The organism is Providencia sp. CIM-Carb-044 (assembly GCF_033901115.1).
GTDB lineage: Bacteria > Pseudomonadota > Gammaproteobacteria > Enterobacterales > Enterobacteriaceae > Providencia > Providencia hangzhouensis.
On sequence record NZ_JAXADV010000007.1, the window covers coordinates 112,568 to 213,389 of the forward strand.

Annotated in this window: 122 protein-coding genes (1 of these 122 only partly in view); 23 read left to right on the forward strand and 99 right to left on the reverse strand. The window is 47.4% G+C overall.

Going from position 1 to position 100,822, the window contains the following annotated elements; genetic code table 11:
* The 3 genes from SJ312_RS14885 to SJ312_RS14895 form a co-directional block, all read left to right on the forward strand.
* Nucleotides 1-356: the 3' portion of a FlhC family transcriptional regulator gene (locus SJ312_RS14885; protein WP_042847218.1), read on the forward strand. Its footprint begins 160 nt before the window's first position; the window shows 356 of its 516 coding nt (coding positions 161-516); its start codon lies off the left edge, out of view; it ends in the stop codon at nucleotides 354-356.
* Entirely contained in the window at nucleotides 356-775 is a 420-nt protein-coding gene (locus tag SJ312_RS14890; RefSeq protein WP_042847219.1) for a hypothetical protein, read from the forward strand. The genes SJ312_RS14885 and SJ312_RS14890 overlap by 1 nt, the downstream gene beginning before the upstream one ends.
* A 144-nt stretch (nucleotides 776-919) precedes the next feature.
* Complete coding sequence (locus SJ312_RS14895) at nucleotides 920-1,666, forward strand: hypothetical protein (RefSeq protein ID WP_042847220.1); 747 nt, start codon at nucleotides 920-922, stop codon at nucleotides 1,664-1,666.
* 52 nt (nucleotides 1,667-1,718) lie between these two features.
* On the opposite strand, the gene traN is transcribed toward SJ312_RS14895, so the two are convergent.
* From traN to SJ312_RS14920, 5 genes are all read right to left on the reverse strand, one after another.
* Complete coding sequence (gene traN / locus SJ312_RS14900) at nucleotides 1,719-4,433, reverse strand: conjugal transfer mating pair stabilization protein TraN (protein ID WP_196053746.1); 2,715 nt, start codon at nucleotides 4,431-4,433, stop codon at nucleotides 1,719-1,721.
* Between the two features lie 421 nt (nucleotides 4,434-4,854).
* Nucleotides 4,855-8,013, reverse strand: a complete 3,159-nt coding sequence (locus SJ312_RS14905) for a conjugal transfer protein TraG N-terminal domain-containing protein (protein WP_052219375.1) — start codon at nucleotides 8,011-8,013, stop codon at nucleotides 4,855-4,857.
* Nucleotides 8,014-8,027: 14 nt separating this feature from the next.
* Nucleotides 8,028-9,464, reverse strand: coding sequence for a conjugal transfer protein TraH (locus SJ312_RS14910; protein ID WP_042847221.1), 1,437 nt, complete (start codon nucleotides 9,462-9,464; stop codon nucleotides 8,028-8,030).
* Nucleotides 9,465-9,485: 21 nt separating this feature from the next.
* Nucleotides 9,486-10,547: a conjugal transfer protein TraF gene (gene traF / locus SJ312_RS14915; protein ID WP_042847222.1), complete on the reverse strand. Its 1,062-nt coding sequence runs from the start codon at nucleotides 10,545-10,547 to the stop codon at nucleotides 9,486-9,488.
* The gene (locus SJ312_RS14920) at nucleotides 10,525-10,863 is read right to left on the reverse strand and encodes a hypothetical protein (protein ID WP_166268095.1); all 339 of its coding nucleotides are present in this window, start codon (nucleotides 10,861-10,863) and stop codon (nucleotides 10,525-10,527) included. The genes traF and SJ312_RS14920 overlap by 23 nt, the downstream gene beginning before the upstream one ends.
* Nucleotides 10,864-10,899: 36 nt before the next feature.
* Between SJ312_RS14920 and SJ312_RS14925 the strand changes: the two genes are divergently transcribed.
* Nucleotides 10,900-11,301 carry a hypothetical protein gene (locus tag SJ312_RS14925; RefSeq protein WP_042847223.1) on the forward strand — a complete coding sequence of 134 codons (402 nt, stop codon included), beginning with the start codon at nucleotides 10,900-10,902 and terminating at the stop codon, nucleotides 11,299-11,301.
* A gap of 51 nt (nucleotides 11,302-11,352) precedes the next feature.
* Here SJ312_RS14925 and SJ312_RS14930 read toward each other — a convergent pair whose 3' ends face one another.
* The 17 genes from SJ312_RS14930 to SJ312_RS15010 form a co-directional block, all read right to left on the reverse strand.
* Entirely contained in the window at nucleotides 11,353-11,565 is a 213-nt protein-coding gene (locus SJ312_RS14930) for a hypothetical protein (protein WP_042847224.1), read from the reverse strand.
* A 42-nt stretch (nucleotides 11,566-11,607) separates the two neighbouring features.
* Nucleotides 11,608-12,117, reverse strand: coding sequence for a hypothetical protein (locus tag SJ312_RS14935; RefSeq protein ID WP_042847225.1), 510 nt, complete (start codon nucleotides 12,115-12,117; stop codon nucleotides 11,608-11,610).
* A 37-nt stretch (nucleotides 12,118-12,154) separates the two neighbouring features.
* Complete coding sequence (locus SJ312_RS14940; RefSeq protein ID WP_042847226.1) at nucleotides 12,155-12,544, reverse strand: hypothetical protein; 390 nt, start codon at nucleotides 12,542-12,544, stop codon at nucleotides 12,155-12,157.
* A gap of 35 nt (nucleotides 12,545-12,579) precedes the next feature.
* Nucleotides 12,580-12,840 (reverse strand): hypothetical protein, encoded by a 261-nt coding sequence (locus SJ312_RS14945; RefSeq protein WP_042847227.1) that lies wholly within the window; start codon nucleotides 12,838-12,840, stop codon nucleotides 12,580-12,582.
* A gap of 43 nt (nucleotides 12,841-12,883) precedes the next feature.
* Nucleotides 12,884-13,111 (reverse strand): hypothetical protein, encoded by a 228-nt coding sequence (locus SJ312_RS14950; protein ID WP_042847228.1) that lies wholly within the window; start codon nucleotides 13,109-13,111, stop codon nucleotides 12,884-12,886.
* Between the two features lie 3 nt (nucleotides 13,112-13,114).
* The gene (locus tag SJ312_RS14955; RefSeq protein ID WP_042847229.1) at nucleotides 13,115-13,429 is read right to left on the reverse strand and encodes a hypothetical protein; all 315 of its coding nucleotides are present in this window, start codon (nucleotides 13,427-13,429) and stop codon (nucleotides 13,115-13,117) included.
* A gap of 60 nt (nucleotides 13,430-13,489) precedes the next feature.
* On the reverse strand, nucleotides 13,490-13,975 hold the full coding sequence (locus SJ312_RS14960; RefSeq protein WP_042847230.1) for a hypothetical protein: 486 nt from the start codon (nucleotides 13,973-13,975) through the stop codon (nucleotides 13,490-13,492).
* A 98-nt stretch (nucleotides 13,976-14,073) separates the two neighbouring features.
* Nucleotides 14,074-15,795 (reverse strand): VWA domain-containing protein, encoded by a 1,722-nt coding sequence (locus tag SJ312_RS14965; RefSeq protein WP_226617179.1) that lies wholly within the window; start codon nucleotides 15,793-15,795, stop codon nucleotides 14,074-14,076.
* 108 nt (nucleotides 15,796-15,903) lie between these two features.
* Complete coding sequence (locus SJ312_RS14970; protein WP_042847232.1) at nucleotides 15,904-16,185, reverse strand: hypothetical protein; 282 nt, start codon at nucleotides 16,183-16,185, stop codon at nucleotides 15,904-15,906.
* Between the two features lie 52 nt (nucleotides 16,186-16,237).
* On the reverse strand, nucleotides 16,238-17,503 hold the full coding sequence (locus tag SJ312_RS14975) for a DUF3150 domain-containing protein (RefSeq protein ID WP_052219376.1): 1,266 nt from the start codon (nucleotides 17,501-17,503) through the stop codon (nucleotides 16,238-16,240).
* Nucleotides 17,504-17,602: 99 nt separating this feature from the next.
* Complete coding sequence (locus SJ312_RS14980; protein ID WP_042847233.1) at nucleotides 17,603-18,664, reverse strand: AAA family ATPase; 1,062 nt, start codon at nucleotides 18,662-18,664, stop codon at nucleotides 17,603-17,605.
* Nucleotides 18,665-18,730: 66 nt separating this feature from the next.
* Nucleotides 18,731-19,105, reverse strand: coding sequence for a hypothetical protein (locus tag SJ312_RS14985; protein ID WP_042847234.1), 375 nt, complete (start codon nucleotides 19,103-19,105; stop codon nucleotides 18,731-18,733).
* Nucleotides 19,106-19,472: 367 nt separating this feature from the next.
* Nucleotides 19,473-20,588, reverse strand: coding sequence for a lambda-exonuclease family protein (locus tag SJ312_RS14990; RefSeq protein WP_052219377.1), 1,116 nt, complete (start codon nucleotides 20,586-20,588; stop codon nucleotides 19,473-19,475).
* Nucleotides 20,589-20,647: 59 nt separating this feature from the next.
* Nucleotides 20,648-22,192, reverse strand: a complete 1,545-nt coding sequence (locus SJ312_RS14995; RefSeq protein WP_042847235.1) for a recombinase RecT — start codon at nucleotides 22,190-22,192, stop codon at nucleotides 20,648-20,650.
* Between the two features lie 85 nt (nucleotides 22,193-22,277).
* Nucleotides 22,278-22,967 carry a single-stranded DNA-binding protein gene (locus tag SJ312_RS15000; RefSeq protein WP_052219378.1) on the reverse strand — a complete coding sequence of 230 codons (690 nt, stop codon included), beginning with the start codon at nucleotides 22,965-22,967 and terminating at the stop codon, nucleotides 22,278-22,280.
* Nucleotides 22,968-23,434: 467 nt separating this feature from the next.
* On the reverse strand, nucleotides 23,435-23,872 hold the full coding sequence (locus tag SJ312_RS15005; protein WP_042847236.1) for a hypothetical protein: 438 nt from the start codon (nucleotides 23,870-23,872) through the stop codon (nucleotides 23,435-23,437).
* A 78-nt stretch (nucleotides 23,873-23,950) separates the two neighbouring features.
* Entirely contained in the window at nucleotides 23,951-24,508 is a 558-nt protein-coding gene (locus tag SJ312_RS15010) for a hypothetical protein (protein WP_196053748.1), read from the reverse strand.
* A gap of 560 nt (nucleotides 24,509-25,068) precedes the next feature.
* On the opposite strand from SJ312_RS15010, the gene SJ312_RS15015 reads away from it, so the two are divergent.
* Nucleotides 25,069-25,818, forward strand: a complete 750-nt coding sequence (locus SJ312_RS15015) for an AcaB family transcriptional regulator (protein WP_052219379.1) — start codon at nucleotides 25,069-25,071, stop codon at nucleotides 25,816-25,818.
* Between the two features lie 143 nt (nucleotides 25,819-25,961).
* Nucleotides 25,962-26,492 carry a tetratricopeptide repeat protein gene (locus SJ312_RS15020; protein WP_042847238.1) on the forward strand — a complete coding sequence of 177 codons (531 nt, stop codon included), beginning with the start codon at nucleotides 25,962-25,964 and terminating at the stop codon, nucleotides 26,490-26,492.
* 50 nt (nucleotides 26,493-26,542) lie between these two features.
* On the opposite strand, the gene SJ312_RS15025 is transcribed toward SJ312_RS15020, so the two are convergent.
* From SJ312_RS15025 to mobH, 17 genes are all read right to left on the reverse strand, one after another.
* Nucleotides 26,543-27,628: a TraU family protein gene (locus SJ312_RS15025; protein ID WP_226617178.1), complete on the reverse strand. Its 1,086-nt coding sequence runs from the start codon at nucleotides 27,626-27,628 to the stop codon at nucleotides 26,543-26,545.
* Complete coding sequence (locus tag SJ312_RS15030; RefSeq protein WP_191901260.1) at nucleotides 27,625-28,884, reverse strand: TrbC family F-type conjugative pilus assembly protein; 1,260 nt, start codon at nucleotides 28,882-28,884, stop codon at nucleotides 27,625-27,627. The genes SJ312_RS15025 and SJ312_RS15030 overlap by 4 nt, the downstream gene beginning before the upstream one ends.
* Nucleotides 28,878-29,330 (reverse strand): signal peptidase I, encoded by a 453-nt coding sequence (lepB, locus tag SJ312_RS15035; RefSeq protein ID WP_226617185.1) that lies wholly within the window; start codon nucleotides 29,328-29,330, stop codon nucleotides 28,878-28,880. Before lepB (SJ312_RS15035) ends, SJ312_RS15030 begins: the two co-directional genes overlap by 7 nt.
* An 89-nt stretch (nucleotides 29,331-29,419) precedes the next feature.
* Nucleotides 29,420-29,695: a hypothetical protein gene (locus tag SJ312_RS15040; protein ID WP_042847240.1), complete on the reverse strand. Its 276-nt coding sequence runs from the start codon at nucleotides 29,693-29,695 to the stop codon at nucleotides 29,420-29,422.
* On the reverse strand, nucleotides 29,692-32,181 hold the full coding sequence (gene traC, locus SJ312_RS15045) for a type IV secretion system protein TraC (protein ID WP_042847241.1): 2,490 nt from the start codon (nucleotides 32,179-32,181) through the stop codon (nucleotides 29,692-29,694). Before traC ends, SJ312_RS15040 begins: the two co-directional genes overlap by 4 nt.
* A gap of 23 nt (nucleotides 32,182-32,204) precedes the next feature.
* Nucleotides 32,205-32,948, reverse strand: coding sequence for a DsbC family protein (locus SJ312_RS15050; RefSeq protein WP_042847243.1), 744 nt, complete (start codon nucleotides 32,946-32,948; stop codon nucleotides 32,205-32,207).
* A 407-nt stretch (nucleotides 32,949-33,355) separates the two neighbouring features.
* Nucleotides 33,356-33,889 (reverse strand): type IV conjugative transfer system lipoprotein TraV, encoded by a 534-nt coding sequence (gene traV / locus SJ312_RS15055; RefSeq protein WP_042847246.1) that lies wholly within the window; start codon nucleotides 33,887-33,889, stop codon nucleotides 33,356-33,358.
* 2 nt (nucleotides 33,890-33,891) lie between these two features.
* Nucleotides 33,892-35,280: a TrbI/VirB10 family protein gene (locus SJ312_RS15060; RefSeq protein ID WP_052219380.1), complete on the reverse strand. Its 1,389-nt coding sequence runs from the start codon at nucleotides 35,278-35,280 to the stop codon at nucleotides 33,892-33,894.
* A 7-nt stretch (nucleotides 35,281-35,287) separates the two neighbouring features.
* Complete coding sequence (locus SJ312_RS15065; RefSeq protein ID WP_191901259.1) at nucleotides 35,288-36,382, reverse strand: type-F conjugative transfer system secretin TraK; 1,095 nt, start codon at nucleotides 36,380-36,382, stop codon at nucleotides 35,288-35,290.
* A gap of 168 nt (nucleotides 36,383-36,550) precedes the next feature.
* A complete protein-coding gene (locus tag SJ312_RS15070) occupies nucleotides 36,551-37,141 on the reverse strand; it encodes a TraE/TraK family type IV conjugative transfer system protein (protein ID WP_052219381.1) in 591 nt (196 codons plus the stop codon).
* Nucleotides 37,138-37,425, reverse strand: a complete 288-nt coding sequence (gene traL / locus SJ312_RS15075; RefSeq protein WP_042847251.1) for a type IV conjugative transfer system protein TraL — start codon at nucleotides 37,423-37,425, stop codon at nucleotides 37,138-37,140. Before traL ends, SJ312_RS15070 begins: the two co-directional genes overlap by 4 nt.
* A 69-nt stretch (nucleotides 37,426-37,494) precedes the next feature.
* Nucleotides 37,495-38,322, reverse strand: coding sequence for a DsbA family protein (locus tag SJ312_RS15080; RefSeq protein WP_042847254.1), 828 nt, complete (start codon nucleotides 38,320-38,322; stop codon nucleotides 37,495-37,497).
* Entirely contained in the window at nucleotides 38,322-38,612 is a 291-nt protein-coding gene (locus tag SJ312_RS15085) for a hypothetical protein (RefSeq protein ID WP_042847256.1), read from the reverse strand. Before SJ312_RS15085 ends, SJ312_RS15080 begins: the two co-directional genes overlap by 1 nt.
* 88 nt (nucleotides 38,613-38,700) lie before the next feature.
* On the reverse strand, nucleotides 38,701-39,351 hold the full coding sequence (locus tag SJ312_RS15090; protein WP_042847258.1) for a DUF4400 domain-containing protein: 651 nt from the start codon (nucleotides 39,349-39,351) through the stop codon (nucleotides 38,701-38,703).
* The gene (locus tag SJ312_RS15095; RefSeq protein WP_052219382.1) at nucleotides 39,344-39,721 is read right to left on the reverse strand and encodes a hypothetical protein; all 378 of its coding nucleotides are present in this window, start codon (nucleotides 39,719-39,721) and stop codon (nucleotides 39,344-39,346) included. Before SJ312_RS15095 ends, SJ312_RS15090 begins: the two co-directional genes overlap by 8 nt.
* Entirely contained in the window at nucleotides 39,718-41,670 is a 1,953-nt protein-coding gene (traD, locus tag SJ312_RS15100; RefSeq protein WP_226617175.1) for a conjugative transfer system coupling protein TraD, read from the reverse strand. The genes SJ312_RS15095 and traD overlap by 4 nt, the downstream gene beginning before the upstream one ends.
* A 13-nt stretch (nucleotides 41,671-41,683) precedes the next feature.
* Complete coding sequence (gene mobH, locus SJ312_RS15105; protein WP_319868061.1) at nucleotides 41,684-44,326, reverse strand: MobH family relaxase; 2,643 nt, start codon at nucleotides 44,324-44,326, stop codon at nucleotides 41,684-41,686.
* A gap of 147 nt (nucleotides 44,327-44,473) precedes the next feature.
* On the opposite strand from mobH, the gene SJ312_RS15110 reads away from it, so the two are divergent.
* From SJ312_RS15110 to SJ312_RS15120, 3 genes are all read left to right on the forward strand, one after another.
* Nucleotides 44,474-45,049, forward strand: coding sequence for a hypothetical protein (locus SJ312_RS15110; protein ID WP_042847265.1), 576 nt, complete (start codon nucleotides 44,474-44,476; stop codon nucleotides 45,047-45,049).
* A 35-nt stretch (nucleotides 45,050-45,084) separates the two neighbouring features.
* Complete coding sequence (locus SJ312_RS15115) at nucleotides 45,085-46,011, forward strand: thioredoxin domain-containing protein (protein WP_052219383.1); 927 nt, start codon at nucleotides 45,085-45,087, stop codon at nucleotides 46,009-46,011.
* Nucleotides 46,012-46,167: 156 nt separating this feature from the next.
* Nucleotides 46,168-47,175, forward strand: coding sequence for a hypothetical protein (locus SJ312_RS15120; protein WP_052219384.1), 1,008 nt, complete (start codon nucleotides 46,168-46,170; stop codon nucleotides 47,173-47,175).
* A 35-nt stretch (nucleotides 47,176-47,210) separates the two neighbouring features.
* On the opposite strand, the gene SJ312_RS15125 is transcribed toward SJ312_RS15120, so the two are convergent.
* Nucleotides 47,211-48,686 carry a 3'-5' exonuclease gene (locus tag SJ312_RS15125; RefSeq protein ID WP_042847267.1) on the reverse strand — a complete coding sequence of 492 codons (1,476 nt, stop codon included), beginning with the start codon at nucleotides 48,684-48,686 and terminating at the stop codon, nucleotides 47,211-47,213.
* 208 nt (nucleotides 48,687-48,894) lie between these two features.
* On the opposite strand from SJ312_RS15125, the gene SJ312_RS15130 reads away from it, so the two are divergent.
* The 3 genes from SJ312_RS15130 (at nucleotide 48,895) to SJ312_RS15140 (ending at nucleotide 50,602) form a co-directional block, all read left to right on the forward strand.
* A complete protein-coding gene (locus SJ312_RS15130) occupies nucleotides 48,895-49,275 on the forward strand; it encodes a hypothetical protein (RefSeq protein ID WP_042847269.1) in 381 nt (126 codons plus the stop codon).
* A complete protein-coding gene (locus SJ312_RS15135) occupies nucleotides 49,275-49,562 on the forward strand; it encodes a DUF1294 domain-containing protein (RefSeq protein ID WP_042847271.1) in 288 nt (95 codons plus the stop codon). The genes SJ312_RS15130 and SJ312_RS15135 overlap by 1 nt, the downstream gene beginning before the upstream one ends.
* 122 nt (nucleotides 49,563-49,684) lie before the next feature.
* Entirely contained in the window at nucleotides 49,685-50,602 is a 918-nt protein-coding gene (locus tag SJ312_RS15140; protein WP_042847272.1) for a LysR family transcriptional regulator, read from the forward strand.
* 65 nt (nucleotides 50,603-50,667) lie between these two features.
* Here the strand turns inward: SJ312_RS15140 and traA are convergent, their stop codons facing one another.
* Nucleotides 50,668-51,003, reverse strand: coding sequence for a TraA family conjugative transfer protein (gene traA, locus SJ312_RS15145; RefSeq protein WP_042847274.1), 336 nt, complete (start codon nucleotides 51,001-51,003; stop codon nucleotides 50,668-50,670).
* 328 nt (nucleotides 51,004-51,331) lie between these two features.
* Between traA and SJ312_RS15150 the strand changes: the two genes are divergently transcribed.
* Entirely contained in the window at nucleotides 51,332-51,967 is a 636-nt protein-coding gene (locus SJ312_RS15150) for a phospholipase D family protein (protein WP_080750914.1), read from the forward strand.
* Between the two features lie 59 nt (nucleotides 51,968-52,026).
* Here the strand turns inward: SJ312_RS15150 and SJ312_RS15155 are convergent, their stop codons facing one another.
* From SJ312_RS15155 to SJ312_RS15190, 8 genes are all read right to left on the reverse strand, one after another.
* Complete coding sequence (locus tag SJ312_RS15155) at nucleotides 52,027-52,719, reverse strand: hypothetical protein (RefSeq protein WP_052219385.1); 693 nt, start codon at nucleotides 52,717-52,719, stop codon at nucleotides 52,027-52,029.
* A gap of 50 nt (nucleotides 52,720-52,769) precedes the next feature.
* Entirely contained in the window at nucleotides 52,770-53,912 is a 1,143-nt protein-coding gene (locus tag SJ312_RS15160; protein ID WP_042847275.1) for a hypothetical protein, read from the reverse strand.
* 287 nt (nucleotides 53,913-54,199) lie between these two features.
* Nucleotides 54,200-55,270 carry a restriction endonuclease gene (locus tag SJ312_RS15165; protein WP_052219386.1) on the reverse strand — a complete coding sequence of 357 codons (1,071 nt, stop codon included), beginning with the start codon at nucleotides 55,268-55,270 and terminating at the stop codon, nucleotides 54,200-54,202.
* A gap of 9 nt (nucleotides 55,271-55,279) precedes the next feature.
* Nucleotides 55,280-55,651 (reverse strand): hypothetical protein, encoded by a 372-nt coding sequence (locus SJ312_RS15170; RefSeq protein ID WP_042847277.1) that lies wholly within the window; start codon nucleotides 55,649-55,651, stop codon nucleotides 55,280-55,282.
* A 20-nt stretch (nucleotides 55,652-55,671) separates the two neighbouring features.
* Nucleotides 55,672-56,040 carry a hypothetical protein gene (locus SJ312_RS15175; protein ID WP_162762203.1) on the reverse strand — a complete coding sequence of 123 codons (369 nt, stop codon included), beginning with the start codon at nucleotides 56,038-56,040 and terminating at the stop codon, nucleotides 55,672-55,674.
* 73 nt (nucleotides 56,041-56,113) lie between these two features.
* Nucleotides 56,114-56,710, reverse strand: a complete 597-nt coding sequence (locus SJ312_RS15180; protein ID WP_162762204.1) for a hypothetical protein — start codon at nucleotides 56,708-56,710, stop codon at nucleotides 56,114-56,116.
* 35 nt (nucleotides 56,711-56,745) lie between these two features.
* A complete protein-coding gene (lepB, locus tag SJ312_RS15185; protein ID WP_052219387.1) occupies nucleotides 56,746-57,483 on the reverse strand; it encodes a signal peptidase I in 738 nt (245 codons plus the stop codon).
* On the reverse strand, nucleotides 57,480-57,899 hold the full coding sequence (locus SJ312_RS15190; protein ID WP_042847283.1) for a hypothetical protein: 420 nt from the start codon (nucleotides 57,897-57,899) through the stop codon (nucleotides 57,480-57,482). The genes lepB (SJ312_RS15185) and SJ312_RS15190 overlap by 4 nt, the downstream gene beginning before the upstream one ends.
* Before the next feature lie 186 nt (nucleotides 57,900-58,085).
* Here SJ312_RS15190 and SJ312_RS15195 point away from each other — a divergent pair, with 186 nt between their 5' ends.
* The 3 genes from SJ312_RS15195 (at nucleotide 58,086) to SJ312_RS15205 (ending at nucleotide 61,034) form a co-directional block, all read left to right on the forward strand.
* Nucleotides 58,086-58,871 (forward strand): hypothetical protein, encoded by a 786-nt coding sequence (locus SJ312_RS15195; RefSeq protein WP_042847286.1) that lies wholly within the window; start codon nucleotides 58,086-58,088, stop codon nucleotides 58,869-58,871.
* Nucleotide 58,872: 1 nt separating this feature from the next.
* Nucleotides 58,873-59,982, forward strand: coding sequence for a toxic anion resistance protein (locus SJ312_RS15200; protein ID WP_042847288.1), 1,110 nt, complete (start codon nucleotides 58,873-58,875; stop codon nucleotides 59,980-59,982).
* Nucleotides 59,983-60,050: 68 nt separating this feature from the next.
* The gene (locus SJ312_RS15205) at nucleotides 60,051-61,034 is read left to right on the forward strand and encodes a hypothetical protein (RefSeq protein ID WP_042847290.1); all 984 of its coding nucleotides are present in this window, start codon (nucleotides 60,051-60,053) and stop codon (nucleotides 61,032-61,034) included.
* A 48-nt stretch (nucleotides 61,035-61,082) separates the two neighbouring features.
* On the opposite strand, the gene SJ312_RS15210 is transcribed toward SJ312_RS15205, so the two are convergent.
* Nucleotides 61,083-61,274 carry a hypothetical protein gene (locus tag SJ312_RS15210; RefSeq protein WP_042847293.1) on the reverse strand — a complete coding sequence of 64 codons (192 nt, stop codon included), beginning with the start codon at nucleotides 61,272-61,274 and terminating at the stop codon, nucleotides 61,083-61,085.
* Nucleotides 61,275-61,466: 192 nt separating this feature from the next.
* Between SJ312_RS15210 and SJ312_RS15215 the strand changes: the two genes are divergently transcribed.
* Nucleotides 61,467-61,772 (forward strand): hypothetical protein, encoded by a 306-nt coding sequence (locus SJ312_RS15215; protein ID WP_042847295.1) that lies wholly within the window; start codon nucleotides 61,467-61,469, stop codon nucleotides 61,770-61,772.
* A gap of 48 nt (nucleotides 61,773-61,820) precedes the next feature.
* On the opposite strand, the gene SJ312_RS15220 is transcribed toward SJ312_RS15215, so the two are convergent.
* The 3 genes from SJ312_RS15220 to SJ312_RS15230 form a co-directional block, all read right to left on the reverse strand.
* A complete protein-coding gene (locus tag SJ312_RS15220; RefSeq protein ID WP_042847298.1) occupies nucleotides 61,821-63,122 on the reverse strand; it encodes a hypothetical protein in 1,302 nt (433 codons plus the stop codon).
* Between the two features lie 156 nt (nucleotides 63,123-63,278).
* Nucleotides 63,279-63,698 (reverse strand): hypothetical protein, encoded by a 420-nt coding sequence (locus SJ312_RS15225; protein ID WP_226617171.1) that lies wholly within the window; start codon nucleotides 63,696-63,698, stop codon nucleotides 63,279-63,281.
* Between the two features lie 3 nt (nucleotides 63,699-63,701).
* The gene (locus SJ312_RS15230; RefSeq protein ID WP_052219389.1) at nucleotides 63,702-64,595 is read right to left on the reverse strand and encodes a hypothetical protein; all 894 of its coding nucleotides are present in this window, start codon (nucleotides 64,593-64,595) and stop codon (nucleotides 63,702-63,704) included.
* Nucleotides 64,596-65,322: 727 nt separating this feature from the next.
* Between SJ312_RS15230 and SJ312_RS15235 the strand changes: the two genes are divergently transcribed.
* From SJ312_RS15235 to SJ312_RS15250, 4 genes are all read left to right on the forward strand, one after another.
* The gene (locus tag SJ312_RS15235; protein WP_042847299.1) at nucleotides 65,323-65,844 is read left to right on the forward strand and encodes a hypothetical protein; all 522 of its coding nucleotides are present in this window, start codon (nucleotides 65,323-65,325) and stop codon (nucleotides 65,842-65,844) included.
* A 363-nt stretch (nucleotides 65,845-66,207) separates the two neighbouring features.
* Nucleotides 66,208-66,453, forward strand: coding sequence for a DNA polymerase III subunit theta (locus tag SJ312_RS15240; RefSeq protein ID WP_166267796.1), 246 nt, complete (start codon nucleotides 66,208-66,210; stop codon nucleotides 66,451-66,453).
* A gap of 36 nt (nucleotides 66,454-66,489) precedes the next feature.
* Complete coding sequence (locus SJ312_RS15245; RefSeq protein WP_042847303.1) at nucleotides 66,490-67,305, forward strand: hypothetical protein; 816 nt, start codon at nucleotides 66,490-66,492, stop codon at nucleotides 67,303-67,305.
* A gap of 186 nt (nucleotides 67,306-67,491) precedes the next feature.
* Nucleotides 67,492-67,635 (forward strand): Hok/Gef family protein, encoded by a 144-nt coding sequence (locus SJ312_RS15250; RefSeq protein ID WP_072035187.1) that lies wholly within the window; start codon nucleotides 67,492-67,494, stop codon nucleotides 67,633-67,635.
* Between the two features lie 87 nt (nucleotides 67,636-67,722).
* Here SJ312_RS15250 and umuC read toward each other — a convergent pair whose 3' ends face one another.
* The 4 genes from umuC to SJ312_RS15270 form a co-directional block, all read right to left on the reverse strand.
* Nucleotides 67,723-68,988: a translesion error-prone DNA polymerase V subunit UmuC gene (gene umuC / locus SJ312_RS15255; protein WP_042847494.1), complete on the reverse strand. Its 1,266-nt coding sequence runs from the start codon at nucleotides 68,986-68,988 to the stop codon at nucleotides 67,723-67,725.
* Nucleotides 68,988-69,404 (reverse strand): translesion error-prone DNA polymerase V autoproteolytic subunit, encoded by a 417-nt coding sequence (gene umuD, locus SJ312_RS15260; RefSeq protein WP_042847304.1) that lies wholly within the window; start codon nucleotides 69,402-69,404, stop codon nucleotides 68,988-68,990. Before umuD ends, umuC begins: the two co-directional genes overlap by 1 nt.
* Nucleotides 69,405-69,473: 69 nt before the next feature.
* Complete coding sequence (locus SJ312_RS15265) at nucleotides 69,474-69,824, reverse strand: hypothetical protein (RefSeq protein WP_042847307.1); 351 nt, start codon at nucleotides 69,822-69,824, stop codon at nucleotides 69,474-69,476.
* A gap of 4 nt (nucleotides 69,825-69,828) precedes the next feature.
* Nucleotides 69,829-70,539: a GntR family transcriptional regulator gene (locus SJ312_RS15270; protein ID WP_196053751.1), complete on the reverse strand. Its 711-nt coding sequence runs from the start codon at nucleotides 70,537-70,539 to the stop codon at nucleotides 69,829-69,831.
* A 203-nt stretch (nucleotides 70,540-70,742) separates the two neighbouring features.
* Between SJ312_RS15270 and SJ312_RS15275 the strand changes: the two genes are divergently transcribed.
* Nucleotides 70,743-71,417, forward strand: a complete 675-nt coding sequence (locus SJ312_RS15275) for a helix-turn-helix transcriptional regulator (RefSeq protein WP_162762206.1) — start codon at nucleotides 70,743-70,745, stop codon at nucleotides 71,415-71,417.
* 14 nt (nucleotides 71,418-71,431) lie between these two features.
* On the opposite strand, the gene SJ312_RS15280 is transcribed toward SJ312_RS15275, so the two are convergent.
* The 28 genes from SJ312_RS15280 to SJ312_RS15415 form a co-directional block, all read right to left on the reverse strand.
* On the reverse strand, nucleotides 71,432-72,100 hold the full coding sequence (locus tag SJ312_RS15280) for a hypothetical protein (RefSeq protein ID WP_042847309.1): 669 nt from the start codon (nucleotides 72,098-72,100) through the stop codon (nucleotides 71,432-71,434).
* A gap of 44 nt (nucleotides 72,101-72,144) precedes the next feature.
* Nucleotides 72,145-73,299: an acyl-CoA dehydrogenase family protein gene (locus SJ312_RS15285; protein ID WP_042847312.1), complete on the reverse strand. Its 1,155-nt coding sequence runs from the start codon at nucleotides 73,297-73,299 to the stop codon at nucleotides 72,145-72,147.
* 9 nt (nucleotides 73,300-73,308) lie between these two features.
* On the reverse strand, nucleotides 73,309-74,742 hold the full coding sequence (locus SJ312_RS15290) for an FAD-binding oxidoreductase (RefSeq protein ID WP_072035188.1): 1,434 nt from the start codon (nucleotides 74,740-74,742) through the stop codon (nucleotides 73,309-73,311).
* A 30-nt stretch (nucleotides 74,743-74,772) separates the two neighbouring features.
* Nucleotides 74,773-75,621: a GNAT family N-acetyltransferase gene (locus SJ312_RS15295; protein ID WP_166267800.1), complete on the reverse strand. Its 849-nt coding sequence runs from the start codon at nucleotides 75,619-75,621 to the stop codon at nucleotides 74,773-74,775.
* Nucleotides 75,622-75,803: 182 nt separating this feature from the next.
* Entirely contained in the window at nucleotides 75,804-76,082 is a 279-nt protein-coding gene (locus tag SJ312_RS15300; RefSeq protein WP_226617167.1) for a hypothetical protein, read from the reverse strand.
* A 71-nt stretch (nucleotides 76,083-76,153) separates the two neighbouring features.
* Nucleotides 76,154-76,477, reverse strand: a complete 324-nt coding sequence (locus tag SJ312_RS15305; RefSeq protein WP_042847315.1) for a hypothetical protein — start codon at nucleotides 76,475-76,477, stop codon at nucleotides 76,154-76,156.
* Nucleotides 76,477-77,040 (reverse strand): hypothetical protein, encoded by a 564-nt coding sequence (locus tag SJ312_RS15310; RefSeq protein WP_042847318.1) that lies wholly within the window; start codon nucleotides 77,038-77,040, stop codon nucleotides 76,477-76,479. The genes SJ312_RS15305 and SJ312_RS15310 overlap by 1 nt, the downstream gene beginning before the upstream one ends.
* Nucleotides 77,037-77,543: a hypothetical protein gene (locus SJ312_RS15315; protein ID WP_210790429.1), complete on the reverse strand. Its 507-nt coding sequence runs from the start codon at nucleotides 77,541-77,543 to the stop codon at nucleotides 77,037-77,039. Before SJ312_RS15315 ends, SJ312_RS15310 begins: the two co-directional genes overlap by 4 nt.
* Nucleotides 77,544-77,551: 8 nt before the next feature.
* Entirely contained in the window at nucleotides 77,552-77,971 is a 420-nt protein-coding gene (locus SJ312_RS15320; protein ID WP_042847321.1) for a hypothetical protein, read from the reverse strand.
* An 8-nt stretch (nucleotides 77,972-77,979) separates the two neighbouring features.
* Nucleotides 77,980-78,750 (reverse strand): hypothetical protein, encoded by a 771-nt coding sequence (locus tag SJ312_RS15325; RefSeq protein WP_042847323.1) that lies wholly within the window; start codon nucleotides 78,748-78,750, stop codon nucleotides 77,980-77,982.
* 25 nt (nucleotides 78,751-78,775) lie between these two features.
* Nucleotides 78,776-79,138, reverse strand: a complete 363-nt coding sequence (locus SJ312_RS15330) for a hypothetical protein (RefSeq protein ID WP_042847325.1) — start codon at nucleotides 79,136-79,138, stop codon at nucleotides 78,776-78,778.
* Between the two features lie 123 nt (nucleotides 79,139-79,261).
* Nucleotides 79,262-79,591, reverse strand: a complete 330-nt coding sequence (locus tag SJ312_RS15335; RefSeq protein WP_166267804.1) for a hypothetical protein — start codon at nucleotides 79,589-79,591, stop codon at nucleotides 79,262-79,264.
* A gap of 152 nt (nucleotides 79,592-79,743) precedes the next feature.
* Nucleotides 79,744-80,625: an AbaSI family restriction endonuclease gene (locus SJ312_RS15340; protein WP_042847328.1), complete on the reverse strand. Its 882-nt coding sequence runs from the start codon at nucleotides 80,623-80,625 to the stop codon at nucleotides 79,744-79,746.
* A gap of 50 nt (nucleotides 80,626-80,675) precedes the next feature.
* Nucleotides 80,676-82,391, reverse strand: coding sequence for a DUF4942 domain-containing protein (locus SJ312_RS15345; RefSeq protein WP_052219395.1), 1,716 nt, complete (start codon nucleotides 82,389-82,391; stop codon nucleotides 80,676-80,678).
* A 124-nt stretch (nucleotides 82,392-82,515) separates the two neighbouring features.
* On the reverse strand, nucleotides 82,516-83,124 hold the full coding sequence (locus SJ312_RS15350) for a hypothetical protein (RefSeq protein WP_042847330.1): 609 nt from the start codon (nucleotides 83,122-83,124) through the stop codon (nucleotides 82,516-82,518).
* 72 nt (nucleotides 83,125-83,196) lie between these two features.
* Nucleotides 83,197-83,649: a hypothetical protein gene (locus tag SJ312_RS15355; protein WP_042847331.1), complete on the reverse strand. Its 453-nt coding sequence runs from the start codon at nucleotides 83,647-83,649 to the stop codon at nucleotides 83,197-83,199.
* A gap of 12 nt (nucleotides 83,650-83,661) precedes the next feature.
* Nucleotides 83,662-84,129: a hypothetical protein gene (locus SJ312_RS15360; RefSeq protein ID WP_042847333.1), complete on the reverse strand. Its 468-nt coding sequence runs from the start codon at nucleotides 84,127-84,129 to the stop codon at nucleotides 83,662-83,664.
* An 88-nt stretch (nucleotides 84,130-84,217) separates the two neighbouring features.
* Nucleotides 84,218-84,865, reverse strand: coding sequence for a DUF2726 domain-containing protein (locus SJ312_RS15365; RefSeq protein ID WP_052219397.1), 648 nt, complete (start codon nucleotides 84,863-84,865; stop codon nucleotides 84,218-84,220).
* Between the two features lie 37 nt (nucleotides 84,866-84,902).
* Nucleotides 84,903-85,271, reverse strand: a complete 369-nt coding sequence (locus SJ312_RS15370; RefSeq protein ID WP_042847335.1) for a hypothetical protein — start codon at nucleotides 85,269-85,271, stop codon at nucleotides 84,903-84,905.
* Nucleotides 85,268-85,588, reverse strand: a complete 321-nt coding sequence (locus tag SJ312_RS15375; RefSeq protein WP_052219416.1) for a DUF1064 domain-containing protein — start codon at nucleotides 85,586-85,588, stop codon at nucleotides 85,268-85,270. The genes SJ312_RS15370 and SJ312_RS15375 overlap by 4 nt, the downstream gene beginning before the upstream one ends.
* A gap of 242 nt (nucleotides 85,589-85,830) precedes the next feature.
* On the reverse strand, nucleotides 85,831-86,826 hold the full coding sequence (gene rdgC, locus SJ312_RS15380; RefSeq protein WP_042847513.1) for a recombination-associated protein RdgC: 996 nt from the start codon (nucleotides 86,824-86,826) through the stop codon (nucleotides 85,831-85,833).
* Nucleotides 86,827-87,065: 239 nt separating this feature from the next.
* The gene (locus SJ312_RS15385; RefSeq protein ID WP_042847337.1) at nucleotides 87,066-87,887 is read right to left on the reverse strand and encodes a DNA adenine methylase; all 822 of its coding nucleotides are present in this window, start codon (nucleotides 87,885-87,887) and stop codon (nucleotides 87,066-87,068) included.
* Nucleotides 87,888-87,941: 54 nt separating this feature from the next.
* Nucleotides 87,942-88,583 carry a nucleoside triphosphate pyrophosphohydrolase family protein gene (locus tag SJ312_RS15390; protein WP_052219399.1) on the reverse strand — a complete coding sequence of 214 codons (642 nt, stop codon included), beginning with the start codon at nucleotides 88,581-88,583 and terminating at the stop codon, nucleotides 87,942-87,944.
* Nucleotides 88,584-88,809: 226 nt separating this feature from the next.
* Entirely contained in the window at nucleotides 88,810-90,078 is a 1,269-nt protein-coding gene (locus tag SJ312_RS15395) for a DNA polymerase III subunit beta (protein WP_319868064.1), read from the reverse strand.
* 148 nt (nucleotides 90,079-90,226) lie between these two features.
* Nucleotides 90,227-90,559, reverse strand: a complete 333-nt coding sequence (locus SJ312_RS15400; RefSeq protein ID WP_166267808.1) for a hypothetical protein — start codon at nucleotides 90,557-90,559, stop codon at nucleotides 90,227-90,229.
* Nucleotides 90,556-91,017 (reverse strand): hypothetical protein, encoded by a 462-nt coding sequence (locus SJ312_RS15405; RefSeq protein WP_042847339.1) that lies wholly within the window; start codon nucleotides 91,015-91,017, stop codon nucleotides 90,556-90,558. Before SJ312_RS15405 ends, SJ312_RS15400 begins: the two co-directional genes overlap by 4 nt.
* A gap of 54 nt (nucleotides 91,018-91,071) precedes the next feature.
* Complete coding sequence (locus SJ312_RS15410; RefSeq protein ID WP_042847341.1) at nucleotides 91,072-91,593, reverse strand: hypothetical protein; 522 nt, start codon at nucleotides 91,591-91,593, stop codon at nucleotides 91,072-91,074.
* Nucleotides 91,594-91,699: 106 nt separating this feature from the next.
* Nucleotides 91,700-92,125 carry a hypothetical protein gene (locus SJ312_RS15415; RefSeq protein ID WP_042847343.1) on the reverse strand — a complete coding sequence of 142 codons (426 nt, stop codon included), beginning with the start codon at nucleotides 92,123-92,125 and terminating at the stop codon, nucleotides 91,700-91,702.
* Nucleotides 92,126-92,228: 103 nt separating this feature from the next.
* Between SJ312_RS15415 and SJ312_RS15420 the strand changes: the two genes are divergently transcribed.
* Nucleotides 92,229-92,351 carry a hypothetical protein gene (locus tag SJ312_RS15420; RefSeq protein WP_256372935.1) on the forward strand — a complete coding sequence of 41 codons (123 nt, stop codon included), beginning with the start codon at nucleotides 92,229-92,231 and terminating at the stop codon, nucleotides 92,349-92,351.
* A gap of 273 nt (nucleotides 92,352-92,624) precedes the next feature.
* On the opposite strand, the gene SJ312_RS15425 is transcribed toward SJ312_RS15420, so the two are convergent.
* From SJ312_RS15425 to SJ312_RS15490, 14 genes are all read right to left on the reverse strand, one after another.
* A complete protein-coding gene (locus SJ312_RS15425) occupies nucleotides 92,625-92,951 on the reverse strand; it encodes a hypothetical protein (RefSeq protein WP_162762208.1) in 327 nt (108 codons plus the stop codon).
* 30 nt (nucleotides 92,952-92,981) lie between these two features.
* Entirely contained in the window at nucleotides 92,982-93,464 is a 483-nt protein-coding gene (locus SJ312_RS15430; protein ID WP_162762209.1) for a hypothetical protein, read from the reverse strand.
* 149 nt (nucleotides 93,465-93,613) lie between these two features.
* Nucleotides 93,614-93,775 (reverse strand): hypothetical protein, encoded by a 162-nt coding sequence (locus tag SJ312_RS15435; RefSeq protein WP_161595381.1) that lies wholly within the window; start codon nucleotides 93,773-93,775, stop codon nucleotides 93,614-93,616.
* Nucleotides 93,776-93,884: 109 nt separating this feature from the next.
* Nucleotides 93,885-94,235 (reverse strand): hypothetical protein, encoded by a 351-nt coding sequence (locus SJ312_RS15440; RefSeq protein WP_042847355.1) that lies wholly within the window; start codon nucleotides 94,233-94,235, stop codon nucleotides 93,885-93,887.
* A 67-nt stretch (nucleotides 94,236-94,302) separates the two neighbouring features.
* Entirely contained in the window at nucleotides 94,303-94,824 is a 522-nt protein-coding gene (ssb, locus tag SJ312_RS15445; protein ID WP_052219401.1) for a single-stranded DNA-binding protein, read from the reverse strand.
* Between the two features lie 248 nt (nucleotides 94,825-95,072).
* Nucleotides 95,073-95,348 carry a hypothetical protein gene (locus SJ312_RS15450; RefSeq protein ID WP_162762210.1) on the reverse strand — a complete coding sequence of 92 codons (276 nt, stop codon included), beginning with the start codon at nucleotides 95,346-95,348 and terminating at the stop codon, nucleotides 95,073-95,075.
* A gap of 164 nt (nucleotides 95,349-95,512) precedes the next feature.
* Nucleotides 95,513-95,797, reverse strand: a complete 285-nt coding sequence (locus tag SJ312_RS15455) for a hypothetical protein (protein WP_042847360.1) — start codon at nucleotides 95,795-95,797, stop codon at nucleotides 95,513-95,515.
* 110 nt (nucleotides 95,798-95,907) lie between these two features.
* Nucleotides 95,908-96,828, reverse strand: coding sequence for an SPFH domain-containing protein (locus tag SJ312_RS15460; RefSeq protein ID WP_196053752.1), 921 nt, complete (start codon nucleotides 96,826-96,828; stop codon nucleotides 95,908-95,910).
* 23 nt (nucleotides 96,829-96,851) lie between these two features.
* On the reverse strand, nucleotides 96,852-97,283 hold the full coding sequence (locus SJ312_RS15465) for an NfeD family protein (RefSeq protein WP_196053753.1): 432 nt from the start codon (nucleotides 97,281-97,283) through the stop codon (nucleotides 96,852-96,854).
* 290 nt (nucleotides 97,284-97,573) lie between these two features.
* The gene (locus SJ312_RS15470) at nucleotides 97,574-97,735 is read right to left on the reverse strand and encodes a hypothetical protein (protein WP_162762211.1); all 162 of its coding nucleotides are present in this window, start codon (nucleotides 97,733-97,735) and stop codon (nucleotides 97,574-97,576) included.
* A 50-nt stretch (nucleotides 97,736-97,785) separates the two neighbouring features.
* Nucleotides 97,786-98,691: a hypothetical protein gene (locus SJ312_RS15475; protein WP_042847368.1), complete on the reverse strand. Its 906-nt coding sequence runs from the start codon at nucleotides 98,689-98,691 to the stop codon at nucleotides 97,786-97,788.
* Nucleotides 98,688-99,215 carry a hypothetical protein gene (locus SJ312_RS15480; protein WP_042847371.1) on the reverse strand — a complete coding sequence of 176 codons (528 nt, stop codon included), beginning with the start codon at nucleotides 99,213-99,215 and terminating at the stop codon, nucleotides 98,688-98,690. Before SJ312_RS15480 ends, SJ312_RS15475 begins: the two co-directional genes overlap by 4 nt.
* Nucleotide 99,216: 1 nt before the next feature.
* Nucleotides 99,217-99,855 (reverse strand): hypothetical protein, encoded by a 639-nt coding sequence (locus SJ312_RS15485; RefSeq protein WP_113767330.1) that lies wholly within the window; start codon nucleotides 99,853-99,855, stop codon nucleotides 99,217-99,219.
* The gene (locus tag SJ312_RS15490; RefSeq protein WP_042847373.1) at nucleotides 99,852-100,442 is read right to left on the reverse strand and encodes a hypothetical protein; all 591 of its coding nucleotides are present in this window, start codon (nucleotides 100,440-100,442) and stop codon (nucleotides 99,852-99,854) included. Before SJ312_RS15490 ends, SJ312_RS15485 begins: the two co-directional genes overlap by 4 nt.
* Nucleotides 100,443-100,822 lie beyond the last annotated feature (380 nt).

Sequence of the window (100,822 nt, forward strand, 5' to 3'; positions counted from 1 at the left end):
GACGCTTGAAACTGTCGGAAACCTTCTTGGCTTCGCAGCCAAAAAAGATGGAGGCAACCAACTTTATGAGCATCTATCTACGTCGCGCGAAGGACCCTAGCAATCAGGATGACATCAGTGAAGTGGTCGATTCGTTTGAAGTGTATCGCGAGTTAAATATGCGATTCAGACCGACTATTGCGGCGGATGTTATGCTTCATCCGAACGAAGCCTGGACACTGGCGCGTGACTTCCGTTCTGATGAGATCCGAATGGTGAAATGCGTACATTGTAAAATGTCCTTTATCACTCCCTTTGATGGTGATCGTTCGAATAAAAAGCATAAGTGCCCGTTCTGCGAAGATAAGGCTCATTAATGCAAACGCGAACTTTGATTGGAATATTCACAGCGTTAGCTTTGCAGGGATGCACTTTTCATACGTTGCCTGGCAGCCAGTTGGTTGCTCCCGGTTATATGCGCGTGAATCTGTGCCAAAAGCTGGACTCGCCCGAGCTTTGCAAGTCGAAGTTTGGCGAGTTCAAGAAACGGCTGATCGTGAAAGACATTTCCTCCACGGCGGGGTATATCATTCCAGATTCTGTTGGTTGGGGATGGGTGGTAAACAAAGTGAATGCACCTTTTGTTTTCTACGACCCGGAACTGAAGACAGAAATCCCCCCTCTGGAAGGGGAATTTATTCCGGGAAATTTCGAACCAGCCCTTAAAGTACCTTGCACGAAAGATGCGACATGCAGCCACCAGCAAGTGCTAACCGCTTGGAAAGATTCAATTTAAATCAAATTCACAGTGTTAGATCCCTTATTTAAACAATAGGGGATTTTTTTTAGCCAGATTTCTTCGTCAGCTGTCATGGCGGGGTTACTATGCTCTCAACACGAAAAACTACTTACCTGCAACTCTACGAATAAGGTACCGAACATGAAAAAGATTCTGACCGCTTCTTTGATTACTCTGGCAATGGCAATGACGGGCTGTGCTTCTAAACCTGTTCCGATGCCGGTGGATACCAATCCGTCGGAGGCTTTACAGTTTGCCCGTGCAATGGAGATGCGCCAAATTACAGATGCAGGTGATAATTATGTCATCTATAACAAGCTGGTTGACGGCGGGCGTATTCTCCCACTTGAGAATCCAGTAAGAGCAGGAGAGGTTGCCAAAACTCAACGGTCAGGTGCCGGTACGGCAGATGTTGTTGGTGGGTTGGCTATTAAAGATCCATTCATTGCTTTAACAGGTTTTTTAACCGCGAAAAGACCTCAGCCTTATACTGATGGGGTTGTTTTATTCGGTTCCTGGGCAGGGGGAGACCGGGAAGTAGATCAGTCTCAAATGTTTGAAGCCTTTAAAACCTTCGCCCCTAAAATGGCAGGTTTTAATGAATATGAACTATGCGGGCAGGACAAGAGCTGGAGTTGGTTCTCGTTAAGTAAAGCTAAAGAAACCGGGCACCTACCAAAACCGCCTGTTTTAGTCAGCCCTGAAGAGTATCGCTCTGGGTACGCATCGGCCTGTTTCTTCTATCTTGCGGCGAAAAAAGAAAACATGCCATTGATGAAGGAACTATCTGTGGCCCTTGGTGCAAAACGAGCTCTGTTTGTGCCAGCCTCCCAAGAGCATGCTCCGTATGTGTTTTACAACGGTAAGGTTCTTGAATTCAAAAACTAATATTACAGACGAAAGTAGAAACCCCGCCAAAACTGAGCGGGGTTTTTTATGATTAACGCACTTGTATTGAAGCGCCTGCTTTATCCTTCAGGTCATTTATATCAACGCTATCAACGCCATCCTTGAAACGGTCGAGGCTGTTTTTACGTTTACCGTCAACGTTGAGAATGCTGCCTGAACCGGTAATGCTGTCGAGATTGACTGATTCGGGCGTTGGCAGTAAATCGGCTGAGTAAAGTGAACCAATCCATTCCGACAGATCGACTTTTTGGAAGTCAATTCGACCAAACTCTTCCAACGTTAAGCCACGGCAATCCGGATTCTTGTTATCACCCCAACCAATGCCCAACTGGGCGCGCCCTTGTTCTTGGAAAATTCGCCCAATCTGTGAGTTGAACGTGCAGTAACTTGACCGTTTTTCAATGCACTGCCCTAACACTTTGGATTGGCACCAGCTATCGATGAAGGTCGCAAGTTTGGTTTCTTTTTTCACAGCAAGCTTAAATTCATCTGCTGTACAAGCCCAGATGATGTTTACCAAGATGTTTGCAACCTGATATGCCATGTAGGCATAACCGACAACGGAAATAGCGGAAGTAAGGGTGGAAGACAGCTCTACAGAACTGGCTAATGCGCCGTCGGACCCGACCGCAGCAACCGATTCTGACCCAGCAGCTGTGCCCCCGGCCTGGAATAACGCATTTGTTACGCTCGAACCAAAGGTGTCCAAAGTCCATTGAGCAACTTGTTTAGTTAAAGTGCCCACCGCCTGATCCATCATTTCTCCGATACCGAGATCTGCAATTTTATCTGCAACCGCTGACCCTGCATTACCAGTTAAGCTATCCAGTGCAGACATTGCAGGTTTAGTGATTGCATCAATAGCACTGTTAGCCAATTCAGAACCCATGTCGAACATGCCTTTACCTTGCTCGAACATGCCCGCTTTAACGGCCAGCGCATCTGAAACTTTCAGGGTGTAGTAGGTTAGCTGAAGATACTCAATCCAGCTGACATCAACAGGCTGGTTGCAGCAATCGACCCAGCCACCCAGTGCTGATTTACAAGTAGCAGCTTCACCTTTGAATAAGGTGCAAGTGCGATTGACGTTGATAGTTTCATCACCGCAGGTCATTTCGTTAACCGCGTAAGTCGCCGCTTGAAGCATTGCGACTGCCGTTTGGAAGTCTCCACTAGGTTCCGATTCTGGCGTTAAACAGGTACCGTTGATGCACTGCACCGCTCCAGCACACTGGTAAGTCTCGGTTTGTGTAGTGCTTGGCACTGTAACATCTTGACCGCAGTCCCAGGTCTCAGAAGCTTGCCAACAACCGCTTTGCCCACCAGCTGCGCCTGTGATGCAGGAAGACTTAATAAATTTGCAGGCATTGTTATTATCAAAGTCTTTGCATGAGTTATTCACTCCGGCATCAGTACCACAGTTAGATACAACGGTTGCACTACGGCAGAATGGGGAAAGCCCGCCGATCGGTGGTGTTTTAAGATCCTTTTCGCACACAGTAACCCCATTGATATAAGCGCAGCCATTCGCGTCAGGTGTGACTGTTTCATTGCAGGTGACCGAATAGTTTTGGCAATAACCCTGATTGACTGCATCCAGAAAAGTATTGAACCCTTCTTGGTTGTCGGCAATCCATTCATCTTTGCTAACGGCCTTAGATGGGTCGTAGCGAACTTCCAATTTCGCATAGCCTTCACCATTGCCATAAACTGAAACGCGTGTTTTGAAAATCAGTTCATCGCCGTCTTGTACTTCCTGGAAGTTCTGAGTCACGTCAGCCTGTGGATCAACACGCCAACTGGTATCCAACTCGCAAGGCCCTTCGGTTTCTGGTGGGAATAACTCACCTTTGCTGTAGTTCCAAGGTCGGTATTTCCCATCAGTACCTGCATCCTTCATTCCTGCAACAGGGCCCGCAAATACTTTTTTCTCACCAAGGTAGATCTGCATATAATCATCCCAGGTTGCGTAAGTCAGTTTTGCACTGGAAATGGCTTGCGGGTTGTAAACGCGAACACCTGTATATTCTTCATATATTTTACAACGACCATCCCAGTAGTTATCGCCGACTCTACCCACCCAAAGAGTTACGCAGGCTTCACCGCAACCTTCAATGTTGGCAGAACCGGAGCTATGGCTCAGGAAGCCTGCCACGTAAGGGTGGGTTAAACGATAGGTGCCACTGACGCTGGTGGTGCGAGTGCACTCTTTATAATCAGGAATGTGTTGCTTAACACCGTCCGTATTCAGTTCGGAGGTCATTGAGCAGTCATCCAGATCCTGCATGTATTTATCCTGGTTCGCCAAGAAATCTTTGTGTTTGTCAAAGATAGAATCCGTGGCTTTCAGTTTTGCAGTCGTTTTCGTTGAGCCTGAAACGGCGCGATAGGCTTCGCCTCGCAATGACGATTCAGAGGCAAGTGCAGAACCAGTATCAAAGCCTAACTTTTGGGTTTCACCATCATTACCATACACGGATTTCAGCTGATCCAGGGAGGTGGATGACGCCTCGCCAGGATACACGTTATTTAAGTTAACGGCCTCACCATCCCCATACTGAACAGTGCCGTTACTATTTGCAGAAAGACCGGGTAGAGACTTATAGAATTCAACCGCTGACTGAGCATTTGCTGCCGAGTTTGCCGAGTAAGCGTAGGGGGCATACATCGCTACACCCAAGTGGCTCATCGTGAACAACGTGCAGACCGTTTTTGAAAACCAATTTTTCCTAAAAAGGGTTATCATTCGTAATCACCTTGTAGATTGCAGGCATTGATGGCTAGGCGTATCACAGAAAATTTCGTCACCTGAAAGAACTGTGAGAGAATCAATGCATAGAGACGCCATTGAGCAAGCATAAATCAATGACGTATACGGGCAACAAAGAAGGGCAGCAAAACGAGGTGCTTTTCTTTTACTGATATTTGGGAGTAAAACATGAGTACATTTGGCGCACACGGCGTAGCCTATCTACCCCCCATTGTGGTTCACAGAGTTCCAATAAGCACGAAAAAGTCACCACCCAAACCACCGGGGATCCAAAGAGACATTGCGCTTTGCATGTTTTGGCTGGTACTCAGCGTTCCCGCTGCTTATATGCTCTATATCGGTTGAGTTTTTTAGGCCAAAAAAAAGCCTCCGACTGGAGGCTTTTGTATGTTAAGGGTTATTTCTTCTCGTTATCAGACATCAGCGCCTCGACAGATTCTTTTACGACATGAGCATCAGTACGATGCATGTTGCTCTTCGTGGATTCTACCTTGCCAATAATCGCCATTGCTAGCTGCTGATCGCCGCCTTCAAGCCTACCGTTCACATATTCACCGCCGGTTGCGAGGGTGACAGCGTGGAAGGCCTGAATACGAGCGTGTTCCATTTGCTCTGGCGTATTGTCTTTGTCTTTGACGGTACCGTACAAGTGTGAGATGGCATTTTTAGCGTATTCGCCTCTTTCACCTCCAACACCAGTTACTTGAGAAGCCATTTCCTGTCCCTGACCGTAACCTTCCTGATAAGAGAACCCCCCCGGCTTAATGCCGTTTGAAACCTTGTCTAAGGCGCTTTGAACCTTAGGCATCGCATCCCCCGTCATTCCATAATTTGATTTGTTCACCAGTTCATATCGTGCAGCATTGCCTCTCATAGTGTTGAGTTCTTGGGTTGAACGGGATTCATGATTCTCAACCTGTCCTTTATTATCGAAATGCTGATCAATAACGTGCCCCTGGGCTGTGCCTGGTGCTGATTGGGCATAATTACCAGCTATGCCTGCTGCTGCCTGACCCTGGGTAGAACTTGAACCATTATTAACACCACCAGCAATACTATCGATATGCGCTTCGGCTTGCTCTGCGTTAGCTGCGATCCCTTGGTTTGCCCTGGCAGCATCAGCGCTGACCTCTGGTTGTTGCGAACCTCCACTAACGAAACCTGACAGTTTAGCTACTTCGCCAGCTTGACCTATTGAAGCCGCTGCGCTGAACTGAGCGAATGTATGCGCATCTTCCTGTGTCATCCCTAGTGAAGAGAGGCGTGCTGTATCTTCGTTGATCCGCTGAGATAAGTCTTCGCGACCAGCCAATACCTGAGTTAGTGCGGCTTGAGCTTCGTTGCTACCTCCAATGGATTGCGCAATCTGTGCTGAGTTCATGTTTTGGCCCAGAGAGCTACTCATCGAATACTGTTGTGCTTCAGAATAGGATTTTTGAGCCGACTCCTGTTTTTTATAAGCTTCACCGTATTGTTGGGTTGCCGCAGTGCTTTGTCCTGCTGCCTGCATGCTGCTGTAATAAGCCATTGAAGACTGTGACCTGATTTGACTGAGTTGCGAGCTTAGCGCGTCACTGTTTGAAGCGTTATCACTGCTTGAGTAGCTCGCGTCCGCCGTGTGAGTTTTACCTTTTGAAGCTGACTCATTACGCTGTAAGGATGCCGACCCAGAAACTGAGGCACCAGACCCTCCAATTTTCAAACCAGCAGATGCCTCAGCGCTACCTTGAACAGAGCCCATATTCAAAGCTGTCAATGCTTCAGCTTCGGAAGTCCCGTTACGCGAAGCGACATCTTGAACAAACGAACGCTGGGAAGAGGTTAGAGAACCCAAAGCAGCTTGCATGGCATCCTGGCTTTGTTGAGACTGGGTTCCATTTCGCATGTTGGAAGCAACCTCTTGGAACATTTTCCCTTCTGATGCAGAGCGTTCAACCGAGGCTGACTCGACGTTCTGTTTAGCGCTGGCGAGGTTAGTAGAAGCAGATTGCTTCATATCAAATTTAGGCAATGCGGAAGATGCACCACCCATGACAGACCCACTGGAGCGATCGAAGTTCACATCAGCGCTTCGGTTGTTCATGGCTGGCGCGTTCGATACATCAGGAGCCATCTGCTTGGTATCAGCTGCGTGAGGCGCAGCGGCGGAGTTTGCCAGTGAGTTAAAGGCGACCGAACTACCCCATACGATAAAGCCACCCAATGCAGGGATCATCGCATATAAATTCCCAGCAAGGCCGATGCTTTTTTGAGTTTCAAATAGCATCAGATATAGCTTATCGAATGAAATCGGATCTATACCATTGAAAATGGCAGACAAGTTAGTTTGAGTGTGAACAAGCACGTACATGTTTACAACTGCTGCCAGTGGCATCCAAGTCTGAGTCCAGATAATGACCAGAAAATATTTCATAACCAAGCGAACACCCATAATGCCCAGACCGAATAAAAAGGCCATGAATGGCGTAAGAGCATAGATTAGCCCTTGGAAAATTGGCATAAACGCCGCCATCCAAGACAGGAAAGACGCGCCGGAGGATGCCCACTGGAAGGCTTGTTGGGTTTGCGTTTGAGTTCGGGTGATAGCAGCGGCACCTCGGAAGGAGGCTTCATATCCATACTTAGGCACATCACGAAGGTAGGGGTACATGATCATCGTCATTTGGAAATCACGCATCGTTGTACCGCTTAGGTTGTAAAAATTCATGATCTCCTGAACTTTTCTGCTCGTATTACAGACGTCACCATCGCCCTGACAAGTCCGGCCCAAAGCGGCATAAGAACGCTGGTAGGCTTTACGGAACATGTCAGAAGAGGATGCATGTTGCATGATCAATTTATCAAAAGCATCTGCACAAGAATATTGTGAAGATACACCTTTCATATCTTCCATTCCTGGAGCCCAGCCCACCATATTGCCATCATAAAGCACGACGTGCTGGAAGCGGTCATCAGATCTCAGCCCTTGCACGCCTTGAGTGCCTCTATAAAGAGTTGAGTAGGTTTTCGCCCCCCGAATAACATCTTTAGTCACGCAGGTTTTCATATAACTTTCCACGCTTCTGGCGAAATCTACACGCGGTTTTTCGTTGGCTAAAAACCAGCGCATTGGGTTTTTTAATGTGTCATAAAGAGACGTCATTGCCACCAATGGATCCAATGCACCATACTCAGTCATTGAAGGAGTGGAGAATGCTTGCTCCATTTTTTCTGTAATTGAATACCCGACAGTGGATATGATGGAGGCCGATGCTGCAAGGCCTGCCGGAACGTTATCAACTGCACGGAAACGTCCGCTAGTAACATCTTCGATGTTGACACGAGCCGAAACCTGGAAGAACACCATATACATGACAATACAGACGGCCATGTTTTGGAAGGAGACGGTTTTACCTGCTGAAATAGCCGATGAAATAACAATCCCGATCACCCCTAACAATGCAGCAATGCGAAATAGATCTGAGAACATCCCACTATTCATTAGCATTGCAACTGCGTTGAAAACATTATGCATAAATTCAATGTCACCAACGGTATATACGTTCCACTGAGTCATTTACTCATATCCTCTTAGAGTGCGCCGTCTACCGACCCTTCACCTTGATATTCAGTTAAAGGCAGGGATTGCATGTAGGACTGGAAGGTTTCCTGGATCTTCTCTTCACCGCCGTATCTGGCCGCTAATGTGCTATAGGAAATTGCCAAATTACGTCGCGCATCTTCTATCAACTTATACATCTCTTCGTAGTAAGCTGAAGCAGAATCATCGTTAGACTGCGCCATACGGGCCCCTGTTGCTGCGGCCGTTAGTAGATCACTGAGGTATTGATTCGCAGCCGAGTAGGATAGGACAGGTGAGATGGCTCGAATATACGAATGACTGGCGTTCAGGTCATGCCTTGCCAAAATGATAGCTTTATTACCAGCGCCACCAACGTTGTAATACCCAGCCTGTTCATGCCGCTCTCTAGATACTTCACCACCCGATTTTGCCGAAACCAGATACCCATCATCAATGAAGAATTTATTAATGGTGTTAGCAACGCCATTCAAGCCAATTTGCTGTTGCACTGGGTTTTCGCACGTTTCGGTTTGGTTTACGCAACTCCACATATGGAAGGCGGGGTCACCATGAATAATAGAATCCAACACGGAGCTAGTTGCCAGAGGGCCAAGTCGAACAACGCTTTTTTTAATGGATCCGTCTTTGTCTGTACTGATATCTTTTCCAACAATAATCGTACCAGTGAGAGACATAACCAATTCTTTCTGTTGTTGCTCAGAGCCTTCGAATTGAGATGAGAACTGTCCATTTTGCAGCAAGCACCACATGAGGTTGCCATAGTCGCCACAAGGCTTACGTTTCCCTGTATCACCTTTGACTTTCTCTGGGGCTTCACCACCACCTGAGTTACCCCACATTGCCTTGAACTGGTCAACAACACCATCAGACGAGAGTTGGGATGACACGGACATTTTGGCATTTTCACCAAATGCGGAAGCTGTATCTACCAGTAATCCTTTTGCTAATTGGCAGGAGTTAACGGTCAGATCGTTCATTTGCTGAACAACAGCCTGCATTTTTGAAATGGCATTATCCAGAACTGCATCCATTGCGTTAAGTGCCAGCTGAAAAGCCAGACCAGCCGCGTTAGCGGCGATGTTACGTAGCATCTGAACAAACTGCTCGGCATTGATAAATGAGAAAGACCCACCAAAAAGGTCGATCCCTCCACAGCCGCCCGACGCGGCAGGAAGATCGATTGTGACTGGCGTAAGAGTTCTTAGTTTATTTCGGAGAACAAAGCCCCCACCAGTGTACCCATCACGAGTAATGCTGTGATAATCTCCCGCGCCAGTTACATTGGACATTGAACCGAACATACTATCGAGCTGGGTACTGATATCCGCAGCATTGGAAGAAGACGTGAACACACCCGACAGAGCAATCGATATTGCTAAGATAGTGCGTTTGAGCCCTTTAGATTTTTGATGTTGTAAAACCATTTTTTGTTACTCCCGCTACTGTTATTTCGCCTTTGTAGATGCTGCGTAACCAGATTTCTTCTGAATGTATTTGATAAAGTCGTCCGAGTTCTCCAGGTACTCTTCCGGCATATCTTTCAGGATGCTCGAATCGATATACCCATTGTCGTTATATGGAAGCGTGCTTTTGTACTGCTCGTTGGTGATGAGCCCCGAGTCATGTGCAATCATGATTGTGCGGGATATCAACTGATCGGCACTGAGAGGCCCGAATGAAAGAATCCGCGTTGCCTCTGGAGGAATAGCCAGTGCGAGCGCAGGAGTGTTGGTGATCTGCAATTTTGCTGCTTGACCAGTATCTGCACGCCAGTTCTCCATGATGTTTCCAGGCATTGGTTTACCATCAATCGAAATTGGAATAACTTTCATACCGGTCATGTAAGTGAACGTATTCATGATCGCCGCTTGTTTCACACAGATTGAGCAATCTTCGCCACGGAAGAAAAAGAAAACCCCAGCGCGTGTGGCAATGTCTTTTATAACAAGCCGTGAGTTTTTTTCAGCCTCCGCAGACTGGTCCATAGCGCCGAAGGTAGACGTAGAGCGACGACTGCTTTCATCAATCAATGGATCTGTAGATGTCACTAAGCGCGCCATATCAGTAAACCGGCTCGCCTTGTCCAACATAATGCGCTGCGCAAGGTAATAGGCCCGGACGTTTTCCTGGGTTGGCTCGTCAATTGCGCGGTCACGTAATTTCTGTACGTTTTCACGGTACCAGGCCACGGTAAAGGCTTCAGGCCCCTCTTCAGGAGTAACCGCAACGGAAGGTTCAGGGACAGGCATTTGCTTGTCCTGCTCTTCGGTTTTGTCCGCTTTAGCAACAGTAGTCTCAGGTTCGATTTCTTTCGGCGGTTCAGGAGGCATTTTTTTCCAGAACCAGCCTTCTTCTTTTCCATCCAGAAACGAGGTACCTCCAGCGGTAACCTGCCCGTTGGAAGCCTTTGGTTTATTATCTTTGCCACCCTCTGCTACCGCATGAGCAGAGAGCACCCCAAATACCAGGGTAGCGATGACTGTTTTATTGAAACTTTGGAATTTCATCTTCATTACCTTTGGTAAGAATTGCCGCTATCCTGTCAGTCCAAAAAAAGGAGTTTTTCCCCTTAAAAACCCTGGCTTTTTCAAGCTGTTGGCACAGTTGATAGTGTCTATATCTTTGTTGCCCGATCTTCTTAATGATGCTTTCGGGTTTTATACCAATTTCCTTACAGGCCTCATCGAGGGTCATGCGTCCGCCGTACTTACGTTCAAGTTCACGCTGCAAGCTGAGACGGTTAGAGTCAGTGCAGAGTATGGCTGGCAGCTTAAAAACAGGCATGAGCATCGAACGGCTGTGAGCACATACGAGAAGTTTCATCAAATCCCTCATCTGATGAATCAATGAGCGGTCATTTTGTCATACACAGGCAAGGAAAACGGCAAAAAAGGCCAGCAAAATGAGGCCAAAAACCGGTGTTCTCAAAGGGTTGAAGGAATCGCATGTGCTTGCGTTTTGTTTACCATCCTTCCGTTGTCTGTGAATGCAGCTCCGGTTATGGCTGGTAAAAAAAAGCAAAAAAAAACCCTGTCCGAAGACAGGGTTTTGGGTGGTTACCCTAGGCTGGAATTACGATTTGCTCTTGTTGCGAGTAAACGCGATCGGCATCGAGACAATCAAAAGAACTTTGATGACAAAGTCCTCTGTCACCTTGATGCCAAAGTGACTACCGAAAACAATCACCATGACAGCAATTGCAACAGTAAAAACAAGAGAGAAGAAGCGAAGGGTATTAAGTTTCATTTTAGGGCTCACTGAGGGAAGTTAAGCACAACGAGGATGTTGTGCGGAGGGGAAGTTAAATCGAAGTTATAGAGAGTGACGCAGTTTCATAATTTTACCGTAGACATCCTGAAGGATGAGCACGATGAAATAAGCGGCCAATGCAACACAACCGGCAGCAATGACAGACATGACAACAATAACAACTACCATAGTCATGACATCAAAGCTGAAAAATACCGTTGCAGCTACAATGATTACCGCAGGAATCAGCGGCAGGAATTTAAATATGTTTTTCATACATCACCAGTGAAAGAGAGTTTGTGGACAGCAAAAAAGCAATTAGTGAAACAGGTGTGCTTTTAAACCGATGGTGTAACGAGAGTAGATACCACCAAAGAGAGAATCTTTGAAAACATCCGGTTCTTCATTATCAGACAAAACAGCCTCAGCCATCTCCACGATACTCACCAACATCTGCGCGCAGAATGAGTTTTTCTTAAACAAATCCCGGTACAAACTGGTATGAATCACCCCATTCAAGTCCATCGCCAAGTTAATCAATAATGCTTGATTAACAGACAGCGAAGGGCAGTCAGGGTCATTGAACGATTCCGTACCAACACCAATTCGGTTCATTGCAAGCAATGTCCGAACCTCGCCTTCCAAATCAGCAAAGCGATGATTGATGTCAATATAGGTTTCTTCATTAATCACCACACCGAGATCATCGCGTAAATCAGAACCGCGCGAGTAATCTTCTTCATCAACGGGCACAATTTCCAAAAGGATGTTGCGAACAGCGATAGGGAAAGTTGTGGTGTAGCTATTGTCAGAGGTAACGTAACGCATGAGAAATACTCCTGTAGATAAAAATGAAGGGTAAGGATTACCAAACACATTGTTCTTTCATGAACTCGGGCTCATGTGCCACGAAACGAACAGCCTCAGCCATCGTTGAGTCGAAGAACCTGGAACACAAACTCCGGCCAAGCATGACTATCTCTTTTTTGAGAAGGTCAAGGCTAGGGTCGGAGAAACGGCCACATGCACAACAATACGCAAAACGAGTCGCCAGCTTTAATACCTGGGATTCGTTCTGATTAATACCAAACGCAGTATTGGCAATGCCAAGTCCACGATCGTTAAGCAATTTCACAGTTAACATATCGGAATGAATTAACGCCAAGTCAGCTTGCTCCTGAACATCAGAAGTGGGCCAAAGGCGCATCTTTTCAGATACGAATCCGTAAATGCTCAATTCGACAGAATGAGACATACGTACCTCTTTAATAGATTTATGAATTTAGAAAATTAAAAGATACCGGGCTTGCAACGAGCCAATGCGGCCAGAATGCGTTCGCGAGCAGGGGAGGGGCTAACAGTTGCCTGAATGCCTTCCATCCAATCCTCAACCGGTATGCGGGTGAATTTGTCGTCTGTATTGCGGATACGAAATGCAATCACTGCCCAACGTGATAAAGCATATTTAATACAAGCTTCATCACCCGGAACGACAACGCCACGCAGTTTCGCGGAAGCGTTATTGTATTCAATCAATGCACAAGCACTCATACAGTTCACCAAAACGAAAGGCCCGCTACGGGGCCTTTGCTTTTCAGAAGTTAATATTATCGTTTACTGTGACAGGAATAGGATCCTGATGTGCAGCAATATCGATGAAGTTAAAACGTTTAATGTTGGTGGCGCGAAGCACTTTGCCAGTAGAGAGCACAAAGGTCTCAACATCAGCATGGCGACTATCAGGCCAGGACTGAGAAATTGAGGTTTCGCGGATTAAATATGACCGTTTATTTGATGTGAAAGACACATAAGGTATCAGCATTGCTTAACCCTCTGAGCCCATCAGACCGTAGCCGTATGTCGTTAACGTATGCACTAAACACAGTGCATCAACGGTCATGTACGGCCACCAATTACCTGTCTCATCACGGAAGAAGTGTATTTCTAGTGAATCCGGGGCCATTGGGTGGTACGTATTGATCACGAAAGACTCTTCAAAAACGGGTAGGTTTTCAAACAAACTAACACTACGCTTTGGTGAATTGCCATGCACGTAACCAATGAGGTCATCAATCATTTCAACGGTAAAGCCGCTTTGTGGTTCAACGACAGAAGTATCAAAATTAATATATTTAGCCATGATGAATATCTCCAAGAGAAAGTAAAACGCTGACAAATGCCAGCGTTATTCTTTAAGCGGTTATGCACACTTCCGAGCAGCTTCGTTCGGGTAGTAGTGATAGAACGCCTTCTTGTATTTTTCGAAACCGCGACGCTGTGATTCAACGAAGTCCATATTTGATGGCGCATCGTAGTGGTTCGACTGAATTAAACGATCTTGTTCAGCCAGGTCATGCTTCCAGCGATGCAGAACACTCATACGAGTCTCTTCTGGGTCCAGTTTGGCGAAGAAGCAGCAGCTAGTGAAAGAGCACAGATCCGACTGATTTTTATCAGAGAAGATCCAGAGAATTTCATCAACACGCTGTTCAACGTTGCTTCTGGGGGCCGTCATGATGTACAGAGAGTCACGAATAATTTCGTAAGCCATCTGTTGCGAATAACGCAATTCATAACGATCATCTTTGGCAGCGCAAATTGCTTCATAAGTCCGGTCGTCAGCTTCAAACAGTTCGTTGAAGGACAGCTGATTTTCATGAGCAAATGCATTTTTGGACATAGTCATTTTGATCACCTTTAATAGATTTAAAATAAATTTAGGAATTAAAAACCCGGCCTCATGCAAAGCAGGAGGCTAAGGATTTGTTTAGGAAGGTTTTAAAATTAACGAGTTAAAGCTTTGCGGGAGACTTCGAGAAGCTTTCCGCGAAGGGCAGAGACAGAACCTACAGCAACACCAGTATCATCGAATAGAGAAGTCATAATGTTTGAATTAGCACCGCCGAAGCCAATACCAATAACAATCACACCTTCTTTTTTCGCGTCATTAACCATCTGAATAACAGGCCCGGAGTTATCGGGCTTACCATCAGTGACCACGACCATGACATGGCGATCAGCGCGCGCATTTAGCAAGTCACTGAACGCAGGCCATAAAGCTTGTTCCAGTGGCGTACAACCATTTGCGCTAATACCAAATTGCTTAGCGTTAACCGCAGCCCGGAAGCTTTGTTCACGCGCTTTTAGCAAGCCAACGTTATTTGCGGTGGCATGTGGGAAATGATAGGCCGAAGTCGAAACACCTTTGATGCCGTCCAACGCAAAGAGCAAGGAGACAACAGCGGCTTCAGCTTCAACCATGTCAGAACCCAATGAACTGCTTGAATCAAGCAGAACAGTAAAGGCAGAGTTGAACTCAACAGCTTTAGATTTGTGTCGGAATAACTTGGTTTCTCCTAAAAGAGCCGAAGTCAGCCGACGCGTATCCATAACACGACCCGTTTCTTTGTGTGTACGACGAGTTTGTTGCATACCTTGTAGTAGCCCGTGCATTGACTGACGAAGGCCAGACGCAGCCTGAACACCTCGGAGAACCGAAGCTTCTCTGGTTGCGTGACGCTTAGCCGGAGCAATACCGAACGGGGTAGCAGCAGGTGTGCGTTCACTTGGAGAAACGTTGTCTTTAATACAGTCATTCAAGCGTTCACCAGCACCTTTAATAACCTCGTTGAGATTATCATCAGTGACATTGGCAAAAGGGTCTGAATGGTCTGATTTAGACGGTGTTGAGCTGGTAGAAACGCTGGTGGAAACATCACTGCCAGAAGCAGGGCTGTCACCATTTTCAGGTTCATTACCAGGCTGAGCGGAAGTACCTTGAGACGATTGACCGTCAGAAGAGCCATCGCCAGCATCTACATTAGAGTCAGCACTATCATTATCTTCGCCAGGCTGTGAGTTATCACTGCTTGGTTCGGATTGTGAATCGTCACCGGTCTCAGGAGGCAGATCATGTTGGTCTTGTTGATTATCGTTAAAAGCATCTACTGCAAGATCGTAAAGACGACAGGAAATATCCAGACAGTCGGCAATGGAAGGCGCGTTAATCGCCAAACCGAGAATGTCCATCGCTGTATCAAACATGTTTTGTCCGAATAAGCGAATGAAGTCTGATTGGGCTTGATCAACAGGAATGTTAAGTGCGTGATACCGTTTGAAACCACACAAGAGTAAACCGTTGATAAATGCTACAGCAGGATCATCAGTTGGTTTCGTGTCCTCATTAAAAACAAAGTGATTTAACGCTTTGAGAAATGAAGGCACTCCGGGAAAGCGACGACCTATCGCACGTTCAATACGAAGATCTTCGGTTATGTTTACCAACTTACCAAGAACACTTGGGTTGTAGCCTTGTTTGGCACGAGCAGGAATGTCTTCTTTCAGAATCGGAAATTCTGTGTATTTGACATGCGCAGCTTCGTGAACCAAATAACCCAGAAGGACGTCAGACAATTTTTCAGCATCCTTATAGAAAGGAATGTTGATAGTGAATGAAGAACCTTGCTGAGAAGCACAAGCCGTAGAACCACCAACAGTTACATTCACTCCGAGCTGATCGCTCAGGGCGCGTGCAACGACGGGCAGAGAGTTATAAATACCCATACTTACCTCACAATAGATTTAATATAAATTTAAAAGGACGAAAACGAGTCGTTAAGGACGTTTCAAACAGGTGCGAAGGTCACCGTTGTCAGCCAAACGTAAAAAAAACGTTTTGCTATCCAAAGTCACCGAGGCGTTTTGCAGTACCTGTTGCCAGGTAAAGCGGTAGAGAGAGTGAGACGGGCCTAAACGGAGGATGTCGAAATCAGTTTCAGAAACACCAAGCCAGGGCAGGGTATTACCAAACAACACAGCAAAAGCCATAGGAAGCTGCTCACCGTATTTACTAAACTCAACAAGTAACTCGTTGTTGCACAAAAGATACTTTTGCATAACCAAGTCCATATTTAGGAAATTAAAAAAGGCCCGTAAAGGGGCCTTAGATTTAGAACATCATGATCCCATCGTCTGAATCGGTATCAGCAAAATCCAGATTAACTGGAGTAGCAGAAGCCGGGGCATTCAAATCGACAGCGGCAGCAGGAACGACGAAAGAACTCAGCAGCGCGCTATCATCAACAACTTCAACAGAACCAGCAGGCTGATTAACTTCAACAGTGCTTGACGTATCAGCCACTGTAACAACCGGGTCTGCAACAGGACCGGCCGGAGGCAAGTCGAGTGGCAGGTCGGCCAAGAAGCTATCATCAATCGTTTCAGCAACAGCGAATGCGTTCGTGTGTGGAACCACGTCAGCAGGAGTGGCTGGTGTTGTTTCCAAAGCAGGTTGTGCTGGTGGAGAAACCAAATCGGTAGTCGGCAACTCAAAAGAGGCGTCGAGAACCAAAGAGGCATCCAAACCAGAATCAGCTTGCGGATTTGAAAGCAACGATACAAACGACTTAGCAGCTTGTGGATCGCGGAGGTTGTTTAGAAGGGATAATGCATTGTTGTAGTCTTGACCGGTAACTTTGCCTGTCAAAGGTAAGTTATCAAGCACTTGAGACATGTACTCGCACAGACCTTCAACACTGGGGTCAATAAACGCCAGAGTACGAAGTTTTTCAGCAGAACGACGTAGCGGATTCAGTGTGTGTTGACTGATTGCATCTTTGCTATTCAGGTTCTTTAAGAACTTGTCAGCAACGGAGGCAACGTCTTCATAGACTTCATCTGCCAGACTTTTTACCTGACTTGCAAAACCATCTTGAATGATGGCATTGCCATAAGGAGTGATATGAATCGCAGTAAACCCAAATTGAATTTGGGAATCCATATAGCCGATATCAATCGCGGCATCGCGCACAAGGATTGCACGATACTTTTCCTCAAATGAATTAATCCAGCCATTAAAATCAGCCTTCAAAAATTCTTTTTTGTAGTCATAAAACTCTTGCTTCACATCCTTCAGTTCATCGATGAGTGCATTGACCTTATCCGTTGGGACAGCATAGCCGCCCATGAAAGCAACACCGTAGGACAAACAAGCTTTCTTAGCCTTGTTCTTAAAGCGTTCAAACGGGTTAATCAACTGCGGGTCAATCACTTTCTTAGAACCAAGAGACACCATGACTTCTGGTGGCAGTTCGGCATTTTCACCTAAGTCTTGACGTTGCAGCTTTTTACGGCCGCTAATGCAGGAAATCTCAGAAAGAGAAACCAGGATTAATTGGTCTAAAACTTGAGTGTGAGTTTGGTTATTCGTAGACATATTAGTTACCTTTTATTTATAAATTTAAAATATTAAAAAGGCCCAGAAATGGGCCATTATTTATTTAGAGAATTGCATTTAGAGAGGTGTTAACAAGGTTTAACCGAATACCGCTTTGAGGATGGCATGCAGAGCACGCTTATCATCAGCACCGGCACGGTTACCGATTTGTAAGTCGAAGGAAACTTGCAGAGCTTCAGGCATTTTGGCCTTATTCATCAGCGAGAAACGTTCAACCCAGGCAATCAGCGAGCGAGTAGAGCACGTAACAGACAATCGCGTGTCTGGCGAAACAGCGGATACCTTGACAGAAGAACTGTCATTGGACTGATTAAAATCACCAGCGATATCACTGCCGACAAACAACTTACGAATGATGTTAGCGATTTCAACAAACTTACCTGCGAGCACTTCATCTGAAATGAACTTCTTGATTAACGAGGTTTCAACGTCTTTTGGCATGTAATTCGCGTTGATGAACATATAGCGATCGAGGTTCGCGACGTTCAGCACTTTTACACCACCATAGACACCCGTTAAATCACCTTGGCCGATCGAGTTGGCTGTAGCGACAAAACGGAAGTTAGGATGCTTTTTGATCACTTCGTTGGTTTCAGGAATAACAAGATTCCCACCTTCTAAGATCGCGTTAAAAGCGTTAGCACAGCTTGGGTCAAGTTGGTCGTATTCATCCAAAAGGAAAATGAGGCCAAATTTGTAAGCAAGTGCCAGAGGACCATAAAGGAAGTCTGTACGGGTATCACCGGTCATTGTGTCGCAAACGAGACGAAGACCACCGACAAGACTATTAATGTCCAAATCCTGAGAAGCTGTTGTTTTCATCAAAGGCCAGTTCAGTCGAGCGGCAACTTGCTCAACAATACTGGTTTTACCGCAGCCTGTAGGGCCGGAGATCCACAGCGACTGACCCTGAGGGTAGTTAATCCACATCAGGACAGACGCACGCAGAGACGGCTCAAACACGTAATGATCATTTCGGCTAGGGATGGCAGCACTGAATGCATTATCCGCAGCGAAACCAGCATACGGTTTAACCTGCGCTTTCATGTGTTCTGGAATGACAACGCCGAATAATTCCGGAGAGATTGCGACGTTACGAACCAGGGTATCAGCAGCTAGAGTAGTGTTAAAAGTAGACATGTATTACCTCAATAATTTAGATAGATTTAAAAGAGTTAGGGAATTTAAAAGTGAAGAGTCGTCGAATTAAGCAGCAGGAGAACAGCAAACCAGATTGGAATGTGTATACCGGCTACTCATTTGTCCTTGTTCACAGACAATCGACTTAGGTGCATAAGTGGCAAACGCCGTAATACCACGCTCGGAAAGCGCGGTGATCAGGGTTGGCATAAAGTAGGTTTTGGCATAAACCAAAACACCTTCAGCCTGGTGACGGGAACACAGCAGCAAAGCGATATCTGCTAGTTCGTCGGCACGTTGCTGCATTAACGAAACGGTGGGGCAGTCATTGAACGAGAGTTTTTCACGAATGATTTGTGAAATGTCACGTTCAACATCAATCACACCCATTTCGCGTTGTGCGTCGGATGCTTTATATGCAGTCAGATTAACGATGGACATGGAGAGACTCCTAAAATTAATAGATTTAAAAGGTTTAAGGCCTCAGAAAAGAGGCGAGATTTAAGGTATTGCAAAGTTCCAGTAGAGTGACTGGAGGCACTTGTTGTTCTCAGCTTGAGAACGAAACACCGTTTTCGACGCATAAAAAAACCCGCTGCTTAAAAAGCAACGGGCTATCGAATTTGGTACAGATATGCGTGTGCCGTGTGAATGAGAGTAAACGCATTCAGAATGGCGATATGGCCGAAATTAGGTGTTTAGGGGCAGGTTGCCAGAAGTTAGGCGGTGTGTACCGCACCGCTACAATAATCAATTCTTACAGCTGGGTCAACAAGAAAAAACCCGACCGAAGTCGGGTGTGAGAGAGTTAAAACAACAACAAGGCATTGTCTTCAACACCGGTGAGTGCATCTCCTTCTGCCACAACAGGTTTGATGGCTTCAGGTGGAATATAAACGCTGTCCTCTGGGGAAGCTTCATACTCATAGACAGACAGGCTGGAGCGAAGAGACTCCTGAGTCACACAGTCCGGATATTGCTCAGCAGTCACATTAAGACGCTCAGCGATCATTTTCCAGTTAGTGCGACCTTTGACTTTACTTTCCAGATAGCGAAAACCAAACCCATCAATACGGACAGGGTCTGTGCTTTTGAAACCAAGACCTGTTGCAAGACCTTGAATCGACGCCTTAAGCGTTTCTTCAAGATTAGACAACTGGGCTTTCACGGCTTCAAACTCGGCTTCTTTGGCGCGGACATTCGCAACTTGACGGCGGATGTCAGCGATACGAGCAGAGAGATCATCTGGAGCAGTAAATTCACTGGTTTGGGCCAGAATATCGGCATCAGAAACCAGCAGGATGTCTTGCTGTTTATCAAAAGCCGGAGCTACCTTTTGATTTAAACGTTCCCAGAACTCTTTGCATGCAGCAAACAAACGTGTGAAAGCGCCCTGGTTAGGTTTGATAAGGAAAATCTTCGGCTGATCTTTAGCGGACCAGAAAACAAGATAAGCTTGCGGGGCACCTGTTACGAATAACTGATGCTGCACCTGCCAGAAGTAATATTTAAATTCCGGCGAGGCTGAACCTTGTTCGAGGATAGCTAAATGTTTTTTCTCTGAGAGATTCTTGATCTCCAGTACAGAACGGTCATCGAGCTGTCCATCAAGCGAAGCTATCATGAACGGGTACTTGGCATGTCGAACGCAAAAGGGTGAGGCTATTTGCCCCAATTCACTTTCGCAGTAAGACCGCGCAAGCGCTTCGAGTTTGTTACCGGCATCCACCTGCTTAATCGCAGATAGATCTTCAGAAGCAAGCAAGCCTGCATACTGAAGGTATAACTGATAAGGCGTTTTCATAGCTCCAGGCGCACCCAAGAGAATTGGGGAGCATGTTGCCGTAACACCTGTTCTACGCCATTTGTGCCACTCTGGAGTTCCTTGTTCAATATCGACAATTTCACAGATTGAATCAGACATACGATCACCATTAATAAATTTATAAAATTAAAAAACCGGCAATAAATGCCGGTTATGTTTTATGCTGCTTTAGCTGTTGAAATCAGGTTGCACAACATCTCTTTGAGACCTTTGTGTTTGACTGAATTCAAGGCAGATTCAAGTTCGTCGAATTGACCGGACTGAAGAGCTTGAGAGTAGAGCACTTGCATGGAGTTAGTTTCAGCTTCAACAGAAGAAACCCACTGGGCTGCACTGGCTTTAAACTCCCCGTCAGCAAGACGATTAACAAAGTCATTTGCGATCCCAAAATCACACATGTGAACTGACTCAGAAACTTTCGTACTGAGCAGGTCACGGCGCGATTGTTCCAATTGACGTTTTGCGTAAGCCAATTCGCTGTCGTTGAAAGAAAATGCGTCTTTCAGTTCGGCGATCATGGTTTCGTAAGCCAGCGTTTTTTCTGCGCGGGTAACGAGTTTCGCAATTCGTTTGAAACTGCTTTGACGAACACCTGGAATTTCAGACATCGGAACTTGAAGTTCTTCTGGCTGAGATCCACCCGCATCAGACTTGGGTTGAACATCAACTGGAGCTGACTGAGCTTCCTGTGACGCAGGCTGAGATGCCTTCTCAACGGGTTGGGCCGATTGCGCAGGGGGAGCGACGTCATCATGAGCAACAATTTCACCCTCAATAACACTGTCGTCAGCAACAATAGGCTGAGATGAAGCAACATCATTGTTAGCAGCCTGAGCAGCTTGACGTTGAGCCATTTCAGCAGCAGCAGCTTCAACAGGGACATGAGCGGAAGACTTGAACCCTTCTTCACCGTAGGTATTGAGATAATCAATCACTGCGCTGATTCGAGTTCGGTTGCCTGGGATTAAATGAACGGTTTGTTTAAGGGCGGATTTCAGAACCATTTTCCACGGGAATGTTGTCCACGGAGATAATGCTCTTTTATCAACTTTTTTCCAAGATTCAGAAACTGCGCGAGCAGCGGCTAAATCTTCAACAGTTACAAAGTAAACGAGGTTGCGGCCATCTCGCATGAGAAAGTCCACATAGACACCACGGAAGTTACCGCGAGCGCCTAAGGTACCTTTATCCGTCACCGTCAGAATCAAATCCCCTTTGCTAGCAAATGGGTCAAACTCATGGATCGGACTATTACGACGACCTTGTGGCTTAAATACTGCATCATTCTCAAACACCAATTCAGCAACAATGTCTTGGCAGAGTCCTTCATCTGTAGCCATTTTGATCAGGCCGAGATAAGAGACATCCAAGATCACCCGATTATTGCGTGGAACCAGATATGCCTGTTTCTGTGCAGGGTCGAGTGTCAAACCGGAACTCGCTAACTGTAAAAACGCAGTCTCGAAAGAACGCGGGTTAGTTAACGCAATACCAGTGAGATAGTCACTGTTGTTAATGATGTGCTTGGCAAACACACACTCTCTCTGGAAAGAGATATGTGGGTGCATTGCAGCCTTTTCAAACTGACTACCTAGAGTCATCATGTGACGGGTCACTGTGTCAACTCTGACCGTGATGTCAGTGTTGGCTCTTTTCGCGTTATTGTTGTCATAAGCGCGACGGGCATTGTTCGAATAAGACATGGTAGTACCTCATATTTAATAGATTTAAAAATTGACCAAACAGATATGAAAACGCCACTCAACGAGTGGCGTTTACTGCGGAGTATTAACCGCGCATATCGGAATAACTGCCATTACTAACCATTGCACGAGCTGCAATGAGTTGGTCTGTGACGGTAGGCTTTGTAGAAGGTACGAAGATCGCACTGCTACGAGCTGTCACAGTTTGCTTAACGGTAGGTTGTTGAGCGGGCGGCTGTTGTTTGGCTTCTCTCTTGGCTGCGGCACTTTTCTGTGCTTGCTGGAGTGCTGCACGGAACTTGTTACCGATCGTTTTCACTTCGTCATAACTCATCTTCTGAACAACTAACTCAGCATCCAGACGCGCCTGTAATTCAGGCGAACGCAGTGGTTGTTGAGTTGGTGTCGAAGCAGTGATTGGAGCAACGTAAGACTGAGGATTAGCATCATTAATTCGCGTATCAACGACCAGGTTGGTCGCAATATCGTGAACGGAGAATGCATGGAACTCAGTACGCTGAACATCGGAACCATCTTTCACATAGCGAGCTGTGCGAGCGATAGCTTCGATAGAGATCTCAGAGTCTTTCTTGATGGTATTGTGGAGAAAATCAGCAACTTTACCGAAAGCCTTGATAGGGAAAAACTCAATCACTTTTTGCGAGTTGATCTTCATTTCACAACCCAAACGGAAAAAAATGACAGAGTCATTACCGTTTTTAGCGGGAGTATAACGAGGGTCGATCGCTACTTTACCTTTAGCTTTGGAGAACATAGTTAATACCTCAATTAATAGATTTAAAATATTTAGAAAGTTTATGCCTGGAAAGGCCTGACTAGCCTGAGGTTAAATCTCAGGTACAGTCTGTTTAGGAAGGGAAGTTAAGGGTATTGCAATGCCCAGTAGAGTGACTGGACGCACTGATATTCCTCAGCGTGAGGAAAAACACCGGTTCGACGAGCAGCAAAAAGCCCGGAGCCTTATAGGGCACCGGGCTGTCGAATTCTGTTTTGTAGGCATGAAAAAGCCGTGAGAATGAATGCGGGATTCATTCGTAGAGGCGCTGGTGGCCGAAATTAGGTGTTTTGGTTAAGGGCTATTGCCGGAAGTTATGCGATGTAATCGCCAGAACAGAGTAAGCGATAGGAGCGTAAGGGTCAATCGAAAGGCAAAAAAAAACCCAGCATAGGCTGGGTTTCTTGGGAGGTTAAGATGAAAAATGATAGAAGAACATTCGAAACTCAATGATACGCAGCAGCTAATTGAAGGTATCGACGATGAATGAAGTCCAGGGTGGCGCGATAGGTAAAGCTATTGGAGTAGCTCGTTCCATCCAGATGGACAAAGATCATGAATGCGTCTTCTAGACGTGAACGATCTTTTTTTCTCAATCGATTCTTACCAATATTGCATGCTACTGAAGCCAACATGAATTTAACTTTGGCCATCAACTTGATAGCTTCAGTCCGGTTTTTAACGCCGCATTCACGAAGTGCAATATCATCATTTTGACTGATACAAAGAGGGCAATCATCAGCACCTTCATGGTGACAGCAATGCCATCCACAATCATTACAATTGAGGGTATAGGTATTGCGGGAAGCATCAAAGCCTTCCAACTGACAAGGACTACCACAACGAATACAGTTTTCGAACGTGGAAGCATTAATGATAATCATAAATCACCTTGAAATTAATAGATTTAAAATAGTTAAAAGCCCAGGAATCTGGGCTTGTTTAAGAGAGATTAGTGAATATCAGCTAACAACTTCCATGATCCAGAGACCACGACGTTTGTCAGTTTCAAGGTCGCGATAACCAGTCACATTACCCTTGCGATCAAGAACCTGAGCTTTACTGGTGCGCACTTCGGAGTCTTTCCAGAAAACAACAGTGTCACCAATTTTAGCACCAGAATTCTCGACAGCTTTTTTAAGACCAATAGCCCAAACTTTATTTTGCCCTTCGATTTCAACATAGAAGGACATATCGTTTGAACGGTCATTTTTCCAATGAGCCATACCAAAAGAAACCAACTTACCTTCGTGCTCAGTGATAACAGTGCGAGAAGGACGCTTGGCGCTTGAAGTGGTGGAATCATCAGAATCGTCAGACTCATCAAGTTCGTCATCTTCAGTAGAGAAACGAGACATGATTTGAACAGCCAGAACAACAGCTGACAGAGTCAGACAGCCACAGGCAATGATTAAAGGAATAGTGGATTGCACAAATCCAGCCGTGAAAATATAAAAAGCAATGCCAGCTGGCACTACGAACGAAGCGTTCTTAGGACGCCAGAACAACGAGAGGAACATGCCAATATAAACAAAGCCTTGCAATTCGAAAGAAGACATAATATTCACCATAAATTTATATGCGAAGTCCGGCCACAGAGAAACACCCTGAAATGTGAGGATTCAATGGATGTAAACAAAGCGACAGACATCGTAAAAACGAAGTCCGGACACAGACAAAACGCAGGAGTTGAGATAAGAGGAAGTTAACAATTTTTTTGGTTTGGATTGAGATCCAAAAATACCCTTTGCTAGGGCGGCAAGGTGACATGTTTTGTTCAAAGAACAAGAACACGTCAGAGATGCTCTGGCCTGATTTAGGCGTGCGAAACCCGTGAGGAAAGCCAGTTAGGCTACCAGGGGGCGGTGGTATATTCACACCGAAGTTACGGGTTCGCGTTTGAAGTTATGCTGAGAAGAGAGTAGGCCATCAGCTAGGCTGTTACAAAAGCCTACTTCAGATAACCAGTCAAATCAAGAACTGTTTTTCTTCCGCGAAATGCTGGCCTTTTCCCATGACTTGACCGTTTTCGTATGACTAAATAGTCAGGCTTAAATGCGACTAAATGTGAGGATAAATCATGGCAACTACAGAGAAGGCTAAAGTGACTGATAACGCAAAGCAGGGTCAAATCAAACGTAACAACCGTGGCAACCGTACACGTTCGCCGGAGCCTACGCAAAACAAAGGGCAGGCACCTACACGCGAACGCCGCGAATACTCTAACCCGGAGATCACCGTACCGTTCCAGCTGCAAACGCAAGAAGGTATTCGCATGCAGCAACGCCACTACAATTTGATGTCAAAGGCGCTGTTTAATCTGACCATTAACAGCACCGGACTGGAACGCCTCGGTGTAAAAGGGGCGATTGACCGCACCAAAAAAGCCGTGAGTGAAATCCTGGCGGGACCAGAAAAAGAAATTAGCTTCGGCATTTCAACGCTGACTAAAGTTCTTGAAGAGGCCGAGGCTTCTGGAACGAGTCGTATTGAAGAGGTTTCGTATACGGCCCCGCGCGACTACAGCATTCGAGTACGTACTCCTGATGCCATGCGTGTAGTGCGTTTGTTCCGTAGCTTCGATGAGCTGATAACGCTGCTTGATCGCTTGTGGTTGAACAACCTGTTTAATCAGGATGAAGTGGATGACTATAAAACCCGCTTGCGCGACAGTATTCGCAACATGGTTAACACCCTTGACCGGCACGCATCGGCCACTGTCGAAGAACTGAACGACAATAATGGCAAGAATGCAGATGTTGCGAGCCCAGCGAACAAAGAGCAAAGCGAAGCTGAAGCCACGCAAACCGAAAGCCATACCGAAGCGTAATTACCCTCTCATCAAGCCCCCTCACCAAGGCAGGCCACCCACCTGCCTTTTCTGTATGCGCTTGCTTGCAATTAGTGAAATATTTGTTAACGTTCTTCGCATCCTCTGTTTGATTTAATTAATAAAATAACAAATAGGTTTCTATGAAGAAGACAGCCATTGCTCTGCTAACTTTCTCCTTGTGCCTTCCTGCCCTAGGTGCAAATACACAGCAACAAAATACAAATCCCCCCCACACGCAAATCACGAACGATCTTGAAAATCTGTATCAAGAAGGTTGGCGGTATTCGAACGAGGGTAAGTTCGACCTCGCAGAACAATCATTTCTTAAAGCTGCCAAACAAAACCATCTTAAATCCCAGGAATCCCTTGCGTTACATTATTACTTCGGAAAAAACGGTAAGGTTAACTATCGGTTAGCAGGATATTGGTTTCACCAGGCCGCAGGTCAAGGCTCTGCCAGGGCGGAATTTACATTAGGAACAATGTATATAGATGGTGCTGGATTTCCCAAAGATGTTGATTTCGGTATTTTTCTGATTAATAAAGCAAAGGTTAAAGGGTATAAGCCAGCTGAAGAATACATAATCGCTTTTGAAAAATTGAAAGATTCATGCAGACAAAGTTCTTCAAAAGAATGTGATATTACGGTAACTCCACAAATAGGGTGGTAATAAAAAACCCTTGTAGATATACAAGGGTCTGATTCAATCAAAACTGCGAGTTAAATAGTTCGGCAGCAATCCATCCATTGATAGATCATGTATGTTGAGTCTTGGCCTTTTCCTGTGGGGTAGCGATACATTCCACCTTGCCACTGATATGGGGATTCACCGACTTCATGGCCTTCTTTGGTTTCAGGTGTCGGACTGAACATATTCAGTTTGTATTGCTGCTTAGGTAAGGTCGGGTAGATCTTTGACCGGCAGACTGTATCATTCCCCATAGTCCGGTAAGCCAAACCACGACGGTGTTCAACAGCAAGCTCGCGAATACCGGCCAAGCTGGTTGTTCGAGTCGTGTCCATACTGCGCACCGATCCCGTCAATGGGTATTGCCCTCCCCAAGAGCCCGCACACCACCAAAGCGAGTCCATTGGTTGTTTCCCCGCGAATTGAGCCGCTGCCTCTAATGCACAAGCTTGCTGTGCCACGACGTTTGCAACCGCAGCCGATTCCGGGTTCTGGAAGAAAGCCAAAGCTGTGTTGTTCCAGGTTGGGTCAATCTCAGAGAAACTAACCACATCAAAGTCACTGTACGGGTCAGCAGTACATTGCCCCGGCAAATACAGGTCAAGCATACGCAACAGAGGAAGAGCGTACATGTGGGCGTTATAGAAGCTGATTGAAAACTTATTACGTCGCTCTTCATCACCGCCGTCGGTTTGGATGCCGTACTGAAGGTTATTGCCGAGGTTAAGGTTAACCCCTCCCAGCGAAGACATGCAGCCTGGCGTGCGTGTTAGTTCGATGATTTTGCGGGGCTCCCACATAGCTGTCAGCACGCCTGGGTGATACACCCCAAGACCGTCTTGGCAAGCACACGCCATACCACTAGCGGCATTGTCTGGCACTTTACCGGAGGGGCCCATTGTAATTCCTGCAACCTTGATTGGGAAAATACACCCCCAGCATACGTCGGTAAAAAGCTTGAAGGAAAGAAGTTGATTATCACGGCATACCTCATTCACCGCAGGCGCAGTCTCGGCTGTTTTATCAGCCATTGCATTGCCTGCAAAGCATAAGGAAACAGCCGTGGCAGCGATTAGGTGCAAACTGAATGATTTTAATTTTTTGTGTAAGGATTTCATTTTGCCACCTTATTAGCATAGTTGGCTTCAGGGTACTCATTGATGATGAATACTTTTCTGTCAGCAGTGACGATACTGGGTACCGCTTCAATACCAAAGCGCTCAGACATACCTGGCAGGATCATGTAGAGTCGGGCTTTCTCACCGTAATGCTGCGCTGCATCTTTGAACGTATCCCAGCCATCACCGTATACGTTCGTTGTGATCAGAATGGGATTGATGCCTGGCTCCGTGTTTTCGTACTCATGGCGCGCAAAGTCACGCTGCCACGGCACGCTGGCATCAAACACTATCAGCTTCTGGCCGAACGGAATCACATCTAACGGATTCACCTTTCCTTTTTTAGCGACGACAACCCCTTCAGGCGTGACAATATCTTGGGGAATGATTACCGTAGGATCGATGGTGTGGGTTGCGCGCTTCTTAACTGTCGGGAACACTTCAAATTCCTGGCGCTGGCGAGGCCAATAGTTGTTCAAAGCGTCTTTTTTCATTTGCTCAAAGTCGAGATTTTTAACCCCTTCTTCAATCATGTCCAGCAGGCTGCGCTCCACGACTTCTTTCGTAGGGCCTGCGGTACCCAGCTTACCGGTTTTACCCTTCAGGAAGTCGATATTCGAGATGCCAGATACGCTGGCTACAAACTCACCATCTTTCTCATGGATGATGGTTGGAACTGCGGTAACGGCATTATCTTTGAAGATGACCGGATCCAGATTAACTGTCACTTCTGCACCGGAGTCGAGCACCAGCTGTTGCCAGCGAGTGAGTTCGTCCATTAATTTTGCTTTATCAGTAACGCCACGAATAACCAACGAGACATCCCTGCGGCCATCGTAGTCGGTCATCATGTCTTTAATTTCCTTATCAGACAGTGATGCAGAAACTAGCACATAGTAAAAATCACCGGCCATTTTGTTTTGTTTACCGTCCGCAACGTCAGCATCTGCAATTGCGCCAGTGACAGTGTCACTTATCATTTCATTGTCAGTACGCGTTTCTGGCATTTTTCGAAGCATTTCGCGGTTATTTTCACGCGCTGACTTTGCATTAGCTTCTTCATTTTTTTGTTGCTCTCTTGCTACACGGATGAGGCTATCAATATCGGCCTTCTCATTATCCGTTACCTCAGCAGGGCGAGAGGGTAAATCCGTCAAAGGCAGTGATGCCGCACTGACAGAATAGGCCATGCTACTAAACACGGCCAATGCGATGAGAGCTTTGCGAAACTTCGTGACTTTTAGTTGGATTACCATATCGGGTAGGCCCTTCCTATGATTTGTGTTTCCGGCACCGATCCCCAGTAGCGAGAGTCGAAGCTGAGTTTTGTTCGGCCCATAAGCCAGATCCGACCCTCAGGGATAACTCCATTGCGAGTAAGTTCTTGAGGGGTGTGACCTGATTCTGTGGCAAGCGCTAGGCCTTCACCGACCATCGAACCATTTACTGTGGTCTCTTCATCATTCACAGAGATGGCATCCCCACCGACCCCGTCCACCATTTTGATGCCTTTCCCTGACTCACCCATGTATTTCGAACTGAAAGCAAAGGTAGTGCCTTTAACGGGGGTAGTGTCGTGCTTATCTACCAGATAAATACGGTAAGGGGGTAAGCACTGGTTATTTTGAGGGTCAATACCAATTTCGAAACGATGCAACACGTAATAACTTGATGGCGCAGAGATCGCCCCCACCAGCAACATCAGCAAAGCATGTTTTTTCCACGGTCGCTTTTGCTTATAAATCTTCTTCCAAAGTGAGTTCGCTGCGGCCATGACCACGATACCCCCGGTTAGTTGCCTGACGAAGAAACTGTTTGCGGGATCTGCATATAGGCAGGATATTTGTATAGAGCGGACTCATTGAGGACCATGTAGCCAGCTTTCGCCATTGCCTCGGCGCGCGCATGAACCAGTTTGATTTGAGGGTCGCTGAGAACCTTTCCATTTGCCCCGGTATAACTAACCACAGCAATGTAGTCAGTTGGTGCAGCGGGAGGGACGAACCGCCCATAAAGGGCGGCTCCCAGAAACCCGCAGAGTAATGAAACAGCTGCGGTCTTAATCATGCGGCTATACCTCGTTGTCGTTCTTCAAGAATTGAATTGATGGCATCCTGGGTGGACATGCCCTGTGCTTTACGTTTTCTGATAGCTGCCACGTCATCCGGCGCTGTCGAGTACAGCAGCATGGAGAACGGATCCACAATCAACCGGCTAATCCCCTGACCGGATTTGGAGATAACGTAAATTTCGGAGTAAACCCCTCGGCTTGAACGCACCGTTTTCAAGAAACGGTACCCTGCATCATCCAGTGCTAAGCGCTGGTGGTGCTGAGCTTCGTTGATCGCAGATTCACTCTGACCCAGTAACAGCATAAACGCAGAGTTGTCGGCGATAGATTTTCCGACGCTATCTTTGTAAATATCGTTAATGGATTGCGTGATCGTAATGGCAGCGCCGTTGTATTTACGGAAGCGGCGGTAACCTTTTTCAATGAACGCGCCGATGTTTCCTTTGAGTAAAGCCCAGGCTTCATCGATAACCACGATTTTCATCTGGCCGCGATCGCCCATAAACATGTCTTGCTGGATTTGGTAAATCAGCTGTAACAGCACAACCTGCTTCAGGTGCTCAGAGCTTTCCAGGCGCGACAGTTCCAGAACCGTAAACGGGTTACGGAAGTCAATGTTGTTTTTGCCTACGAAGAACTTGCCGTACTGACCCCGGCTGGTGAATGGGTACAATTGGTGCCCCAAACGTTTAATGTCGTTCTCTTCATCCGCCAGAAGTGATTCCGCAACCATATCAACGGTAGTCTCTTTACCGTGCTTGCGAACGAGATTGGCAACGTGTTCTTTCATACGAGCTTCTTCGAAGTCGTTCAGACCAGCCTTAGGCGCAGCCATCACAGATAGGAGACCGATAATCAGGTCTTCTTCACCGCCGTCTTCGTTATCCGGGTTTTCACCGAAGTAGTCTTCAATCAGTTCAAAGAAGTTGAGACATGGCTTCTTATCCGGATGGAAGTCCAGGTAGTCCCCGTTGTAGGTCTCACAAATGTTTTTGTACGAGTCCCCTACGTCGATACACCACACCTTCGCTCCCAGACTGCGATAAGCGGTAATAATGTAGTTGGTTAAGAACGACTTACCAGAACCGGACTCTGCCGCAATACAGGCGTTGTAGTTTGTATCAGAGTCGAACAGGTCGAGCATCTGCACCTGCCCCGATCGGGAAGTCAGCATTAACGCCGGGTTACTGGTACCTTGCCAGTCAGCGTAAAGTGGTGAGATAACCAAAGCTTCACTCAGTGCCAGCGTGCGGTAACGGCCCATTGATTTCTCAGCACCAGCCTCGTTGAACATAGGCAGGGACGAGAGGAAAATAGGCGCAACAAAGTAGCTATCCGGGATCATTTTGAATTGATAGGTGTTGAGGTAGCTGGCCGCTTCCTGGCTAGCACGGAATACACCGTCTTTGGAGTTTGAGAAGATAGTCACTGTGAATTTGGCTTTACAAATTGGCTCGCCGTTGTCCAGCTTGTCACTCAGCAGGTCGTAACCTTCTCGGATAGTTTTCAACGATGGGATCCATTTCACCATTGGCCCATCGGTTTGCTGCACGATCCAGTTACGCTTTTGCGTGAACTTGGTCTTCGCGTTTTGCTGGTCGAAGAAGATCATGCTCATGGAGATAATGCAGGACGATTTAATACCAGTAGCGCCGCTCATCATATCGCCGAGGAAATATTGAGCTTGCCCAGGGAAAAACCGCTTAGGTAGTTTTTTGGCGCTTAATGTGCGCACAAATGTTGTGCCTGTGTGACGCTCACCTCGCTGGTCTTCGTCTTCTGGATTGCCGAAGGCACAGTATTTATTGCGAATGAAGAACTCTCGGTCAGGGTCAACCAGTTGCTCAGAGATCATCAAATCGTCTTGCACTTGTAGCGGATTACGGTCACGCCACGAAGCAGTTTCCCCCTGATTTAAAATGGAAGAAAGCACATCGATGTAACGGTCGCGCGTCAGTGTAGCAGGGCACAAGCCCATGATCCCCAGCGTGGTGTCAAACGTGTTGCGGAATTCAGAAATCAGGTTGAATTCTTCTTCTCGCATGTCGTATTCGTTTTTCACCGGCACCTTCACCGTGATCAGCAACAAACAGTTGCGGACACGGGTACCCGTACCCTTCATAGGATAGTCGGTGCTGTGAAGCAGAAATTTAGAACGGTTGTAGATTGCATCGCGCAATACTTCGTCATCACAGTCCATGCGCAGAACGTCCATCTGGTTAATTTTGCCAACGATATTCGGGCTGGCAATCAGGTCGAACTGCACAATGGTTTTCGCCGGGAAATTTGAGGACAGCAATGTTTGTAATTGCTGCATCTCTTTACCGCTGGTACCGGATAAGGGACGGCAAAGGAAGCCGAAACCGATATATTTATTGTCACATAGGAAAATGTGGTTTTTCTCATCGTATGCCCGAACCGGGCACACATCTGAGAAGCGTTTGATAGACTTCAAACGCTGTATGATGATTGATTCGCTCATTCTAACCCCACAGAAAGAAGAACTTATTGACCAGCCAGGAAGGCTTTCAGACCTTGTTTTGGTGCGCCGATGCTGAAAGCACCGTCGTCTCGAATGATGAATGGCACCATACTGACGCCTAACACCTGAGCGGTGATTGTGCGGCGTGCCAATGCCTGCATATCACAGTCTTTAACCTGGTCAAATTTGGTTTTTTCATGCGCGATAATAGCGCGGTCGGCACGGTAGCGATCTGAAGCACAGTACAGCTCTTTGTTACGGATTTGGCTTGGCTCGCCGAGGGCACCCAGGGACAGAACGTTAACGGTGTATTCGTGCGGGTCTAGGTCAGCCAGCTGATTAAGGGCTGCGGCACAATGCACGCAGTTCGGGTCAGTGAATAGAATGACTTTTTTAGGTCCGTCGCCCCAAACGGCAGGTTGAAGATCAGCGATGTTCAGTTTCAGCTCTTTGATCGGAATGATGCTGGCATACTTGGTGATCTCATCAAGTGTGGTCAGGTCTTTCTTGGCCCAAGTGTCGTACATGGTGCCTTTGAACAGGTACCGGCCATTTGACGACAGCAGGTTGACTTTGCCGTCAACTTCCAGCGCGATAATGCCGTTGGTTGGCACAACGAAGCGCTTGACGTCTTTGCTTTCCTTCGGCGCGTTCATGAAGGCTTTGTTGTTAAACACAGTATCAGCGTTCACATCTGCACCGGCAAAAGCGGAAGCGGCGAAGCTGGCGGACAGAATCAGGGATAATACTTTCTTGCGTAGCGTCATTGGAGTGCTCCTGTGAATGAGGCTACATTTTCAATGGTGAAAAGGCGGATTAACAGCGAAAAGGCCAGCAAAACGAGGTCAAAAAACAGCGTTCTCTTTAAGGGGGATTTTTGCAGGATTAGAAAAAGGTAAGGCCGTTCGAGGGGGAACGGCCTTGCGCATGAATCCATTTACCAATATGTCTGAGTGGGGTTTATCCAATGCGAGGGGTAAGTCACACATCGAATGTCAGCATTGGCAAAATGCGGTATGGTTACCATGCGTCTGTAATTTTAATCACAATCCTTATAAATAGCAATGAGACCCTAAATGAAAGAAAGCCGCACTAGGCGGCTTTTATAACACAACTGACTGTATTTGAGGGGGAATATCAAATCATTCAGTTTGCATTAATTTCAATTGGAGCATTATTTGCTCGGTGTTTGAGGGGCTTGTGCCGCCACTGGAGGCGTGCTCATTGGTCGAATAACAGCACTCCGGGTCGATGCATGTGACGCGCCAACTTCCCAGCGGCGAGGTTCAATTTCGGTGTACACATAGCCAGGGACGTTCAGATCACCGTCTGCGGATTCATAAGGGTCAACCAACACACGCATTACCTGTGCCTGAGTACGGATTGGCTGAGGGTTTGCGGTAGCAGCAGGGACAGGTACATAACGACCACCAGTTGCCACACCACCAGCCCCGGCGGTACCTGCAACACTGTTTCGCTTCAGATCTACTGGTTTACCAGACAGCTGTTGTTCCGACACCGCATCAATGCGATCTTGGTAGTCATCACCATCGGTCAGCTGGTGGATGTCGCGGATGTTCATACAAGTGACAGCATTGGGCATACCTTTACAGCCGTATTCTGAATTCCCATCCACCAGCGAACAACCAGACAATGCGGCCAGACCAGTTACTGCGACACAGATTGCTAAAAGACGTTTTTTCCACATAATTAGTGAGTCCCGTTAGAATTGAAAGTGGTAGGCGTTGCTTTGCCATTAGGCTTGACGCGGGTAAATTTCAGCGTTACACCTTTTTGAACGATAAAATCGACACTGCGACCCGGATCGATTTCGATAACAGGGAACAGATCACCGGCCATGTTCATGTAGAAATCGGCCAAGCGTTCTAATGCTCCACCAACACCAGCGATAGCAGCACCTTGAAGGGCTTCGCTGCTCATCACTTGCTCATAAGGCGTGTTGTTTTTCTTACCGCTGTTGTTATCGCGGGTAACGTTGATAGTCGGAATGTTCTGGACGCTAAACAACGATGACGCAGCCTGTAAAAAGCCTGCGGTCAAGGCTTTCGCCAGGTATTGACCTTGCTTGGTAACCAGACGACCACGTACACCAGCCTTACCATCTTCCCCCACTGCATACGCATCGAGTGGAGATTCAAATACAGCACCATCATCACGAATGCAGGTGATCACCTCAGAGCGGAAGTAGCCGCGTTCGGACGACAGCTCGCCAAATCCAGCGGCCAACATGCCACACTCACGCACGTCCGCACGGAAGCGGTTCGGCAGGATGGCGTCTTTCTTGATGCGGATAAGCGCTGGGTAGGGGTCTTTGCGAGCGTTCTGTGACGTCGGTGCATCCATACCTGAAATGAAGACACCACTCAGGATTGAGGTCGCTGGGAGGTAGGTTTGGAATGCTGGATCATCATCAGGATCAGCGGCAGCGACCTCTTTTATGTCCTCATGCACAGAGATAATATCCGGCGTTGCTTGTGGTGCCGCCTTACCGTCTTTACCTTTGGCGTCTTTATCCGCAGCAAAATCAGCGGGGTTCGGCTGCTGGGTGTTTTCGTACACTCGTTGGAGCGTGCCGTCGTTATTCAGGTTTTCGTGAACACTGTCCGACGTTAACTTCTCTACACCTTGCTTAGCATTATTATCGCCGCTGTAGACGTCTTTTGACCGAACTGATTTGGAGTAAGGCAATACGGTAGAGCCTTCAGCAACACGTTTTTTCAGCTTTTCTTGTTCAATACGGTCGGTGCGTTGTTGTTGCTCAATGGCGATCAGGCGCTTGTTGATTTCGTCAACGTTAATGGATTTTTTCAAATCCGTGATGTTTGAGTTTTGCTTTTCAATCGCTTCCCCTAAAGCGCGCAGGCGAGCAGCGATCGCGTTCTGGCTAACCCCCTGGGTGTCAGTGTCAGTCAATACACTGGAAATAACTTGCTCTGATGGCCCGCGCGCCGCAGGTGTGCGCGATTCAGGCATCAGCAGGAGGATAGCTGGGATCAGTACAACAAACGTACCCCCCAACACAAAAAGACGTTTTTTCTTGGCGTCCAGCGTGTCCCAGCGTTCTTTCAATTTACTCATCTTTTTATTACTCCGCTAATTTAGGACGTACATAATCATCAACCTGTGCCTGCTGTGACTGATTGCGAATGACAAAGTAGGCTTCAGTCTTTTGGCCCGGCTGGAGCGTGTTCCGGCTCCAGAGTGCGCGCGCGGCGAGGTTAGGGTGAGTGCAAAGTGACTCGTCTACCGTGATGGTAGAAGCGCCGGTATTCTGCGCAACGCCCACGATGACACTGAACTGACTGCCCTGAATATATTGGCCGCCAGCAAAGCTGTATTTGATATTGTCCTGCGCTGTACCTGTGCTGAAGTTACAGTTTGGAATGCTATGACCAGAGCCTAAATTGCCCATTGCATAGCCAGGAGGAATATCGCCCAACGCAACAGCCCGAAGAATGTTTCGGATCGTTTCGACGTAGTTGTCTTTCTGCTCCCATTTACGAGCTTTGGCTTCGTTACCGCCGTACATCACCCCTGCTGACTGCGCATGCCCCGCTCCGGCCGGAGCATTACCGACTTTACGCGAAAGCATTAACGAAGCTTGTACTGGTGCAATCTTTTGCGGAACCAGAGACAAAGACAGCGCGACACTTTCGTCACCTTTTTCGCTGATATACAGTGCGACCGGATTGGTTGAGGTCGTTGAAACATAGATCACATTGCCTTGTACGCTGACTTTTACGTCAGTCAGTTGCAAGCGCTGCACTGTTGGTCTCTCGAACGGCGTCACGATACGGTTAAGCTGGCCGAGAGAAATCGGGATCAGGGTATTTACGCCGGGCTCTACAATCAGATCCTGGCGAGAAGGGATGACATCATCAGTTAATCGGACAGGCTGAACAATGGCGTTAGGGACCGGTTGGACGTTAATGCCGTCTACGGCAGGATTATCACTGGAACTGGCATTGGTTGATGCGCCCGCAGTTGCTGTGTGATTACCTTTTTTCGATGCAACGACAACAGGCTCTTCAGATGCAGAGTCCCCAGAACGCTGGAGTACGACGCCGTTATCGACTGACAGTGTATTGCTATTAACGTCAAGGCCATTCGCAATGGATGGCCCGGCGGTGATTGACGCAATCATCAGCGCCAATATTTTAACGTGTTTACTATTCAACATTTGTTCCCCCGAACAGTGACAGACGCAATACACAGGAAGTTACCGCGACGGTTTTGTTAATGCTGCTCACTTTGTTTACCTAGCTTTTACGTCATCGTAAAAGCGCTCAATGTGGTTATAACCCGCACGAGGCGGGTGACGAAATTTACGGGACAGTGTTCCCTGGATTTATTTGTCGCCTTTTTTGTCGCTCGGCAATTCGGCTTTACCTTGCTTGATGTTGATAAAGGTCAGCACAGGTCGGTAACCTTTCACATCAATTGTCATTTGGAACGTAACGGGCTTCACGATAGGGTTACCGGCGATCCCTTCAAGACCTTGACTGCCTTCTACGAAGTAGGTGCCAGGGGCTTTGGGGTCGTGGTATACGCGAGTCGGTGTAAAGCTCAGACTGATACGATCACGCTTAATCTGGTCAATCTGGTCATCAATGCGCTTCATGACTTGCGTGTAAATACCCGCATCCAGGAATGGGCCGATAGATTTCTTCAGCATGTCCACTGACTCAGGTGTTGCGTTACCCATAGAGTTAGCCAAATAGATAGCCCATGCCTGCATGTAAGGCTGTCCGGCCGTCTTTTCATCTAACCAAGTGGTTTCGGTCAGGTTGGGTGGAACAATGGTCACGATCTGTGAACGGTTCATTAATGTGCTGGAGAGAATGCCGATGCAGATAATCGAAACAACCAACACCAGTTTCAGCGTGGTGTTTTCGCCTTTCATGTTCAGCAAACCCTTTTTAAAATCTTTGCTCTTCATACAATAAATTCCCGGTCGAATGCGTTAGGTACAATGGTGCTTTTCCCGAAAGAAACACCGAACTTCCAGTAACACAGATGCAGAAAGTATTTTTCTGACGCCTTTTGCAGAAAGCTGCCATAGAACCGAGTGATCACGATGCCGATGAGTGACATCGTAAAGATACGGCCCGTAAAGACCCCGATACCCAGGAAAACGAAAAATGGCATCGCTTCATCAACGCTCCAGAAGAAGAACTTCGGCGGATCATCGACAGAATGCGAGATGTGGACTGGCTCACTCATTCTTACCCCCAATTATGAATCGAAATACCCGAACCCCTTCGGGTGCTTTAACACAATGCCCGGACTCTTTTACTTCTCACCCCCTTGGGCCAATTGCGCCATCATTTGCATCAGGCCTGTCCCGTTGACCGAGCCTTGCACCATTGCCGATTTATCGCCGTACACCACGATGTTTGCAGGCGTTTGTTGAATATTGAGTCGCGCGGCCTCTTTCACATCTTCCGCAATTTTTGCGCTTGGGCGAGCGGCGTTAACGCACTCAATAATGCGCTGCCCATCCAGCCCATTGTTTTCAGCCAATTTGTCCAATGGCGTTGCCATACCGTGACCGTCGGAGCGGGTATCCGCAAAAATAGCCCGTGCCATCTTATAAAATGCCGGATTTCCACCTTGCTCTGCGGCACATTCAGAGGCGAGAGATTCGGTGCGTGATGCCTGGCCGTGTACCGGAACGTGCTTGAACACCATCGCGATATTGCCGGACGAGGAATCCACCAGATCCATCATTTGCGGGAAATGGGTTTTGCAGTACGGGCATTCAAAATCGGAATACTCAATGACGTAAAACTGTGCGTCAGGATTGCCGTAAATACGCTCACTATCTGTAGACGGCGCGTAAGACTCAGACGGTTTTTTACCGGTACTGAAGCCAATCGAATTTGCCCCTTTAGACTGTTCGTTGACTTTTAGCCCAGAGGCCGCAATATAACGGTCGAACGCTGCTTCCAAATCCCCCCGATTACTGATGACATTGCGCTGCATATCAGCGACAACGGCCAAGTCGTTAAGCAGGCGCGTTTGTTTATCCAACGTGTAGGCGACGAACCCCGAAGTGGCGATCATGACAGCCAATGGAATGCCATAAATGACGCTTTTCAAACCTGTACGCTTAGCCATTAATAACCTCGGGATTGCTGTAATTGTTCAGGGACGTAAACCATGTCAGGTTTCTTTATTGCCCCGCGTTTTTTCATTTCTTCCTGCTGGGCTTGTAGCCGTGGCAACAATACTTCAGCCATTTCACGGTCCATCTTGTCCCGGTCGGTTAAGTAGCTGGACTTGTGGAGGACCGTATTCAACTCGTGGATCTGCTCAGACTTATCAGTAAGCAGAACACCCGCGCCCAGACAGACTGAAAAGGCAATACACAAGAGTCCGGACAGATAGACGTGCTTCAGTTCATTCATAGTTCACCTCGGGGGATAATTTACCATTCCGGTTTTGGCGCTGATAATGAAAAGCACCGCAAAACGCGGTGCTTTTCGGGGGAGGAATTTAGATGCGTTTTGGAAGGTTACTGATGAGCAACGAACTGCCTATTGGGATCATCACAATCATGATGAGGGCACCAATCATCGGCGGTACTGGCAGAGGGACAAACAGTGACAGCAAAATACTGTAAATCCCCCAACCAATCAGCACCATGCTGCGGCGGTTAAGAAACGGTGACGAATAGGCAAACGTGTATCGCTTAGCGTTCCAGCGCATGATCCCAGCAAAGAGAGAGGGAAGTGTGACCACAAGCATGTACGGAAGCCAGTATATATTCAGGGTCAATCGATACACGATCATATAAAACCAGTAATTCAGGTTTTCGGCCATGTTTCGGAAGATGGAAGCGAAAAGGAAAAGTGGACCACCTTGATTTGCCATATCGGATGAATCGAGCTCATAGAAGTCACGCAAGAAGCCATCCACTCCAGTATTTACAAAGAATGAACGGTAGTTTTTGTTGACGTCCGAGATCACTGGTGTGAAATCCGTATCGCCGATCAATCGCTGGCCCCAGGCAACTTCTTTTTTCACGTTCTCGTAAAAATACGAGGCCGGGAAAAACATGGAAATGACGAACAGTATTGCCGTACTGAAGATGATAATCATCTTTATCGTCTGGGGCCATTTCTCTTCGGTTAATTGGTCAAGCATGTAAGATCCTTAATGCGAGTTTATCCGCCACCGCATTAATGAGCTCGCTATTCAGCCTGCGGGGTAACTGACTTGTAGTTGCCAGCTCGTTGAACCCTATTTTTCCGCCAAGGTGCTCGGTGACGAAATTAGCCAACGTAATGAAATAAACCGCCAGGCGTTCCCAGTCATTTAGAGGGCAATCAACCTGTTGGTTATATGCCATCACCGAGGACTGCACCGCATCGGCCACCAGCCCCTTAGTCAGGGTGCTAGGCAGTAAGGAGATGAGTGATTGCGTAATAGGCTCAACACACGGCCACACCAGCGTTAAGCTGTCATACGCGTTGCAATCTTCTTTACGTAAAAAATAGGTTTTCATTTTGATCATGACTTTTTACCCCCAACACGAATACGCGACTTCTCACCCCGAACTTTCTTCTCGTACAGTTTGAGGAACTTCAGGGCTTTCTTACTGGCCTGGTTGAAGGCCTTATCTCCCTTCGGTGACATAATGATGGGCACTTTACCTTTGACGATTTTGTTCGCCTGGTTAATTGCCATAAATTCAAGGTTTGGTAACCAGCCCAGCAACGGAGAAGGGAACAACTCGCCTTCTTCTTCCATAATGCGTTCACTGACCGAACCAGAGATCATTTCAGGGTCAGCACCAGCACTGGAGCCATGCCCGCGCATGACATACTTGAACTTGGTCATTGGTACACGCTTCATGACGGCCTCTTGCGCATCAGGATCGGGGGTACGCAACGCAGTAAAGTGGTTGGTGTTGGTGACGATTTGTTTCATCTTGGCTTCAGACCCCAGGCGCGCCTCAAAGTCGCTGGTGGACTGAGATGAAATAAATAGGCGGAAGCCCGCGCCACGGGTTTTGTTCAACATCTTGATCACTTGATCGTTAATGACCTCAGCAGCTTCGTCGATAAGAACCATCACTGGGGCCAGGTCATCCCCGCGTGGTTTCATAAAGTTGTACACGTCCGCTGACACACTGGTGATGTCTGACAAGAAGATAGAGCCCACCGCCGAACCAGTTTCTGCATCCGCTAAGGAGTCTAGCCCCATGTACAGCATGCCTCCGGTTGTGATGATGTCGCGCACGTTGGAGATAGGGCGGAAGTCATTCAACTGGGATTCATCGTCACTGTCCGGGGATAGTAATTCAGCCATGAAACCCTGAGTCAGCTGGCTGAGGATAGGCATCACGTTGAGGATCATCTTCTGGAAGTGCTCACGCTGGTGGCCGAGCATATCCAGCCCTGCTTCAATGCTTGGGAAGCTGCGGTTTGCTTTGATGTCGTTGCGGTAAATTTCGGCGCAAATATCAGCGATTTCCTTTGGCCCCTTCGCTTTGTTTGCATAACGATCCATGCGCATGGCGAAAATACGGTCAAAGTCATCTTCACCGAGCACCTGACGGCCAATTTTGGTCACTGATTTGATGATGAGATCAGCCAGAGATGATACATCCGACCCCAACTGGGTTTTCACGTTCTTGAGCGTGGGTTTCAATTCGCAGATTTTCATCAGTTCTACGACTGTGGTTAAGGACATGATACCGAACGATACGAACGGGTCACTGGTGCCATCGGCACGCTGGATAACGGATGTAATACGGTTAGCTACTTCACCTGCACGAGTGTAGTTGGTGATCGGAGAAATGCGCGCGGATTTCTCCGGGTGCGCCAGCGACATGTAGTTGAATTTATCTTCGCGGTTCACCAAACGCAGACACATTTCCATCCAGTCAGCCAACTCTTCATCGTTTTTCGGGTCGATGAGAATGAGCGGTTGTTTCTTCAGTGCTGCCTGAAGGATGAGTAACTTATAGTATGTTGTTTTACCTGAACCGGTTGTACCGGTCACCAGGGTATGCAATGACAGCAGATCTTCAGCGACTCGTATCCATTGTTGCTTTTCACCAAGCGCATGGATCCAACCCAAACCCATGAAGTTTTCTGGCACCTTGCTAACGAACTTTTTGATGTCGCGCTTGATGAGTTCGGAGGCTAACTGACCTTCAGGTTGACCCCATTCAAAACCATACCCCAGCAGGTAGCTGTCGGGGAATTTCATCATGACATCAATAACGGATTCCAACTCCATTTTCAGAACGTTAGGCTTTCGCTTTAACCGGCTCTTATGCTTGTAAATATCCCATGCGGAAGGTACGGAACGAGCCGCATAGGCCGCTTGTACCGCAACAGCCAAATAACAAGGAACCGCAGGCATATTGAATGCGGCATTGACCGCCAGTGAGGCAGCAATCCCCACACCCCAGCCTGCAATTTCCAGCGCCTCAAAGTTGGGACGCCAGCGCATGTTATAACTCCACTCACTCATTATCATTCACCATGAAATTTTGAATATTGCTGTTAACGAGGATGTAATCGACACCAGTACGGGTCACGTAGTCGAAATTATCGATCAGTACCTGTTGGAACTGATTTGCGTTGATGTTCAGATCTTGTGCAATACGGCGTTTTTGCAGCGAGGACAAGGCGATCACTGGGTCGCCATTGAACGCAGTTTTATTTGCCCCTTTGGTGGCAATGGCGCGATAGACTTCGGTCATATCCACACTGATGTCGGTCAGGTCAAACGGACTTAGGCTGGCACGATAACGGTGACCTGAAAGCTGGTCGATGTCAGTATTGAGCTCTTTACGCAAGTAGAAACACATTTGCGAACGATGGGTGTAATACTCGCAAGGAGCCTCCATAAACGGATACCAGATCCAATCTGCATCCCGCATCGGTTCGAAGAGTGAGTCCTCAACCCCGTTCTCCAGGATGATGCAGCAGTGGCCGCTTTCATGGAAAAGGGCAGACTGATTCGCGGCCACGTAGGACGCGAGTTTGTCCTTGGCAAGATCTGAGGCATTGCGGAACAATGGGCTTTGGTCTTGGTGCAGTGCAGTCAGTTGTTCGGTACCAAATGCCACCTCGTTATTCTTGTTGTAGCCAAAATCATTTTCCGGGGTCACTGGCGTAAAATTCCCATTGTCCACTTCGTCCTGTACGCGTTGGATTTTTGCTCTTGCATCAGACATAGGGTCGATAGCCGGTTTTTTCTCAACCAGATTCTGTTCGTCATTTTGATACCCATCAGCGACAGCGTGGTTTTTGAGAGTCTCCCACAAAGATAAGGTTTCACGGTCAAACTCTGGCTCCGACATGATTGGAGGGGGCATTTCGGCAGAGGTATCTTGCTTGCTCAAAACGTCTTTCAGGCTCCGTTGTTGTGGCCCAACTTTGGCTATTTTTGCTTCGGGCGAAGAGGTTTTAACAGGCTGACTTTGTTCAATTGGAGTCTGGAATGCTACCCCTGGTTTTTGATTAGCCAATTCCGCTTGTGCTTTGGCTTTCGCGTCCTGACGGGCATTCACTTTTTCGTAGTCAGCATCAGACAGAAGATTCAAGTGATGCAGTAGCTCGTGGGCGTTATCAGAGGTCACCGGATTCGAGGCTCCAAACATATTATCCAGCGGATTGTCATTCTCATCCGGCAGCAGAGTGCCACCTTTCAGGATTTCAGGATCGACGTCAGCCGGAATGCTGTTTTCACGCGGCTCTTTATTCCCCACGAAAGGACGACTTTCTTTCAGCACAGGGATGTTTTTCCCTTTACTGGTCTGGAATTCACGCCATTCGCTCTCAATTCGGATACGGGAGGAAATAGGCAGCGGCTCCATTGTGTCCACAAACAGAACGTCCGGAGAGATTAGACGCAGGCAACTCAGCGCTACTTTCGGCTCTTTACTGTTACGCGAATCGCGGTCATTCATGATGTGTGGGGCAATTCGCCAATATGCGGTATCTTCGTTTTTATTTACGTTCGGAATGCACAATTTGTAGCTCATCATCAGATCAGCCAGACTGTTGGCCGACTGCGGGATCACTGCACCGGACTTCTTCACGGTGTTGGTGATGTCTTTGACCGCAGTACCCCAAACGATAAACACGCCATAGGTGGTGACCCAAATCGGGTTGCCGGGTTTGTTGGGTTGCCACACTCCTTTCTTAAGTAGGTGGCGCATGGCATCTACGATGCGTTGGACCGCAGGCACACCCGATTGCGTTGCACGTACCGCATCACCGCCGTAGCGTTGCAGGTCGTGGCGGACAGAAATAACGTCAGATTCCTTCACAATTTTAAGGATCTTGTTTTTCATTTCAGGGGCGTTTTCTTCAGTGGCATCCAGGCGAACGGTACTCACGGCCATTGCCCGAGTCAGCTCGTTATAGATGTCGTTGCCTTCGCTCAGCAGGAACTCATGCAGGATTTGCGGCATGATCATCATCATCATGGCGGTGGTGCTGGAGTGGTGCTGCTGGTGGCGCGAGCTCTTCCAAACGAGGAAGTAACGTTCAATTTTATTGGCTTTTGCCCATTCATGGATCGGGGTGCGCCCCGGAGGCCAGTGATAGGTGCCGGATTTGTCCCAGACTTCGTAATCGGTAAACGGCTTGCCAATGTCATGCAGAAGGCCCGCTGTCGCAATCGCAAGACGCCAGGCCAACATGCGGCTGGATTTCACCACGGGCATTTCCATCGAATCGAATTCAATGTTTTTGGCTTTACGGATGCTCTGGAAACATACTTCAAGAGAATGGCGCATCAGTCCACTCTGCGCTCGGTGGTGGTGGTGTTCCGATGCAGGGAACAGCTGCACGAAGTTCGCAAAGCTATCAAGCATCGGCATCATCAGCTGCTCAAATTCGCTATCTCGGATATTCAGTTCGCGTTTAATGGCCTGGATCATATCGGTCTGCTTTTCACGCAGAATGTAGCTTCCCGGTATCAGTGCTGGAAAACCAATTTCGGCAGGCGGGTAGCGCAAAATGTCACCCCGTACAACCATTGAATCCACACCGTCGCGCATAGAGTCGATTTCTTCGAGGGTCTCCAGGGGGATGTTAATCTCGCTCTGTTCCTCATTTTTTTTGCCAAACAGCGTTTTGATGATCTTCAGCATTTAAAGCTCTCCGTTGTAGTGCAAGTACGATAACCCATGACTGGGGGTGTGCAGGAACGAAAAGGCCATCGTTTTGTCGGCTAAAACGGTAACTGGCAATTTTAAAAAAAAGGATAATGTCTGTGCTTTCTAACCGGAGAAGAAGTGATGAAAACCCGTAAACGTTTCGCATTGCCATTGTTGGCAACCTTAGTCATAGCCACCTTGACCGGGTGTGCAGCGGATGAACCAAAGGCCCCTGAACGCACCTATGTTGATGAAACGCAGGTGACGGTGGTCAAGGCGACTTACCCTGAAGGCTATGAGTTTTCAGAGTCTTACTACAGCACTGAACGTGGCGGTGCTGCACTGCGCCACCCAGGCTATGAGCATACGCTTGTGAGCCCATATGCCGTTCATGACCAAACGGGTAAGCGGTATGTTGCACACGATCTGGACACCCAGATTTTACTGACCAGTGTATCCAGCAGTGCCTATGCTAACGGCCCGCGCGGGACATTTACTCAGTCACCCAGGTTCTGCGATGAAAATTCGTTCATGCTGCCGAACAATAAGCAAACTGCCAAACGTGGCGAGTACCTGCAAATTAAAGAGCGTTATTGCTCTACACCAGGTTACCGTCTGAGCCAGCATGAAATTGACGTGCTGACCCGTGGCGAACCGGAAGAACTGCGTCAGTATCGACTCAAGATGTATGTCGATAACCAGTTCACCAAATTTTAAGTGACTAATTAATTCTTAAGTGGGGTAAGAAAATAATGTCCAAGCAAGTCAATAAAATTCAAGTCGTTGGGCCAATTGCAATTGGCGTGATGATTGCTGTGTCAATGGGCGCAAGTCTTTACACTGCCGTGCAAACGAGCGCCATCAAGACCAAACTTAACGCGCTTCAATCGCAGGTGGTTGAAGTCGAAAACTTTAGCAAAAGCATATCCGCAAGTGTTGAGGGGCACTTTGCGCAGTTGGCTAAATCCGGTGGTGGTGGCGTTGGTGCTAACGGTGATGTTAAGTCGGCGGTACAAGCTGCGTTAGCCGGTTTGGAGGAAGATAAGCTGGCAGAGAAACGCGCTGAACTATACAAAGGCTGGGAACAGGTCAGTGTCAACAAAGACGGGCGCTACATCTACGGTAATCCGGACGCACGATTCACGCTGGTGAATTATGAAGACCTGGAATGTCCGTTCTGTAAGCAGTTCCATAAGACGCCGAAATATCTGGTCGATACGGCCAATAATGGCGCGGTGAACTGGGAATGGCGTCACTTCAACCTGGCTTTTCATGAGCCAATGGCAACCAAAGCGGCAATGACAGCAGAGTGCGTGGCAGAGCAAAAAGGACCGAAAGGCTTCTGGGGTGCGACCAACTACTGGTTTGAGCACACGCAGGGCAATGGCAAAGGCTTTGAAGACAGCGCAGGCATCCCTGCATTGTTTGAGCTGGATAAAGCAGCGTTTGACACCTGTATGCAGGATCCGAAAATCATCCAGCGCATCAAGCGTGATATGGATGCCGGTACCAAAGACGGCGTAAACGGGACGCCAACTACCATCGTGATCGACAACAAAACCGGTGAACGTGAAAGCATTGTCGGCGCGAGACCATTCGCAGGCTTCGTTGACGTCATTGAGCGAATGGTGAAAGGTGGTTTAGAGAAAGCTCCCGCACCGGCACAGGCCAAAAAATAAATGTTGATGCCCGGTTTCGCCGGGCATTTTTTAATGTTCATTGAGTATCCCAGAAAAGCCATTGATTTATTCTAAAGGTTATTAAAATCTTCCGTCTCAAATCGTCTTAAATGTTGATATAATTAGTCATTAAAACATTAATTATAAGTGGAATGAATGGAAGGCGAAAAGGAAAAAGTCAAGATTTTCTATTCTTGGCAATCAAGCTATGACGAACGCAAAAATAGGTTCTATATTCGTGATGCTTTAACAAAAGCAGTGACGCATCTGAATGAAAAACAATCAACATTCATATATGAATGGGATCAAGCCACGGATTACTCATCAGGAAGTCCTGACATTTTAGCAACTATATTGGCTAAAATATCGGCATCACAAATCGTGATTAGCGATGTGACAGTGATACCTCAAAATGGGACACCTAAAAATGAATTTCCAAATCCTAACGTTATGTTTGAACTGGGTTTTGCAGTTGCAAAAATAGGTTGGGGGCGAATAATTACTTTGTTGAATAGTAGCGAAGGGCATGGCCCCAAAGACCTACCATTTGACATCAATAAGCAGAGGGTTTCACTATATAATTCGAATAGAGATGACGGAAAGAAAAACCTAGAAAAGTTACTTATATTCGCCATTGAATTGATCACCTCTAATAACCCTGCATACCCTAATGAATCTGACCCAGCCATAACAGAAAAAATCAAGCGCCAGAGTGATATTAATACCCTGACCGGTTTAATGAATTATCTCGATACAAATATACTTGATTATTATTTTGAGGCATTGCCTAACATAATGTATTTTGATGGCTCAACCTGCTGGGAATCATTTAGAGCGATATTCAAGTCAAGTGCATTTTATTTGTATGACACTACAACTTTCAAAATACTGAACAATATTTATGAAAACTGGAGTCAATTAGTTGAAGCTGGTCAGTTTTTTTATGATCATCACCAGAATGGACTTGATTATATATTTCCAGGGAGAAAAAGGTACGAAAGCAGCGATGCTCAGATGGCTTGGGATGTTATTGGCTCGCTTTCAATGTCATTGCAAATGGAATTGGCTTCTTTAATAGAGAATTTAAAAAATAAATTCCCAGAGATAGATATTAATAAAACCAATAGTGAAGGCAGAAAAGATATCATCCGATCAAGACCTTAGTCTTATTGAATAAAGGCCCATTACGGGCCTTTTCTTTACACGATAATGATGGATTCGTTTCGTTCTCGCCTATGGTTATATTGTTCCAGCAGCTCCATCATTGAGCCATTAATGTTGATGCGGCTCTGTGTGCGGGTAATCGCGACATAAAGCAGGTTCATCTCATCAATAATGCTTTGTTTCGATTTCTTCATCATCAAAGCTTCAATAATGCTTGGGTAATCATCATTGAGGATAACGTTATCCCATTCCATGCCCTTGGATGTGTGAGCCGTGGTGATAATAAGATCAGCATCTTTGTGGGTACGAGCCTCATTCAGGCGCATCGTATCGACCATGCCGGGGATATCAACGTAGTTTTCCATCAACCTGATAGCCCGCATCATGTTCGTGTCTTTGGTCGTTTCGGCAATCTCCTGGAAGTTGGCCCAGTTACCGTAATCTGTCAGCACCCGAGGGTTTTTAATAGCTTCATAGTTACTTGTTTTCATGGCGTGAAGATCAAGCAACTCCCCCAGATTGTACTTACCGATACCACCATTCCACATGACACGCTTCCCCATCAGGATAGCCTCATAGGCAGAAGAAATGACTCCCATGTACGTTCGTGAGATAACAGCATGGAAGCCATGTTCGGCGATTTCATGAGGCTGACAAACTTCATCCAGCTTACCCAACCCTACAAGTGGGTGGGTTTCGCCAATCATGGATAAGACCACATTGGCAAGAGCTGCAACCATTGGGCCAAAGCGGAAAGACTTTGTCAGCCTGAGGACTGACGCGCCTTTTTCTTCAACAACGTCCAGCGCATTCTCTGCACCACGCCAGCGGTTAATCATTTGATGCTTATCGCCGACAAATAACTTCGCACACTTGTTATTGAGCACAATATCGAGTGTCACGGGGTTGGCGTCCTGAGCTTCATCGAACAGGATAATGTCATAGACCGAATCCAATGCAGGGTTAGACATCTGATAAAGCTTCAGTAACGTGTTATTCGTGCAAGGCACGTCAGATTCCTGATCGATTTGTTGCTTCCAGATCCGACGCGCTGCGCGCAATGCCGAATCCACGCGTGAAGGTGGGATTTTGTCAATGTTGCCGAGATCTTTTAATACGTGGGTCGTGTTAATTTCATAGTCAGCTGAGTTCATAAAGTGTGAAAGGCCATTGATAGCCAGTTTGACCACGCGCCAATCCTCTTCCTCCATCAGATCGCGGTACTCTTTAACCTGAATATTCAACTTTGTTTTATGGCGATAATGCTTAAAGCGTGCAGCGGCCAGCGCATGAGAGGTTTTGCACTCCACGTTTTTAGGGAATTTTTTCTCCGCCTCTTCACGGATAGACTTATTGAAGACCAAGTAAAGCATCTTCTTGTCTTTATGCGTGTCGGCATAGACCTTTAGTGTGAATGTTTTGCCCGAGCCTGCATAGGCCTGCACGCAAACCATCGATCCGGGCTCAGCCTTGTAGTCGATAATCCTCTGTTGCTCGTCAGTTGCTGCCATGAGCCTTCCTGTCGGTTGAAATGGACATAAATGGTACGATTTATACAACCGAGTTGGCACAAAAAAGGAGAGCGGATCGGGGACAAAAAAGGCTGACTAGTGGATTCATTCGGTGTCTCATAGAGACGATAAATTTGGGGAGGTATTATCGTAAAACTCGGTAGTGGTTACCGGTTTAGAAATCCCCACAACAACAGGCCATAAGTGCATGAAGAATCCCGATGAAGAACCCTTAAATAGCGAGCCCATTAGCCCAGATAGCCTTGTTAAAACGTTACGCACGCTGTATATGAAGAGCACGCGCGCCCTTCGTGAGTCTGACCGGCAGGCACAAAAGAAAAAGCAACTGCAAAAGGCCGTGCAGGATGCCACAATGCAGTTAAACGAACTAACCATTCAAAGTCTGGATGAGCAGCGCAGTGAGGCGTTTCTGGTGCAGCAGGATATAGCAACAAAAGCACTAAGAAAGGCCAATCGTAAACTGGCGAAGTTCTTTGATACAGCTGAGGAAGTGGAAGATCGCACTACGCTTGCGATGACAAACCTTCGGGATTATCTCTCCACGAATATTGATGAGAGGAATAAATGATGTTTTACGCATACTCGGTGCTGTGGATGATTGCCTGGAGCCTCATTTCGATTTACGTGTATCGTAAGGACAAGCAACAGGCTATCGAGAGAGGCCCGCGAGTAGAGGAATTAACGCTTGATGCGCTGGCCTTTCTAGGTGGTTGGCCGGGTTGCATCATCGCCCAGCAGATGTTCAAGCATAAAACACGTAGTGCATATCAGCGCCGATTTCGTGCTTTAGTAGGGGCCTGGGTGCTTGGCTATGCTTCTTTGTGGTATTTTTTGTGGGTTGGTCAAATTATCTAATCACCAGCATTTCAGACCAAAAAGGGAGGTTGCATTTTTAATGCGCCTCCCTTTTTGTTTACTTCAAAAAAGTAAATTGCAAAAATACAATCCTAGGCTGCAATTTTGCATGGGGAGGATGCATGTATTTATCGGGATGGGACGACGTCAAAGTTTTCCTTGCTGCTTTTCGAACCAATTCCTTGAGGGGGGCATCGATTCGTTTGTCGATGGATCAGACCACGGTAAGTCGAAGGCTAACAAATTTAGAAAAACAACTCGGTGCTAAACTGTTTTACCGCACGCCAGATGGATTAGTTCCTACTGAAGTGGCAGAAAGAGTGTTAGGTATCGCCCAGGAAATGGAGCGTAACTCTGTTTCCTTTCTGCGCTTGAGTGAAGGATCTAATGGTGAATTCTCCGGTGACGTATCAATAGCTACTACAGACAGGCTTGCAGTCGAATTCCTAATGTCAGCAGTTAAGATATTGAGAGATCGCTACCCCAATATTAATGTCACCATGAAACTTGGCGCACAGATGGCAGATATGTCGCGTGGTGAAGCTGAAATTGCCGTGCGAATCCAAAGACCTGCGGCACCAGATCTAATTGCTAAAAGGCTAGGGAGCTGGGATGTCGGCCTATACGCAACCCAGACATACCTTGATAAGTTTGGCCCACCAGAACTCGGCCAGCACCTTGCTAACCATGATATCGCTTTATACGACAATAAATTCAGCAGCCCTGTACCTGATACGATGGTAGGTGAATCTCGCCGAGATGCGCGGGTTGTAGCCAGGCTGACATCAAGCTTCTTACTCACAACCTTTGTGCGTTCGGGAATGGCTTTAGGGGAACTGCCATGCTACCAAGAGCAACGGTATCCTGAGTTAATTCGAATATGGCCGGATAAGGCCAGAAAGAAAAAATATGAAGTGTGGAAAGTCGTACATAAAGATGCCGCTGAACTCGCTAGGGTAAAAGCAGTATCAGAAGTCATTTCTGAAGTGTTTGAACGTGATATTAAGCCATTTGTCGCAGACCTACAAAGCTCGCTGTAATTTGCGCTACAAAGCAAAAACCCGACCGAAGTCGGGTTTTCTTGATGCTGGCCGTAGCCGCTGAATTAGATGCCAGCTGGCAGGGCGGTCGTTACGGCGCTGGTGGAAGTCATCATGCCGTTGATGATATCCGGCGCGTAGTACAGGCCGATGGCCGCACCAACAGCGACCGCGAAGGTCATCAGGGACTGGCGAACAACCGCAGCAGCAACGCCGACGATGACGATCAGACCCACCAGCACGCGGCCCAGAGAACCCTGCATGTAGGAAGTGATTGTGGCCCACACTTCGCTAAAACCAGTTTGCTCGGTACCTTTCGCGTAAACGGCGGTCACGCCCAGAGCCAGAACAGCGGAAGCAGCCAGAACAGATTTCAGGTTACGGGCGGAGATAGTTTTCATCGTTAACATCCTTTCTTGAGTTAAATTTCAGTTTTTGGATGTTCACCTGACTATTTAACGGGTTTCAGCAGGGAACGCAGATAAATATACAGATACCGAATACCTGATTCATTAAAAAAGCCTGACAGAAATACCTTGAAACATGAGAAATAAGGTGACTTTTTGATGCAAAAAGGGAAATGGTTAGATGTAATGGATAAAAATCTGATTTATTGAGTTTTCTGCATGTAGAAAAAAGGTGAACAAATCGCATGGCTAAACGTTTTGTTGCTTGTTTTCCCTGTGTTGTAATGGTTAGTGCAATTACAAACTTCTAAAATGGTGACTCATGGATCTCAAGAAAAAGCTTTTGGTCAGTTCCTTGGCTTTCACTCTCTCGTTATCAGCCCAAAACGCATTCGCGTTTAAATTTGACGATCTGCTTAACGGTCTGGGTAGTAGCCAAGAACAAAGCGAACAAATCCCTCCACGCGCACAGAAAGGCGCGCAGATAAACCACCAAACGCAAATCGTAATTGGCTTCTCGCCAGAAGGGTCAGCCCAGAAGGCGATCATCAATGCTATCCGCTCGGCAAAGTCAGAGCTCCGCCTGGCCGCATATTCCTTTACATCGAGAGATATCGTGAAAGAGCTGGTGGCAGCAAAGAAGCGTGGTATTGATGTCAAGATTGTGGTGGATGAGAAAGGCAATAAGAGCAAGCACTCTATATCAGCGATGAATACGGTAAGACTGGCTAAGATCCCAATCCGAACCAACGGGCGATATGCCATCATGCACGACAAGTTCATCGTGGTTGACCGGCAAACGGTGGAAACTGGATCTTTCAACTACAGCGATAGTGCGAATAAGCGAAACAGTGAAAATGCGATCGTGTTGTATAATTTACCAGAAGTGGCTGAGGTTTATCTGGAGCATTGGGAACGCCGTTGGGCAGGCGGGACCGAGCCGGAGATGAGCTATTAAGTTGGAAGTGTCAAGTTAGCGAACTGAAAACCACTCTATATATCGAGTGGTTTTTTTGTTCAACGCAAAATGGCGGTGAGCTCGCTCTCGTTAGTATCGACAAAGAACACCTCCCATAGCTTTTTCGCCAGGGTAGGGTTGATGACATTCACCTTGGAAATAGGCATCACACGACTCAGACCCAACCCCATAAAGTGCTCATAGAGCATGCGGGAGTGCCCACCAAACACACTTAGCGGCTGATTCAGAAGAAACACCACCTCTGCCATTGTTAAGCCTTCAACCTGCAACGTATAGCCCAGCGCGCGGGAACAAATCTCACGCATTACGCCGCGCTTAACTCGATAAATTTCATCTTCACTGAAGTGCTTTGGTAACTCACTTCGATCGCAGGTCATAGGGTCGATGCCGTCAATATAGCAGGCCGAATCATACTCAATACGGTACTGTGGCTCACCACTGTCATCGGTATTTTGCAGGCAACCAACCGGGTCAAGAATGGTGCCATCCTCCAGGACTAACCAGCCATACTGCGTATGAGATATTGAAAAAACGCCGTGATCACCATCGTTAACCGCCTCTTTATGTCGCGTTAGCCGAGTTCCCAACATTGCCTTACCACCGAAAACACCCCGCTGAAGAAGCGCACGACAAACTAGGTATGAATGTTGTGGTGTCCATTCGGCGTGAGGAATGCTGATACAGTAGCTTGTCGCAATGAGACGGATTCCATCAATAAGAGGGCTTATCATATTTACTCCGATAAAAAAGGCGTATCAAGGATACGCCTGTCCCATTGATCTTACTTTTTTGATTTCGGCTTTTGTTCAGGCTCCGCCGAAATGTAACGAAGGGAGTCAGTCCGCTGGCCCGGCTCACCAACACCTTGGAGAATCAGTGAATAGGTTCGCTTGCCTGCAACGATAAACAGATCCGTTGCTTGCGACCAGGAGGCCTTATTTTCACTGCGCTGGACACGGAGAATACCGCCAGGCAGCAATTTCAGTTGCCAACCTTTCTCGTCTGACAGGTAGGCACTTATGTTCTCACCCTTATCCGTTGGTAGCAGGAAGATTTTGGCAGCAAACGTGCTGTAGAGATAAACGGTATCCTGTTGTTGAGCTTTATACTCAACTTTCAACGCCGAACCTGTGTAGTTCAGATCCGAACCCGTCATCGTCATAGGTTGAGCGAACTGATTAGTAGCGGGGAGCTCAACGCGCTCCGGTCGGATAGGTTCTGGTGAGCCTGCTGGTGCAGGCTCAGCCGCCTGAGTTGGTACAGGAGTTGGTACTGGCTCAGGCGCTGGCAGTTCAGCCTTCGCTTGCTCTTCAGCCACTGGGGCCGCTTTTACGTCACCGCCCAGTGAAGGGGAAACGTCGGCTTCAGGTGAATTTTCCTCAGCGATCCCAAACTTGGCCGGGTCATACTCCCGCTCATTGCTGGCCGCAATTGGAGCAGATTGCTCTGCCTTAACGACATCTTCAGCCGGAAGGATTTCTGCCGTAGGCATAACAGGCTCAACCACTTCGGCTTCAACCGGAGTTTTAGTTTCAGGCAAACTGTTCTTCTTCAGTTCGGCAATTTCCAACGCGGGCGTTTGCGGCTCGTTTTTGCTATCAGTTGTTACGGCTTCGGCATTAGTCAGTTCAGACTCATGAGCTTGAGTGCCGCTGTTCTCAATGTCCTCTTTGACTTTATCAGTCAGCGCAACACCGTCGTTACCGATATTAACCGACATAGCTTCGACTTTCTCAGCCGGAGTTTTATCGCTCGTTAAAATAACAGCCGTCATCGCACCCCCTGCGATAATGGCCGCTACGATCACGGAAAGCACCGTCTTCTTCGATACTTTCTTCGTTGGTTCAGGCGTGTCCGCTTCCGCAGAGCGTTCACGCAAAATTTCCTGACCGTATTCAGCGCCAGTGCCGCGTTTCTCAGTCATCTATTTCCCCTCAAATTCATTCATGCACATTACCGATCACTGCAACGTTCGTTATGTTTACCCCGTCGCAGTTCAGCCTATTTAACAAACCCCGCAGAACGGAGCCCATGACCAACAGTGTTACCCTCACTGCCTGGTTGGATTGCTTGGTGATTATAACGGCATTGCTTCCGCTGCCGAAATTCAGAAGGGCGAAAAGGTCTGCGTTTTGCTTCCCTTTTCAGATGGAGTGGATATAAAAAAAGAACGCCGACTAAACGGCGCTCCATGAAAGAAAAGGTGAACGACTACAGTTCGCGGGTACCACGACAGTCTGGGAATAGGGAGCAACCAAAGAATGCTGACTTGCCAGATTTTCGAAGAACCATCTTTCCGCCGCATACCGGGCACAACGGCTCTTTCGCATCAATGGATTGAGTGGTTGCTTGGGACTTAGGGGGATTCTGTTCTAACTCTCCATTCCCTTTAATCATTTCGATCAGTTGTGTACCGTCGAGTAAAATAACCTTTCCTTTCACATTTTCGCGTTGAGCGAACTTCCATGCTTCATCGGTAAACAGGCCTGACGTAATAATGAATCCACGGTGAAAGCCGTCTGCGAGCACCACACCGTAAATTTCGCGGACAATAGCAACACCGACACGGTTTGTTTTCCAGTGTTTGCATTGCACCATTTCCCGGTGGCCGAAACCCTGAAGCTCAACATCCACACCACCGTCAGCGCCAGCCTGAGTAACACGGGCGCGATAGCCTTTAGTTTCGAAGAACTTGCAAACCACTTTTTCGAACTGATCCCACGTCATTCGCTCTAAGACCTGACGTGCATTGACGACTCCTTTTAGCTTGCCAAGCGCACGCCCTGAAGCCGATAACTGAAGATATTTAACGACCGTCCCAACAAAGAAACACAAGCCGATATAGAAAAGGAAAGCACCCACTAGCAGCGGTAGTTTGGCATGGAGCAGGTTCATGACAGAGACCATTTTGTCTTCAACCTTCTCACCGGGCGGGAACAACACATCGACAATCGCCTGGCTGATGGCACCTTGATACCCATAAGCATAGAGAAGGACCGTGATTGCCGCGATTGGAAGCCCGATATAGACACGAAATAGCAATGTGGTCTGAGGGGCATTTAAAGTGCGCCAATTTTCTTTTCTGAACCACGTTCCGACAACAACCCGCCCAGAGAACGTGAAAAACAGGAAAATGGACAACGTCAGCAGAAAGGAAATCAGCTGAATTTTCGAGCTCCCCGCAAAAATCGTATTGAGCACTATAATCAGGCCCGACATACCATAGAAGCGGATCCGCATTGCCTTTTCGGGTGTAACCTGACGTTTCTTTCCTTTCGACATTTACTGCACCTATTTTCGTTTTTTAGGCCAAGCCCGGCGAGCCTTGGCCCTCACCGACAGCTCATTGGAATTTAGAATCACGATGTCGTAAACGGCAATCAACCCCACTACGGATGGCGTGCCGTAAACGACAATTTCAGGGATGAGAGGTAGGTATGGTGAAATGACAGCATAGTAAACCACTAGTGATAAGACATACGTTGCCCAGATGTAGTAAATTTCTTTGCGGGCCAGCAAAAATACAGCGGCACAGAACAAAGCCATGTTTCCAACACCGATAATGTGGAAGAGCTCGGCCTCATTCTTACTGGCATATACAGCCAGGGCATAAACACCAGCTATCATTAACATTAAAACGTAGTTCACCACACGCAAAACCATATAAACCTCAACAAAGTAGCTTAGTCATTTGAATGTGCCGAGTTTATCATCGGCAGATCCGCTGACGAAATCACTCCAGTTTCGGCCGCAGGCACGTACCCAGCCATAGCATCCTGGTTATCGCATGCGATTTGGTTGGGGATCCAAAAATCCCCGTTCGTTGCTTCAACAAACCGAAAAACCATTTGGCAGGGGACATTTAGGACAGACGCGATAATCATGGTTTGGTTGCTCCCCTCAATAAATCGGGCGCTTTCATACTGAGCATCCTCAGCGAGCCCTTCGTTAAATAAGACTTGTAGTGCATCCAGCTCCGTCACTGGATCCGTCGTCACCTCTTTGCTCGGCGCTTTCTGTTGCGCTGGGGCTGACAGAGGTGTCACAGGCATCGGCTTTCCCGGCCCGACGTTAGCGCACCCCCCAAGGATTAGAACCATCAAAACTGACAGATATTTCATTGCATTACTCCTTCATGACGATGGAATTGTGGTTATTGAATAAGTGGATTACCTGCTGAGCCGATATATCCTCCCAGCCTTCAGGCATATCCGGTAGTTCATAGGTCATGGTATCTTCACGGGCATTCACGGGAATGGAGCAAACGAGAGAGAAGTTTCCTTGCTCGTCAGATATTGCCCATATTTGGGAAAAACCAATGACAGCCCCTGCCGTGACGCGCTGATTAATGCCCAGCATCATGCAGATAGCGCGTTGATATCCCATTGCACCAGGCTCACCGTATAGCGCACAATCAACACCTAGCGCAGTCAAAGCATTTACAGCTAATTGCATTAGCTCACGAGAGACAGCCTCACCAGCAGGGTTGTCATGACGCAAGGCATAGGGAATGTGATCAGTCTCAGCCAAAAGGGAATCATCCCCGGCCAACTTAAAGCCGGTCACTTTTTGGATGTGTTCATAACGTGAGCGGAAAAAATATTCAGGTACGCAGAAGTCTGGTCCTGAAAAGTTGATGAACCCAAGCCGTTCACAGACAGCCAGAGTCTGAGCTCTCCACTCATTGTAGGCTTCTACGGCACGAGCGAATTCAGCCACCATTTCAGGTGATTTTGTCTGGTAGAAGATTTCAATCATCATTTTCGCGCACCATCTGCACCTTGGCGGATCACTGCCATTTGTACGTCGAGCGCATCGTAATTGTTGAACGGATTAAAATTGAACAATGTGTGTATGACACGGGCATGAATCCGGTCATGCGGGACCAATCCTCGCAAAGGCTTTGGTGTGCCAGGTGGGTTTTCCCAGTAACGACTATCCCATGAGTGATCACGGTTGTCCCCGGCCATAAAGTAATAGCCTTCAGGAATAACCCAGCGACCTTTTGTTGGTACATAAGCAGCGTGTGTATCGATCACAAATCTGTACGGTTTACCAGTGCGCTCATCACAGGCCGAGAACACAAGGAAACCACCTTTTTCTTCGGTTTTTTGCCCCAGTACCCTACCATTGACTCGATACGTTTTGTCTGTGTCAAATTCAACCACATCACCGGGAATGCCGATAATGCGCTTTGTATAAAGCGTGCGAGGTACTGAAGGAGCCTTGAACACAGCTACATCGCCGCGCATTAATCGGCCATCGTCCAGCAATCCCCCCAGCCTGACCGCCGTAACATAGTCACCTACTTTATAGGTGGGCTGCATGGAGCCCGTAGGGACGCTGTAGATTGAGCCTATCCACCGATCACTGACAAACAACGTCACGGACAAGGCAAGGGCGATCACAAGCCAGGGTTGCGGTTTTCGGCGTTTGATGACATCTCGGCCCAAAACTGCCACCAGCCCGACAAATAAAATACCGAGCCCATTCATGAATGCACCGCCTTCAAAGAACGCGCGTAACGAGTGAGTGAATCAGCCAGGCGTATGTAAATTGACAACAGGTAGAAGTGATATGCGCTACCTTGCGCCATTTTTACGGCCAATGGATACTCTATTTCTTCGCCTCCTTCCATGATTATGAGGGACAAGTTGACGAATTGGTCATCACGACTAAAGCGTACACGGATTACCCGATTCGTTTTTACCGGCAGGTAATAACAGCGATACCCGATCACCGCAAAAACCAGTAAGAAAAGAGCCAGCAAACCGACTGGGACAATCCAAGTTAATTCCCCCGATAAACAGAACCAAAAGGCAACAGAAACAGCACCGTCAGTCAGTAACGTGAATACGCGGTTGAGCCGTAGGCGGCCAGTCAAGATCATCAATGGTACGAATCGGAGCATAGCTTCCTCCTGTTTATGGATGCGGACAGGATACCGAACACCTAACCGGTGACTGAGTTTTTTCATCGACAAAACGAAGACGAAAAAAAGGGGGCTTATTACTGATAAAAATTGACCTCATTTTCTTTGTCAGCAAATTTGTCGTGATAGCTTGAAGGTAGATTCTATTGTTCTTTAGGAGTGCGCATGTCCACCAGCCTGATTGCTCGGCAATTACCCGCGTTCGTCAATGACGCGATAGGCGTTGTTAGCTTTGGTCCCAAATTACTGTCCCATTCCGATGACATCCTTGATTTCAACGGTAACAAAATGACGCTGGAAGAAGCCATGAAATCGGGATCTGAAGATACGAAAATCAGCGAAACAAGCGCACTCTTGGTAAAGCACCTTGAGGCTTGTGACCCTGCGGTGTACTTCAAGCGCAAGACGGGATTCCTGTCCCGCATCTGGGATGCCCTGACGGGGTCAAAAGAAACACGCATGATTGAGTTCACCATGAATTGTCGTCGTGTCGATCGGCTGGTGGCACAAGCCCCATTGATACTGGAGCAGGCGCAAAAAGGCGTGCATATCTTGTTGGCGCTTGAGCAAATCTATACGCGTGACATTGAAGCTTTGGACGCTTACATCCAAGAAGGCCGGGCATTTATAGCCCAATATCGTGAAAGTGGGGAGGGGCTATCAGATCAGTTGGAGTACGGACTGACCCGCTTAGCTCAACGCATCCTTAATCTGGAAGTCACCAAAGCCTCTTCAGAAATGAATAAGGTTCAGGTAGGGATGTTGCTGCACTCTGCCGCAACAGAGGTAGACCTTCTGGATGCGGTTGTGAAAAGTGCAATCCCTATCTGGCATCACCAAATAAAACAACTGCGAAGTGGAGCGGCCAATATCGAGATAGATCCGCAAGTCGAACAGCGTTTTCGAACGTTGGTAAACAAACTCAACGATAACGTTAAAAAGGGTAGCTGATATGACCAACACAATCACTGTCACCGCTGATCAGATTATTTTGAACAAAGAGTCTGAAAAGTTTGCCGTCACCCCAGCTCAGCGCGATCAGGTCGCTGCCGTCGCAAACACCCTTGTGCTGGGCGATCCAAGGAGCGCACATAACTTTGGCCGCAGCAAATCACCCGATGGTGCCTATCTGGATAAGCTGTTGGAAAACGTTCATGTCTATAACCAAGGCAAGGACGGCAAGCGGCTGAATGAAATCGTTGAACTTGCTCGCGATATCAGTACGTCTGTACAGCCTGGCAAGGTGCAGCAGCTGTTACTGAAAATCCCAGTGCTCGGGTACTACGCGACGCGCGCACTTCGACTCGCTCATCGGGCGAATGACCGTTTTGACAACGTTAAAAACCAAGTCAGCTTACTGACGGAAGACATCACCAGCATCTCGACTGATCTCATTGGTCACAACAATAACCTCGACATTTTGTATGAGGAAGTGCTGGCCGAAGTGCATGAGTCGGGCATTAATATTGTGGCCGCAGGTTTCGCGATAGAGCATATTGAAGCCACCCTGAAACAGCGCCGCAAGGCATTGAAGAGCGACCCAGAAAACAATTTGCTTGCTTTGGAAGTCAGTAATATCGACCACCAGCTGGCCGTACTGAAAAAACGCAAAGTAGATATCATCATGACGCAGCAGAAATGCTTTGAGGATTTGACCATGATCCGAATGATGCAGCGAAATAACCTCAACATGCTTGACCAGTTTGAAACCATCAAGCGTGTAACACTCCCATCTGCCAAACGCGCTCACTTGCTGGTGGATCAGGCCACACAAAGTAACAACCGTTCAAAGCTGGTTCAGGCAGTGGGCGATGTCGTTAATGCGCAGGCGAGACACCAGGCAGACTTGGTCAGCGAGAGCTCCATCCGAATTGCACGGGAAGGACATCGCCCGGTGTATGATGAGTCAACATTGGAGCACATTTCAAACACCATCGGCGGTGCCGCGCGCGAGATTAAACGGATCCAACGTGAAAGCGAAGGCCACTACGCTCGCCTATCTGAACGTACAGACGCCTGGCAGAAGCACCGCCGTGAACTGCTTTTGGAACTGGCGGAATAATTTAGCAGTTACATCATAGGCCGAGTTATTCGGCCATCTCATTTAACGTTTAGTGTCCGGAGGGGGGAATGGTTAAGACAGAACCAGATATTGTCTCGACTGAAAAACGTATTCAACACAAGCGAAATCGATTGTTTTTGACGGGTTGCATCCTGTTGCTGCTTGCGGGTTTCGTCTGGATATTCAGTTGGATGCAACAGTTTGAACTGGATACACTCCATGCTATGGCGATCAATAAACCTGTTAATTTGTCTCTCGGTTCAGGGGCGTCGATAGAAGGGGGATTTGTCACAATCGGCGGGGTTATTGAAAAATACCTTTCGTATAGTATTCCATTTTTAGTTGCATTGGCCGTTGTCGTGGTAGGGATTGCGATAATGCAGTCAGAAGCATCGTACCTCATCATCATTGCGCCTGTCGCCGGTGTCATTTTTTCAACAATAATCCTGACGCATGATGAACCAAAATCGTTACCTAGCGCCACTTCGGTACGGACTGAAATACTTATTCCTGCCGGTGAGGTTAATGAATTACTGAGCGCGATCACGACAGAATACCCAGGGGTTGGCCTTATCCTGAAGGATGCGATGGAAAAGGGGAGCAATGATACAAATGCGGTTACCGCTTTTGAAGGTGAAATACGTTCAGGCTATGCTGCGGGTGACGCTCGTCGTGCGATGTCCATAAGCGTGGCATTGGTTCAGGCTCTGGCTGTGGCCGCGCAGAACACTTCTGACGAGAAGGAAGCTAACAAGCTTCTGGATAAAGCGAGCCGAGTCGCAGCCCTCAGTGTTCGCATTTTGAGGGATAATTATTTTGTGGATAGCGAGTTGGCATATCGATTATATGAATTGGCCCAGCGACTTGAGCCAAGCATTGTTAATGATGCCAAACCAAGCATTGAAGTGAAGTATCAGGAGTCGGCTGAAATCGCAGGAATATCACGAATACTGAACTGTGCTTTACTTGTGATGACAATGATACTCATCACGTTGTCTGGATTCGCAAATAGAAATCTGCGTTTGCTGAAGCAACTGAGAACGCAGCCGTGAACCACAATTCATAGAAACGAAGAGCCCCGGTTTTGCCGGGGCTTTTGATTAATGGTAGTGCTTGTTGTGATCGTTTTCCTCTTCTGCTTGAGAGGCCGCTGACATAATAGCCGGAGGTTCGGCGTAATCCTTTCCCTCATCATCCGGCTTCTTAAAGAATTTTGACCAAATGTAGTGACCAGCCAGTAAGGCAACTCCACCACCAATCATCAGCACATCAAACAAGTCGAGCTTAGGCATTTTTCTTCTCCAGTCAAAATGGGTCCATACCCGGCTGGCGTTTAACGCTTTCGGGCAGCGTAGGCAGTTCCCAATTTAAACACGGGCATTCTGACAAAAACACAGAAAAGGAGAGCGAAACGAGGGGGAAAAAAATCTGGCTCCATACAGTGCCATGAGATAATTAAGGCTCTTACCAACGCAGAGGTTTTAATGGCATTGATTATCCGAGCAGGAACCGGCCAGAGTGATACCACAGTCACCAAGGCTGATGAGCAAGGGCTTCTTGACCCTGTATTCGTTCAAAGCGTTCTGAAAGGGTACCCTGAGTTTTCTCAGCTAAGTCAGGGCATCACGTTGAATGGTGTGGTCTATGATCGTGTTCTCATGAATGAAGACGCGAAACACAGCGAGCTGGGTTTGAATCAACGAGCCACCACTTTGCTGGAGGAACATGTTTGCCTGGAAGGGCCGATCGTCGGTGATGTGTTGTTGCTAACGTCAGGAGAGCTTTACTGACACGTCGGTAATAAAAAGGCAACCATGTGGTTGCCTTTTCTTGTTGGATCATCCCAGCTGGTGGGGGTATTTGAGCCACCAGTCAGGTGAGTATAGGAAGTTTCCTTTCTCTTTCCAGCCAGCACCTATCAGCTGATCTTTAACAAAGTCAGGTTGTTTGCGTAGCGTGTCAATGGAAACTTCATCGACAATACAGACCGTTCCTTTCTCACCTTCAATCTCACTTTTAATGTAACGTGTCAGGCCGATGAGTTGAATGCGTGAGCTGATTGCACCTGCTGTCCGATCCATTTTTTTGGCTATCACGTCTGGCGAATGATGCTCCCCAAGTAAAGTGAATAGGAATTTATAGTTGCCAGCGAACCATAATTTACCGTTGCGCGTTTTTTCACGAGCAGGTGCTGGCTGGCGCTTTTCAGTGGATGTAGGTGGTGTCGAAGCTGCGGGGGTGGCGTTTTTTTCAGCCAGAGGAGGGGGTTGAGGTGCTGCGGTATCAATAGCCTGTCGTTTGGCATTCACTGCTTTCAACAAGGTTGCAGCGGCCATCATGTGCTCATTACACCGAACTGGTGTATCGGCTTCTGTGACTGAAGCTTTCAGCGGCCAGGAGCCTGGAATCAGGTCGGTGATCTGGGTTGCGTCAGACCACCAGGTTGGGGCTGTTAATTGCAAACCATCAATGAGCCAGCCATTGTGCAACATAGGTAGCACGTCAAAATAACGCATTTTCGACAGCACTCGTGGCTGGATAGTTGCGCACATCCAGACCTTGGCCTCCCCTGAGTCTTCAGCAGTTCCGACACGAACCAAACCCATGATAGAGAGCTGTTGAATAATATTAGACATGCTGCGCATCAGTACCTGCGTTAGTGCATCCTTACTGGGGCGCTGAGACAGAGCTGTCAGCATCATGCCCACATCCTCTGGAGTCCAAGGCTTACCGTTATTGAGCAAGTGAACTGTTCGGCGAGCAGGCGCGTCAGCATCGTCGTTATAACGAAACGCAAGAGCAGGGCGTGATGTCCACCACTCAGGCGACCGCAGTGATTGCTCTCCACGCCATACCTGTGGAGCCCATCCCATCTCGGTCAGATTGCGATAAATGCCGGACATAGTTTTACCCAAGCAAGCAATACCGACCTGGTGATTTGGCACCAGGGTTATCTGGCTGAGGTCATCAATGTTTTCACAAGTGGCAATGTACAAATCCATCGCGATACACTTGCGTTGAATTTCTTCCACATCCTTACCGATGACTGACGATAAGGCTGTAAAAGAGTAGTTATCCTTCAGCCCCTTCACAAGCTTGAGTTCGTCAGTAATCGACCACGCGATGTTCTCTTGAGTCATGTTGAGGTCCTATTTGATTACTACAGTGCTGATATTTTAACCGAGGGCAAGTCACTATCGAAATTTTGTGACCTATTTTGCACAGGGTTATGTACAGAATTTGTGGATAAAATGGCGATCAAAAAGCTTGATTTAAATTTCAAAGGCATCATTGGATTAGCCCTCTAGATTTAAGCTAACGTGCAGGTCAACGGTTGCCTGGCAGCCGGGGATGTATCTCGGCCAATCAGTTGCATTTGCTCGCTTTATAACCACGACCTCAAATCCAAACTGATCCGCAGTCAGGTCAACAATAAAGTCAGCATTATCCGCAGTTGCTTCACACCAATAATGGCCGTGCTGAGATGATGATGTGTATAACCCTCCGTCAGCGTACCCATCACCTCCACGGATCCGTGTCGGATAGCCGCCTCGGGTTAACATTGCGGCCAGCATCAAACTGGCATATAGACAGGTTCCCTTGGTTGAGGAAACATTGCAGTGTGCTAGTAACCCGTCGAGTATAATTCTTGCCTTCTGGGCAATCTCGGTTAATGAAGGTCGGGCTGGTGGAATGGTTAGGTGATGTGGGCTCACGGATTAGCCCTCATTCAACAGACGCTGTATAGCCGCTCTGACACGCAGGATTGCCGCACGCTCAGCGATTGTGCTGAATCCCTTAGTGTTATGCTTGCGTTCAAAAATGTCTTTTTCCCAGGCGGAGATATAGCCCTTTTCCCGTGCCTCGGCCAATTTGACTACCAGTTGTTCAGGATCTGAAATGACACAGAAGGGGGTGGCACTAACCTTTGCGAGGGCCTGCGCTTCTGCGGTGGTTTCCGGTAGCGCTTTGGAAATCCCGGCCTGCATCATTTTGGTTTGGATGTTAGCTCGTATCGCGTGCTGTTTGACCGTTAATTTTTTCATAGGAAAGGTCCGCAATGCGAAGTCCTTTTCCCACTGGTTGATGACATTCTGATTGAATGCGGTTTGGATGTGACTTGCACCGTAGACCAGCGCACGACTTTCTTCACCCATGTCTGCTAATTTGGCATTGATAGACTCACGCGTTTTCCGTTGTTTCTGCGTTAGCTTCCGCTTGTCGATGTTGCTCAGGTAAAACTCAAATTCCCAGGGGGTAATCACGGATTGAGCCAATGCCATTTCAAGCAATTTTCGACTGGCTGCTTTCGTACCGTCTTTTGATATCCGATCAATTGCATTGAAAATGCCATCCGAACCCAGAGCCATGAATTTATTGACGCAGCAGTTCCCAACTCTTGCAGCCTTGTTGTTCGTTTTATTTTTGATAACGCAGATTTTTATGATTGGCTGATGGCCGCACAAGCACTGGTCAGCTATCTGCGCCCGAAAAACTTGCTGTAATGACCATTCAGTACGGGCACTTTCCCAATCTTCAGCCGTGGACATTTTCGTAATGCGCTGCATTAATTGTATGTGCTTGTAACTTTTTGCTTCGTTGCTCTCGCTCATTGTTTTTCCAGTCAATCAAATCCTTACCTTTTCCCTGTAGGGTATAGATTTTGCCAAATAAGGGTCAACGGAAAAGCACCCTGTTTTGTTGTCCTTTTCGGTACAATTAACAGCGTGTTAGTAATTGCATATTTATGCATAAAAACTAATGGAATATGAGTGAGGTTTAAGCCGTAAAAAAGGGGGTGACTCGTTAAAAGTCACCCCCCACACTGGATCCCCACCCAGACATACAATGCTTCACATTCGTTTGCATTGATTTAAATCATACATTCTTCAGAATTAGATGGAAGTCTTTTTTTGGTCAAAAAATGCATAAACCACGAATGAACATTTGAAGCGAAAATGCGTGATAAAATTGTCACGATTTTTCCATTGCTTACAGCAAGTATATATTTGCTCAGTATAATTTGCATTTTTACCACCGTGGGTCGCGTTTATGCAGCATGAATGACCTATGTGCAATGTGGGCACAAATTAACCAGAATTTAACAAATCACTCGATGGTGCGCACAACTGAAAAGCGCCGATAAAACTAGCCGTTTCATCCAACCTTTGTGACAAAATTGGTTTATCCTCTTTGGATAAATGCCTTTCTTGGCTAATTGGGCATTTCAAAAGCCAGACATTGTTTCTTGAATTATTACGCATGATCTCGGTTAAGTGATTTCGTCAGGCGACTGGGCGGGCTTACCATTTCTGTATTAACGTACAGAAGGAGCTCAGAATGACTGCAATAATTGATAAACAGATTTCCGCCGCGAACTTAAATGCATTTGGCTGGCAGTTGGGAGACCACATTCACTCAACACCGTTTACCTCCCATGTTTTTTATCTGCGGGACTACCGAGATGATCAGGTGCATTTGGTGACCATTGGACAGCGGGACTTTGATTCAGCGCGCACAAACCTTGATGTGCCCATTGGGGCTCATGTGGAGGCAATAGCTCAGCTCATTAAAAAAAGTAGGAAAAAAGCATTATCGCAAAAGCATGCTGGCGCGCTCAGCTTTGCGTTAGTGAATTACATCAAAAACACTGGCGCTTATCGCCAATGGCTCACTTTGATTTCACCCGGCGAACGCATGCACGCAGTCATGAATATCTATAGCCAGAAAAATGGCCTAGTGAGACTTCGGCCATTTATCGTGCGCCACGATGAGTTAATGCTGACACCGAACGATGTCATGCAGAGCACTGAACAGATTTTTGTGATGGATAAAGCCAGGAATCCAGAGTGGTTTAACTAATCTGATATCTACTCGATAATAAGAAAAGAAGAGAGCGTTTGCTCTCTTTTTTTTGAAGTGACTCAACATTGTGTAATTTTGCATTAACCTGCAAGTAGACGAGTAGGGCAGGAACGCATAAAATTATAATCGCGAAATGCCTTTATAAATCAATGGCTTATTTAACATAATCCTCATTATATGTATCGCGTTAACAATTTTAACAATTGGGTTTCCTGAGGAGATTTCGAACCTCAAAGTGTCAGAAATGGAATTGAAAGATGAAAATGAGAGCCAACGCATCTTGTTATCTTTCAATGTGCATAGACTTATACTTTAACCATATTATGATCGATGGATTAGACGTTAAATTAAAGGCACGACATGGGACACAACTTAGCGGAATTATCTAAAGAAGAAATGGACAAGGTTAATGTTGACCTTGCTGCTTCAGCCGTTGCTTATAAAGAGCGACTAAATAAGCAAGTGCTTGATGTTCAAGTTGAACAGGAGCAGCCAGAGCACCTGAGAGAATATTTCCGTGAGAGATTAGCTCATTACCGCAAGCTTTCCGAGACACTGCCTGGCGCGGGCTATTACGCAACGCTAGACAGCAAAGCACAGCAATGAGCTTACACTTTTAACCTACTTTTATATGGATATTAAATGACGGAATTAAACAAAAACGACTGGATCATTGAAGCTGATAAATCTATTAAGGATGTCTTAGCTAATGCACTACGAACCGATAAAAATGGTTCTTGGGATGAAAATCAGATAACAACGAACGCATTGAATGCCATTGGTAGCTTAGGGAAGCAATTGAAATGGAAATCGCAAAACCAATCTACTGTTTGGGAGTCATATAAGCAAAAAGGCAAGGCTGAGACAGCTTCAGGGGACGTACTTTTTTTTATTAAAGTAATCTTATCTAATGAGGTGACCATCGAGGGGGTAATTTACTACGAAGCAAAAAAAATGTATTTAAATGAAAGACAAGAACCTACAGGATACTCAGCTTTTGACTTCAATCAATTGGGCAGGATAGTACACCACTCATGGGGAAGCAACATATTACTATACGACGTAAGCCTTACTTCAAGTGCTAATGGAGGAGACCCGGAACACTCAGTTGGTTCGTTTGCTTTACCAGCTGCTTTTGTTTATTCCCTCCTAAAAGGCACTAGCAGATTTACTTCCAATCAATCCAAAGAATTACCAGGCTTAGGCAAGCCGTGGGCAAATTTTTTGGCTGATAATTTCTCTGGATTTGGTTTAGATTACCATCCCGCAGTCGTCGGTTACGCAAAGGAATACATATCTCAAAAGCATCCATTGTTACCTGCAAATATAGTCATTGCAACCACAAGTAAAGCGCCAGAGATAGAGCCAGAACTGGACCGCCGTTTTATTATTCCAAATTTATATATCCCGTCTGGTGAAGATGCAGATGGTGAGGTCATTCGTCATACTGATGATTAATGAGATCAGATGTTTGTGGGAAGTAAAAGTCTGTTATTATGGATTTGGGTGCTTGAATCATTTTGGTTCGAGCATTTGCAAGTTCCAAAAAGACGAAAGCCCCGAATTATATATGACAATAATTCGAGGCAGTCTCCAAACGTAGCAATTTGATTCTGCCTCCTTTAACAAAAGGAGTCAAGAGGAATGACCAAGTTTGCCCTTATTAGGCTGATTGCCGTATGTATTACGGTTTTGTGTTTCTCTCTGCTAATGCGAGATAGGCTTTGCTCTTTGAGTGTAAGCAGCGGAAATACAGTGGTTCAAGCTACTCTTTCCTGTAACGAGTAGTCTTGTGGGGGAGTTATCTCCCCCACATTTCTCTTTCTTTTGCCATGTTCGGTGATGCAAGCACCCTTTTCAATGCCTTCCTGACGATCAACGCACCTTCGCAATCGGGAGGTCATTGACGTTTGTTGTATATTCCGGAGACAGCATGCCGCGCGTCATTCCCCAGGATGGGTCACATCCTTTTCCAGCAAAGCCAATATTGAATTTTCCAGATCGATTCATGTTATCCAATAGAGCCATCAACTCTTCACTTCTTTTAAAAGGTTTGGCGGTGGAAAAAAGGTCGAACTGAGTAACATTTGAACCGGAAAAATCAGACAGCATCACGCCTGCTCGGTGGTATTGATACCCTTCCCTCCAAATTGCCCCCAGAGCTTTAACTGCGGCATTAATGATATCTCTTGTGTCTGCGCTAGCGTACACCAGACGCTCAGTAGCCCGATTGCTATACAAAGGGCCTGGCGAATAATGGCTTGTGCCAAGGAATACACTGACGACGCCACACAGTTGCTTTTCAGCCCTCAATTTCTCACTCGCTCTCTCTGCATAGGAACAAATTGCCTGGTGCATTTCGTCATAGCATTGAACTTTTTTGCCAAAAGATTTCGAGGAAATAATTTGCTCTTTAACTTTTCGCACTTCTTCTATTTCAATACAGGACTCACCGTTGAGCTCACGAACCGTCCTTTCAACGACAACGCCGAAGGTTTTTCGGATCGTAGCGATATTAGCATCAGCCAACTCTAACGCGGTATTAATGCCCATCATACGCAGCTTGGCAGAAATGCGACGACCCACCCCCCAAATCTCATCAACCGGTAATAATGACATCAATTTTCTTTGTCTGGTTTTTTGGCTTAATTCGACTACGCCCCCGGTTTTGCTCCAGCGCTTTGCCGCATGATTAGCCAGCTTGGCGAGTGTTTTTGTCGGACCAAAACCAACGCCAATAGGAACATGTGCAATTTGCAAAATGTCTTTTTGGATGGCCCGGCCAAATTCCTCGTACCCCCCTAACCTTTTACTTTCTGGCACGATCAGAAAGGCCTCGTCTATTGAGTATACTTCCATGACATCTGCAAAAGTGGATAACACAGACATAGTTCTGTCTGATACATCCTGGTACAAGGTGTAATTTGAAGAGAAGACTTGAACATTGTTTTTTTTAAAGAAATTTGCATTTTCAAAGTACAGAGCCCCCATTTTAATACCCAGCGCCTTTGCCTCCTTTGAACGTGAGATTACGATATGGTCATTATTTGCCAGAACAACAATAGGTAAGCCCTGGAGGCGCGGGTTAAAAGCAGACTCGCACGAACAATAAAAACTGTTAATGTCGCAGTGAGCAAACATCATAACGTTTTGTGAATAACGTAGGTCACAACCCCAAAGACGGTGAACTCAGCCCAATCAGCTATAGGAATTGGAGAAAAACTTGGGTTCATCGGGATAAGTGCTGGATACGGCGTTTTTTGGAGTTTTTTGATAGTAAATTCGCCATCTATGGAAGCGATGATAATGTTTCCGTCATGCGCCTGTAGGCTACTGTCTACGATAACAATGTCACCATCGCTAATATTGGCGTCGATCATTGATGTACCTGATACCCTCAAAAAATAGGTTCCCGCCGGGTGTGTTATTAATAATTCGTTTAAGTCTATGTTTTTTTTGGCGTAATCAGCGGCTGGGGAGGGAAAGCCTGCGGGAATGAGCGCCTCGAAAAAAGGCAGTTTTATCCCCGCTGGTAATTCACATAATGAAAATTGCATAACGCCACCTTTTGAATAACTGTAAATATATACAGTATTATTATTCAGGTGCGAATGATTGTCTAGTTGCTATTTTGTGATGGTATTCCGGTAAAGAATATACTCGCGATACAGAAGCATGATAAACCCACCCGCGACAAAGCCTGAAATGCTGCTCTGATATCCTTCTGGGGGGTGATAGCCTGCGATGGTAGCGAGTAAAATACAAGGCATACCAACCAATATAACGATTGTCCTTACGGCCTTTTGCCTGCCCATTAACATTAAAAAGGCAAGGCCAAGTATGAAGCCAAGCAATGTCGTAGCATCAACACCCAGACTAACAAGTCGGACTATGATTAAGGCGATTATAAATATTGCGATGAGCAGCTTATTTTTTTGGTTGCGGTACATGTAATGAATGAATTCAAGTAACCGCATCACCTCAACCTTCCCCGTGAATATCCATATACAATTTCATACCACTGTCGATGGAGTTCGTAAATATCTTAATTATAAGATCTGCATTTCTGTTGATAAGAGCATCGCGCAAAGGATAATAATATTTAGGCCATTCCTCTAAGGAAGTTGTTTCATAGAGGAAGTGGAAGCTAGGCCCCACACTTACCCAAAGCTGTGTAATCAACGCCATAAGCTCAGGGGAATCAGAAAGCGTAAACATCCGCAGTCTCAACGCCCAATGCAATTGAACGGCGGTTTTAATGTCCCCCGACAAGTGTGCCGCTTCGAGTTCGAGCGTCAATTCCACCAGTGAATTAAGCGCTTCGTCAGACATGATATTTATTGAACGAGTGATGGCGGGTAGTTCTAGCATCTTCCGTATGCCCATCAATTCAATAAGTCGATCAGGATGAATATCCGGAACCAAAAAAGCGTGGGAAGGTGAAACATGTAACGCTCCATACGAAGAAAGCCTTACCAGTGCTTCTCTTACAGGAGTAATGCTCATGTTTAAAGATTCTGCAATTTCCTTGGTGATCATCTTTTGGCCTGGAGCAAGAAACCCCAGAATTAAGGCGCATTTTAGACGATTTTCAACTTGTTGGGTTAGACTGATTCTACGCGGAGGTTTTGCATTTAATGACAATAGGATCTGGTCTGAAATGTCACATAGTTGAAATTTATTTTTATTCATAATTGAAATTCTCGCGGAACTTTAACCTAACAAAATATTTTTAGGAACATTTTATTAGAATTGAATATTCTAAAAAAATCAATTTTCAGAAGTAACGAATTCTTTCATTATCATAGATCATGATGATTTTTGAATGAACGACGGGTATCCTAAGAGTAGTCATAGCTGTGTACTCTGAGGTTACGGTGAAACGGTTATTTAGCTTGGATGACGTTGATATTATTGAACAAATTTTGAAGGTTTCAGATGCGCTAGGATGCAAAGGCTTCTCCTATGCGGTCCAGCCTAAAAGCAAAAAAGGTGGTTCCGTAATCGTCTCGAACTTTCCACCACACTGGCAGGTTAGATACGAAAAACTATCATATCATCACATAGACCCTATCATGACATGTGCTAAAAAAAGTATACAGCCTTTTCACTGGGCTGATGCTGGTAGCAAACCATATCAGGATGTCAGAAATATTCAGATATCCGACCATGCCATTCCTGGTGTACTGAATGGATACACAATACCTTTGCATGACCACATGGATAACGTAGTGGCCTTTAGTGTTTGGAATGACAATTCATCCAGCGAACTCCAGCGACCTCATCATCCAATAAATGATAATATATATAGAAAAATCATAACCCTACATGAGATGATGTTAACCAAAAAAAATGAAGTGGCTGAAATAGAACAACACATCCTTAGCAGCAGGGAACTACAGGTGCTGCAACTGTCCGGACATGGAAAAACCTACAAAGAGATCGCTCAGACTCTATCAATTTCTGAGAACACTATAAAATTTCACGTTAAGAATATCCTAACCAAATTGAATTCTAGCAATATGAGACAAGCCATAACTACGTTAAAAAAGACTTCTGGCTATTTTTAAGTGGAGAAATAGCTTCAGAAAGAGTCACCATACACCCGCTCGGGCAGCGCGCTGAGTTTTTCACAAATCTCGCCCCTAACAAACAAGCAGTAATCCCGCTTACCAACCAAATACACATCGTAATCCACCAGGCAAGCATGTGCATTTGATAACTTCACAAGCAAAGCACTCATAATGTCCGGGAAGCCTGGCGCTTGATTCAACAGGTGAAAATTCACTGTAAATCGCGTAGGTAGAGACTCCAGAATATCTCTTTCATAAAAATCATTTTCATTCTGAACACCCCAGTAAAAACTTATCTTTCGTTCCGAATCTTTATTTGCTTCAGTGAGTAAAATAGAGCGAGCATAAGAATAACCAGAACCAAAGGCCAGAACGATGACAGGCCTACCGCTGTCTGAACGAAGCCAGGCGTTCCCCATAGGCCCGGCAACAACAACGTCATCACCGACCTTTAGTTTTTTGAGAAAACTATCATGCTTCCTTGTGTCGGCGATATGTAACTCGATCACCTCACCTGAGTTTTCGGGAGAAGCTATCGAAAAATACCCAGATCGGCCGCAATTTAGAATAACCTGAACATATTGACCGGGCTGATAATTTAGTTCAGATTCAAGTCGAATCACTACACGATAGATGTAAGAGTTTAGAGCTCTCATGCTTGATACAGTTGCCGTTACCATTTTTGCCTCACGTTAAAGGCTGGGGATGACCCAGCCAATAAACATCAAATGAACAGGTTGTTTGAATGGTTGTTTAGTAGAAATTGTCCACACTGCTGAACAATAGACTCACTGGCAACAGCGTGCTGATTCATGGTGTAACTGTCGCGCAACCATTTATCCATCGGTGTTTCGTTTTTATATATCGAAGCACCGCCCACCAAGTCATAAATGGTTGAGATGATTTGACGGGAAACCTTGAATGCTTGTTGCCTTGCCAGGGCAACTGTAATGCGGTGAGCGTTGCTCAGCGGCTCTTTACCTACAAGGCCATCCCATTGCTCATTCAGTGATGAATAAACGGCACATCGTGCGCTATAGAGCTCAATTTCACACCGTGCAAGAACCGCCTGCACTCGTGGACTTTTTTTCCACGAAACCGACAGTGAGCGGTCGTATTTGTGCTCAGCAAGGCTGATCGCATAGTCCAGAGCAGCACGCGCCATCCCGAGTGGTATTCCTGCCATGTTGCGCAGGATAGCATCAGGAACATCGTGTAAAGGCCCTTTGCGATAAGGCTCATTGAAACTAAAACTGTGCTCGTAGGGAACGAACATGTTATTGGCACCATAATCACGACTTCCACTTCCGGCAAGACCAGTCGTGTGCCAGTTATCGTGTAATTCGTACTCATCAGGTTTTGCCATCATAACCCGCCAAATTGGCGCTCCGTGGCGATCAACGACCTGATTACCATCCTGATAAACGAAACACCCTGCGCTGAGTATATCGCAATGACTTAAGCCACTGCCAAACCGCCAGCGGCCGGAAACACGATATCCACCAGGCACTATCTCTGCTTTACCTTGAGGATGTATCCAGCCTGCCGTAATCGAGTCAACGGTGAACATATCACGCGCCACAGGCTCATCTATAAAGCCTGAGTAAATACCTGAGTCACTGCCGATCATTGCACACCAAGCCACAGCAGCATCACCAATAGCCAGTTGCTCGATAACCTGGGTTTGCTGAGGTGAGGTTAATTCCAGCCCTCCCCATCCTAATGGGAAATTCATCCTGAATACGCCAATCTCCCTGAGTTTGTTAACAATATGGGGAGGTAGTCGGCGCTGTTCTTCAAGTACACCACCTTCAGCTGAAACTTCCTTTGCCAGCTTTTTTGCATTAAGTAACAATGATTCGAATGAGATTGCGTGCATTGCGATCACCTATAAATATCTGTCATTACTGATAATGTTATTGGGGTCAATGAATTGCTTTAATTCACGAACAAAGCTTCTTTCACCCACACCAGGAGTAATTGGATCCGCCCACTTGGCATGTTCAACACCTAGCCGGTAAGGGATAAATCCTTGCGCCGTAAATTTTTCATGTAATTTACTTAAAGCGGTCAATGAATCTGCCGACTCTTTTTCGCTTTTCTTAAAAGCGATTGAGACAACCAGGTCTATGACATCACCACTAAGGGCGTTGATCGTAGCCCCGCAAAGAACTCCGGTTTCGTTGTGAACTTCATCAATTAGCTGATAGGCCATTTCCAGCGCATCAGCAGTGAAAGGAATCAACGGAAGGAAAAAGATCCAGCCAGTGCCACCTGTATCAACTTTGTCGTGTCTAGCTCCCAGCGTTTTTCTAAGCAGAGTGTCATTTAGGGATGAATCGCCAACATGGGCAGCTTCAACCAAATTAGCGATCACATCAGGCCCAGGATAATTACCTTCAGTTACCGAATTCGATGTCACATTTGTAAATACCTGCGAAGATTCGCACAATTTTTTAATCAAACCGATTCGTTGCGAGACATCGTCAGATAGACCGTCCACACACAAGTGAACGGTATATAATCCGTCACTACCGCCATAGGTTGAGTTGGCCGTGGTGTCATAGATCTTCAATACGCCGCTACTCAGGCCGTTAGCCACCCATTTCTTCAATGTTTGTATTGCTGGTGAAAGCAACTTTCGGCTGAAGTTAAATCGGACTACATGTGTACTTTCAGGGCGGGTATGTAGTTTTATTACCCCTGCCGTAACAACACCAAAACTAGATTGCGTAAAAAACTGCACTAATGAGGGGCCTACACCATGCGGGTATATAGGCGTTTCAACACTTCCGGGCCACCAGCCAACACGGATGATTTTTCCCGTCGGCAACAGGACTTCAATGCCGACAAGGTCTTCAGTTCGTTGATGACGAAGTCCCACCCCTCTGTCCAAGGCATTGCCGAGGAAGCTGGAGTGAGCGGAAGATGCTGTAATGTTCAACATTTTTTGGGTGCCGATTAACAGCTCAGACAGTTCGCCTTGGGTCACGCCAGGCTCAATAATTGCCCAGCCTTGGTCTGTATCAATTTTCCGTACTGCATTTAATTTTTGTAACTCAACAAGGTAGCTACCGTCCGCAACATCCTCCCTAGAGCCCAGGCCCCAGTTGTACCCAATGCTGACAGGATGCAGCCGGGTGTTAGGAAACTCACTTGCACCTATCACTATTTGCTGGAGGTCTATGAGTGAGTTTGGACGTAAAATGCCTTTAATTTTTCTACGTCGAAAAGCACTGACGTTATCTGGTAGCCGTTTTGCCCTGACAACGCACTCACCATCTACACGCGATGCAATATAGCTAAGGAAATCTTCTTTCATGGTATTCTCTTATGTTGAAAGGTTGGTGTTTCAGAGTTTGGTTTTGACGTAACTTAGTTGGTCACTGAAAGTGCCATCTTGATTAATTAGTCTGTGTTTACTGACTCCTTCATGTACATAGCCTGCCTTGAGCGCGACTTTTTTGGAGGCCACATTTTCGGGTTTAACTCCTAATTCAAGGCGATTAAATCCTCCATCAGTCATCAGCCACTCAGAAAGCAATTTCAGGGCCTGAGATGCATACCCCTTTCCTCTGAACCCTGAAAAAACGCCGTAGCCAACATCACCAACCTTGGGTGGCACTACAGGCCGAAGGCTGATCCGACCAATTAATTCTTGTGTCTCATTTTCGAAAATAGACAGCATCATTTTTTCCCCCAGTAGCCAATATAGGCCTGCCAGACGGCAGTCTTTATCAAACTGAGAGAATGGGATGTCAGGATAGATAGACCAAAAACGAGTGACAGAGTCGTAGTGGTCTTGGAACATACGATGCCCATCGGGTCGGGCTGAAATGCGTAGCGTTACCACGCCATCGGTAAGGCCTTCTTGCGGGAATGGAGTGAAGGATTCGTGACCAGATTTAGCGCTGGAATAATGCAGTTCAACAATATCGATATCAGCGCCCCTGGGATCTTTAAACGCTATCAATCCACTGGGACTGAGTCCGGCATTCAGCGCTGCGGCTACTGCTGGTAGATTGTCTGAGTGAATTAGGCTCAGAACAGTTTTTCCTGCCTGCTCAAGCTCAAGAAATTGAGTCGTGAGTTTTAAAAATGCAGCCTCTGGGTCTGAGCACTCCCCCAGGGAGTGATAGATGACATTGTTAGAAATGGGATGTTCACTGAATAGAGACATTACACCATCGGAATCGCTCATTTGAACAACCCTGTGATGCATGTTTAGTTTATCTAAGACGTGCTGAGTGCTGTTACATAGCGGTGCGGAAGATGCATGATGTAAGAAATTCATCGTTAAACCTGTGAGATGGTTGTTTTGGCTAGGACGCTCAAAGCATATAGCCAATTCTTACAGGTTTAACCTACACAACAGGGTAGTTTTTATGGGGCAGTGGTATTAATGACCTTTGTGGCGACTTCCAGTTCGTCAATGGCAACGTTGCCTAGAAGGAGACCTAATCGGGTTGTAAGATTTAATTGGTTATTTGCATACAGCCAAGCCATTGCTCCCATACAATAGGATTCACGGCCTGAAGACTGATACTGCCCTTCCTCTCTGTCTTCAGCACCGCCCTGGTAGGTTGTCTTGTGGCAGAAAAAAACCTCCTGATCAGAAGAAAGCAATGTGCGCTTAATGTCATCCAGACGGCCCTCTGTCAACGGGATCCCTCCCGTCGTTCTGAACGGACAATTTGCGCAAGGTTTTTTAACGGCAAACAATTTTTTAATGTTCATTTCTGTTCCGTATAAATAATCGATGCACCTTTCCAGCGGCGAGTAGTGTTGAGCATGAAGTTAGGGTCGATACTGCGGACCGCCTCGGCCATCATTCGTGGTAAATCGTGCTCCACACCGACAATGTCGAGAGACATACAAAGGCCGGAAGCGTACTCGTTCAACAGCGTAGCAGCCAGCTCTGGTGTTGATACGCCGCGCTTGACTTCATCTTGCCGGACGGCCAGAACACCACCAAATTGGGCATAGACATCGCGCCGAATAGCATCAAGCAAGTGCGGCCAAAAAGCGCCTTTTGGTAACTCACTTAGGCGATTCATCAAAAAAGCCTCACAAGGAAGTCAGGGGTTGACTGCTTGGTATATAGATTACCATCACATCGTTCGCCATCGAAAGATTCCCAGCCCCATGCGGGGTCAACAGAGGTTCCTTTGAGCACTCTATCAATACGTGGCAGTTGAAGAAGGGCTTCATCGTACAAGGCCTGGTTGGTTTGCTTAAGCATCGGCAAGATCCGATTACCCATTTCCCACAGGTGGAACAGGATACCTTCATTTACGCCGGGCCTTGCTATCTCGTGTAACTCAGGAAGTGTCTTATGAATGCGACTTAACTGATGTTCCCAGTTCACATAGAGATCAACCTCTGCCTTGATTGCAGTGCGGTCAGTAATGATATTTGCGCCGTATATACGGTGCATTAACACGATGACATCCAATTCACATAACCCGTCATTGAGGAAATTGAAGGTCGGCAGGTTGAAGTGCATGAACTGAAGGTAAGCAACAGCCAGATCCACCTGGTGCAAGTTCATCATGGTTTCTATTGCGTAAAAATCATCTTTTCGGGTGGCGTATGTATGGGTAATGCGAAACTTATTCATTGCTGACCGCCTATGTTCCAGTGCCCTGGGATTACATCGCTTAAACGCATGAATGGTGTGTGTTGCTCATCAGAGGGGTAGCGTTCATCCAAAGCGGTAAAGACATCATCGGCATCCAAATCCGTTGCTCGAAAATCGTCCACCAGCCGACGAACTATTTGCCCTTTCCTCTCCAATTCAGTAAGCAACAGGATGACACGACATAGGGCTTGCTTAGCGCTGGCCTGCGCGTATCGAAGTTCACATGCGGCGACATTGGCTTCAGGGCTGATTGGAATATTAAGTTGTAGATAAGCCGTGGCCGCAGCACGGTTGTGTTCAAGGCTTCTCACCAATGCCCTGATCAATACAGGCATCGCACCAATGTGATGTGGTGATATCACGATACTAAGAGCGTCACTCTTAACTATCATTTCATTGGTGATTTTCCATTGATAATCGCGGTTTTTATTGTCCTGAACATACAGTAAACGGACCAAGATCAGGACAGCCGCGATCAGCACATACATCATCATTTAACCCCGTGCTTGATGTCTATTTGTTCAGCACGCGCAATGCTCCCGGCAATCAGTTGCTCGCATTTCTCGCGACGAAAATCTGAACTTGCGCCGATCTCATCGAACTGAGTTTTTAGCTGGCCGGTGTATTTCTCAACGGTTTCCTGCATATAGTCGGTCATTGCCTGCGCCCTTTCATCAGAATCCTGTTCAGCACCTAGCGCTTTAGATAACGCCCGCTGCATTTGTCGGGCAATTTCTTTGCCGCGCGAACTGGGGCTTTCAATGTAGGCTCGGCACTGTGCGATTGCGGCGAGTACAGCGCCATGCGAGCCTGCAATTTCGCCTATGGATTCTTTCGGCAAAGGTGCAGATTGAGCCGGAATAGACCCCAGAGAGAGCACCGCGATGAATATAGCGATAGAACTTTTCATTGTTAACCTCACGGTTTCATTTCGACGGGTAAAGCCAGCACGGCAATGCGATGGATAGCCGCAGTGATTAGCGCAATGGGCACGATCGCAGTGTAAACCAGCCAGTCACTATTAAGTGACGTGTACGACCACAGTGCGAACATGGCAAGGGATAGCATGGAAGTGGCAATCATGATGCTGACATTGCGGAACACGGCCAAGACGACGGCCTTGAAGTTGCTGAACAACGCCCCTTCACAACACACTACAGCCCCCACGAACATGATCATCATTGGCAGGACGAGCAAGGTCGTGAACGTCACCAGACTGTACATGTTGAAGTAGACTGGGAACAATGAAAAGAACCCCTGGGACTGAACGGCTGGAGGGGTTGATAACGGTACTGGTACTTGAGCATTACTTGCGGCAGCGCTGGCTGTCGGCATGTAGAGGCTGAGGCACCAAAGCACAAATACCAGCAAGAGTGTGGCAATAAGGCCAGTAAACAAAGTCACAATCAGGTTCCGAATGTGATTTTTAAATGGCAGTCTTTTGCCCGTGATTTTCTGTTGTGTCAGGGTCATCATCACCAGCGAGGTGATGAAAACAGGTTGGAGGATAAAAAAGCCGATATCGGCCATAGAAAGCCGCTGCATTAGCAAAGAAAGCAATCCTCCGCCGATAAAGGTCGGGACTATCAACATGAGCAAACCGTAAGGGCTCAAAAAGGATTTACACGTTTCGGTGAAAATGGATTTGATCGAACGGGTGCTAACTTTCGCGTGTCGCATTTTGGACATTGGACATCCCTTATTTGAAGGTTGGTTATTGGCCGCAACGCTTTTGAGGCGAAGCGTGGGAAATAACATTGGTGAGGTCACGGCGCTTTCGGCGGGTATTGAGGTCAACAACGTTGGAGTTAGAGGTTGTTGAGAGCAAGGCGGTCCGTTCGGCAGGACGATAGGCCTTAAGAGTAACGCCCTGGAATGTTAACGGGACTCCCTCCCCACCATCTTCATTGCAACGCCCCCCGGCGAGTTCATGCAGTTTCATACGCTGCTTCACATCCGAGGCTTTACGGCGAAACTCGTCCATGCTCTGACGGTCAGCCAGGCACTGGGCCAGATCTTCGTTGCTCAATGTGAAGCGGTATACCACCAGCTTTAACCAATATTTAAAGTTACCCATGACTCTTCCTAAATGGTTTCGAATGGGTTAATTGTCTCATGCAACTACTGCTGACAAAGAATGCAAAGGAGATCGAAATGACCTCCTTTTCTTTCAGAATTTCAACGCAGAATGGAGGATGATTTATTTCGAGGCTGTCATTGATAGGTACTTTTTACACTGCTGGTGGACACGACCGGCAAGAATGATCGAGGCGCTATAGTCGAGAACATCTAACCCAAAATGATAGAGCGTTTCATCGTTAGTCGGCTCAAACCAGCGACGAACGCCACGACGGCCAACTTTCAAGAACCAGGAGATACCTGTGGCTTTGTCATGTTCGATGAAGAGTCTTTCAGCCCCCTGCTCATCGGTGATGATAAACCCTGCCCCTTGCGGGTAGATAAGGCCTGAAGCACCAGGAGGAATGCAAGTTGATTCATTGGCTGAGAAAGCCAGTCGCTTTCCACGCAAATTTACAAACTGAGTCACGCTATTGTCCTGAAGAAAAATGAACAGCAGATAAAAAAAGGCAGGCATTGGAACCCACATGCCTGCCTATGTGTGACGTCATTTTAAGATGAGGTGAACCTGTGACGAAGTAAAATGGGCGACAAAACGCGGTGCTATTTTTGCCCTGAAAAAACCTTCACGCGTGTATCTACCCGCTTGAAAACATTAACGCCTTCAGTTGATTCAGACTCGTCTTGGGTGAAAACCCCCAGAAATCGATATAGCGTTCGATTCAGTTCATCGCGCGAATGAGCCATTACGATGCGGTAACACCATGTTTCCTTATAGTTACGCTCAGGATTAAGGCTTTCTTCCCTTATCAGATCGCCATTAATGGAAAGTGAATTATCCCATTCTCCTGCCTTGTATAAACGTGGAAACCAAACCATCACATCCCCGGTCAACCCTATTGCTTCTACAGCGGCTTTGGGTAATCGCCAGCCTCCTGATTGATGGTGGCCTTTATCTCCATAGCCAAAGCACTGTAAAGCATCACGATGATATCTGAATACAGCGTAAGGTCCCGCCTCCAGGAAACCTGCATCAATATGTTTTTGAGCAGTATAGCGTTCTTCATAGTCCCAGGAGAGGAACAAACCTTGCATTTCCAGCTGGGCTTTTCTATCCCTGACGAACTGGATAAATTCGTCAACGAGTTGATTGATGGCATCCAGGGTTAGGTTATTGGTCGGAATGCGTTTTTCAATAAATCCGGTCGCTTCCAAAATATCTAACCGACGAATACCGTCAGCCTTTTTTGCATCATCGCTGTCATGGTGTGCTTCGTCTATCTCAAGATACAGCTTAAGTTGAGGGAAAAGCAGATCAGCAAGGTAAATCTTTCCAGATTCTCCTTCCTTACGGATGCACTGCTGGCAAACGAACTCAAGCTGCGGATCATCCAACTTGTGAAAGATTCTATTAATGATGTAGTGCTCCCAGCGCTTGTGTGAAATTTTTGATAATGCTCGGAGAACGTAGTCGGTTTTACTCATAGGTTTACCAGTGCGGCCGTTATGGCAAATCCCATTAACGGCCGAGAATATTAATGGAAATCAATAGTAAATAGTCTAACTTGCACTCCAGTTCCTTCAAAGGCATTTTCATATTGGCCGACCTGATGTACATCACACTCACGATCTATCAACGCCTGAATACTTTCGTCAGTAGCGCTTCCAGGTAAGATAACCACAATACGCCCTTCACTCTTAACAAACTGCTGCGCATGCTGTAGGTGCAATTTCCAACGATTGTCGGAGTATGGAGGATTCATTAACACACGCTCAAATAGGCCCAGTTGCGTTACCGTGGTACTGAGGAAATCTTGCTGGTGGGTATCCCAGCGCAAGCGAGAGCACATGGCTGCGACATTGTTTGCCTCGACCCCGATCACCTTAACACCTTCTGGCAAATTGCGAAGTAGCGCACCAAAGCCGATGCTGGGTTCAAGTAAAGTATCACCCTCACGCGGGTCGCATTCGTCCATAGCCGCTTTCTGGAGGTCCCCCGTTGTAGGGTAGAACTGATGTGTTTTTTGGTCGGGCAAGGTACCACTGATTGCGATCGCTTTAAACGCGTCCATCGGCCAGAATTCAAACTCGTAGACTTCAGGCTTTACCTCCACCGCGCCAAGGATACGGAAGATACTATCAAGTTCCTTTTTTACCAAGTCGGTGTATTGGTATGGTCGGGGCATCACGATAGTAAATGGAGCCGCACCATATTGCTTCGCACTGTGTTGGTTGTTTCGGGCCATTTCAGCCAATTCTGTGCAGGTTGGGAACGCAATCCGGTAATCAATTAAATCGCCCGTGTATTGCGTGTTTCGAGGTGCCTTGTTGGTTTTTCCTCTCTCTTTGAATTGAGGGATGAGGCCTGGCATACGGTAAGCCAGTACCGTATTGAGGTCATCGCAAACAGTCTCGGAGACCTGAATATGTACATTGCCGTTAAGGAAGCCTTTACAGGTCAGCGCGCCACCGTCTACCGATATCCATTCTCCCACGTTACTGCTGAGGGATTGCTCCAACGCCCACTTATTCACGATTTCAGCGCCAGGACGGCCTTGCATGAGGCCGATGATTTTACGCAGATCGCTGAGGTAATCCATATTGTCATAACCGCGTTTATAGTCGCGGCATGGCAGGCAATTGGTGATCACCATCTTCGGACTAAAACCTTGAGCCTTGTTAGTTTTGTGAAACACTGACAGTTTTTTGAATACGCCTTCGACCATTTCTGCGAAATAATCTTTTTTCTCAGTGGTCAGGCTTTTTGCAGTGGCGAGCACATTCTCTTCTGTGAAGGCAACAGGCCGTAGGGCGGCAAGTCGATCTGGAGATGCTTTGCGCCACTGCCTAAGCGTGTTGTACCACTCGTCTTTCCGGGCGGTTGGCATAAAATTACGTACACCAGTGAGATCCAATACTTTTTGCCAGAAGGACTCATCCAATGCGCAGGTGGCTCGCTGGAGATCAAACAGACAATCAACGGCCAATGTTGTCCCTATCGAGTTGTTACATCCGTCAGTAAAATAACGAAATGCCTGGCTATGACGTTTACCCATAACGACGAGGTGCAATGAGTCAATTTCGCTACGTGCATCGTGGTATTCTGCGAGTAGTTGCGTAAGTGCGTTGAACAGACGAAACCCTTCGTGTGGGGTTATACCGGCATGATGACCATCTATAGCTTGATACAGAGGAAGTATCGGCTGAAATTCAGTGGCGGGGTTGGGTTCGTAGATGGCTAAACTTGTCATGGGGTACCTCACTGGAAATAGAATTATTATCCGGTGGGACTAACCGCTGACGAAGGGAAAAAGTCAAAAAAAAAGCCTCGTCCTAACGAGGCATCTATTAAAATGAGGTACTACTTATTATCTCTCAACACACGTCGTCTTCAACATCCTCACCGAACTCATCGAAACAAACCCGCGTCGGGAGAGCGACTCCTTTGGGGCGAAACGTATGATGGAGCTGGAGGTTGTTCAAAAACTCTGCTTGTATGAGTATTTTTATACTGTTACGTAGAGTATCTGAGGTCGGGTTTAAGATCCAGCCACATTTTACGCGTATACCACGTTTATTCGTGATCAGCGCGGTGCATTCACTTTCATGATCGGACTCTTGATTGCAGTTCGGGCAAAGGAATACCGGCGTAGAGCCGCCTTCCATGAGGGCCTCGCGAAAGTCTTCAGCGGTCGGCCAGATATAAGCATCGCAAATTTCCGGCAGACGCTGCTCGTTATAGAACTGAGCCGGTGCATCATGACCTCGAATACCCTCCAGTGACTGAAGGATCCGCTCTGGCGAAAGAGATAACACATCGCTGTATTCTTCCAACTTCGCGTAGGTCGTGTTGCGCATTATGGTCACAGTTAACACGTCCGCGCCCGATCGCAAGGCTACATTTTCAAGCGCCTGAATAGCTCCCTCAACCGAGTTCGGTGGTAATTGGGTATGAATGCGTTGCGCTATCAGTGACTGGCTCATTTTCACTTCCTCAGGAATGGTTGTAATGCCGATTTTACTTCGGCTTGTGCCGCTGACTGAATTTTCCAGGTACTACAATTTGCTGCTCATGGTTAGGCCATCACTTGTCGGGATGTCAAAGCACAGGGCATTTCCAGACTGATATTCGTAGTCACCCATCAAATAGCAAAGTTTGAAATTCCCGCGATGGTACTGGCGCAATTCAAGCGGCAGACCCGGATTGGGGAAGATCTGTAGCTGAACAGTAAATTGGCCTTTTGTGGTCTGGAAATCAGTCTTCAAACCAGTGCCCGTTTCATTTGAGGCTCGAACAACAGGCTGCGTGACCGTGCCAACATCCCAGGTGGTGATCAAGGTTGTCGAACGCAAGTAATAAATCACGGAAAGCCCGGCCACAAGCAAGACCAAAAGAAATGCAATCAGGAACTCCCTTGACGTAATTGTGTACGACCAGTGTTTTTGCTTTTTGCGCGTGTTTTTTTTACGGCGCGGAGCTCTTTTAGGAGGCCGCTCAGGAGTAGTCATAAAAACCTCTTTTTAACTTTTCGTGGCAATTTTTAAGCCAGCCAACATGTACATCACTTGAATTTCACTCAAGGTGCTTAGGTTTAATTCTTGTATATATCTACATATCCCTTCCGGGGTTTCAACGATCGGCATGCCAGGCAATACACCTCCACCAGCACGCTTTGCGAGATGCAAACCTGCATAGAGATGTTTGATCTGATGAGAAGAAAGCGCCGATATATCCAGGTGTGTCAGATAATCCCGCTGCCGCTGAATGCTATAGCGTTCGCGGACATCATACTCATCAGGTAGTGCAACAACGCCTTCTATGCTGGTTGCTGTGAATTTATCAAAGGGAGAGGAAATGCCAGCAACAATGAACCGTTGTTCGGCAACATTAACGACCTCACCTTTGGAAAGATGACCGTCCTGGTGCTGAATGAATACCGTGGATCCGGTATACAGGTTACCTGTCCAATATCTATAGGATTGAGACATTCCACGCCCCCTTTAAGTGATCTCACAAATACATGATATCAGTAGTTCAGAATCGACAAAGCCCGAACAAGTCGGGCTTTCATTTGGTTTATTCGAATTGACCGTCGGAGATGGTCTCCGATATATCTATCGCGAGATCGTTATCGCTGATATCTGCCAGGCGCTCGTAGCGGTAGAGCGGGATATTCAGGTGGCTGAGCAGGCCAATCAGAAATGCACTGTTCTCAGATTCGGCCAGTCGCTCTTCAGTCAGCATGACCAGTACAATTTCGCCGCTATGCACATCGCTTAGAACAAAGTTAAAGTTCATTCGCGACATAAACTGCATGGCACTTTTGACGTCCAGACTTTGGCTCTCAAAATCCTTTTCTTCGGCCTGAATAATGTCGGTCACTCTGACGCGTGGTGCAACCGCATATTGGTCGGCAAACATCTCAATCAGGCGAGAGTACAGATTGCTGGCATCGCGCGGGAGAATAAATTTATGGCGTTTGTACCCAACGTAAATGGCCGGAGTCAGTTCGTCATCACTGGATATCACGCCTTCGTGATCTTCCCTTTGATAAATTCGCTCACCCGTTTCGGCATCAATGGGAAACAACTCGTCGAGCGTTGGCTTCCGGCTCCCCTTTTCGCCGCCCGGTTTTTTTTCCGACTTCCCGGTAAAAAACAGTAAGTAGGCCAACCCTAATACACCTGCAATAAATACGGCCAATCCAATCATCTTGAAAGACATGACGCACCCCCGTGCCTGTCTTGGTGAGTAATTCCTGTTATACCGGCCTGTCCGCAATGTCGTTGCGGATCAGGTAGTCAGCCAGGTCCCTAAGTGAAGAAACGCCCAAGTCCCGCAGTACCGCAGGCGGGCGCTCTTTATTAATTTCGGCTTCACGCGCTTTGCGGACATTCTGCAAATATCGATACATCTCTTCCGGCAAAGTCATGGCTTTGGCACTCAACAGCGGGTAATCGCTGCGGGCAAACCACGCTTCATAGGCCGCATCCTTGCGAACGTGATACATGGAGGGATCCATTTGCCCCTCGACGGGCGGTTGCCAAGTATCGTCATTGCGCTTCTTGCGCTCCGTGGATAAGAACCAGGTTTCGAAAAATTGCTTTACCACGCTATCAGTTACGCTCATGGATTTTCCTTGTTGTACCACGGAGAGAAGTCTTCAAAATTCCAACCTCCCTCATCTTTGAGCCATTTCACGGCCAGAAAACGGAAGGGATAGTGTTCTGCTGCAAGCTTTATCTTGACTCTCGCGTCCTCTTCCCAATGCCCTTTCACTTCATGCACCTCCAGATCACCCGAGGTCAGCATGACGAAAAAGTCCGCTGTATACGTTGTTTTGTCGGCAAGGCGCAGTTTGATTGATTCGAACTTGAACCAGGCGACTTCACCAGCATGCATACGCCATTTCAGATGTTCGGCGTAGCGTGCTTCTGTTTTATTCATTGTGCCCGTTCGCAACCGCCCCAGCGCTTGGGTCCGTAGCTTTGCTGTCAACTCTGCGGGTGCAGACTCAAGGCTTTGCTGGATGGGCGTTACAGGCTGCACGTCTTTCTTTGGTACCGATTTTGAACTCGCGCTCCGGCCCATTCTCTGTTCGTATTCGCGTTGCTGTTCTTCAGTCCAACGAAGCATTAGACGTTACCTTCGGTTTCGATTACCTAATTCATACCCGGTATGGTTACACGTTATTCGTCGTCATCCAGCTCGCTGTTATCGGCCGCCTCACCACTTTCATCGCCTTCCTCTTTGTCACCCCCGTCAGCTTCAGTTGAGGACTTAGCTTCCCCGCCGAACGCAGCAATTAACTGATCAAGGAGCTCCATAATGACTCCGGTAAACAAAACGAAGTCTGCATCAAACCTCTGCACTTCATCTTCACGATCAATATCATCGTTTTGCTCAATGAGGGCGTCAGCAAAGTTCAGCCTTGAGATGACAAAGCTGTCGTTGATGACGAAATTAAGTTGCTCCATCCAGCTCATCGCCAGCTTAGTGACCAACTTGCCAGCTTCGATGTGGTTAGCAATCTCATCGCAAACCAGATCTTGTCGTTTTGTCGTCACAACGCCACCGTCTTCCAGAATAGCTTCCAGGGTCGCTTCATCGCACAACGCCAGGCCTGGAGGCAGCTCGGAAGAGCGAACCCACTCGGTCAGCTTCAGCTCAACCGGAGTTTCTAACGTGAAAGGTATGATAGGCAGAGTGCCCAGTGTTTTACGCAGGAGCGCTGCCGCGTCTTCAGCGCGTTTAAAGCTGGTGGTATCCACTATGATCAGCCGGGATTTGGGATCAATCCACATGTTCATGTTGGCGTATTTACTCAGTGCTTTGGGTAGCAATTCCCCTAGCACCAGGTCGTTCAGCGCTGAAATTTCTGTGCGTTTCAGACGACGATTTTGCTCTTTTTCCAGCTTGGTCACACGCTGGCGCACGAGCTCTTTTACCGTGGCCGGAGGAATGATTTTGCTCTCGTTACGCTGAGTCAGCAGAATGAGGCCATTCGCCTGGTGAGTAAGCTCTTCGTACTCTTCACCCAGCGGGCTGACCCAACCAGTGCGCGCCATATCCTGCGGGCCGCACGGCTGAAACATGAAGGGTTTCAGTTGTTCTGTGATGTTACTGAAGTCAATCTGGCGGGTGATGCGGTACACCACGACACTTTTGGGACGAAAAAGAGGCATAGCTCCCTCACTATGATTTTTAATCAGAAGGGGCTTGCCCTTTGATTTTTGTTTTGACAGGTACTGGATGCGGTCACGAATAGCCAATTGCACCCAATACACCACATTGTTGTCTTTGATAAATTCAAGGTATTGGCGACTAGCTTCAGCAGGGTCATACCGGTGAATGATGGCAATTTCATCGCAGAATCGCTCAGTTAGAGGATCCTTGAGCGGTGGAATTTCAAACACCGGCACGGTCATGCTGAGGTCTTGCCGGAAGATACAGCCCGACGGATAGCGATAATTTCATTCGCCTTTTTCCCTTCCCCCGTTCCGTTATAAACACTGCGTGGGGCAGAAAACCCTTTAACTGCGAATCCGGCATACATCTCGCGGATGTTCTCGGCATCATGGCTGGAAGCCACCACATGCACCCCTTTCTCCGGCAGAGTATTCAAAATGCCCACCAGCTCGCGTTGTTGGGCTTCAGAGAATCCGCTTGCGTGATAACCTGTAAATTTGCCCGGATTGACATAAGGCGGGTCACAGTAGACCACGTCACCTTCACCGGCCAGTTTCAGCGTTTCTTCATAGCCTGCGCAAAGCAGATCCACATTTGCAAGGCGGTCAGCCATGTAGCGGATTTCTTTCTCTGGCAGATAGGGTTTGCGGTAATCGCCCCAGGGTACGTTAAACTCCCCTTTACGCTTGTTGTACCGGCACAGACCACGATACCCGTGGCGGTTCATGTAGATGAACATCGCGGCCATACGGACTGGCTCAGCTGTACGTTCGTTAAATTCTTTACGGATCGCATCGTAGTGTTCGCGAGTACGGCACGTAGCATAGAGTTCAGACAGTGCAGCAATAACGCTTTCAGCAGCGTTGCGGATGGTGTCGTAAGTGTTGATTACGTCGGCGTTGATGTCAGCCAGTACGTAGTTTGAATACGCGGTATTCATCATCACTGCACCCGAACCACAGAAAGGTTCGATCAGACGGGCACCCTTTGGCAGCGCCAACTTCAGCTGAGCCATGACGCCTTGCTTACCCCCAACCCACTTCAGAACTGTATTCATTATTTCACCATAGAAAGCGGGCAACCCCACGTTGCCCACATGAATGGATAAGGCTTACTTGATGCCGTTTACCAACGCTTTGCGCTCTTCGACGAGATTACGGTTCTCATCGTGTGCCAGGAACGCTTCAAACTTCTCTGGATAACGGACGGCCAGCTTGACGATATTGGTTTCCAGAATACGGCCATAATGGATACCGGAGGCCGATGGGAAAACACCCAGGCTATACCAGTTCAGGTCGCCGAACTCTTCAGACAGGTTAACCAGGTCCAGCGACTGTCCTTCAATCGTGTTCACCAGCGCTTTGCAGATTTCTGCGGATTCAGTAAACACACCCAGAGAGGCATGCAGAATGCGCGAGTCGATTGCACCCAGGGAACCGAGGCCGATATTGTGTGCTTTGCCGTCAAAACCAGTCATCATCATGGTGTTGGTGTCGTCATGCAGCTCATCAGCGGAAATGGACTCCGGCGAAAGCGTGCCGATCAGGTCTTGCAGGTCGGCCAGGCCTTTTTTAAAGCGATTAATGTCAATCGGTTTACGGTAAAAAATACCTTTTTTAAACTGGTCCAGCATTTCACCCAGTGAGTGAGCCGCTGACAACAACAGATACAGGTGAGGCACACTCACGCCGCTGATGTTAGGGATCACCGATTCGGTGCGAAGGGCTTCTTCATGGTATTGCTTCAGTTCCACGTAAAATCCTCAAGTTTCTTTATTGCTGGTGGAGCAAGAGGTAACTTTTGAAAAATAAATGTTACCCATGCGGGAGAAAGTGCTCTCATCATAACCGTTGACGTTTCCCATTCCCTTCGAAAAGGCGGTCAATTTGTCGTTGTTTTTCAGTGGGAAATGCCAGCAGCTTTGCACGATTGACGTGCGATTGCTTTTGGTTAACAAAACAAACAGTTAGTGCGACTTGTTAGAATCTGACTGGCATGATGATGTCGCAGCAGTCATCGCCGAAGCCGATTTCCAACCCTGTTACCGTGTCTTTCAGGGCAACAGTTATTTCTGTTTCTTCGTCTGAATGTGAGATCAAGCTATTCAGTGCGCGAAGCAGGTATTCGCAGTTGATGCCGATTTCAATTTTGTCTTCCTGCTCCCCTGACACTTTTTCGATATCCAGCACTTCCTTGCACTCGATCAGGTTTTGATTAGGGGACTTAATCATCAGCGCATTACTTTTGAAAACGAATACGCCTGTACTGTTCGCATTCTTACTGACTGCGCCTGCATTGATGAGCGGCAGCGCACGGCTTAATGCGTCACGGAGCACCAAGGCATTTATGCTGAACTTCTCTGTATTGTGCTTAACAACACCTGCAACACGATGCCAATCGGGATAGCTGCCATTAATCAGATTGGAGACCAAGGTGACATCACCCAGGTTAAAGGTCAGGTAACTTTCGCTGTAGTCAATACGGAAATTTCCTTGGTTTGCACCCAGCAACTTCATGAGGATAGGACATACTTCGATCGGCAGGATGACCCCAGAAGAAGTCCCAGACAGAGATGCAGGGGCTACTGGTGTCACGATCTCTTCTTGTGGTTCGTTCGTAAACAGTACGTCTTGAGTCATTACAGACATTCGGTGCCCATCGGTCGCGACGGCGTTGAAGGTATTTTTATCCAGACTCAGGAAAACCCCATTCATGTAATGGCGAACGTCATTCTTACCCGCAGAGTGCATGACACGTTGCAAGGTTCGATGCAGCATATTGGCAGGGAAAGTGATGCTGTACTTGGCTGTCAAATCGGACTCGTCTACAACCGGGATTGTGTCCATACACAGAGGAATGTTGTAAGCATTTTTGCCGGTACGAATGATGAGGCGATTTCGGTCTTGGTCGCATCGTACATTCACGGTTTCTTCACCTTTCATGTTACGGAACAAGGTGCTGATATGGGTTGCAGGTACAGAGGCCACCATATCACCGTTGGCTTTATGGACCACTCCACGGGAGATCACTTGCCCGGTATTGTAATCAACACCGAGCGCGCTCAGGTTGTCCCCTACCAGGGTCAGGGTCAACATTTCCAATACTTTGAACTGAACGTTACCACGCTTAATGATCATGCAAGGCGCATCGATGATACGCAGCATGTCATTTGCAGAGATGTCGAAGCCTGGCAGATCTTTGAAGGTACGCTTCTTTGGTGCCGCTTGCTGATTCAGAGTTGTGGTCATGTCGGATCCCTATAATTTAGTAAGTAGTCATAATTAGACTACCTCGACCCAAACTGGTGACGAATAGCAAAACAGCGAATTATTTAGGATAAGTGAAGTATTATGGCTTCACAAAATAAATGGGGTCACTTGACCCCATCGCCTTCTGTTAACGCAGACAATCCGCCATAGTAAAATATCCGAGCCGCCGCATCATGTCGTACATCTGGCGGGCTTTACCGTTAGGACCTTCGTGCTTACCCAATTTGTAGATCAGAACGCGCATCCCCATCAACACACTTTCTGTATCGGGTTCACCTTTGAGCAGGGGCTTATCTGTATTCTCCAGCCAGGCTCCGTGCTGTGCAAAATGCAGAATATCCCCGGCCAGTAATTCAGGCTGCTGTAACATAAGATGGCAAGTAGTGAGTGCAAACTGAGTTGCTTCGGCTTCACTGACGTTCAATGTAATTGCCAGATCAGCCGCTGAATTAACGGTCATAGTGCATTCCTTTCCCATGCCTCTGGGTTCCCTCCCAGCGTCAGCACCAACGCCTTGAGTCTTTCCGTTTCCGCATCCGCTTCCAGTCGTTCAGCACGAAGGCGCTCATTTTCAGCTGTCAACTGCTCGTTAGCCCCACGCTCAGAGTTAACTTCATCTTGAAGTCGCTTGAGTTCAGCCGGATTGTCTCTGTCTTGCTTGGCTTTTTCACGGTAGAAAGTCAGTTGCTTGCCGAATGAGACGTTCAGTTGCTGGAGGGCATTAAATTGGCGCAACAAACCTTGATAGTCAGGAGCCGGGGAATAGCTGCCTTTGTAATCACCGGACAGGTTAGCCAGCGTTGAGATCAGCTGTGTGATGAGCTCTGAGGGGGCCGTGACTTTTCGCAGATTGTCAGCACAGACCCCTTTCTCTTTCAGCGTCTCAAGTGTTTGGTTCAAAATCGACTTCATGTTCATGATGAATTACTCCGGTTGCTGATGTTGAAAAAAGTTCACTCACCTACGCGAGCATTATGCTGACCAAGGTTTACCCACCGCATCTAATGCGGCGATAACGGTTTGACGATAGGCGGCAACTGCCCCCGCGACCTGTGCGGTATAGACCCTGTCAGAAGATAAATCGACGGGTTGGTTGATGTGCTCCACCAGACGATCCAGCGCCGCAATTAGGTGCGTGACATTCTCATAGCCAAAATCACTGTCTGCCCGGTCATACAGGGCGATGACGGCATGGTGATGTTCGCCATGCTCTTCGAAGTGCTCGCGAAATTCGTCAGCCAACGCACGCATCGTAGCGATAGCGGAATGCGTTTCGGGTGTCAGCAATTGCGATGCCGGTTGTTTCAGGCGAGCATGGTGGCAGCGGACCCAGGCATTCCATTCCACGTTGAGGTCGATACGTTCAGAGTCATCATCATCATCGACAAAGCCTGCGGCTACTAGCTCAGCGGCCGTGGCGTGGTTGATGTTTAAGCGCGATTGCAGATCCTGTATGAACAACTGCCGCAGGTTCAATAAGCATGGGTCTTTCATGGTGTGTCCTTCTGGATAATTTGAGATAGCATAACGTGGGTGATATGGCTCACGAAATTTTTGCGTAGAAAACCCGCTGGTTTAGCGGGTTGATGATCTGGCTGGGTTACTTGGGGCCACTAAAGGTGTTTTCGATAACTTTCTGACTGCGTTCAACCCAGTCGCTGCTGTTTTCACAGTTAACGTTGGCTTCGAATACCTGGCGTGCGGATGTGTACATGGGGCTGTTGTACCCCCCACGATTGGCAAGCATGACGCGGATGCCGTTGAGGTAGGGATAAATCGGGTCCTGCAAGATAGTCTGATCCACATCACCAGCTTGCTGACAATGCTGGGTGCGCATTTTAATAATGTCCTGAGCAACCTGTAAGCACTCAGGGCAGCTGGCTTTGTAGGATTGGAATTCTGCCATTGATTTTCCGGCAACAGGTCGCCCACTCGCATTGGTAGGAATTTCAGCAAAGGCACTGGTCATACACAATGCGGCAATGGCTCCGGCCAGAAATGGTACGCCACGGATACGTTTAAACATGTTTTTTCACCTTGTTAATGTTCACCCAGACGGGTAGCTCGATCCTACTACGGACATGATTTCCACTCGCCCGAAAAGGCCAACAAAACGAGGACTAAAAACGATGACATGGAGCCAGGCTAAAGATAGCTTATTCATATCGTATATGATTAGGCGTAAACATGGAAAACACCACGCAACACCGGAACTCATCGTTACAACAAGACGTAATGTACGTATTGCTTAAAATTAGGGCGCGTAACAGCAATCCAATTCCTTTCACAGCCATCTTCTCGATCCTTAACAAAGGCCGTTCCCGTGAGGTAGAACGCCCCAATTTGCGCATATCTTGTAGAACGTTGGTGGAGCGAAGGCTGTTGCTCAAGTACCGTGACCCACGCTCACTAAAAGTCGCGTACACATTAAGCGAGATTGGCATTGAATTGGCAGAGACTATCCGCAAAGGGCGCGAGGACGAATGAGGAAAAGAAGACCGGCACAGGGCGTGCCGGTTCAAAGGCTAACCTAAATAACGACGGCTAATGGAAATAACACTGCGACGACGAGCTGGTAATAAAGCTGCTTGCTTATCAATTACACGCTCGGCATTATCGACTTGAAACTTCACGCGGTAGCCCTTCCCTATCAGCGCTCGCCGCATGTGTCTGTCCATTTGGTCACGCGACCAGCCGAAGGCAAATTCACGATCACCACCACTACCAGATTGAGGCCCAGCGATGATATCGCGGACCCGTTGTTTCAGAAACTGACCACGAAGGCCGTATCCGGACAGCTTCCGGCGTAGCTTTTTAGTCGTCATTGAGTGCGTAGACTGTCCGTTTTTCACGTTATTTCTCCACTTGTTACGCCCAAGGGGCTAATTGATACGTTGGCCTGGCATTGGATTCGATCTGTCTCCACGTAGTGAGGCTTTGATAATCCCTATGGATTGCTCAATGCCACGGGTATCTTGCCCTTTATTGGCAAGGATGTGCTTTTGCTCATTCAGCGCCATGATGGCATTTTCAACACCAGCACTAAACACGTCAGTCTTCACCTTTTCAGTGGTGATAACACCATTGGTGACAGCCTCAAATCCATTAACGATTTCGTTAAGTGCCAATGCGCCTTCTGGCTCAAATTGTTGGTAGTTGTGTAAGTCAATGAACGGCAGCAGGTTATCCAGCAGGCCGCGTAGCGCATAGAACATTGTCAGCAGATACAGGTTGTCATTCTCAGTCGAACTGTTATCGGCGATTTTTTTTGACAGTGTTTCTTGGGCTTTCGCGTTATACCGAGTTGCCCAAGCCTCACTCACGCAAGCCAAGAAGCGTTCCCCTTCTTGTTCGGTCGCTTCCAAACTCGGGACGCCAAAAGAACTTGGTAAAGCCTCTCTCCAGGGGATCCGAGATAAAAACCTCCATTAAATGGCTATTTTCAGCCAGGAGGGTATGTTCATGGTGTTGAGCGCCCATCGCGAGTTCATTCAGGGCTTTAGTTGTTTTTGGGTCAATCATGCTGATTTTCCATATCAGCGGGATGCGTATGCACTGGCGCGCGGCCATGTCGCATGTGGTACAGGGTATCGCGGTGCTGTTTGGCATCCATCGTGTTATTGTTTTTGTTTCCCCAAGACAACGATGAAATTAATTTTTTGAAGAACGCTTTCAATTTAGCCTCTCTGATTTACGGCAGAATTTATTTCTTAATCAGTGATATCTGCGAGTGAAAAGTGGTAACACAAGAATGCTACCACCGGTTTAACCGCTGTCGAAACACCTTATCTCGGCAACAATCCACAATCTCCGGCAATGGTTAAAACGTCACCATTGCGGATCACAACACCAATGTTACGGATATGCTCAATCTTGCCTGCCGCACATTCACTGGCCTGCGCCATTTGCGTAACCAGCTGGGAAGATGCTGCGGTAGCCTTATCCAGTGCCGCTTCAGGGGTATTCAGGAAGAATACATAGAATGTAGCAACCGCCCCCAGCATGACCATCATCACACTACGAAACAGCAATGACGCAACAGCAAAGCCTGCCACAGCAATCCCCGCGTAACTGAGTGCCTGGCCGATACTACCGTTGTTGAGAATGGCATTCAGTGATGCCTGTATTTCGTTCATGTCAGACTCCGAGAGATAGAAACAGTAATGCAGCCCGGAAGGCTGCATAACGGAACGATGGTGGATGTTAGAATGGTGGGTCGTCGGTATTTGGCGCACCCCAACCGCCTTGGCTGTGCTGTTGCGAATTTTGTTGCGGAGCACCCCATCCTCCTTGCTGGCCGCCAGGTGCATTATTCGGTTGATTATTTGCCTGGCGGGGGTTTTGCTGGTTCTGTTGCTGCCCGCTGGCAGGGGCTGAACCGAGCATTTGCATAGTGCCACCAGAAGCCGGATTGACTACGATCTCAGTCGTGTAGCGATCCGTGCCGCTTTGGTCTTGCCACTTACGCGTGGAAAGTTGTCCTTCGATATATATTTGCGAGCCTTTGTGCAGGTACTCACCAACAACATCGGCTAATTTTCCAAAGAAAACAACGCGATGCCACTCTGTTTTTTCTCGTTGCTCACCCGTCTGCTTGTCACGCCAGGTTTCAGATGTTGCGATTGAAATATTGGCTACAGAGCCACCATTTTGCATTGCACGGAGTTCGGGATCTTGGCCGAGATTCCCGACAATGATGACTTTGTTAACACCACGTTGTGCCATACGACTATCCTTCTGGTATTGATGGTTGACTGAATTACCATCTTTATTTTACGGATGTGCGTCAGATGACAAACCTTTAAGGGGGACAAAATGGGGTGCTTTTCCAGAAACATTCTTAGGGAAAGGAAAATAAAAAAAGCCCGGAAGCCGGGCATGGTGATCGTTATGTCTAACGAGGTAAAACACTTTTTTTATATTTAATAGTGGTGCTGGCTAACTGTATTGCATTCCCTGGTGAGGCGCAATTGCTATAGGAGTTGTGATGCCAATTCCGCAGCATGTTTTTGAGCAATATCAGGAATATCGATGGCAGAGATAAGCGCATGCTTAGCGCCGTCAGCACTGACTCCGTACACCACCCATCGTAGCGTATCGCCAGGCGCTGCAACCAGCTCATCGACATCGCCGCTCGCCGGAAGATCAATGATTTCGTTACCGATACCTTCGGCACCGTAAGCAATGCGGATAAAGCCGTGCCCTGTTCCCAGAGGCAATTCGTTAAGGACAAACTCACGTAGCGACACGAGTTCTTTCTCAGCGGTTTGTGTTGCCAGATAATGAAGGTTTGGGATGCGGCTTAAAATTTCAGCCGCACTGGCGGTGTCGCGGGTCGTGGACATCAAAATATAAGCAGCCCACAGAGCGCCAGCGTTGAATTCATTTGAAGTTAGTGTAGTCATGGGAGTCCTTATCTTTTTTGTCGCTTGAAGCTTTCGCTTCCATATTGTTTGAAATATTCAGTGAAGCCTTTATCGCTTTCACGCGTTGCAGATTCAGCGGCCGCAGTTGCTTTTCGCATGTCACGCTCGGCGACTTCTTTGCTCAGCTGCATATATCGAGTCATGTTGTCAGAACTGGGATCCGTAACCACCTCTTCATAGGCAGATTGGTAGCGTTCATCCAGTGATAACCCAAACGTGGTTGAACATCCTGCCAGAAAAAAAGCCAGAGGTAAAATGATTAATTTATTCATGTGGTTACGCCATTTTCAGAGCCAGAGTCTGTGTTTCGTTTTACAGATTTTGAGAACCAGACTCGGGCTTTCGTTTCTGATAAGGCCACCAAAGTGATGGCCGATTGAGGTTATTTGGACACAGCAGAACCGACAGACATCAGGGAACCTGCATTGATGAGACCACCAACGCTTTGCGCCAAATCAGCGGGCATAGCCACCACTTTCGCGTTAGGGCTGGTTGCCAGCACAGAGAGAGTCTCAATATAGTTGTTCGCTAACTGGAAACTCATTGCTTCGCGCCCCCCCTCAATCGTGAGTGCTTCAGCCAATTTCGACGAAGCTTTGAATTGCCCATTAGCCAGCGTTTCCAGCGCAGTAGCTTCGCGAACAGCCGATTGCTGCTTCGCCTCTGCATCCAGGTTCATGGCTTCCTTCTTGCCTTGCGCCTCCATAATGGCAGCATTTTTATTACCGGCCGCGAGCTCTTCGGTCGCTTTGCGTTCACGAACCGCAGCAGCTTGCTTTTCCATTGACTTCAGCATTGAGTCGGAAGGTGTAATATCCTGAATATCCACAGTACGCAGGCTTAGGCCCCAATCAACCATCTGCACGTCCATACTCTGACGTAAACGTGCGGCCAGTTCGTCACGGTTGGTCAGCGTCTCATCGAGCTCCATCCCACCAACGGCGTTGCGGATCGTGGTCATGACCAGATTACGCACGGCGGTGTTGAAGTTATCAACCCCGTAGGCAGCTTTTTTCGGATCTGCGACGCGAATGAAACAAATCGCATTAACCTGCGTCATGGCGTTATCTTTTGTGATGGCTTCAATGCCTTTCACTTCGATCATCTGATCTTTCGCCGACATACGGTAGGCGATGTTATCCAAAAACGGGATCAGGATGTTCAGTCCGGGATTTAACGTCGTATGGTATTTACCCAGGCGCTCGACCACCCATTGGTCCGCCTGAGGCACGATGCGCACACACTGGTACAGCGTGATACCGAGAAACACAACAACAACAGCAAGACTGATAAGTCCAATCATGTTTTTTTCCTATCCAATCAACGTTATTCCGCAGTCACTGCGGCGACTAAAACAACACCACTACCAACACTCACAATTCTGACACGATCGTCGCGTGGCAGCACCTCTTGTGATTTACACGGCCATTGCTGGTTACCCTGAACCGGCTTTGTCAGCAAAATCACACTTTCCCCACCTTCCGGTAACGCAAATGCCAATTGACCGACCTCGCCGATCAATGGTTCTTCCACGTATCGCTTCGGCTTATTGCGTGAGAACTTCACCCAGAAAAACGCACAACACACCGTTGCAATGCACCAAATGCTAATCTGCCACTGCAAACTCACATCAGGAGCAATCAGCGTGATAGCTGCTGGAATTATCGCGGCCAGCGCCATCCATAGGCCAAAAAAAGTCAATGTGAACAGCTCAATAATGCCAAAAAGTGCGCCCAGTCCCACCCAAATCCAAACCACTGTAACCCCCTTAAAACATCTAACCGATCATAAAAACGTAAGCGGCCAACTTGTAGGCCCCGGTGCCGGATAGCAGAGCAATTAAGCCACAGAGAAATGACCACTCTTTTTCACGCCTGCGCATGACAAGGCCATCTGCCCGACTGCACAAATAAGGCATAAGTGACAGCCCCAAAAATGTCAGGCAGGTAATGCTCAGCAATGCAGCAATGCAGCAATGAACGTTAGCAAATGAGCAACCTCTCAGGTGGTCGGATGAAGGATACAAAAATTACGCAGGACGCTCAGCATTAAACGTCCGCAGAATGGGGACGAAAAAAGTACCAGGCGACAATGCCCAAATCAGCAGCAATCCAAGGGATATAAGCCCAGGAATGATAGCTGTCTGGAGAAATGGCAATCCAACTGAGTTGCACCAGTAGTGTGATAATACTGAGCAGCCAAAATGTCATGAGATACCTCAACGATAGTGTTAGTTCGTATGTAGAGAGTTAATCACGAGTCATTCGGGTGACGAAGTTTTCAGGACCTTTTGGGTTACTCCTTCAACGAATTTCCACCGATGGCCGCGACCTTCAAAACCATAGGCTTCACATTCGTAGCCTTGGCGCATCAATGACGTGTTTATGCCGCTGACCGCACTACTCCGGCTCGCCCAGTGATAGCCACCGTTGACGTTTAACCAGTCAACAATCTCAGCAACATGCCTTTGTTTACCATCCCCCATCAACGTTTCAATACGGATCATGGTGCGTTTCCAGTCGGTCATAAATTGTCCCGTGCCTGTGGTGCCCGCAACGGCGATCCGCATATCGTCGTGAAGCTGAGCCCGCAAGATTTTCCCTTGATGACGAGAGCCAGGAACCATGCGAGGTTCAAGCTGAACCCTGAGAGAGTAATGGGCTTCACTGATCTTTTCGGTGACTCCGTCATAACGCAGTTTTCGTGAAGGCGACTTCTCAACTTCCAGCAAACCGATACCCCACTGACGCATGAGTAACAATGGAAAGTCTCGGCGGGCAGACGACTTCTTACAGGCCACATAGATGAGATGGGGAAGGCCTACCTTGTTATTGCGATATGGATAGAACCAGGCCATAGCTTGTTCCAGTACCGGCAAACCGATCGCTTTTTTGCACTCAATGACCTGTACAAAAGGACCTTTCGTGGCAACAAAATCAGGACGCTTTCCGTGGTGTTTTAAATGTACTTCGGGATAGACCTCCCAATGCAGCCACTTCATCCAGGCTTCAACGCACGCGGCAATTTCAGCTTCCGTCATATCGTTGCTGTCAGGCGAAGCGAACTCAGGCTGGTGAGGCAGGTAAGTGGTAAAGCTACATTCCACACCATCATGCGTACCGAAACGTCGGTTGTGTTTAATCATGTGGTCAGCATAGTGACTCATTGGGCATTGACCTCCTGATCTGCCGCAAACATCATTGATAACGCGATAGTGACCTGGGTGACTGTGCGATGGCTAAACGCCATGATATATGCCTGCGCAGCGGCACGAGCGTTCTCGTCTTCCACCTGCGCTATAGTTATGAAAGCTTCGGTATGGCTGGTGGGATATACCCAGCCAGCCCACCAGCTTAACGTGTAATTGAACAGTAGAATAAATGCTGTGAATAGCGTCCAAAGTGTTGCAAACGCAATCAGGCATAACATCATGCACGACAGGAACAACGCGGCCAGTGAATGCCAGCTGTCTACATCAGTGGTGATGACCCGCACAACAAACCCGACGGCACTGGCCCAGAGTGCAACAGACAGTAACCCACGTTTTCGATATTGCTGCTTCGCACCATTTCGCGCCATCATGATTTTGAACCACAACATGAAGAGCGTCAGATAGACTTTTTGTGTGAAAGTGGCGTTAGCCCAGTGAGGACGCACGCTCTTCTCCAGATACTGGTTGGCGTATTTCATCTTAACGTTGGCTCCAGTCGTGCTTCAGTGCAGATATGCTTGGGCGCGGGGCTTTGCCTATCCACTCGCAGCAGGTGAACCAGAATCGGTTAAATTTGTAGGGGATGTGGGTGTAATACCGATCGCCGTCATCTTCTTTGATTTTTTCACCGGCAATGACGGGGTGTTGGTGGCAGAACGGGCATGCCGCTGCACCGTCTGCCATTTCTGGCGCGATCGGGAATTGTGTAGCACCTAACATTTCCGGATCACCCGGCATGCGATGACGCCAGTGGGTGCCTTCTGGCAAGGTGATGAATTCATCGTCCAGTACGTATTCAAAGGTTGGCATCAAGACGTGATGCACACCGTGTTTACGCCAGCGTAACTGCGCCAGAAATTCAACTGTTTCCTCCGGCTTGGATTCCATCGGGACACGGAAGCGATACACGCCGGGAGTGCTTGGTAACCCTTCCCCCTTGGTGCCCACGGGATGCCAACAAACGTTCGCAGTAGGAATTGGATTGTGGTTGGCGTCATCCGCCATTGGTGAAAATGATTGAGAGTCAAACATGATATTCAGCACTCCTTTCGTGCAGATCGCTTTACCGAGTTGAATGAAAACACGCAGGCGCGCGCAGAATGACGAGGGTAGTTTCATCGGCGCACCTGCCCTACAGTGGCAATGCCGTGCAAGATAAACTCTGGAGGGGATCCGTTTTCAATGCGATAGATGGATAAGAAGACAAATAGCGCAACCCAGACAGTCATAAGCGGCGAAAGCATGAACGGCAACACTGTCCAGGTGGTCAATAGGAGCAGGCTCAACGATGCCCCTGCCACAATGAAAATCTGATAAAGCACCAGCTTGTAGTTGGCGACCATACGCAATAGCGCATGTGTCCGAAAGGTTGCATTATGGCGGAAGTTGCGAAACTCAATCCACATCAACCCGATCCAAAAGACATACGGGCTAAGACTGGCAGCGGCGTTAATCAGTAACATATCCCGCAGCGCCATCATCACTGAAGCTCGGTTGGTCTGTGAATATAATTGCCCTTCCGCAAGCAGGTGTACGGCACGAATAAACCCGTTATCCGCAATGTTCAGCAAGAGAACAATGATCGCGAAAACACCGAAGCCAATACGCAGAGCATTGTGTGACATTTCAGAGGTTTTCAAGCCCCAACCGATAGCGGATGTAGCCCCACAAATATAGCCGACACCCAATAGCGTTGACTGTGTCAACGAGGTTTCCTCAAACCCGGCCAGAGAGAACCAGCAAAGGCAGAAAACGCACATCACGCTAAGGCAGCACAAAAGACTACGTCGAGAGATGAGCGGGTAACGCAGTGCGCATGCCGCAATGTGTTGAAGCTCAGCAAACGGAAGAATAAACAAGCTCCGCATCAGCCTGCCCTCCGGCTTTCCAAAGCCAGTCGATTCCGGATCAGTGTGTAACGGTCATGGAAAAGGTGGCTTTCTGCAATTCCACTGGCCTGGCGACTACAGAACCAAGTCACATCATGAACTTGTGCATAAGAGACGTGTTCGGGGTTTGAGGGCCAATGATGCAAAAAACCACGCTAACAGCGTTAGTTCATTGTTTATATTGAAATTGATAGGTA

Excerpts from the sequence above, each read along its gene's own strand:
- SJ312_RS15015 (WP_052219379.1), top strand. The coding sequence starts at position 25,069 with ATGGCAACTACAGAGAAGGCTAAAGTGACTGATAACGCAAAGCAGGGT.
- traC (WP_042847241.1), bottom strand. The coding sequence starts at position 32,181 with ATGAGCGAATCAATCATCATACAGCGTTTGAAGTCTATCAAACGCTTC.
- SJ312_RS14930 (WP_042847224.1), bottom strand. The coding sequence starts at position 11,565 with ATGAAAAACATATTTAAATTCCTGCCGCTGATTCCTGCGGTAATCATT.
- SJ312_RS15325 (WP_042847323.1), bottom strand. The coding sequence starts at position 78,750 with ATGTCCAAAATGCGACACGCGAAAGTTAGCACCCGTTCGATCAAATCC.
- SJ312_RS15005 (WP_042847236.1), bottom strand. The coding sequence starts at position 23,872 with ATGATTATCATTAATGCTTCCACGTTCGAAAACTGTATTCGTTGTGGT.
- SJ312_RS15120 (WP_052219384.1), top strand. The coding sequence starts at position 46,168 with ATGGAAGGCGAAAAGGAAAAAGTCAAGATTTTCTATTCTTGGCAATCA.
- SJ312_RS15330 (WP_042847325.1), bottom strand. The coding sequence starts at position 79,138 with ATGGGTAACTTTAAATATTGGTTAAAGCTGGTGGTATACCGCTTCACA.
- SJ312_RS15205 (WP_042847290.1), top strand. The coding sequence starts at position 60,051 with ATGGTTAAGACAGAACCAGATATTGTCTCGACTGAAAAACGTATTCAA.
- SJ312_RS15410 (WP_042847341.1), bottom strand. The coding sequence starts at position 91,593 with ATGAAAGACCCATGCTTATTGAACCTGCGGCAGTTGTTCATACAGGAT.
- SJ312_RS15170 (WP_042847277.1), bottom strand. The coding sequence starts at position 55,651 with ATGGTTTTGCGTGTGGTGAACTACGTTTTAATGTTAATGATAGCTGGT.
- SJ312_RS15440 (WP_042847355.1), bottom strand. The coding sequence starts at position 94,235 with ATGAACGAAATACAGGCATCACTGAATGCCATTCTCAACAACGGTAGT.
- SJ312_RS15095 (WP_052219382.1), bottom strand. The coding sequence starts at position 39,721 with ATGATCAAAATGAAAACCTATTTTTTACGTAAAGAAGATTGCAACGCG.
- SJ312_RS15220 (WP_042847298.1), bottom strand. The coding sequence starts at position 63,122 with ATGACTCAAGAGAACATCGCGTGGTCGATTACTGACGAACTCAAGCTT.
- SJ312_RS15265 (WP_042847307.1), bottom strand. The coding sequence starts at position 69,824 with ATGCGGTTACTTGAATTCATTCATTACATGTACCGCAACCAAAAAAAT.
- SJ312_RS14960 (WP_042847230.1), bottom strand. The coding sequence starts at position 13,975 with ATGACTATGTCCAAAAATGCATTTGCTCATGAAAATCAGCTGTCCTTC.
- SJ312_RS15400 (WP_166267808.1), bottom strand. The coding sequence starts at position 90,559 with ATGACCGTTAATTCAGCGGCTGATCTGGCAATTACATTGAACGTCAGT.
- SJ312_RS15155 (WP_052219385.1), bottom strand. The coding sequence starts at position 52,719 with ATGATAAGCCCTCTTATTGATGGAATCCGTCTCATTGCGACAAGCTAC.
- SJ312_RS15395 (WP_319868064.1), bottom strand. The coding sequence starts at position 90,078 with ATGACCACAACTCTGAATCAGCAAGCGGCACCAAAGAAGCGTACCTTC.
- SJ312_RS15245 (WP_042847303.1), top strand. The coding sequence starts at position 66,490 with ATGACGGAATTAAACAAAAACGACTGGATCATTGAAGCTGATAAATCT.
- SJ312_RS14950 (WP_042847228.1), bottom strand. The coding sequence starts at position 13,111 with ATGCTGATACCTTATGTGTCTTTCACATCAAATAAACGGTCATATTTA.
- ssb (WP_052219401.1), bottom strand. The coding sequence starts at position 94,824 with ATGGCACAACGTGGTGTTAACAAAGTCATCATTGTCGGGAATCTCGGC.
- SJ312_RS15305 (WP_042847315.1), bottom strand. The coding sequence starts at position 76,477 with ATGAATCGCCTAAGTGAGTTACCAAAAGGCGCTTTTTGGCCGCACTTG.
- SJ312_RS15460 (WP_196053752.1), bottom strand. The coding sequence starts at position 96,828 with ATGATTGGACTTATCAGTCTTGCTGTTGTTGTTGTGTTTCTCGGTATC.
- lepB (WP_226617185.1), bottom strand. The coding sequence starts at position 29,330 with ATGTTGCTGGTGGGGGCGATCTCTGCGCCATCAAGTTATTACGTGTTG.
- SJ312_RS15030 (WP_191901260.1), bottom strand. The coding sequence starts at position 28,884 with ATGGTAATCCAACTAAAAGTCACGAAGTTTCGCAAAGCTCTCATCGCA.
- traN (WP_196053746.1), bottom strand. The coding sequence starts at position 4,433 with ATGATAACCCTTTTTAGGAAAAATTGGTTTTCAAAAACGGTCTGCACG.
- SJ312_RS15270 (WP_196053751.1), bottom strand. The coding sequence starts at position 70,539 with ATGAATAAAAATAAATTTCAACTATGTGACATTTCAGACCAGATCCTA.
- SJ312_RS15310 (WP_042847318.1), bottom strand. The coding sequence starts at position 77,040 with ATGAATAAGTTTCGCATTACCCATACATACGCCACCCGAAAAGATGAT.
- SJ312_RS15235 (WP_042847299.1), top strand. The coding sequence starts at position 65,323 with ATGACTGCAATAATTGATAAACAGATTTCCGCCGCGAACTTAAATGCA.
- SJ312_RS15285 (WP_042847312.1), bottom strand. The coding sequence starts at position 73,299 with ATGCACGCAATCTCATTCGAATCATTGTTACTTAATGCAAAAAAGCTG.
- SJ312_RS15065 (WP_191901259.1), bottom strand. The coding sequence starts at position 36,382 with ATGTTGAATAGTAAACACGTTAAAATATTGGCGCTGATGATTGCGTCA.
- SJ312_RS14985 (WP_042847234.1), bottom strand. The coding sequence starts at position 19,105 with ATGTCCATCGTTAATCTGACTGCATATAAAGCATCCGACGCACAACGC.
- mobH (WP_319868061.1), bottom strand. The coding sequence starts at position 44,326 with ATGCTGAAGATCATCAAAACGCTGTTTGGCAAAAAAAATGAGGAACAG.
- SJ312_RS15415 (WP_042847343.1), bottom strand. The coding sequence starts at position 92,125 with ATGTTTAAACGTATCCGTGGCGTACCATTTCTGGCCGGAGCCATTGCC.
- SJ312_RS14895 (WP_042847220.1), top strand. The coding sequence starts at position 920 with ATGAAAAAGATTCTGACCGCTTCTTTGATTACTCTGGCAATGGCAATG.
- SJ312_RS15360 (WP_042847333.1), bottom strand. The coding sequence starts at position 84,129 with ATGTCTCAATCCTATAGATATTGGACAGGTAACCTGTATACCGGATCC.
- SJ312_RS14945 (WP_042847227.1), bottom strand. The coding sequence starts at position 12,840 with ATGAGTGCTTGTGCATTGATTGAATACAATAACGCTTCCGCGAAACTG.
- SJ312_RS14910 (WP_042847221.1), bottom strand. The coding sequence starts at position 9,464 with ATGGTTTTACAACATCAAAAATCTAAAGGGCTCAAACGCACTATCTTA.
- SJ312_RS14905 (WP_052219375.1), bottom strand. The coding sequence starts at position 8,013 with ATGACTCAGTGGAACGTATATACCGTTGGTGACATTGAATTTATGCAT.
- SJ312_RS15180 (WP_162762204.1), bottom strand. The coding sequence starts at position 56,710 with ATGGTGGCTGAATTCGCTCGTGCCGTAGAAGCCTACAATGAGTGGAGA.
- SJ312_RS14935 (WP_042847225.1), bottom strand. The coding sequence starts at position 12,117 with ATGCGTTACGTTACCTCTGACAATAGCTACACCACAACTTTCCCTATC.
- traF (WP_042847222.1), bottom strand. The coding sequence starts at position 10,547 with ATGAAATTCCAAAGTTTCAATAAAACAGTCATCGCTACCCTGGTATTT.
- SJ312_RS15350 (WP_042847330.1), bottom strand. The coding sequence starts at position 83,124 with ATGAGCCAGTCACTGATAGCGCAACGCATTCATACCCAATTACCACCG.
- SJ312_RS15485 (WP_113767330.1), bottom strand. The coding sequence starts at position 99,855 with ATGAAACTACCCTCGTCATTCTGCGCGCGCCTGCGTGTTTTCATTCAA.
- traA (WP_042847274.1), bottom strand. The coding sequence starts at position 51,003 with ATGAAAACTATCTCCGCCCGTAACCTGAAATCTGTTCTGGCTGCTTCC.
- traD (WP_226617175.1), bottom strand. The coding sequence starts at position 41,670 with ATGCGCTGGCGTCCCAACTTTGAGGCGCTGGAAATTGCAGGCTGGGGT.
- SJ312_RS15355 (WP_042847331.1), bottom strand. The coding sequence starts at position 83,649 with ATGACTACTCCTGAGCGGCCTCCTAAAAGAGCTCCGCGCCGTAAAAAA.
- SJ312_RS15010 (WP_196053748.1), bottom strand. The coding sequence starts at position 24,508 with ATGTTCCTCTCGTTGTTCTGGCGTCCTAAGAACGCTTCGTTCGTAGTG.
- SJ312_RS15405 (WP_042847339.1), bottom strand. The coding sequence starts at position 91,017 with ATGAACATGAAGTCGATTTTGAACCAAACACTTGAGACGCTGAAAGAG.
- traL (WP_042847251.1), bottom strand. The coding sequence starts at position 37,425 with ATGAGTGAGCCAGTCCACATCTCGCATTCTGTCGATGATCCGCCGAAG.
- SJ312_RS14970 (WP_042847232.1), bottom strand. The coding sequence starts at position 16,185 with ATGCAAAAGTATCTTTTGTGCAACAACGAGTTACTTGTTGAGTTTAGT.
- SJ312_RS15280 (WP_042847309.1), bottom strand. The coding sequence starts at position 72,100 with ATGGTAACGGCAACTGTATCAAGCATGAGAGCTCTAAACTCTTACATC.
- umuD (WP_042847304.1), bottom strand. The coding sequence starts at position 69,404 with ATGCAATTTTCATTATGTGAATTACCAGCGGGGATAAAACTGCCTTTT.
- SJ312_RS15370 (WP_042847335.1), bottom strand. The coding sequence starts at position 85,271 with ATGAGCGTAACTGATAGCGTGGTAAAGCAATTTTTCGAAACCTGGTTC.
- SJ312_RS15125 (WP_042847267.1), bottom strand. The coding sequence starts at position 48,686 with ATGGCAGCAACTGACGAGCAACAGAGGATTATCGACTACAAGGCTGAG.
- SJ312_RS15135 (WP_042847271.1), top strand. The coding sequence starts at position 49,275 with ATGTTTTACGCATACTCGGTGCTGTGGATGATTGCCTGGAGCCTCATT.
- SJ312_RS15470 (WP_162762211.1), bottom strand. The coding sequence starts at position 97,735 with ATGACATTTTGGCTGCTCAGTATTATCACACTACTGGTGCAACTCAGT.
- SJ312_RS14955 (WP_042847229.1), bottom strand. The coding sequence starts at position 13,429 with ATGGCTAAATATATTAATTTTGATACTTCTGTCGTTGAACCACAAAGC.
- SJ312_RS15455 (WP_042847360.1), bottom strand. The coding sequence starts at position 95,797 with ATGAATAAATTAATCATTTTACCTCTGGCTTTTTTTCTGGCAGGATGT.
- SJ312_RS15020 (WP_042847238.1), top strand. The coding sequence starts at position 25,962 with ATGAAGAAGACAGCCATTGCTCTGCTAACTTTCTCCTTGTGCCTTCCT.
- SJ312_RS14940 (WP_042847226.1), bottom strand. The coding sequence starts at position 12,544 with ATGTCTCATTCTGTCGAATTGAGCATTTACGGATTCGTATCTGAAAAG.
- lepB (WP_052219387.1), bottom strand. The coding sequence starts at position 57,483 with ATGAATGGGCTCGGTATTTTATTTGTCGGGCTGGTGGCAGTTTTGGGC.
- SJ312_RS15195 (WP_042847286.1), top strand. The coding sequence starts at position 58,086 with ATGTCCACCAGCCTGATTGCTCGGCAATTACCCGCGTTCGTCAATGAC.
- SJ312_RS15000 (WP_052219378.1), bottom strand. The coding sequence starts at position 22,967 with ATGTTCTCCAAAGCTAAAGGTAAAGTAGCGATCGACCCTCGTTATACT.
- SJ312_RS15160 (WP_042847275.1), bottom strand. The coding sequence starts at position 53,912 with ATGACTGAGAAACGCGGCACTGGCGCTGAATACGGTCAGGAAATTTTG.
- SJ312_RS14890 (WP_042847219.1), top strand. The coding sequence starts at position 356 with ATGCAAACGCGAACTTTGATTGGAATATTCACAGCGTTAGCTTTGCAG.
- umuC (WP_042847494.1), bottom strand. The coding sequence starts at position 68,988 with ATGTTTGCTCACTGCGACATTAACAGTTTTTATTGTTCGTGCGAGTCT.
- SJ312_RS15200 (WP_042847288.1), top strand. The coding sequence starts at position 58,873 with ATGACCAACACAATCACTGTCACCGCTGATCAGATTATTTTGAACAAA.
- SJ312_RS15070 (WP_052219381.1), bottom strand. The coding sequence starts at position 37,141 with ATGAAGAGCAAAGATTTTAAAAAGGGTTTGCTGAACATGAAAGGCGAA.
- SJ312_RS15190 (WP_042847283.1), bottom strand. The coding sequence starts at position 57,899 with ATGCTCCGATTCGTACCATTGATGATCTTGACTGGCCGCCTACGGCTC.
- SJ312_RS15250 (WP_072035187.1), top strand. The coding sequence starts at position 67,492 with ATGACCAAGTTTGCCCTTATTAGGCTGATTGCCGTATGTATTACGGTT.
- SJ312_RS14995 (WP_042847235.1), bottom strand. The coding sequence starts at position 22,192 with ATGTCTTATTCGAACAATGCCCGTCGCGCTTATGACAACAATAACGCG.
- SJ312_RS15375 (WP_052219416.1), bottom strand. The coding sequence starts at position 85,588 with ATGAATAAAACAGAAGCACGCTACGCCGAACATCTGAAATGGCGTATG.
- SJ312_RS15320 (WP_042847321.1), bottom strand. The coding sequence starts at position 77,971 with ATGAAAAGTTCTATCGCTATATTCATCGCGGTGCTCTCTCTGGGGTCT.
- SJ312_RS14990 (WP_052219377.1), bottom strand. The coding sequence starts at position 20,588 with ATGTCTGATTCAATCTGTGAAATTGTCGATATTGAACAAGGAACTCCA.
- SJ312_RS15475 (WP_042847368.1), bottom strand. The coding sequence starts at position 98,691 with ATGAGTCACTATGCTGACCACATGATTAAACACAACCGACGTTTCGGT.
- SJ312_RS15110 (WP_042847265.1), top strand. The coding sequence starts at position 44,474 with ATGAAAACCCGTAAACGTTTCGCATTGCCATTGTTGGCAACCTTAGTC.
- SJ312_RS15050 (WP_042847243.1), bottom strand. The coding sequence starts at position 32,948 with ATGACGCTACGCAAGAAAGTATTATCCCTGATTCTGTCCGCCAGCTTC.
- SJ312_RS15385 (WP_042847337.1), bottom strand. The coding sequence starts at position 87,887 with ATGAATACAGTTCTGAAGTGGGTTGGGGGTAAGCAAGGCGTCATGGCT.
- rdgC (WP_042847513.1), bottom strand. The coding sequence starts at position 86,826 with ATGCCTCTTTTTCGTCCCAAAAGTGTCGTGGTGTACCGCATCACCCGC.
- SJ312_RS15090 (WP_042847258.1), bottom strand. The coding sequence starts at position 39,351 with ATGCTTGACCAATTAACCGAAGAGAAATGGCCCCAGACGATAAAGATG.
- SJ312_RS14980 (WP_042847233.1), bottom strand. The coding sequence starts at position 18,664 with ATGTCTACTTTTAACACTACTCTAGCTGCTGATACCCTGGTTCGTAAC.
- SJ312_RS15115 (WP_052219383.1), top strand. The coding sequence starts at position 45,085 with ATGTCCAAGCAAGTCAATAAAATTCAAGTCGTTGGGCCAATTGCAATT.
- SJ312_RS15420 (WP_256372935.1), top strand. The coding sequence starts at position 92,229 with ATGACATGGAGCCAGGCTAAAGATAGCTTATTCATATCGTATATGATT.
- SJ312_RS15165 (WP_052219386.1), bottom strand. The coding sequence starts at position 55,270 with ATGTCGAAAGGAAAGAAACGTCAGGTTACACCCGAAAAGGCAATGCGG.
- SJ312_RS15340 (WP_042847328.1), bottom strand. The coding sequence starts at position 80,625 with ATGAGTAAAACCGACTACGTTCTCCGAGCATTATCAAAAATTTCACAC.
- SJ312_RS15215 (WP_042847295.1), top strand. The coding sequence starts at position 61,467 with ATGGCATTGATTATCCGAGCAGGAACCGGCCAGAGTGATACCACAGTC.
- SJ312_RS15025 (WP_226617178.1), bottom strand. The coding sequence starts at position 27,628 with ATGAAATCCTTACACAAAAAATTAAAATCATTCAGTTTGCACCTAATC.
- SJ312_RS15345 (WP_052219395.1), bottom strand. The coding sequence starts at position 82,391 with ATGACAAGTTTAGCCATCTACGAACCCAACCCCGCCACTGAATTTCAG.
- SJ312_RS15480 (WP_042847371.1), bottom strand. The coding sequence starts at position 99,215 with ATGAAATACGCCAACCAGTATCTGGAGAAGAGCGTGCGTCCTCACTGG.
- SJ312_RS15085 (WP_042847256.1), bottom strand. The coding sequence starts at position 38,612 with ATGAATGAACTGAAGCACGTCTATCTGTCCGGACTCTTGTGTATTGCC.
- SJ312_RS15365 (WP_052219397.1), bottom strand. The coding sequence starts at position 84,865 with ATGTCTTTCAAGATGATTGGATTGGCCGTATTTATTGCAGGTGTATTA.
- SJ312_RS15295 (WP_166267800.1), bottom strand. The coding sequence starts at position 75,621 with ATGAGCGATTCCGATGGTGTAATGTCTCTATTCAGTGAACATCCCATT.
- SJ312_RS14975 (WP_052219376.1), bottom strand. The coding sequence starts at position 17,503 with ATGTCTACGAATAACCAAACTCACACTCAAGTTTTAGACCAATTAATC.
- SJ312_RS15040 (WP_042847240.1), bottom strand. The coding sequence starts at position 29,695 with ATGATTAAGACCGCAGCTGTTTCATTACTCTGCGGGTTTCTGGGAGCC.
- SJ312_RS15140 (WP_042847272.1), top strand. The coding sequence starts at position 49,685 with ATGTATTTATCGGGATGGGACGACGTCAAAGTTTTCCTTGCTGCTTTT.
- SJ312_RS15150 (WP_080750914.1), top strand. The coding sequence starts at position 51,332 with ATGGATCTCAAGAAAAAGCTTTTGGTCAGTTCCTTGGCTTTCACTCTC.
- SJ312_RS15230 (WP_052219389.1), bottom strand. The coding sequence starts at position 64,595 with ATGAGCGAGAGCAACGAAGCAAAAAGTTACAAGCACATACAATTAATG.
- SJ312_RS14920 (WP_166268095.1), bottom strand. The coding sequence starts at position 10,863 with ATGAAACTTCTCGTATGTGCTCACAGCCGTTCGATGCTCATGCCTGTT.
- SJ312_RS15130 (WP_042847269.1), top strand. The coding sequence starts at position 48,895 with ATGAAGAATCCCGATGAAGAACCCTTAAATAGCGAGCCCATTAGCCCA.
- SJ312_RS15080 (WP_042847254.1), bottom strand. The coding sequence starts at position 38,322 with ATGGCTAAGCGTACAGGTTTGAAAAGCGTCATTTATGGCATTCCATTG.
- traV (WP_042847246.1), bottom strand. The coding sequence starts at position 33,889 with ATGTGGAAAAAACGTCTTTTAGCAATCTGTGTCGCAGTAACTGGTCTG.
- SJ312_RS15175 (WP_162762203.1), bottom strand. The coding sequence starts at position 56,040 with ATGCCTGTGACACCTCTGTCAGCCCCAGCGCAACAGAAAGCGCCGAGC.
- SJ312_RS15210 (WP_042847293.1), bottom strand. The coding sequence starts at position 61,274 with ATGCCTAAGCTCGACTTGTTTGATGTGCTGATGATTGGTGGTGGAGTT.
- SJ312_RS15060 (WP_052219380.1), bottom strand. The coding sequence starts at position 35,280 with ATGAGTAAATTGAAAGAACGCTGGGACACGCTGGACGCCAAGAAAAAA.
- SJ312_RS15240 (WP_166267796.1), top strand. The coding sequence starts at position 66,208 with ATGGGACACAACTTAGCGGAATTATCTAAAGAAGAAATGGACAAGGTT.
- SJ312_RS15290 (WP_072035188.1), bottom strand. The coding sequence starts at position 74,742 with ATGAAAGAAGATTTCCTTAGCTATATTGCATCGCGTGTAGATGGTGAG.